General features: G+C 42.3%; 84 protein-coding genes and 2 pseudogenes (2 of these 86 cut by a window edge). 27 read left to right on the top strand and 59 right to left on the bottom strand.

The features are described from left to right. From ACGHVY_RS01045 to ACGHVY_RS01105, 13 genes and pseudogenes are all read right to left on the bottom strand, one after another. On the bottom strand, positions 1-2,142 hold the 5' portion of the coding sequence (locus ACGHVY_RS01045) for a family 78 glycoside hydrolase catalytic domain (protein WP_390596483.1). The gene continues 426 nt to the left of window position 1, outside the view; the window shows 2,142 of its 2,568 coding nt (coding positions 1-2,142); its start codon is at positions 2,140-2,142; its stop codon lies beyond the left edge, outside the window. A 19-nt stretch (positions 2,143-2,161) separates the two neighbouring features. Continuing rightward, entirely contained in the window at positions 2,162-3,463 is a 1,302-nt protein-coding gene (locus ACGHVY_RS01050; RefSeq protein ID WP_390596485.1) for a trehalase family glycosidase, read from the bottom strand. Positions 3,464-3,487: 24 nt separating this feature from the next. Further along, a complete protein-coding gene (locus tag ACGHVY_RS01055) occupies positions 3,488-5,740 on the bottom strand; it encodes a glycoside hydrolase family 3 C-terminal domain-containing protein (protein WP_390596487.1) in 2,253 nt (750 codons plus the stop codon). A gap of 201 nt (positions 5,741-5,941) precedes the next feature. Beyond that, complete coding sequence (locus ACGHVY_RS01060) at positions 5,942-7,582, bottom strand: hypothetical protein (protein WP_390596490.1); 1,641 nt, start codon at positions 7,580-7,582, stop codon at positions 5,942-5,944. Positions 7,583-7,650: 68 nt separating this feature from the next. Further along, a complete protein-coding gene (locus ACGHVY_RS01065) occupies positions 7,651-9,534 on the bottom strand; it encodes a beta-L-arabinofuranosidase domain-containing protein (RefSeq protein ID WP_390596492.1) in 1,884 nt (627 codons plus the stop codon). Positions 9,535-9,865: 331 nt separating this feature from the next. Then, the gene (locus ACGHVY_RS01070) at positions 9,866-12,289 is read right to left on the bottom strand and encodes a TIM-barrel domain-containing protein (protein ID WP_390596495.1); all 2,424 of its coding nucleotides are present in this window, start codon (positions 12,287-12,289) and stop codon (positions 9,866-9,868) included. A 32-nt stretch (positions 12,290-12,321) separates the two neighbouring features. Continuing rightward, positions 12,322-12,417: pseudogene (locus ACGHVY_RS01075) on the bottom strand (transposase); the annotation flags it as partial. 1 nt (position 12,418) lies between these two features. Next, positions 12,419-13,849, bottom strand: coding sequence for a glycosyl hydrolase family 28 protein (locus ACGHVY_RS01080; RefSeq protein ID WP_390596498.1), 1,431 nt, complete (start codon positions 13,847-13,849; stop codon positions 12,419-12,421). 100 nt (positions 13,850-13,949) lie between these two features. Beyond that, the gene (locus ACGHVY_RS01085; protein WP_390596501.1) at positions 13,950-15,794 is read right to left on the bottom strand and encodes a RagB/SusD family nutrient uptake outer membrane protein; all 1,845 of its coding nucleotides are present in this window, start codon (positions 15,792-15,794) and stop codon (positions 13,950-13,952) included. 20 nt (positions 15,795-15,814) lie between these two features. Continuing rightward, on the bottom strand, positions 15,815-19,045 hold the full coding sequence (locus ACGHVY_RS01090) for a TonB-dependent receptor (RefSeq protein ID WP_390596503.1): 3,231 nt from the start codon (positions 19,043-19,045) through the stop codon (positions 15,815-15,817). Between the two features lie 273 nt (positions 19,046-19,318). Next, entirely contained in the window at positions 19,319-20,758 is a 1,440-nt protein-coding gene (locus tag ACGHVY_RS01095; protein ID WP_390596506.1) for a hypothetical protein, read from the bottom strand. A gap of 220 nt (positions 20,759-20,978) precedes the next feature. Then, a complete protein-coding gene (locus ACGHVY_RS01100) occupies positions 20,979-22,064 on the bottom strand; it encodes a FecR family protein (protein WP_143259965.1) in 1,086 nt (361 codons plus the stop codon). 98 nt (positions 22,065-22,162) lie between these two features. Beyond that, positions 22,163-22,735 (bottom strand): RNA polymerase sigma factor, encoded by a 573-nt coding sequence (locus ACGHVY_RS01105; RefSeq protein ID WP_143259966.1) that lies wholly within the window; start codon positions 22,733-22,735, stop codon positions 22,163-22,165. 233 nt (positions 22,736-22,968) lie between these two features. Here ACGHVY_RS01105 and ACGHVY_RS01110 point away from each other — a divergent pair, with 233 nt between their 5' ends. The 3 genes and pseudogenes from ACGHVY_RS01110 (at position 22,969) to ACGHVY_RS01120 (ending at position 24,188) form a co-directional block, all read left to right on the top strand. Beyond that, positions 22,969-23,076: a DUF4372 domain-containing protein gene (locus tag ACGHVY_RS01110; protein ID WP_370511921.1), complete on the top strand. Its 108-nt coding sequence runs from the start codon at positions 22,969-22,971 to the stop codon at positions 23,074-23,076. Positions 23,077-23,348: 272 nt separating this feature from the next. Further along, a pseudogene (locus ACGHVY_RS01115) lies at positions 23,349-23,759 on the top strand (transposase); the annotation flags it as partial. A 51-nt stretch (positions 23,760-23,810) separates the two neighbouring features. Then, positions 23,811-24,188 carry a winged helix-turn-helix transcriptional regulator gene (locus tag ACGHVY_RS01120; RefSeq protein ID WP_390599634.1) on the top strand — a complete coding sequence of 126 codons (378 nt, stop codon included), beginning with the start codon at positions 23,811-23,813 and terminating at the stop codon, positions 24,186-24,188. A gap of 4 nt (positions 24,189-24,192) precedes the next feature. Here ACGHVY_RS01120 and ACGHVY_RS01125 read toward each other — a convergent pair whose 3' ends face one another. Both ACGHVY_RS01125 and ACGHVY_RS01130 read right to left on the bottom strand, forming a co-directional pair. After that, complete coding sequence (locus ACGHVY_RS01125; RefSeq protein WP_143259968.1) at positions 24,193-24,435, bottom strand: hypothetical protein; 243 nt, start codon at positions 24,433-24,435, stop codon at positions 24,193-24,195. 216 nt (positions 24,436-24,651) lie between these two features. After that, positions 24,652-25,785 (bottom strand): tyrosine-type recombinase/integrase, encoded by a 1,134-nt coding sequence (locus ACGHVY_RS01130; protein WP_390596510.1) that lies wholly within the window; start codon positions 25,783-25,785, stop codon positions 24,652-24,654. A gap of 779 nt (positions 25,786-26,564) precedes the next feature. Between ACGHVY_RS01130 and ACGHVY_RS01135 the strand changes: the two genes are divergently transcribed. Both ACGHVY_RS01135 and ACGHVY_RS01140 read left to right on the top strand, forming a co-directional pair. Continuing rightward, entirely contained in the window at positions 26,565-26,888 is a 324-nt protein-coding gene (locus ACGHVY_RS01135; protein WP_390596513.1) for a nucleotidyltransferase domain-containing protein, read from the top strand. Further along, entirely contained in the window at positions 26,885-27,286 is a 402-nt protein-coding gene (locus ACGHVY_RS01140) for a HEPN domain-containing protein (protein ID WP_390596516.1), read from the top strand. The genes ACGHVY_RS01135 and ACGHVY_RS01140 overlap by 4 nt, the downstream gene beginning before the upstream one ends. 21 nt (positions 27,287-27,307) lie before the next feature. Here ACGHVY_RS01140 and ACGHVY_RS01145 read toward each other — a convergent pair whose 3' ends face one another. After that, the gene (locus tag ACGHVY_RS01145) at positions 27,308-27,958 is read right to left on the bottom strand and encodes an HAD family hydrolase (protein WP_390596518.1); all 651 of its coding nucleotides are present in this window, start codon (positions 27,956-27,958) and stop codon (positions 27,308-27,310) included. Between the two features lie 143 nt (positions 27,959-28,101). Here ACGHVY_RS01145 and ACGHVY_RS01150 point away from each other — a divergent pair, with 143 nt between their 5' ends. Beyond that, entirely contained in the window at positions 28,102-28,377 is a 276-nt protein-coding gene (locus ACGHVY_RS01150; protein ID WP_390596521.1) for a hypothetical protein, read from the top strand. Between the two features lie 319 nt (positions 28,378-28,696). Here the strand turns inward: ACGHVY_RS01150 and ACGHVY_RS01155 are convergent, their stop codons facing one another. The 3 genes from ACGHVY_RS01155 to ACGHVY_RS01165 form a co-directional block, all read right to left on the bottom strand. Next, entirely contained in the window at positions 28,697-30,373 is a 1,677-nt protein-coding gene (locus ACGHVY_RS01155; RefSeq protein WP_390596524.1) for a glycoside hydrolase 43 family protein, read from the bottom strand. 187 nt (positions 30,374-30,560) lie between these two features. Next, positions 30,561-31,802 (bottom strand): DUF4861 domain-containing protein, encoded by a 1,242-nt coding sequence (locus tag ACGHVY_RS01160; protein ID WP_308746510.1) that lies wholly within the window; start codon positions 31,800-31,802, stop codon positions 30,561-30,563. Positions 31,803-31,964: 162 nt separating this feature from the next. Then, entirely contained in the window at positions 31,965-33,584 is a 1,620-nt protein-coding gene (locus tag ACGHVY_RS01165) for a glycoside hydrolase family 28 protein (protein ID WP_390596528.1), read from the bottom strand. Positions 33,585-33,835: 251 nt separating this feature from the next. On the opposite strand from ACGHVY_RS01165, the gene ACGHVY_RS01170 reads away from it, so the two are divergent. From ACGHVY_RS01170 to ACGHVY_RS01180, 3 genes are all read left to right on the top strand, one after another. Then, complete coding sequence (locus ACGHVY_RS01170) at positions 33,836-34,693, top strand: enoyl-ACP reductase (RefSeq protein WP_308746508.1); 858 nt, start codon at positions 33,836-33,838, stop codon at positions 34,691-34,693. 6 nt (positions 34,694-34,699) lie between these two features. After that, positions 34,700-35,707, top strand: a complete 1,008-nt coding sequence (locus ACGHVY_RS01175; RefSeq protein WP_308746507.1) for a gliding motility lipoprotein GldB — start codon at positions 34,700-34,702, stop codon at positions 35,705-35,707. 85 nt (positions 35,708-35,792) lie between these two features. Beyond that, complete coding sequence (locus tag ACGHVY_RS01180; protein ID WP_308746506.1) at positions 35,793-36,497, top strand: SAM-dependent methyltransferase; 705 nt, start codon at positions 35,793-35,795, stop codon at positions 36,495-36,497. On the opposite strand, the gene ACGHVY_RS01185 is transcribed toward ACGHVY_RS01180, so the two are convergent. The 3 genes from ACGHVY_RS01185 to ACGHVY_RS01195 all read right to left on the bottom strand — a co-directional run bounded on the left by ACGHVY_RS01185 (position 36,463) and on the right by ACGHVY_RS01195 (position 40,702). Further along, on the bottom strand, positions 36,463-37,581 hold the full coding sequence (locus ACGHVY_RS01185) for a hypothetical protein (RefSeq protein WP_390596533.1): 1,119 nt from the start codon (positions 37,579-37,581) through the stop codon (positions 36,463-36,465). The genes ACGHVY_RS01180 and ACGHVY_RS01185 overlap by 35 nt on opposite strands. Positions 37,582-37,643: 62 nt before the next feature. Next, entirely contained in the window at positions 37,644-38,492 is an 849-nt protein-coding gene (lipA, locus tag ACGHVY_RS01190) for a lipoyl synthase (protein ID WP_308746504.1), read from the bottom strand. Then, on the bottom strand, positions 38,492-40,702 hold the full coding sequence (locus ACGHVY_RS01195) for a S9 family peptidase (protein ID WP_390596535.1): 2,211 nt from the start codon (positions 40,700-40,702) through the stop codon (positions 38,492-38,494). Before ACGHVY_RS01195 ends, lipA begins: the two co-directional genes overlap by 1 nt. 168 nt (positions 40,703-40,870) lie before the next feature. Here ACGHVY_RS01195 and ACGHVY_RS01200 point away from each other — a divergent pair, with 168 nt between their 5' ends. From ACGHVY_RS01200 to ACGHVY_RS01210, 3 genes are all read left to right on the top strand, one after another. Further along, on the top strand, positions 40,871-41,173 hold the full coding sequence (locus ACGHVY_RS01200; RefSeq protein WP_308746502.1) for a hypothetical protein: 303 nt from the start codon (positions 40,871-40,873) through the stop codon (positions 41,171-41,173). 85 nt (positions 41,174-41,258) lie between these two features. Then, on the top strand, positions 41,259-41,627 hold the full coding sequence (locus ACGHVY_RS01205) for a BlaI/MecI/CopY family transcriptional regulator (RefSeq protein WP_390596537.1): 369 nt from the start codon (positions 41,259-41,261) through the stop codon (positions 41,625-41,627). A 23-nt stretch (positions 41,628-41,650) separates the two neighbouring features. Further along, complete coding sequence (locus tag ACGHVY_RS01210) at positions 41,651-43,303, top strand: M56 family metallopeptidase (RefSeq protein ID WP_390596538.1); 1,653 nt, start codon at positions 41,651-41,653, stop codon at positions 43,301-43,303. A gap of 37 nt (positions 43,304-43,340) precedes the next feature. Here the strand turns inward: ACGHVY_RS01210 and miaA are convergent, their stop codons facing one another. The 24 genes from miaA to ACGHVY_RS01330 form a co-directional block, all read right to left on the bottom strand. Beyond that, complete coding sequence (miaA, locus tag ACGHVY_RS01215) at positions 43,341-44,240, bottom strand: tRNA (adenosine(37)-N6)-dimethylallyltransferase MiaA (RefSeq protein WP_390596541.1); 900 nt, start codon at positions 44,238-44,240, stop codon at positions 43,341-43,343. Positions 44,241-44,342: 102 nt separating this feature from the next. Next, the gene (locus ACGHVY_RS01220) at positions 44,343-44,897 is read right to left on the bottom strand and encodes an IS1096 element passenger TnpR family protein (protein ID WP_308746498.1); all 555 of its coding nucleotides are present in this window, start codon (positions 44,895-44,897) and stop codon (positions 44,343-44,345) included. Between the two features lie 21 nt (positions 44,898-44,918). Beyond that, positions 44,919-45,686: an acyl-ACP--UDP-N-acetylglucosamine O-acyltransferase gene (lpxA, locus tag ACGHVY_RS01225; protein ID WP_308746497.1), complete on the bottom strand. Its 768-nt coding sequence runs from the start codon at positions 45,684-45,686 to the stop codon at positions 44,919-44,921. A gap of 19 nt (positions 45,687-45,705) precedes the next feature. Then, a complete protein-coding gene (locus tag ACGHVY_RS01230; protein ID WP_308746496.1) occupies positions 45,706-47,091 on the bottom strand; it encodes a bifunctional UDP-3-O-[3-hydroxymyristoyl] N-acetylglucosamine deacetylase/3-hydroxyacyl-ACP dehydratase in 1,386 nt (461 codons plus the stop codon). Positions 47,092-47,102: 11 nt separating this feature from the next. Continuing rightward, a complete protein-coding gene (lpxD, locus tag ACGHVY_RS01235; protein WP_390596545.1) occupies positions 47,103-48,143 on the bottom strand; it encodes a UDP-3-O-(3-hydroxymyristoyl)glucosamine N-acyltransferase in 1,041 nt (346 codons plus the stop codon). Positions 48,144-48,225: 82 nt separating this feature from the next. Next, positions 48,226-49,455, bottom strand: coding sequence for an HD domain-containing protein (locus ACGHVY_RS01240; protein WP_390596547.1), 1,230 nt, complete (start codon positions 49,453-49,455; stop codon positions 48,226-48,228). Between the two features lie 78 nt (positions 49,456-49,533). Then, on the bottom strand, positions 49,534-50,364 hold the full coding sequence (gene pyrF, locus ACGHVY_RS01245) for an orotidine-5'-phosphate decarboxylase (protein ID WP_308746493.1): 831 nt from the start codon (positions 50,362-50,364) through the stop codon (positions 49,534-49,536). Between the two features lie 83 nt (positions 50,365-50,447). Next, a complete protein-coding gene (gene prfA, locus ACGHVY_RS01250) occupies positions 50,448-51,560 on the bottom strand; it encodes a peptide chain release factor 1 (protein WP_308746492.1) in 1,113 nt (370 codons plus the stop codon). 3 nt (positions 51,561-51,563) lie between these two features. Then, entirely contained in the window at positions 51,564-52,730 is a 1,167-nt protein-coding gene (locus ACGHVY_RS01255; protein WP_390596551.1) for an AIR synthase related protein, read from the bottom strand. 156 nt (positions 52,731-52,886) lie between these two features. Next, positions 52,887-53,468, bottom strand: a complete 582-nt coding sequence (locus ACGHVY_RS01260; protein ID WP_390596554.1) for a LemA family protein — start codon at positions 53,466-53,468, stop codon at positions 52,887-52,889. A 48-nt stretch (positions 53,469-53,516) separates the two neighbouring features. Further along, positions 53,517-54,434 (bottom strand): TPM domain-containing protein, encoded by a 918-nt coding sequence (locus ACGHVY_RS01265; protein ID WP_390596557.1) that lies wholly within the window; start codon positions 54,432-54,434, stop codon positions 53,517-53,519. A gap of 72 nt (positions 54,435-54,506) precedes the next feature. Beyond that, positions 54,507-55,457 carry an alpha/beta hydrolase gene (locus tag ACGHVY_RS01270; protein WP_390596560.1) on the bottom strand — a complete coding sequence of 317 codons (951 nt, stop codon included), beginning with the start codon at positions 55,455-55,457 and terminating at the stop codon, positions 54,507-54,509. Positions 55,458-55,509: 52 nt separating this feature from the next. After that, on the bottom strand, positions 55,510-56,256 hold the full coding sequence (locus ACGHVY_RS01275; protein WP_390596563.1) for a shikimate dehydrogenase family protein: 747 nt from the start codon (positions 56,254-56,256) through the stop codon (positions 55,510-55,512). 39 nt (positions 56,257-56,295) lie between these two features. After that, positions 56,296-57,033, bottom strand: a complete 738-nt coding sequence (gene ubiE / locus ACGHVY_RS01280) for a bifunctional demethylmenaquinone methyltransferase/2-methoxy-6-polyprenyl-1,4-benzoquinol methylase UbiE (protein ID WP_308747373.1) — start codon at positions 57,031-57,033, stop codon at positions 56,296-56,298. Positions 57,034-57,066: 33 nt separating this feature from the next. Beyond that, positions 57,067-58,011, bottom strand: a complete 945-nt coding sequence (locus ACGHVY_RS01285) for a phosphoribosylaminoimidazolesuccinocarboxamide synthase (RefSeq protein WP_390596566.1) — start codon at positions 58,009-58,011, stop codon at positions 57,067-57,069. A 79-nt stretch (positions 58,012-58,090) separates the two neighbouring features. Then, the gene (locus ACGHVY_RS01290; RefSeq protein ID WP_390596568.1) at positions 58,091-59,107 is read right to left on the bottom strand and encodes a PhoH family protein; all 1,017 of its coding nucleotides are present in this window, start codon (positions 59,105-59,107) and stop codon (positions 58,091-58,093) included. A 114-nt stretch (positions 59,108-59,221) separates the two neighbouring features. Further along, positions 59,222-59,899 carry a DUF5715 family protein gene (locus tag ACGHVY_RS01295; protein ID WP_308746911.1) on the bottom strand — a complete coding sequence of 226 codons (678 nt, stop codon included), beginning with the start codon at positions 59,897-59,899 and terminating at the stop codon, positions 59,222-59,224. Between the two features lie 243 nt (positions 59,900-60,142). Further along, a complete protein-coding gene (locus ACGHVY_RS01300; RefSeq protein ID WP_308746912.1) occupies positions 60,143-61,789 on the bottom strand; it encodes an SPFH domain-containing protein in 1,647 nt (548 codons plus the stop codon). Positions 61,790-61,811: 22 nt separating this feature from the next. After that, the gene (locus ACGHVY_RS01305) at positions 61,812-62,309 is read right to left on the bottom strand and encodes a hypothetical protein (protein ID WP_308746913.1); all 498 of its coding nucleotides are present in this window, start codon (positions 62,307-62,309) and stop codon (positions 61,812-61,814) included. A 266-nt stretch (positions 62,310-62,575) separates the two neighbouring features. Then, positions 62,576-62,839: a hypothetical protein gene (locus ACGHVY_RS01310; RefSeq protein ID WP_390596573.1), complete on the bottom strand. Its 264-nt coding sequence runs from the start codon at positions 62,837-62,839 to the stop codon at positions 62,576-62,578. 26 nt (positions 62,840-62,865) lie between these two features. After that, positions 62,866-65,889, bottom strand: a complete 3,024-nt coding sequence (locus ACGHVY_RS01315) for a fimbrial protein (RefSeq protein ID WP_390596576.1) — start codon at positions 65,887-65,889, stop codon at positions 62,866-62,868. 22 nt (positions 65,890-65,911) lie between these two features. Further along, positions 65,912-66,934, bottom strand: coding sequence for a FimB/Mfa2 family fimbrial subunit (locus ACGHVY_RS01320; protein ID WP_390596579.1), 1,023 nt, complete (start codon positions 66,932-66,934; stop codon positions 65,912-65,914). A gap of 15 nt (positions 66,935-66,949) precedes the next feature. Beyond that, positions 66,950-68,038: a FimB/Mfa2 family fimbrial subunit gene (locus ACGHVY_RS01325; RefSeq protein ID WP_390599635.1), complete on the bottom strand. Its 1,089-nt coding sequence runs from the start codon at positions 68,036-68,038 to the stop codon at positions 66,950-66,952. A 128-nt stretch (positions 68,039-68,166) separates the two neighbouring features. Then, entirely contained in the window at positions 68,167-69,447 is a 1,281-nt protein-coding gene (locus ACGHVY_RS01330; RefSeq protein ID WP_390596581.1) for an Mfa1 family fimbria major subunit, read from the bottom strand. A gap of 433 nt (positions 69,448-69,880) precedes the next feature. Here ACGHVY_RS01330 and ACGHVY_RS01335 point away from each other — a divergent pair, with 433 nt between their 5' ends. Beyond that, positions 69,881-70,168: a hypothetical protein gene (locus ACGHVY_RS01335; protein WP_390596583.1), complete on the top strand. Its 288-nt coding sequence runs from the start codon at positions 69,881-69,883 to the stop codon at positions 70,166-70,168. Positions 70,169-70,186: 18 nt separating this feature from the next. Here the strand turns inward: ACGHVY_RS01335 and ACGHVY_RS01340 are convergent, their stop codons facing one another. After that, positions 70,187-71,635, bottom strand: coding sequence for a DUF3868 domain-containing protein (locus ACGHVY_RS01340; protein WP_390596586.1), 1,449 nt, complete (start codon positions 71,633-71,635; stop codon positions 70,187-70,189). Between the two features lie 12 nt (positions 71,636-71,647). Continuing rightward, on the bottom strand, positions 71,648-72,217 hold the full coding sequence (locus tag ACGHVY_RS01345; RefSeq protein WP_308746920.1) for a DUF3575 domain-containing protein: 570 nt from the start codon (positions 72,215-72,217) through the stop codon (positions 71,648-71,650). Between the two features lie 483 nt (positions 72,218-72,700). On the opposite strand from ACGHVY_RS01345, the gene ACGHVY_RS01350 reads away from it, so the two are divergent. From ACGHVY_RS01350 to ACGHVY_RS01370, 5 genes are all read left to right on the top strand, one after another. Then, the gene (locus tag ACGHVY_RS01350; RefSeq protein ID WP_390596588.1) at positions 72,701-73,336 is read left to right on the top strand and encodes a DUF5033 domain-containing protein; all 636 of its coding nucleotides are present in this window, start codon (positions 72,701-72,703) and stop codon (positions 73,334-73,336) included. Positions 73,337-73,585: 249 nt separating this feature from the next. Then, positions 73,586-77,731 (top strand): response regulator, encoded by a 4,146-nt coding sequence (locus ACGHVY_RS01355; RefSeq protein ID WP_390596591.1) that lies wholly within the window; start codon positions 73,586-73,588, stop codon positions 77,729-77,731. A 48-nt stretch (positions 77,732-77,779) separates the two neighbouring features. Then, the gene (truA, locus tag ACGHVY_RS01360) at positions 77,780-78,541 is read left to right on the top strand and encodes a tRNA pseudouridine(38-40) synthase TruA (RefSeq protein ID WP_390596594.1); all 762 of its coding nucleotides are present in this window, start codon (positions 77,780-77,782) and stop codon (positions 78,539-78,541) included. 15 nt (positions 78,542-78,556) lie between these two features. Then, positions 78,557-79,456, top strand: coding sequence for a DMT family transporter (locus tag ACGHVY_RS01365; RefSeq protein WP_308746150.1), 900 nt, complete (start codon positions 78,557-78,559; stop codon positions 79,454-79,456). A gap of 7 nt (positions 79,457-79,463) precedes the next feature. Beyond that, on the top strand, positions 79,464-80,114 hold the full coding sequence (locus ACGHVY_RS01370; RefSeq protein ID WP_390596597.1) for a DUF3256 family protein: 651 nt from the start codon (positions 79,464-79,466) through the stop codon (positions 80,112-80,114). Positions 80,115-80,139: 25 nt separating this feature from the next. On the opposite strand, the gene ACGHVY_RS01375 is transcribed toward ACGHVY_RS01370, so the two are convergent. The 9 genes from ACGHVY_RS01375 to ACGHVY_RS01415 all read right to left on the bottom strand — a co-directional run bounded on the left by ACGHVY_RS01375 (position 80,140) and on the right by ACGHVY_RS01415 (position 97,789). Continuing rightward, complete coding sequence (locus ACGHVY_RS01375) at positions 80,140-81,228, bottom strand: phosphotransferase enzyme family protein (RefSeq protein WP_390596599.1); 1,089 nt, start codon at positions 81,226-81,228, stop codon at positions 80,140-80,142. Positions 81,229-81,257: 29 nt separating this feature from the next. Continuing rightward, positions 81,258-84,599 (bottom strand): glycoside hydrolase family 2 TIM barrel-domain containing protein, encoded by a 3,342-nt coding sequence (locus ACGHVY_RS01380; protein WP_390596602.1) that lies wholly within the window; start codon positions 84,597-84,599, stop codon positions 81,258-81,260. Positions 84,600-84,670: 71 nt separating this feature from the next. Then, entirely contained in the window at positions 84,671-85,561 is an 891-nt protein-coding gene (locus ACGHVY_RS01385; RefSeq protein ID WP_022140453.1) for a YitT family protein, read from the bottom strand. A 117-nt stretch (positions 85,562-85,678) separates the two neighbouring features. Then, the gene (locus ACGHVY_RS01390) at positions 85,679-87,091 is read right to left on the bottom strand and encodes a Gfo/Idh/MocA family protein (RefSeq protein WP_390596607.1); all 1,413 of its coding nucleotides are present in this window, start codon (positions 87,089-87,091) and stop codon (positions 85,679-85,681) included. A 239-nt stretch (positions 87,092-87,330) separates the two neighbouring features. Beyond that, on the bottom strand, positions 87,331-90,216 hold the full coding sequence (locus tag ACGHVY_RS01395) for a M60 family metallopeptidase (protein ID WP_390596609.1): 2,886 nt from the start codon (positions 90,214-90,216) through the stop codon (positions 87,331-87,333). Positions 90,217-90,371: 155 nt separating this feature from the next. Next, positions 90,372-91,724, bottom strand: a complete 1,353-nt coding sequence (locus ACGHVY_RS01400; protein WP_390596612.1) for a BT_3987 domain-containing protein — start codon at positions 91,722-91,724, stop codon at positions 90,372-90,374. Positions 91,725-91,761: 37 nt separating this feature from the next. After that, positions 91,762-93,678, bottom strand: coding sequence for a RagB/SusD family nutrient uptake outer membrane protein (locus ACGHVY_RS01405; protein ID WP_390596614.1), 1,917 nt, complete (start codon positions 93,676-93,678; stop codon positions 91,762-91,764). A 12-nt stretch (positions 93,679-93,690) separates the two neighbouring features. Next, positions 93,691-97,089, bottom strand: a complete 3,399-nt coding sequence (locus ACGHVY_RS01410) for a TonB-dependent receptor (RefSeq protein WP_390596617.1) — start codon at positions 97,087-97,089, stop codon at positions 93,691-93,693. A 43-nt stretch (positions 97,090-97,132) separates the two neighbouring features. Beyond that, positions 97,133-97,789 (bottom strand): FecR family protein, encoded by a 657-nt coding sequence (locus tag ACGHVY_RS01415; protein WP_390596620.1) that lies wholly within the window; start codon positions 97,787-97,789, stop codon positions 97,133-97,135. Positions 97,790-98,677: 888 nt separating this feature from the next. Here ACGHVY_RS01415 and ACGHVY_RS01420 point away from each other — a divergent pair. From ACGHVY_RS01420 to ACGHVY_RS01430, 3 genes are all read left to right on the top strand, one after another. Next, a complete protein-coding gene (locus ACGHVY_RS01420) occupies positions 98,678-99,805 on the top strand; it encodes an ISAs1 family transposase (RefSeq protein WP_390596623.1) in 1,128 nt (375 codons plus the stop codon). A gap of 300 nt (positions 99,806-100,105) precedes the next feature. Further along, positions 100,106-100,357, top strand: a complete 252-nt coding sequence (locus tag ACGHVY_RS01425; protein ID WP_390596626.1) for a hypothetical protein — start codon at positions 100,106-100,108, stop codon at positions 100,355-100,357. Positions 100,358-100,468: 111 nt separating this feature from the next. Next, complete coding sequence (locus ACGHVY_RS01430; protein WP_308746160.1) at positions 100,469-101,014, top strand: RNA polymerase sigma-70 factor; 546 nt, start codon at positions 100,469-100,471, stop codon at positions 101,012-101,014. 84 nt (positions 101,015-101,098) lie between these two features. Here the strand turns inward: ACGHVY_RS01430 and ACGHVY_RS01435 are convergent, their stop codons facing one another. Next, on the bottom strand, positions 101,099-102,946 hold the full coding sequence (locus tag ACGHVY_RS01435; protein ID WP_390596628.1) for an alpha-1,3-galactosidase B: 1,848 nt from the start codon (positions 102,944-102,946) through the stop codon (positions 101,099-101,101). A 336-nt stretch (positions 102,947-103,282) separates the two neighbouring features. On the opposite strand from ACGHVY_RS01435, the gene ACGHVY_RS01440 reads away from it, so the two are divergent. From ACGHVY_RS01440 to ACGHVY_RS01465, 6 genes are all read left to right on the top strand, one after another. Next, a complete protein-coding gene (locus ACGHVY_RS01440; protein WP_390596631.1) occupies positions 103,283-104,224 on the top strand; it encodes a FecR family protein in 942 nt (313 codons plus the stop codon). A gap of 45 nt (positions 104,225-104,269) precedes the next feature. After that, positions 104,270-107,653: a TonB-dependent receptor gene (locus ACGHVY_RS01445; protein ID WP_308746163.1), complete on the top strand. Its 3,384-nt coding sequence runs from the start codon at positions 104,270-104,272 to the stop codon at positions 107,651-107,653. A gap of 11 nt (positions 107,654-107,664) precedes the next feature. Beyond that, positions 107,665-109,569, top strand: coding sequence for a RagB/SusD family nutrient uptake outer membrane protein (locus ACGHVY_RS01450; RefSeq protein ID WP_308746164.1), 1,905 nt, complete (start codon positions 107,665-107,667; stop codon positions 109,567-109,569). A gap of 21 nt (positions 109,570-109,590) precedes the next feature. Beyond that, positions 109,591-110,460: a discoidin domain-containing protein gene (locus ACGHVY_RS01455; protein ID WP_390596635.1), complete on the top strand. Its 870-nt coding sequence runs from the start codon at positions 109,591-109,593 to the stop codon at positions 110,458-110,460. A 159-nt stretch (positions 110,461-110,619) separates the two neighbouring features. After that, positions 110,620-113,490 carry a M60 family metallopeptidase gene (locus ACGHVY_RS01460; protein WP_390596638.1) on the top strand — a complete coding sequence of 957 codons (2,871 nt, stop codon included), beginning with the start codon at positions 110,620-110,622 and terminating at the stop codon, positions 113,488-113,490. A 150-nt stretch (positions 113,491-113,640) separates the two neighbouring features. Continuing rightward, positions 113,641-114,201: an RNA polymerase sigma-70 factor gene (locus tag ACGHVY_RS01465; protein ID WP_308746167.1), complete on the top strand. Its 561-nt coding sequence runs from the start codon at positions 113,641-113,643 to the stop codon at positions 114,199-114,201. Here the strand turns inward: ACGHVY_RS01465 and ACGHVY_RS01470 are convergent. Then, positions 114,173-115,343: the 3' portion of a Gfo/Idh/MocA family protein gene (locus ACGHVY_RS01470; RefSeq protein ID WP_390596640.1), read on the bottom strand. The gene runs 83 nt beyond the window's last position; only the last 1,171 of its 1,254 coding nucleotides appear in the window; its start codon lies off the right edge, out of view; it ends in the stop codon at positions 114,173-114,175. The genes ACGHVY_RS01465 and ACGHVY_RS01470 overlap by 29 nt on opposite strands.

Below are 115,343 nucleotides of genomic sequence, written 5' to 3' on the forward strand. Positions count from 1 at the left end.
CAGTTCATAGGCAATGTCTTCCATGCCATTCTCCGTGAGGGTGGCCATGAGGATGGATGTGCCTAAGAATCCGGTCTGTAAGCAAAGGTCGTGCTGTGCGAAGTTTTCGCGCAGACGGTCTATCATCTTCGCTTTGGCTTCGCCTTCTACAAGTTGGTTCTTCAGGGCGAACAAAGCAGGTGTCTGCATGGTGTTGAGGATGGCGGTTTTGAAGGTACCGTCTTCATTGAGGAAGTTCTCTTTGATGTATGCCTTTGCCGAATCAGCCATTTGCTGGTATTTGACGGCATCGCGACCGGTGGCGGCAGCCATGTCCCGCATCATGAAAGCATCTGTCATCCAGTAGGAAGCACTCAAATAGTTCCAGTAGCTGATAGCATCAGGAAGCGGACCTTGGGGAGAGAAAGCCAGTCCGCTCCAGCTTTCCAGAGGTTCGTAGCTCAGCCAGTCGGCCCATTGATAGTTACCGTTCTCGCTACAGAGGGTCTCGTGGTTATACTTGGTGTCGTTGATGTGGTTCATAAACAAGTCCATGGCATTCCAGTTCTCCTCGATGATTTGTGTGTCATCGAATTGTTTCCATACCGTCCAAGGCACGATGATTCCGGCATCAGCCCAACCGAAACGCATTTTCTCGTCACCGTATTGTGCCAAGGGAGCCACTCCGGGAAATCCGCCCAAATTGTTCTGTGTGTCGCGCATGTCACGCATCCACTTGTGGAAGAACTTCATGGTGTTGGCAAAGAACGTTCCAGTTTCTGCAAATACTTGTGTGTCTGCTGTCCAGCCCAGGCGCTCGTCGCGTTGCGGGCAGTCGGTAGGTATGGACAGGTAGTTGGATAACTGCCCCCAATAAGTGTTGGAGATGAGCTTGTTCACAAGGTCGTTGCCTGTGGTTATAGTGCCGATCTCCATTTTCTTTGTGATGGAAGTAACTGGGATGGATTTCAGCGACTTGATGGCGACATTTCCGGTGGCAGTTATGGAAACGTAGCGGTAGCCGAAGAAGGTGCAATGAGGGTAGTAGGTCACATAGCTATTTCCGGCAGCAAAAGTGTAGTCCAGACGGACGCCGTAAGGGAAGCGCAGGCTTTCGCGGTGACAGCTTCCTTCCGGACCGTCCATGCCACGAATCTTGGCACCATTACCGTCATTGAGTAGTTCTGCGGGAAGGCAGGTCAGCACTGTTCCCTCAGCAGCTTTGAATACGAAAGAGGGGATGCCGGCACAATTTTGTCCGAAGTCCACCACTAACGTCTCTCCCGGACTTACGGTCATCTCTGTATCCAATGCGAACTCACGGGCGATAATTACCTTACCGAACTCATTCTCCTTTGCTCCTCCTACATTCTTCCAAACGTATGCTTTGACAGGAGCGAGGGCGAGATCTGTACGCAGATAGACTTCCGCTCCGTCCGAAGGCAGGATGTCGCCGGAGAATTCGGTATTCTCTTCGGGTGTGGAGAGTTTGTCCACACATTCGTAGCCCATCGGTTCGCGTGCATCGTACGTTTCTCCATCAAAGATGCCGGCATGTTTCACCGGACCGGCAATTCCGGCTTTCCAGTTTTTGAGGTCAGTACCGTAGCGCTTCTTGCTTCCGTCAGAAAAAGTCAGTTCCAGTACACCACGGAAGGCACATTTCTTGCCTATCATGCCGTCATATCCTCCGGGGGTTATAATTTTGTCACCCCACCATCCCGGCGTCACCTGTACGGAGAGCATGTTCTCGGCGTTTGGCTTAGTACGAATGATGTCTGTAATATCATAGGTGAAAGAACGTTTGGTCTTGGCATAGTGTGTGAAGCCCGGTTTCAGGAATTCCCCGCCTACGGGTTTCCCATTCACATACAACTCGTAAATTCCCAGTCCGGTGGTCATCCACTTGGCGGAGATGACTTTCTGTTCGTTTCTTACAGTGGACACGAACCAGGTCGCGCCATCGGCTGCGCGACCGTTGTTATGTCCTTTCACTACAGGAGCGTCTGTTGCGGAAATCCATTTGGATTCGTTCCAGGCCAACGCTTCCAATGCGTCAGTACGTTTCCCGACTTCGGTTGCGTTTATCAGTCCGCTATTTGAGAAAAACGCGAAAATTATTATCGGAATAATATCCGCAAAATAATGAAGATTCATTTTCATACTTATGTTTTTATTTTTCTTATTTAATCAGATAATCAGATGCGTAGATAAAAGCACCGGCTGTCCACCCCATAAATGGAGGCATTTCGTATTCATTATTCACTTCCAAATTACCTAATTCAGCGTTATATTTCTCCCATAGATTACCTGAAGATTGGTAAATCTTAACAATACTACTAACATATTTCTGAGCTATACGACGAGCTTCTTTTTTAAATCCATAACGGTCCAGACCATTTATTGATAAAAGATTAAAACTCGCCCATGCATTAGGAAAATCCCACTGATAGGTTCTCTTGCGTTTTCCTTGTTCGCAAGCGACAATGCCACAAGGATATTCTAATCTTTGAAGATGAACAACCACATTCTTAGCTTGATGTTTGGTTAAGACCTCTGCCCAAAGTAAATTAAAAACAGCCGCAGAATATATAGGACTTAGTCGGTTATTTATAAAGTCATAATCATAAAAACAGCCGTCTTGAGAGTTATAACAATATTTATTCAACAGATTTTTCCTTTTTTGGGCTGCATCCAACCATTTGTTTGAACCCTTCTTTTTCAATTCTTTATAGAAAAAAGCAAAATTCTGTTCATATAAATAGAGATTTGCATTTAAATCCACAGGATTAAAATCTTCACAACGAAAATCAAAACGAGGGGAAAAATCCCAACCGGACTCCGCTTCTGCAATTAAATGAGAAGATTGTTTCAATAACTTCAAAGAATCTGTTAAAACAGGCAAGTCAGTGAAACGTGTTCTCATATATTCATAAAATGAAACCAGTTCATCTCTTGTTGCACTGTTCGAATATCGGTTCAGTCCCGTAGGTGTAATTCGTTGAGTCATCCAGAATGTGTACTCTTTTTCTAATATTCTACAGGCAGATTCCAACCATATTTTATCCCTGCTCTTTTCGTAAATATCCCGAACCATCATACTGGCAAATGGTGGTTGTGAACGGTTCAAATATGAAACATTAGATCCATTAGGCATAAATCCAAATTTATCTATTAAGTAAAGGATGTTATCTACATTATTCAATGCCTGCTCAAAGTCATCATCCGATATCAACCCTATATTTGTAAAATATGTATCCCAATAATACATATCTTGCTGAAATGCACCACTCAAACTTGGAACACTATAAGGTTTTGGCAAAGCAATATATCCCAATGTATCCTTTTTACACTCTTTTACAGTATGTCCCATATGTTCTTTAATGAATAAACGTACATTTCGTATGTCTTCAAGCGATTGCTGTTGGGCATTTATAAAGAGAGAAAATATGAAAATAAATATTGCGGTTAATAATTGACGCATAGTATATTCTATTTTAATAATGTTTTATTTTAACTCAAATACTATTGTTCCTTTGATATTCCGGGAGGAACTCCCAATCATCGCTTCAAACTTACCGGGTTCGGCTACCCATTCATGTCTTGCATCATCAAAGAAACTCAACGCTTTTTTATCAATCGTCAGTGTTACCGTTTTCTCTTCTCCCGGAGCCAATTTAACTTTTTGGAAAGCTTTCAGCTCCTTCAACGGACGCGGCAGGGAAGATTTTTTATCGCTGATATAAAGCTGAACAATTTCCTGACCTTCGCGGATTCCTGTATTTTTTATGTTGATGGTAAACGAAATCGTATCATCGGCGGTCATTGTTTTCTTGTCCGCAGCAGGTTTGCTATAAGTAAAAGTGGTGTAGCTTAATCCGTGTCCAAACGGAAACAATGGCTTGATTTTTTCTTTATCTGCCCAACGGTAACCTACAAAGATGCCTTCATGGTAAGTTTCGTTTATTGTGTCCCCTTGATGCTTAGTTACCAATTCTTCTTTATTGCCTGGATATTCGCCTAATCTATGAGCACCTACATCATCCAATTTTACGGGAAAAGTAAAAGGTAACTTACCGGAAGGATTAATATCTCCGATTAATACAGAAGCGAGGGCCGTTCCGGCTTCCGAACCCAAGAACCAGCCTTGAACAATGGCGGGAACTTCGTTCACCCAAGGCATAGCTACTGCATTACCGGAAATATTGACAAAAATCAAATTCTTATTAATCTTAGCCAATTCACGGATTACTCTGTCTTGCGCATATGGCAATCCCAAAGAAATACGGTCTGAACCTTCACAATCTTGTCCCTCACTCTTATTTAGCCCACCGAAGAAAATAACATAATCCGCGTTTTCGGCCATTTGCAGAGCCTCAGCGAGAAGTTCGTCTTCCGAACGGTCGTCTTTCAAGTCCTGACCGGTTTTCACACCGTTATATTCACCTGTCGGGTCGCCTACGTAACCACGGGCATACACTACTTCCGCTTTTGTACCTACACGATTCTTCAATCCATCCAACGGAGAAATCTCGTACTTCACTTTCAAGGAAGAACTACCACCGCCCACTGTCATCATCTTGATTGCATTCTCACCGATAACGGCTATTCTTTTCGCTTTGTTCAAGTCGATAGGCAACACGTTATTGTTGTTCTGTAAAAGAACGATTCCTTCTTCAGCTATCTTACGACCGGCTTGTCCGTGTTCGGGAGAACCTAAAGAACCGAACGGCTTATGCGGATTCATCGAAGTACGGAAAATCAGACGAAGGATGTTGCTGACTTTCTCGTCCAACTCTTTTGTTCCGACTTTACCCTCTTTAATCAGTTTCAGGTAAGGGAAAGCCAGGTAATAATTATCATAAGCATTATGGGCTCCGTCAGACAATCCGTTTGTCCACGAACCGAATTCCAAGTCCAGTCCGTTGTAGATGGCTTGTTCGGTATTATGCACACCACCCCAGTCGGACACTACCACGCCGTCGAAGCCCCATTCGTCACGGAGAATGTCTTTGAGCAGACGTTTGTTGTGGCAAGCGTGCTGCCCCTGATAAAGATTATAAGAACCCATAATTGACCAGGCTCCACCTTCTTGAATGGCAGCCTTGAAAGCAGGCAGGTATATCTCATAAAGGGGACGGTCGTTTAGGTACATATTCGTAGTGTTCCGATTGGTTTCCTGATTATTCAACGCGTAATGTTTCACGCAAGCGGCTACACCATTTTCCTGCACTCCTTTGATATAAGGAACTACCATCGTGGCGGACAGATACGGGTCTTCACCCATATATTCAAAATTACGTCCGTTCAGAGGAGTACGATAGATGTTCACACCGGGTCCTAATAAGATATCTTTTTTTCGGTAACGCGCCTCTTCACCGATACTTTTTCCGTAGAGATGAGACATTTCCGGATTCCATGTGGCAGCAAGGCAAGTCAATGCGGGGTAAGCGATGCAGGAATCGTTTGTCCATCCTGCCTGGTCCCATTCATCCCACAATACTTCCGGACGGATACCGTGAGGACCATCGGTAGCCCATACTTCGGGGATTCCAAGCCGAGGTACGCCTGCCGAACTGAATTTTGATTGTGCATGAATCATCTTCACCTTTTCTTCAAGGGTCATCCGGCTCAATGCGTCTTTTACTCGCTCTTCGATAGGTCTATTCGTATCTAGATACGCTGGCGTCTGTGCAAAGACAGGCAACGCAGCCTGTAAACAGAAAAATAATAGTTCCACTAAGATTGTCAGTTGTTTCATACGTATAAAAAGATTAGTCAGTATTAATATAGAATTATATGAGTTACAGTTCATATAAAAAAACAGATAATAATCGTTTGATGTGATAAAGAACTACCTATAAGCAAAGACTAATATTTCGATAATCAGTCCTTACCTATAGGTAGATCATCAAACACCAATTGAAATTTAAGTGAAATGTCTTAACAAGTTTGCTGCTTTTTATTTGAAATCACGGGATGAACAATCTATAATCAGACGATTGTTCTCCGGATTTAATGATACTGTATTTCCACTCTGTTTCACATTACCTTTCAGACAGACAATGCCGTATGAAATACCTTTCAGTTCACCAGTCAACGAATTGTTTCCTTTCACTTTCAGTGGCAATGTCTTTCCCGTGGCAATTTCGAGTTTCAACTTCCAAGGGTTGGATGTTTTACCTTCAATTTTAATCTCTCTCTCGGACAGGGTGATTGTATAGGCAGATTGGTCGGTAGCTACACAACGCAGTTGCATCTTGCTGTCATTCACTGTCTTCACTTCTACATTCTTTATGGTCACTTCTTTTTCAGCTCCGTTCTTTATGGTGTAAAAACGGATAGCAGCATACTCTTTGGGGGTGCTCCATAAGAAACCGTCAACAATCGGACAAGTGGTGAATACACACTGGTTAGAAGTCCCACGTCGTTTTAAATAATCCGATTCTATACGTTCATCAAATAAGTGGATATCCCTAAAACGAATGGAATAATCATTCCATAACAGATTTGTACGGTAGAAACGACTGTTGAACCATACAGTCCGATTACCATTGTCTTGCGCGTCAGTGAGTGCTGTGACCGAGGTAGGAGGAGTGACTGGATATTTCTTTTTAAACCAACGTCCCGCTTCTTCCAGTGTCTTAATCTGTATATCTCCGGCTTGTGCCAATGAATCGAGAAGAGGGAATTGAACTCCCAATCCTTTCTTTATACCTGCCCAAGTAAAAGAATTTTCCTGACCGACTTGTGTATAGTTAAAACCGATACAGGGATCTTCAAAAATAGATTTAAAGAAATAGCGCACCCATTTTTCATTCCTGCCTGCCTCCCAAACAGGTTCCAACGTAATAACTCCCTGTGCAGATTCTCCCAAACTGGTATCATATTGATAAATAGGATCACTACCTAACATGCGGAATACCGGAACGGGAATTTGTCCTTCTTTCGTCTGTGCAGGCATATATCCGTTGAGGCGACTGGGATAGTAGGCTTGATTCCAATAGCCGCCCCACAATGTATAGCCATCTGTTCCATACTGATCCCTACATGTACATGATGACACAATGCCATATTTTTCATACATGTATCTCAATGTATGGGCATCGATAAACCATGAACCGACCGAAGCAGGATATTTTCCAAAAATCTCTTTAAATTTTTCCATGTACACATCTACGAGTTTTTCTCTCTCTTCCGGAGTATATCCTACGGCAAAACCGACATCTGCATGCCAGTCCCATGGATAACGTCCTCTCCATTTCAATCCGACTGCTTCTACATGCGGTTGAGTGATTTCCCACCAACCACCAACTTCTGTTCCTCTTTTCATCTCTTCCTTCAAAAGTGACTGATAACGAGGATTGATCAATGCATCGTATTGCAGTAAGAAAGTTCCTCTCATATTGTACTTCTTTAACAGTTTCACCTGTTCGCATACCGTTTCATACAATACATCTTCTGTGATGTTATTGTCTCTGGGCTCCAATTGACGTATAAAGTTGATGATGTTTACAATGCGAGGAGGATGATTATTTTTGGCAGTACCATTGGTTACCGCCAGAAATAATAGAATCGTGATTGAAAAAAATAATTTCATCATTGCGTTTCAAGATTATTGTTTAAAACATTATTCATAAAATACATTCCTGCAATGTCATATTAGCCTATTTAATACTGACGATAAGCTTCCGACATCTGATTAAGTGTTTTAGGAATCCACACTCTATAGCGTCCGGCTGGATTCCAATCATTCCCAGCAGAAGCAAAATCACAGAATTTAATCTGTTTGACAGCTTTGTTTTCTATATTTTCCAAATCCGTACCAAGTATCATTGGCACCTCCATTGTAACCCATGCAAAGGAATCTTTTCGAGTTTCTTGTGGCACAGCCGATACCTCTCCCTTTTCATTCTGTTGAATAATGGCACATTCATCTACATATCCATCCATAAACCGACTGTCACGGGCGAACACCAATGGTCCATAGGTTACAGCTTGATGCCGATCATACTCCTCCACTTTCGCTTTTAATCTGAAATTAATGGACACTTTATCTCCTTTTTTCCACTTTCTTTGCAAGTAAAGATACCCGCCTTTGCGTACACTTGTCTGTGATTCTCCATTAATGGCAATCTGATAATTATCATCCACCCATAATGGAATGCGGAATGCTAATGTAAACTCTGTTTCTTTACGTGGATTTATTGACAATTCAACATGTCCATCAACAGGATATTGAGTTTTCATATCAAGTTTTATTTCATTTTTATTCATGAAAAATGCCGCCTCTGAATCCAAATAAAGATTTACGTACACCTTGTCATTCTTCATCATATATGCCGTTTGGGGAATTAAGGCAAACGCACGCGGACCATTAGCATTACAACAATTGATTTGCATGCCACATTGTTTTTCGCCTTCACATCTACGTCCTTCTAACGGACTATATTTAGATATTTGCGTACCATCATTTTTCATGGACGACATCAATGCATTATACATGGTGCGTTCAAATTCGTCTGCGTACAATGAATTGGTCGTTTCCTGCAATAGCCGTGCACACAATTGCATCCAGGTAAATGTCACACAAGTCTCCATGGTATGGTAAGTAGGTATTGTTTGTTTTTTCTTTCCTTCATACCAACATTCAAAAGTTGCTCCCGAACCGACTATATTGATTTCATCAGCGATGATGTTTGCAACAGTCTTCTCGGTTGCCTGCAAATACAACGGATCGTTAGATATTCTGCCTAATTCAACCATTCCCTCATAGCACGACATCATTTCATAAGCTTTCTGTCCATTTTCATAACTCCACCATGATTTAGGAAAAGTAAAACGATGGACGGGGATATTCTTTAGCGCTTTGGTAATTAATTGCGAATGGCCTTCTTTTTCAATACTGTTTATAATTCCTTTTGCGAAGTGCAAATAACGTGGTTCCTTTGTTACTTCATACAAATAAACAACCGGCTCCAATATGGAACAACTTGGCATTCCGTAATAAAATCCGGTTTCTGCGATATCGAGTTGTTTCTCTTCCAGTTCTTTTATCAGAAGATCTATTAAGCGTTGTACAGCAATCAATGCATTGTCGTCTTTGGTCAATCTGTAGTAAGACAATAATGCCAAAGATGTGTATTTCCGTCCCCAGATATCCCAACAAGTCAGTCGACTTTCCGGTTTATAATTGCCGATATAACCGTCGGCGTGTTGTGTTTCCATAAACTGATTGGCTGCATTCACAATCTTCTGATAAAGCTCCTCATCCCGTGTGTATTCGTATGATGCAATAGCTCCTAACATCCATTTTCCTAAGAATTCTGATTGCCAACCGTTTCCTTCCGTCAGATGCCGAAAGGGCTCTACCAGTTCATCCGCATTCTGTGCTTTCACTCTTTGGTCAATACACATCCGGATGCGGTCTCCAATATAGCCGTTAATACTGATTCTTCCTCCTTCGTTATTTGTACCACTGAAGAGTTTTTTAGTCTGTCCGTTAGCACTAATAGCGGTAAGAGCAAAAAATAAAATATAAATAATTTTTTTCATTTTCGTTCATGCAATAGTTCGTTGATTTTTCCAGACCCTAAACGGGCCTGGCAGTAAATAAAACCAGTTCTTTGAAAAGTTTGTCAATAACTTGTGGGTCCGGTTGCAGACCGGACACGCAAATAAATCGCTCAAACGACAGTTATTGACAGTATTTCAATGAACTTTTATATAGCGGAACCGGTTATAAGGATTCCAATGTTTAACTTTTAGTATAGTAATTTTTTACTGAAGTGTTGTAAAATAAAGTAATGTATAAAAAAGTCCCGCAAGCAGCACAATCTCATTGATATCAAAGGAATGGTTACGTTGCGAAACTTGAACTTTCACGCTATCCTGCAATCCGTATTCTTACGACAGCCTTGCTTAATACGGATGTCTCCGGCAGTATGACTGTGGTGCTCCTTCCGTCTGAGACAGTCTCCAGCTCCTGTCCGTCCATCTCTGCAGATGCCTCTTTGACTCCCTCCAGTACAATGGAAAGTGCACGTGTCTGGAGTGCGTTGCTGTATGTCCCCTGGCGCGGGTTCACGACCACTGTCATCGTCCTGCCTCTGACGGTCTTCTCGATAAGTGTGGTTGCATACTCGTCAGGATATGCCTGGCTCACTCCGTCATCCTCATAGTGCAGGTATGAAGCCTTTGTCGAACCCGGTACGATGAGCAGACGGAGTCTGTTGTCCTCCTGCTGGAGGTTCTGTATGCCCTCTCCGGCGAGCGGGATTATTGAACCGGCCTTCACATACCACGGATTCTCTTCAATGCTGTAGTACAGTGTCTTCTCCGAACCGCCCCTATGCATGCAGTGGTGTGCCATGTCGTACCAGTCGTTTCCTGCCGGGAACCACATCCTCCTCTCAGTCTTTCCAGTTTCAGGGTCAAGCGGCTGGCAGAGGACTGTAGCGAGTATATTGTTCCCGAACATGAATTCCTGATCGAGGCTGTACGCCCTTTCATCTTCCGGATAATAGTAGTACATCGGCCTGCATATGCTGACCCCTGTGTCGTATGCCTGCCGTGCCGCATCGTAGATGTACGGTGTCAGTGCATACCGTAGGTCAATTGCAGCCTTCATGTATTCAAAATGTGACGGATATGCCCATATCTTCCTCTCCAGATACTTTGACTCGGTGGAGTGTGTCTTGAAAATCGGAGTGAAGACTCCGTACTGTAGCCATCTGGTGTACATCTCCGGGTCAGTGTCGTGCTCCTCCTTCTGAAAATGCCCTCCGATATCGTGTCCCCAGTATCCGTATCCCACATTTGATGCAGTGGCCGTGAAGTGCGGCAGCATTTCCAACACTGTCCACTCGTCAAACGTGTCTCCCGAGAATCCGAGCTGGTAACGGTGGCTCCCGAGGCCTCCCCATCTGTGATATATGAACGGCCTGTCCGCAGACTTTCCGAGATATGCGGACTGCCGTACCTTGTCGTTGAAGAATGCATAGTTTATCCAGAACGTATTGCTGAGCCCGTCCATATATCTGCTTTCCCTCCACTGCTGCCAGTCGAGCCACCAGAAGTCCACGCCCTGTTTCTCAAGCGGATGTATTACACTGTTGAAATATGCGTCAGCCCATTTCTGCTGGCTCATCCTGTAAGGCACAGGTGCCATGTATCCTTTCTTCGCCAGGCTTCTGTCGCAGCCTTTGTATATGTACGGCTCGCTGCCGTAGATATAGTCCTCAGGTCCGTCGTAGTCATCTGTCCTTGACAGGTAGTCCTTTACAAATGTCCCGTAGCAGTCCTCGTACGGGCGGATTCCGGAGGCCGGATGAAGGTTGAGTGATGTCTTGAAATTCATCAAATGCAGGTCCGACAGCAGACCGACAGGGTCGACAATCAGATCCCTGTTCCATGTGTATCCGGTCCATCCCCGGTTCTGTCCGAACTCATCATTGCCAAGACGTTTCTGCATCGGTTTCCAAGTGAGATGCCAGTCCATGTCAATGACGAACACGTCTGCCGGAACCTTATGCTCACGCATCTCAGAAGCAATCTGTAGCAGTTCCTCGTCCGTGTATATCCAGTACCTGCTCCACCAGTATCCGAATGTGTATTTTGGAGGCATCGGAATCTTTCCTGCAACTTTGGTGAAGTCGCTGAGAGCGGCAGTGTAGTCATGTCCGTAGGCGAAGATATACCAGTCAATCCTGTCACCAGAAGGCCGCTCTGCAATCCATTCCCCCCAGTCAGAATCGTCCTTTTCGAGCAGATGCCTTCCGCTCTCGTCCACGATGGTCCAGCCGTCGCGAGAGAGGAGCCCGTCCTCCATTTCTGCAGGAGTCTGGACATGAGGGCGCGCCCATGTACAACGCCGCAGTGTGTTCTGTTCATACCTTCCGTCTATCTCGTCGAGCGTCCTGACCGTTCCCTTGAGGTTTCCTTCAGGCTTCATGGCTGGGGTCCATGTCACAGTCCTTCCGTTCATCCTGAACAAGACTGAAAGGTTTTCCGGAGCGAATCTGCCTCCCTTGTATTCCAGGGTCAGTGCAGCAGTCCTTATCTGTACTCCGGAATCCTTTCTTCGTACATCATACTGTGGTACGGGAAGTTCCCTGTTGATTATTGCAAGAGATGCGCGGTCCTCGAACGCTCCGTCCTCTGACCACTCCATCCGCACAAGACGGTCTGTGAGGACAGTGAACCTGGCATTGCCGCATATTACGGTCGCCTGCTCCGGTGCCTTGGGGTTCTGGCCCGCTACGGCCATGCTGAAAAGAATAAAGAAAAGAATTATTATAATCTGTTTCATTTAATACAATAGTTCGTTAATTTTTCCAAGTCCTAAGCGGCCCTGGCAGTAAATAAAACCAGTTCTTTGAAAAGTTTGTTAATAATTTGTGGATCCGGTTGCAGACCGGACACGCAAATAAATTGCTCATTACTCAACCGTGACGTTAGTAACATAGTTGTTTTTGCGTATAAGATTTGATGTTCCGGTTACTTTCGTACCTTTGGCATAATAATCTTTAATGTGTATATTGGATACTTTGTGCTCTTCGCTATATCCCATCAAAGCAATTCCTGTACAAACGGAACCTATATGACGAATATTCTCAAAATATACATTATTTATACTTCCTCGGATGTTATCCTGCGACCATGGGGTACCTGTAATTTCCAAATTAACTGTTCTTCCCCATGAACCTGTATCCAATGGTTCGTCTTTCAGCGTAGCATTTTCTGTTATCGGTTCTTCAATAGAAATATTGTTGAAATGTACATTTTCGATACGGGCTCTATCTCCATTCTGCATGTCCAATGCAACCATTGTAAAACGAGGAATATAACAATTTGAAATAGTGACATCGCGAATAACATCTACCACAGTTTCGGCTCCAAATTCAATAATTTTTCCCCAGTCATTCCAAAGCACACAGTTATCCACTTTTATATTTTCGATAACTTTTTGCTTGTCATAACAAGCTTTCTGTCCTTTAATTGCAATACAGTCATCAAACGCTCTGACAAAGGAATTCTTTATTGTTACATCGCTACTGTTGACAATATCTATCCCATCAGCATTATATCGCCAAAAGCCTACCAACTTGACATTGTCGAAAGTGATTCCATTACAATAATAGGGAACCACCGCCCAATGAGCCGGATCTTTCACAACAATGCCTTCAATATGAGCATTCGATACTCCCTTCAAGGAAATGGAATGTCCCGAATTCATGTGGCTTGAGTCGAGAATACCTTTTCCCACAATTTTTATATTAGACGTGTTCTCACTCTCAATAGCTCCGTAGACTATTGCTCCTTCGTCAATATATACCATTTCATTACTTCTCATTGTAATAAGACCGGCTTCATGGGTGCCGGGACCAAAATAACGCGCATCAGCACTTCTTTCGACTGTCAATTTTTTCGGATTGGCAAACAGATGCAAGGCTTCATGATGATCACCAAATTCGACAACGAACTGGCAAGGACTTGATAAGGTGAATTCAATAGTATTTTCTTTCACAACGGGAACAATGCCAAACTCTGTAGGACGTATTTTACATTCCTTTACATTTTTCGGTGAAGTAATTCTCACCACGGCATTCTTTTTATAATCGAAACAGGCAAAATGTGCTATTTCCGTCTGAGAAATAGGTCGTTGATATCCTTCAAACGCCTGATTATGGGGATATTTAGAAACCCGTGCCTGATGAACTGTTACCGGAGTTCCATCTATTTCTATCTTCCATTCTCCTAACGGCTTATCAATCAATTCATCATTTGTCTTACTATGACAACTGGTAAAATGAAAACTGCAACTTACAATAAGTATATACTTAAAAAAAAGATTTATTGCTCTCAACATGATTATTAAAAAGTTATTGTTTTTAACGTGATTATTAAAGATCTATTGGGATACCGGAAACTGTATTCCTGAGCTTCCGGTACTCTATTCATTCTTTCAATTATTTATATCCCGGATTTTCCACTAAATTAGGATTGTTACCTGTACGTCCTAACGTGATTGGGAAATAATATTGATGTTCGGAGAATTTAGGTCTATTATCTCCATCTATATTATATAACATTTCCAGTTTATATTTAGGCGGATTCGTACCATAAACCTGTATATAACGCAATCCGGAATTGCTTTTCGACAATACATCTGTAGCTATCCTCCAACGTCTCACATCCCAATAGCGATGTCCTTCGAAAGCCAGCTCTACTTTTCGTTCATGACGTATTTTTTCACGGTCGATGGTTTCCAATTCTTTGATACCGGCACGTCTTCTCAGTTCATTAATAGCACCCAGTGCGTCTGATTCATTCAGTTCAAAAGCTGCTTCAGCCAGGTTCAACAATATCTCTCCATATCTGAAAACGATATAATCGGTACTTGAGAAACCGGGAGGGCCTTGAAGGGTATTGCTACTTTCATCCAAATATTTCATTACACCAAAACCCGTTCCGAAACTGTTATCTACAGTTTGTGTACCCAGTGCTGACACACCCTCGTGTGATCCTGAAGTCAAAATCTGTCCATTCGGCAAAAGCAATCCATTATGGTAATCGACTTTAGCTCCTTTCCAGTCGGTATTTTGCGTATAAATGGTGGCAAAAAAGCGTGGGTCTTTATTTCCCCAAAGTTCTTCCGTAGTCCACGTTCCATTCATGATTTGTTGTTTGTTCAACGTACCGGGCGTTCCGTCTATGTATTCGAATTCCTCTGCCATTTCAAGGTAAGGGGCGTCTTTGTTCCCTGCATTCCATGCGTGTGGTTTCGGGCATTGGGCAAAATCATACCCCCAACAGTTTCCACCACTATACTGGCCGGTATCTATAGATGTCGGCGAGCTATTATGCTTTTTGGCAAAAATCACCTCATTGTTGTCTTTTACAAGAAATATATTCTTGAAATTTACGACCTTATCAGCATCCGAATTGTATAAAGAGAATTTCTTTTTTATCTCTTTTGAAGCATTGTATGACTGGCGATAATAGCCTTCTGCTTCTGATGTTGGTATTCCCAATAAGCCGTCCAATTGTACTGTACCGAATTGCGCAATACTTCCGGCATATAAAGCCGCGCGGCTTATCAGTGCCAATGCCACATATTTAGTGGGGCGTCCTGATTTTGAATCCGCCACATCGGGCAAATGACCCTTTTCAACGACGTCTGTCATTTCAGAGAGTATGAAATCATATACCGCCTTCTCTGAAGTACGTTTAGCATACAATTCTTCTTCCGGGTCATCTAACTTCTGAGGGACTGTAATCAATGGAACCGCACCATATCGTTTGACCATTGCAAAATAATTGAATGCTCTCAAAAAACGTGCTTCCGCCATCCGCTGATCTTTTAAATTTTCATCAATCGGGGATGAAGGTAGCCGTTGCAGGAATTCATTCAATTTACGGATAATGACATAAGCGTGATCCCACCATTCTAACAGACCACCTCCTATACTCAATCCGCCGGCTTTATAAATGGCTGCATCACCTGTGTTATATCCCCAGTTTACCTTGGCTTCATCGGCTATTTCATTAATCCAGTGCATTCCCATTCCGGCTTCGCTTTGCCAAAAGCTATCAAAGTGTTCGGAAAAATAGGTAGGCGTTTCATTGACGAATACGGAAGTCTGATAATAGCATTCCGAAAGATAACTTTCTATTAATACGGGATCACTCCAGACTGTTTTGTCTGAAATTATATCCAGCGGTTCCTTGTCGAGCACATCCAAACAAGATGTCATTGTTGTGAGTGTTGCTGCAAACAACCCTAACAGTAGATTTCTTTTATATTTTTTCATTGCATTCTACTTTTATTGTTCTAAAATGAAACATTTAATCCAAGACTGATGGTACGTTGTTGCGGATAATAGCAACCGACGTTCGGTGCTTCGGGGTCAATTCCATATTTGCCAAGTTTGTTGAATGTCAACAGGTTTGTTCCCGACAAATAGACTCTTACGTTACTTAACTTGCATTTTTCTATAAGATATTTTGGTAAATTATATCCTAAAGATGCTACCTTCAAACGAAGATAACCCGCCTTCTTGTAAAGGAAATCAGATGCCCAATTATTACTTGCAGCTCCTCCTAAACGGTAGAACAAAGCATTAGGATTGTTTTCAGCCGAAGTCCATCTTTCCTCATAGAGTAAAGTGGAAAACATATCGCTTGTTACATGCTGGTTATAACCGAAAGCTCCTTGGAAAAGTGCACTCAAATCAAATCCTTTATAGGCTAATGCTATATTGATTCCATACATCCAATGCGGAGTCTTCCCTTTTCCTATTTCAGTCTGGTCTTTCCAGTTGATAATGTTATCACCATTCAAGTCTTTATACTTCACATCTCCCGGTCGGAGGGTAGCATTACCGCCCAAATCTTGATAATGTGGTGCTTCCATGATTTCTTCCTGGCTGGTAAATAGTCCTTCGGAGATATATCCATAATCGCAATCTGTCCATTTTCCGCTCTTCAAGTAAATTCTTGCTTGATCGGGGTCGGTTATATTTGCTTCTTCGACATATTTCCATTTCGCACGCGACCAAGAAATGTTTCCGCTTATATCATAAATGAGATCATTCCACCGTCCGGAGGTTCCTAATTTTATCTCAAACCCTCTATCGGTTAGGCTATTCAAATTCTCTGGCGGCAGAGCAGCACCGAAGGTGGACGGTAAAGAGCCGAGCCGATTGGCCGGAATACCCGTACGTTCGCGATAGAACACATCCATTTCTCCATATAAGTTCCGGTTAAAGAATGAAAAATCAATACCGACATTGCTTATTTCCACTTTTTCCCATGTCAAGTTAGGATTGGCAAGCCCTGTGGGAGTAATACCTTGCACCGCGTCATTACCAAACAAATAGGAATGCCCGTAATTATAGCCCGACAAATATTGGAAATTTCCTACACCGTCATTTCCCGACTGACCATAGCTAAGACGCAACTTCAGATTATCGATAAATTTGATATCAGACATGAATTTTTCTTTGGAAACCACCCAACCTAAAGAGACGCTGGGAAAATATCCCCATCGTTTCTCGGGAGGGAATTTGGCAGAAGCATCAGCGCGAAGAATTGCCTCCAGCAAGTACTTATCCATATAACTGTAATTGATTCTTCCGACAACGCTCATTCTCCCCATTTCCGAAGCATATCCGTTATTGGTCATACCTTCTGCGCTACCGGCAAACATTTGGTCAATGGCTGTACTCATGAAGTTTTTTCTTCCTGCAAGTAAGGTATTACTTGAGTAATCAATGCATTCCAGCAAAGCCATTGCCGACACATGATGGTCTTTGAAATAATTATCGTAATTGAAAGAATATTGCTGGGTAAACGTGGCATCCCGCAACACCGATTGGTTTAAAGAAGCTTTGCTGCCACCGAATGTTCCTGCCAATGTGTACGTTTCACTGGTAGGATCATACGTGTAAAGAGTCACCGGTTTGGAAAATGTCTTGTTAAATACACCAAGCTTTCTGTAACTTTCAAATAACTTGAACGATAACCCTTTCACAAATTTGAACTTGTATTCCAACGAAGCAGAAGCACGCAAATCCTCATTTCTGGTATCTGAGTATCCGGTCAGATCTCTATTTGAGCTGACATGCAAACCTCCTGTACCTGCTCCATTCGCATAAGATATTTTGCTTGGATCGGGCAGAGTGGCGGGATAATAAGGTAATGTATTCCAATAATCCTGCCAGATGTTAGACGTTCCCGGAGACATGTCGCGTGTTGGGAAATTACGATCTTCCTGACTGTATCCGATGTTTACTTGCAGGGTCAGATTATCCAATATTTTAGCATCGATATTGGATTGGTAATTGAATCGCTCATATTTACCCCCATTTTTCTTAATCATCGTCTGTTGATTCAGATAGCCGACGAATCCGTAATATTTAATCTTGTCACTACCACCACGAATTGATACATTATGCTGCTGTTCGGGTGCCCAATCTCTCATTATCACTTTATACCAGTCAGTATTGGGAAAGAGAGGGTCTGTACCTTCATAGTATTTCCGTACGGCTTCTTCCGTAAAAGGAGCGTCAGCTTCAGGCTTTCCGGACTGAAGGTGTTTTTCTCTTTCCATTTCAGCTCTTTGACCGGCATTGGCAGGCTTCAACATGTTCGTTGCGCCCTGCCAGGTAAACGTACTGTTGACCGTGATTGTCGGCTTCTGATTGATACCCCTCTTTGTGGTAACCAATATTACACCATTACCGGCCCTGGCACCATAAATTGAGGCTGCTCCATCTTTTAGTATAGATACGGACTCTATCTGATTGGTATCAATATTATCAAGAGATGCTTCAACTCCGTCGACAATGACTAACGCATTGCCAAATCCACGAATGTTTAATGCAGCAGAATTAGCACCAGGCTGACCGCTGGATTGGGTGGCAATCAATCCGGGTAATCGTCCTGCCAATGAGTTGGAAACCGTAGCTATAGGAGCTATTGTCAAGTCTTCCGACTTTACGCTGGATATAGAACCAGTCAGAGTACCTTTCTTTTGGGTTCCGTAGCCCACAACCACCACCTCATTCAGCAATGCATTGTCCGATTGCATTTTAACATTCAATACTTGTTGATTGCCTGCTTGTAAGAGCTGTTTTTTATATCCGATGTATGAAAACTGTAATTTTGTATCGTTATATACCTCTATTGAAAAACTTCCATCTATCCCTGTAACAATTCCTCTATTTTCTCCTTGGGCCATAATACTGACTCCTACCAAAGGTTCGTTGGTATCTTCGTCTAATACCCATCCTGTCAATGTACGTTTTTTCCGTTTCTTGTTATCCTTCGAGGATTGTTGTATTTCCTCTTTTTTGAGAGAAATTTGCCTGTCTTTTATCTCATACCGTACATCTGTACCTTCAAATAATTGGTTCAAGATGACAGTGATAGGTTTATCCTTTACAGACAAACTGACATTACGTTTCGTATCAATCGCTTTATTATAGTAGAAAAAGATGAATTCGCTATTCTTTTCTATATAATCAAGCACTTCTTTAACTGTTTTATTATGTATTTCCACTGTTAGTGTTTTCTCCTGAGCATATCTGTCCGCATTTACTGCGTAAGAATGCAAAGAAAGAAAACAAAAACTAAAAAGAAATAATATGCGAGTAACTCTCGTTCCCGCAGAAAATATACTACTAGTATTTTTCATATATTAGCAACGAATTTTATATAATTAAATAATTAAATGTTGTTTAATTTTTGGCTGAATGATAATTGCAGTATCATTCAGCCTTTTCTTAAGGACTTTTATTTCTCATAAAATTTATATATTGAAGGGATAGCAATACTATTTCTGATAGGAACCCGGGATCAAATTACCTTCAGCAGGAAAGGCTTTAATGCTTTCCAACCAGCCCAAGAACTCTTTGCCTAAACTCTGTTCTATCTTGGCGGGACGAGAATCCGGTTCAAACTCATTGATGGCACTTTTCACGGCACTCAAAGTTGTTGGAGTAAAGCCAAGGGCAGCAATATTTTCATCCCATTCACTAATCTCTTTCTCACTGTTATAATTGAATCCCAATTTGTGTCCATTAGAGTCCCATTCTGTACAGCCGTATAGGTCGGTATTTGAAGGAATGAACCCGCTGTTATTCGGAGCAATACCTCCAAACAGGTTATAGCCTTTGGAAGTCAGGCGACATTTATCAGGATCGCTTACATTTACAAGAGGATAGTTAACAACACCACCAGTAATAATGATATTGTTCATCAAGCATGATTGTTGGGAAGGAGTCGATTCGCAACGCAAGAGAATTCCCTCACACCCCTCTACTATCGTATTGTTGACAAGCAGCATTGCAGCAGCTCCATTTATAGAACCTTCACTACCCCAATTTGCGATTAAGAACGTATTGTTCATACACAAATTTCCGGCAGACATTTGAATGGCATAACCGTATTCTCTACCTACATTAAAATTGATGCGGCTACCGTTGATGAAAAGAACCACATCATTGTTTTTTGAACGGATAGTTCCCAGCGAACCACCATCACCTGTGGCATTATCTCTCACCAATACATCATTCAACTTGACGATACCGTGATCAATGAAAATGGCAGAACCACCCGCACCCTCCGTTTCAATTCTGTGATTCCGGCACTTTCTGATGCTACAATGGTTCAATTGCAAAGTTGCCTCCGCGTGTGCTACATAAAAACCGCTACCGTAGCTATTGTCTGAATTGTTAGCATGAAAACCTTGAGAAAAGGTAAATCCATCGAATGTAACGTCTGTATAAGCGCCTAATGTGAACAATGAATAATCGCCGTCATCAGCTTCACCATTTCCATTCACATCTCCTGTAAAGGTGGTCGGATTGGCTACTATGTCGCGTTTGTCCAAATCCGTTCCGGTACTTGCCGGATCGTATCCACCCCAGAATTTGATTACAACTTGCTTCTCAAGCTCTTTGTATGCAATCGTCACACCTTCGGGTTTGTCTCCAATAAGATAGGTACCTTGTGCGACGTGGAAAGTCATATTTTCGACATCTCCGGTTGCTTCCGCACTACTATTCAGCAGGGCGCGCAATTCTGCTGTGCCCATTGCGTTGTCCCAGTCTTCACCGGAACCCGATCCCGCTTTCTCTTGCTTGACAAAGTAGGCTTTCGACGGTACTTCCGGAATGTCGGGAACATCCGGAACATCGGGAACATCCGGAACGTTGGGCTCGTCCGGTGGAAGCACCTCTTTTGTGTCATCGTCCGAACATGCGTTTCCCATCAAAATAGCTAAAGAAAAAAAAGCAATCTTTGAAATCGCTAAAAGTCTGTTTTTAATTATGATATTTTTCATATATCAGTAATAAATTTTATAAAGTTAATAAATGAATGTTGTTTAATCTTTTGGTTGAATGATAATTGCAGTATCATCCAACCTTTTCTTAAGGACTTTTGTTTTTCATAAATTATATATTAAAGGGTTAACTATAAATGATCCATACCTATTCTTTTCTTACAAATATTCTCCCTTCTATTTCTTCGCAATATATAGGAGCAGAAAAAGAAATAGTATGTAAAACGTCTTCCAATTTTTCTTTCAAATCCAGTTTCCCGGAAACTTGCAGCTCTGCCACGCCGGATTCCAAGACAAATTCTTTACCGTAATACAAATTTAATTTTCTAAATACCTTATCCAAAGGTTCATCTACATACATCAGCATATTCTTCACCCAACATATATATGGCTCAACATCTACATTGCGGGGAGAATGCAACCGTCCCGTTTCTATATCAACCAGTTGCCCTGGAGCAAGTATCACTTGTTCTTTCTGCTGATTCTTTACATTCACACTTCCCTCAACCAATACGACAGATGAAACGCCCTCCGACGGATATGCAGAGACATTAAAAGATGTCCCCAAGACCTGTATCTGAAAATCTTTAGTCCGGACGATGAAAGGAGCATCCTCATTACGGAACACGTCAAGATAGACTTCTCCTTCTACATAAATCTCACGTCGATTCTTTTCAAAATGACCGGGATAAACGACGCGTGTCCCTGAATTTGCCCATAAACGTGTTCCGTCTGCCAAAGTCAATCGGGTTCTTTTCCCTTTCGGTATTATCAATTGATTGAACTCTCTTTCTTTCTCCTGTGTTTCTCGCTGAGTAATTGTGTCAGAATTGACTACCACCGTTCCATTTTGCGAATAGATGATATTTGCATCTGTTTCTTTCACTTCCACCTCCTTCTTGCCTGGTATCAGTAATCGAATATCCTTGTTGGTTGCTTCTTCGGCTTGTGTGTATTGGGCAAAATCAACAATTGAATCATCATCCGCATAATAAGCAATAAATTGTTTGCCTAACCAAAACATGCCGAAGAAGATAACCGCAGCCGATAAAGCCGTGGTGACATACAGGATACGGCGTCGTGAGTTCTTTCTTTTCTCTATGAATACTTGTTCTTCTACACGTCTCCACAAGTCGTCCAGTTCTTCAGGAGTGACATGTCTCTCCTGTTCTCTGGCGTGCTTGATCAATTTTCGTGCAACATGGTGGTGTATTTTAAACTTTCTTTTCTCCATTTTTCATCATCTTTGTCTTTAAAACGATGATAATGCAAATGTCTACTCACTTTTTCCGAAAAAAAATAGAGTATTTATAAAAAAAGAGCAATATCGTGTCAGGAAAAGAATAAAATAATGAATAGTAAATACTCATCCAAAGTCATTTTTGACCGTAAATTAGTTAATGCACGGGAAACCAGATTCATGGAAGACTGGGGATTTATGTTCAAGACAGTTGCCATTTCTTTATAGGACAATCCTTTGACATAACGAAGATAGATTGCCACCCGCTGGTTCTCAGGCAGACTTTTGTAGGCGTTTATCAATTTTTTGCTTAATTGAAGTTCTTTATCATCATCTTTAAAAAGAGATTCTAAAGCAGCATCTTCTATTTCCAGTTCAAAGAAATGTTCATTCAAATCTTCCGTCAGTTTCAATGATGACAATTTATCGGATATAACATTTTTCAAAGAAGTTAAAAGATAAGAACGTACATACTCCGTCGATGATAATCGCTTACTTGTACAAAGTTTAACAAAAACATCCTGAATGCAATCCTTTACGAATTCTTCGTCCGAAGTATATTTCAGACCGAAGTTAAGTAATAATTCGTAATGTTTCTTATACAATAAAGACATAGCTTTCATATCACCCTTCAATACAAGGTTCCATAAAGCCACATCTTTCATGTTTTGATATGAGGTATATTGCATCAGAAAAGCAAGAAATATTGCGTTTATAAATTAATAATTCGTTGCAAATATAATTAAATCTTCAAGAAAAAAATAATTTTCTCTTCATCTATTACTATCAATATGCATTTTGCTATTTATTAAGTTACAAATTGATAGGGACGGAATACTTTAACCTTCAAAAATAAAAATAGCTATTAGATTGATTTTTCATCATACCAAATGGAAAGATTGTCTTTGCTCAAATCATGGTTCTTGTTTCTGATTATAAACTCGAAAAATGTATTGATAAATATAAAGGAAACTACAAAACCAAGAAGTTCACTTGTCGTGACTAGTTCATGATAATAGGTTATGCTCAGTTCACAAGGAGTCCTAGTCTTCGAGTGTATCAAACCACATTCTGTTCAGTTCGCCTTGACAAATAGAAAGTACTGATATTTGTGACAGACCATCTGATTTGCCCAAATGTTAAAAATAGATATTTCCGTGAATGGCAACAGATACGATGAGCGGGCACTTCAAAAGGGTACCCTCATTTTTTTTGTAAAAGTCCGAACTTTCGCAAGCTCGAACTTTTTTATTTGCTCTAAAATGTTTATCTTAGAGCATGTTAATTGAATTTAAGGAGTATTCTCAAGGCATGGATTCCTTATTTCCTTCCCGTCTTGATGAAAATATTTCTTCGGATGCTCCGGTCCGGCTTGTCAATCGGATTGTTGATGAACTTGACATCAGTCCGTTGTTGTCCACTAATAAAGGTGGTGGTTGTCCTGTTTATTATCTCCGCATGCTTTTGAAAGTGTTGTTCTTCGTCTAGCTTAACAATGTGTACTCTTATCGTAAGATAGCACGTCTTCTTCAGGAGAACATCCTTTACATGTGGCTTTCGGGCAAGTCTACTCCCGACTTCCGTTCTATTAATGATTTCCGTAGCAAGCGTTTGAAGAGCTGTATCCATAGTTTGTTCACTCAGATTGTACTCATGCTCGTTGAGTTGGGATATATCAGTCTGGAAAAAGCAGCAAGAAGTTTGATTACCTTTGTAGAGCAGATTGAAATTCACTTAATTATGAATCGAACAACGATAGAAGATGCCATATTTCCGGACTGTCCCATACGGAATATTTTAGCAAGGATCAGTGACAAATGGTCGTTACTGGTCATTTATACACTTGACAGATCCGAAAAGGAATCGGTCCGTTTCAAGGAATTGCAGCGTCAGATCTCAGACATATCGCAAAAAATGCTGACTGTAATGCTTCGTACCCTTGAAGAAGACGGTTATGTGACACGTACCATCTATCCCGAAGTGCCGCCGCGCGTGGAATATACGCTGACCGAGAGAACAAAATCGCTGCTGCCGCACATCAATTCCCTGCTCGGGTGGGCTTTGGAAAACCGGGAGCCGATCATGCAGGACAGAAAGAAAGCGGCCGGAAATTCATAACACATTATAGAACATATCTTACTCGCCCCTCTTTCCGCGGTTTAGCCATTCCCGTTTCTCCGTCCGGATATCCCAGACAAAGACAGACGTGCGCTTTGTAACGCCTCTCTATGCTGGCTTCCTGCATTAGACATTGCCCTGGTTCGCTGGCGAATGTTTCTTCCGCTCGGCTGACATAGCAACTGCCTATCCCCAGCGACCATGTAGCCAATGTCTTGTTTACGGTTGCTGACGTACAGTCATTCACTCCATAAAGCCAATTAGCGCAAGCAGGTTGCAGAAAAGAGGGAATGAAAATATAGTTTCAATCACGAGATTTCTTTTCCCTCCTTTCTGCGATAATTAGTTTACTTTGTTTTTTCCCTATACGTACCCAGATTAAAGTAAACCTAATTTTGGCCATATGCAGATATGGAAACAGTACCATTTTATAGCACTCAACAATGCTACGATTTACATTAGACTAATCGAACAATCCGTTTACCAAATTGACCGCATCGTCCTTTTTCTGATTGATGATTTTAGCGTACACCTGTGTCATTTTCACATCGGCATGACCGAGTAACTTCGAAGTGGTATAGAGATCCGCACCGAGTGTCAACATCATCGTGGCAAAAGTGTGGCGGGCAGTGTGAAAGGTGAATCGCTTGTCGATTCCCGCAGCTTTCGCCCAAGGCTTGATGAGTATATTCATCATCGACGGACTGGGCAAATCAAAAACATGGTCTTCTGCCGTCTTTTCGCCTCGTTCCGGCATCCACTTCAACGCTTCGGGGGAAAGAGGCAGGTAAATCGGTTCTTTGGTCTTTTGCATGGACACAGCCAAGCGGTATTGCCCTCTATCAACGAATACGTCTTTCCACTTCAATCCCACAATATCACTCACGCGCAATCCGCAGAAGCAGGAGAACAAATAAGCGGACTTCACCGCCTTATTATTCATCGGAGTGGCAATCAATGCCCGGACTTCTTCGATGGTCATATACGACCGTTTGCTTTCCGGAAGGCGAATCTTATCCGAATTGTTGATTTTGGTAAACGGATTGACCTTGATAATCTCGGCTCGAACAGCAGCATTCAAAGCTCCGTTCAAGATACGATAGTAGGTGTGGAGTGTAAAGTTCGACACACGCTTTCCTTTGGGACGATATTCCGTTGTCAGATAATCGAGGTAGTCCTGGCAGAATGCCTTGTCGATTCGATCCATCGTCATCCGTTCTCCTGCATAGTCTTTCAGGATGCGAATGGTAACTGCGATTTGGTTTCCATCCTTTTTGCCTCGTTTTGCCTGATTCTCCTTATACGTATTCATCCAATCGAGCAAGAATACTTTTTCCCTGTTCTCGATACCGGCTTCCCCATTAGTCAGTTCGATGATACGCTTTGACTTGATAGCATTAGCCGCATCCATTGTGGCTTGATTCCGTTTCCGGGCATTATTGTCCGTTTCCGGGATGATATACATTTTGAGGTATTCATATGTCCGCTTTCCATCGCGGTAAATATCCAGATATAAACTCTTGCTTCCATCACTCAACGGCTTCATCCGAAGACGGATTGGTTCTTTGACTTTCGTCGGCTTTTTTACTCGTGGCATAAGCAACTCCTTTATTTGTTATTTCTGTTGCAAAGGTATGAATAATAATCCGAATTGAGGAACAAATAAGAAACAAAAATGTACCGAATAAGAATCAATCAACTGAAAACTATGAAAACAACTGAAAGGAGATATAGATACTTAAATATTTGTAAAACAGCATATTCATTTTCACTTGTTTGGCTGTTGTTTTCTTTTTTAGTGTATGTTCTATAAATCTGGTAAATTTTAGCAATCGCAGATAATAAGTGGCCTGTCTCCACGTCTATGTTGTATATAATTTTGTTATATATCTCAATGGGCGTGGAGCTATTACTTGTTATTTGATTGCAGGCTTACCAGAGCCTTTCACAAAATAATATCGTAATAGTTTCCGCGCCTTTTTTATTGGTGCTGCGGGAAACCAATAAATTATCTAAAATTGAGAATATGGGCATAATTAGTGATTTTAAAATGTTTCTCTATTGGCACAAAATGCTTGCTTACTTAATAGCATTGGGCTACATAGTATTAATTTTCGTAATATTCGTACTGTCACTGATTATTGCACAGCAGAATGAAGATATTGATACATTAAAGTATATTGATGATAACCAATGCAATACTAAAATAGATGAATACCCTAATAAGCGAAAATCCGAAAAGAAATATCACTTTATTCAGATTTATCATAGATAATAACTAAGAATGAGTTATTTGCAAGAGCGATTTCTTCGTAACTCATATTCTTCGAATTGATATTTATCGTATATTTGTAGAAAAGTAAAGGAGAAACGGATATGAAAAGTCATGCTAATAAAGTTTTAGAATCTATTAAGCAGGCATTAACGGAGCATTTACCAAAAGGAGGAAAGGCTTTGTTGTTTGGTTCTCAAGCTCGGGGGGATGCTCGGGTTGATTCTGATTGGGATATTTTGATTATTCTTGATAAAGAAAAACTGGAGCCTGAAGATTATGATAAGGTAAGTTTCCCTTTAACTATGTTGGGATGGGACTTGGGGGCGCGGATTAATCCGATTATGTATACAATGAAAGAATGGGCTGCAAGTTGTATTACACCATTTTATAAAAATATAGAACAGGAAGGAATTAAATTAGTATGAAATTGACAGATGAAGAACGTAATTCTTTGGTGATATTACAATTAGAGAAAGCTAAAGTGTTTTTGAAGCAAGCAGATGAAATGTTTGATATGAAGTATTGGGATATTGCTTCCAATAGATATTACTATGCCTGTTTTCATGCTGTTCAGGCTTTATTAATACAAAACGGATTATCATGTAAAACTCACGATGGACTGATAGCTTGCTTTGGCTTGAATTTTATAAAAACGGGTAAAATAAGTACACGCTTAGGAAGCTTTTTGGCGCGTATGGAACAATTGCGGCAGAAAGGGGATTATAATTGCATTTATTCAATATCAGAGGATGAAATCAGTACGATAAAAGCTCCGGCAAGAGAACTTATTGAGACTATTGAAGTTCTACTTGCCGAATCATAATTTTTGTAAGGCTATTATTTATTAAAGAACCAATTCTTTAATCTTTTCAGCAGCATTTACTATATATGCCGGACTAAACTCTTCCAATTCTGTCCGTGGGCGGAAGCCCCATGTTACACCACAAGCTGTCACACCTGCATTAGCTGCTGTTTGCATATCGACTCCCGAATCACCGACATAGAGGACATCTTCTTTTTCTACATTCGCTAATTTTAAAATATCAAAGACTATTGTAGGGTCGGGCTTAACGTTCACCCCTTCCCGTTGGCCGAAAACGGCAGTGAAGCGGATTTCGGGGAAATAATGGGCAACCAGTTTCTCGGTAGCTGCCTGATACTTGTTGGAAGCTACGGCAAGCTGGATACCAGCGGATTGTAAATGGGATAAAAGTTCTGAAATACCCGGATAAGGGCGGCTGTCATCTGCATTGTGGACATCATAGTAAGGAACGAACTCTTTTCTTACCCGGAGTACATTCTCTTCTGTCTTTTCTCCTTCGGGCAATGCACGTTCAAAGAGTTTGTTGATACCATTTCCTACCATGAAGTTATACTTTTCCACATCGTGTGTGGGGTATCCTAATTTATTTAAAGCATAGTTGGTACTGTGTGCCAGGTCGGCGATAGTATTTAGTAATGTACCATCCAAATCGAATATTGCTAGTTTCTTCATTGAGCTCTTTGTTTTATTGTTAATCCTGTATTTTCTCTCTTTCTACTGGCAAAGGTAGGAATAAAAAACGGATTGATGAACCGATATCCGGTTACTTTCGTTATCTTTGTATCTACAAAAATGAAAGAAGAAAGGAGATTATAATGGACAATTCAATGGAACTGGAAGCTTATAAAGCAGAATTAGCCCGGGAGATATTGATGTCGAACAGTCGTCAGTTGCTGGATAAGGTAAAGATGGTTCTTCATGGCGAATCATCAACTGTTTCAGATATTGCAAAAGAAGATGCTGTGGAATATAAGACCAAGACGAAAACAGAAATACTAAGTGATTTGGAGCAAGCGTGTCAGGAAGCCAAACTGATACGTGAAGGAAAGGCGAAGGGAATATCAGCAGAGGATTTGCTTAATGAACTGTAATATTATAGCTACCTCTTTTTTCAAGAGGGAATTGAAAAGACTGAGTAAGCATTATAAGTCAATGCAACAGGATTTTGCAAATTTGTTGGAATCACTGAAAGAGAACCCGGAACAAGGTGCTGATTTGGGGAAAGGGCTCCATAAAGTACGGATGGCAATTTCTTCTAAAGGCAAAGGAAAAAGTGGTGGCGCAAGGGTCATTACTCTTACAGCCTTAATTTCAAAAACAGATGCAGATATTATCCTCTTGACAATTTATGAAAAAGCGTGCCAAAAGGTAGTAAACACTATCTTTTGGCACGCTTTTTCATATATGAGATTACTTCTTCGTAATACGGAACCAGTCCACGTCTGCCCAACCGCCATCATTTGTTTTTATAGCAGGGCGCGTGCAGAACATGCCGATTTTAGCGCCAATCCATTGTCCTTCTCTTGCCTGGAAAGGAACTCCGAGTGATTCGAATTTCTTTCCGTCAAGGCTATAACTGAAATTACACATTACAATAAGGTCGTGTCCGCCTTCGCTGTCTTTGATTTTCTTTCCGTCACAACTGAAACGTACTTTCAGATAAACCGTGTTTTGGGAAAGGTCAACGGCAGCTTTCACTTCTTCCGGTTTTCCCTTATCCGCCCTTTTACATTCTACTTGCGACAAAACAAGACCTTTGTCTGTATTTTCTAAAATCAGCCCGGCATAATCTCTGCCCATAACGACAAGTCCGGTTCGCTCGCCCTTATTCTTCTGATTAGGAGTGAATGTGAGTTTCATCGTTACGGTGAAATTATCGGAAGGAGTTTTCTGCAACAAAAGGTTGGCTACATCCCACAGGTTCTTATAATCTTCTACCACCGGATAAGAGTATAATCTGACATAACTCTTGTCTCCTGCATAATACGCCCATTTTTCATTAATGTTGGCGTGCCATTGCCACTGTGGGGATAACGTGTAACCGTCAAACTCGTCGCTTTCTTGCGGAGTACAGATAGGATATGTTTTTCCTACATTCGGTTTCTTGTAAGTCAGGACAGGTTCACCGCAGCCGTCACCGTCTTTGTCAATGCCGATAACAGGCCAGTCGTTCACCCATTTCATCGGCTGCAGATGCATGATACGACCGTAAGCACCTACATCTTGAAAGTGAAGGAACCAGTCTTCGCCCGTAGGAGTGTCTACCCATGCTCCCTGATGAGGACCGTTGACGGGAGAGTTGCCTTGTGCGAGTACGGTTTTCCATTCATAAGGACCGTAGATGTTCTTGGAACGTAACACGACCTGCCAGCCTGTCGGTACGCCACCTGCCGGATGGAAGATATAGTAATAGTCATTTCTCTTATACATTTTGGGGCCTTCGCAAGTCTGATGTGCTTCGTGACCGTCGAATATGATACGTGAAGGAGTGATGGCTTTCGTAGCTTCTGCGTTCAGTTCGCAGATAGTGATTACACTTTTCAGTCCGGCACGACTTCCTGCATATGCGTGTACCATATATACTTTCCCGTCTTCATCCCAAAACGGGCAGGTGTCGATGATGCCTTTTCCGGCTTTAACCAAGACAGGTTCGCTCCACGGGCCTTTCGGGTCTTTGGCTTTCACCATGAAAGCTCCCTGGTCGGGGTCGCCCCAAAAGATATAGAACTCGCCGTTGTGATGGCGGATGGCGGGAGCCCATACACGATTACCGTGTTCCGGACGTTCCGGTGTTTCGATAGGGGGAAGAGCGTTAGGTACTGCCGCGCCGATAATCGTCCAGTTCACCAAATCCTTGGAATGTAGTATCTGCAATCCCGGCAGACAGTTGAAACTGGATGAGGTCATATAGAAATCATCGCCCACGCGGCAAGCGTCGGGGTCGGAGTAGTCGGCATAGAGAACCGGATTTTTGTATTTGCCGTTTCCGAGGTCGGGAACCCATACTTCGGATACATAGTTTTTCTGCGCCAATACCGGGAAGGTAGTCAGCAGGCAGAGAACTAAAGTCTGTGTCAATCGTTTCATGATATAGGTCGATTAATAGTTTTATATAAATGATTCGTTGGCTTGTCTTACGGTGGCAAAGGTAGAAAAAAAGACTCTGCACAAGGAGTAATAATTGTGCAGAGTCGTATAAAAATTGGTAGAAACCTTGTGATTTTTGTTTAGTTGTATTTGTATTCTACCTTATTTTAGTGGTGTATGGTTATTTCTATTTGGCAGTATGGCTGTCTTTTACTGTCACTGTCACAGGGTGAGCCAGTTCTTCTTTCCATTCGCGTAGATAAGCGAACCATGCTTCCGGAGTCTTATACCCGAAGGTTTCTTTCATGGAAGTGAAAGTTGTATGATATTGGAAATAATTGTTTCCCGGAGCGGTGATTGTATAGAGGAAGTTCGCCTTATCTTTTTCCTCTGATTTCACATAACGCTGAGGGATACAAGTTCCCAATCCTACGGTTTCTTTTGCGTACTTCACCGTGTCGTTTACAGGCCAGTCTGTTCCCCAGCTTCCTACCAATCCCTTATGGTCGGAGAAAGACTTGGAAGTACCTACAATATCCTGTACCCCTGTGCAGAAAACCTCTTTATCGAGCGGCTCGTCGAAGAATGTTTCGATGTGAAGGTCACGATGTCCGGCATACAGCGTGTAACGCGTCATCATATCCAGTTCTGCACCCTGATACTGCCATCCGGTTACTTCAATTTCTGCAATCGCACGCACCGGCCCGTAAGAGATGATACGTTCCGTACGGGTTTCGACCGGGGTGATGTGGGTCGCTTTCTGTCCGTCCCAACCTTTCAATGCACCCGGGCCACAACTGTCGAACACACGAAGCACATCGTCACCGAATCCTTTGGCCAACTGCGCATCTGTAGGATAGAACTGCGATTCTCTAATTTCCAGACCTTTATTGAATTTACCGTAAATGTCAGGTGTCTGTTTCTCATTGAAGTAGAGACGATAACCTACCAGCTCCGATTCCAGAACCGGGCCGTGAGGACGTACCATGCTGTATATATTACTGGTTCCGGGAACAGTAATTGCCTGTACCCTTTGATGTTTTCCTTTGCGATAATCCACGATAAACATATCGGCATATACCCGTTCAGGATAAGTTTTTGTGCTCTTTTCCGAAGAAAGCGTCACTTGGAAAGTCTTTCTTCCATGAGCGGGAAGGTTGGTTACGAAGGCAAGTTCATCCATCTTCCTGTCTTTGTTCAAGTCATCAAGCTGGGAAGGAATTTCATTCGTCCCTTCCATGACAACGGCAGATTTGATTTTGAAACCTGCGTGCAATTCGTGCAGATTGATAACAACCGGAGCGTCCGTTTTTGCCTGGTTCCAATTGTTGTGCACCTCGACTGTAATGGTCTTTTCCTGCTTCTGAGCCCAGGCTGGCAGGCTGAAACTTCCTAAAAGGAAAGCAATTATAAAAAGATTCTTTTTCATGATTCTAAGGCTGATATTATACGTCGTATTTCTCTCTGCAAAAGTAACTGAAAAAAAAGCAGACCGTCTATCTTTTGAAGATAAAATAGTCTGCTATTTGAGCTTTTTACTCTATATAATGATATTGTGGTTTTCTTTTTCTTGCGTTTCTTGCGGTGAATTTTATTTGAGACTTAAAATTTCTCCTTTTGCGCCCAATTCTTCATAAACCTTTCCATCTACAGTCAGGTTCTTTGCATTCTTGACATTCAGGATATTGTTGCCTTTTGAAGACTCTACATAAATGTTCTCCAAAGTAACTCCGTCTACCTGGCTGATGACAACCCCATCCGTAGCTTCCGTCATCACGACGTTTTTAACGGTAATATTGCTAATCGGCATTTCCGGCAAACCGTTGAAGAACATCGCACGTCCCGAACCTCTGCACACAATGTTCGAGATATGGATATTGCGGAATGCCGGAGTCTCTTCCGTTACCGGCGGAATGGCTGTTTTCATGCGGTTCAGCAAGTCTTCTTCTGATTCTTCTCCCGCACCTTTTCCACCGTAGAACAAGTCGAACAATAACGGCTCGTTCGGAATATTAATCATGTTGATATTATTAATGTAGATGTTTTCCACTACACCGCCACGTCCGCGGGTACTCTTGAAGCGCAAACCTACATCAGTCCCCATGAATGTACAATCTTCCACATAGATGTTCTTCACGCCGCCGGACATTTCACTGCCGACAACAAATCCGCCATGTCCGTGCAATACCGTATTATTCTTCACAATCACATTCTGGCAAGGTTCGCCGCGACGGCGACCGTCTTCATCCTTACCCGATTTGATACAGATAGCATCATCTCCCGCATCAAACACACTGTTGATAATCAGCGCGTTCTTGCAAGATTCCAGGTCGATGGCATCACCGTTCTGAGAATACCAGGGATTGATGACCATGATATTGTTTACAATGAAATCCTCGCAGGACAACGGGTGCAGACACCAGCTCGGAGAGTTCTTGAAAGTCACACCTTCCAGCAGTACCTTCTTGCTTTTTACGATGCTGAGCAGCACCGGACGCAGCCATGGACGGATTTCAGCCCATTCCTCATCCGTATTGATACCTTCGGGGACGTTGAAGTCCTTACAAGCCATAGCACCTTTCAATGAGCCGGCTGTGGGATACCATATCTCCTGTTTCTCATCAAGGACACCGCCGGAACTTACTAATTTCTTCCATTGCGAAGCAGTCAGTTTTCCTTTCTTCACCGGACGCCAGCAATCTCCATTTCCGTCAAATGTCCCATGTCCTGTGATGGCGATATTCTCCGCGTTGCGTGCCGAAATCGGCGACTGGCAACGACGGGTTTCCAGTCCTTCAAAAGAAGTGGCGATGATAGGGTATGCTTCGAAATCTCCGGTGAAGAGTACCAGTGAGTTTTGTTCTGTATATAAATTTACGTTACTCAGCAGTTCGATAGGGCCTGTCAGCCAGATGCCTTCCGGGATAATCACTTTGCCACCGCCGTGTTGGTTTACGTCCTTGATAGCGTCGTTGATAGCTTTCGTGTTCAGGAACATTCCATCCCCTTTAGCTCCGAATTTTTCAATGTTTACCTCATAAGCAGGAAAAAACGGCTGTTGTACTTTTGGCATTTCAAAAGGTAAATTCTGGTAAAGGGCATCGCTTATTACGTTTTCACTTACCGCATTCCCGCTTTGCGGTTTACATCCCGAGATAAACGGCAAACAGCATATAGCCATCCAGAAGAGTCTTTTTGTCAACGTGTTCATTTAGTAATCTTATTTTCTATAGGGTTATACATCTATTGTTTTTCTTGGTATATATTTGAGTGTTCTTGAATAAATATTATGAAAAAAACTCTTAATTATCGAATGCAAAGATAGGTGCGAACCTCCAAAAGGATGTGGACTAATTGATAGAATACGTGTATTTTTTGTCATTTCTGTCTATTATTTGCACACTTCGCATGATTTTATGCAGAAAGATGCTATCTTTGCACAAAATTTAACTATTAAAAGATATGAGTTACAACTTGTTGAAAGGAAAAAGAGGTATTATCTTCGGTGCGTTGAATGACCAGTCCATTGCCTGGAAAGTGGCTGAACGCGCTGTAGAAGAAGGTGCGACTATTACATTATCAAATACTCCGATGGCTATCCGTATGGGAGAAGTCAATGCTTTGGCTGAAAAATTGAACTGCCAGGTTGTGCCGGCGGACGCTACCAACGTAGAGGAGTTGTCGAATGTATTCAAGACCTCGATGGATATACTGGGCGGACAAATTGATTTTGTACTCCATTCTATCGGTATGTCTCCCAACGTACGCAAGAAACGTACTTACGATGACCTTGACTATGGAATGTTGGATAAGACATTGGACATTTCGGCTGTTTCATTCCACAAAATGATTCAGGCTGCCAAGAAACTGAACGCTATCGCTGATTACGGTTCAATCGTTGCATTGAGCTATGTGGCTGCACAGCGTACGTTCTACGGCTACAACGATATGGCGGATGCGAAAGCACTGTTGGAATCTATCGCACGCAGCTTCGGTTATATCTATGGACGCGAGCACAGCGTGCGTGTGAACACAATCTCACAGTCGCCTACGTTTACAACGGCCGGTTCGGGTGTGAAGGGCATGGACAAACTGTTTGACTTCGCCAACCGTATGTCTCCGCTCGGAAATGCGACTGCCGACGAATGTGCTGATTATTGCATCGTGATGTTCTCCGACCTCACCCGCAAGGTGACCATGCAGAACCTCTTCCACGACGGCGGATTCTCCAGCGTGGGTATGAGTCTTCGTGCTATGGCTACTTACGAGAAAGGACTTGATGAGTACATGGACGAAAATGGTAACATCATTTACGGATAATAAATTATGAAACTACGGATTTCTCTTCTTATTATATTAATAAGTATGCTTTTCGCCGCCTGTGGGTTAAGCACAGGAAAAGGTATGGAGCAGAAGGAAGAGGAGATTTCTGTTCTGAGATATGATAAGCTGTTGAGCGAATACGTTCGCTCCAACAGCTTTTCTGCCATGCAGAAGTTGTCGATGGATTACCGTCAACCGACGAAGATTCTGATTGAAGATGTGCTGGCTATCGGCACGGTGAAAGACGATACCATCTCGCAACGCCTGCAAAAATTCTATTCGGATACGACACTGGTTCGTCTGATGGGGGATGTGGAAGCCAAGTTCCCTAATTTGGATGAAGTGGAAAAGGGACTGACTAAGGGATTCAAGAAGCTGAAAAAGGAAGTGCCCGATACCCAAGTGCCGTTTATCTATTCACAAATATCTGCGTTCAATGAGTCTATCGTCCTGGTCGATTCTTTGCTCGGTATCAGCCTTGATAAATACATGGGGGAGGATTATCCTCTTTATAAGCGTTTTTATTATGATTACCAATGCCGTTCCATGCGTCCCGAACGAATTGTGCCGGATTGTTTTGCGTTCTATCTACTGAGCCGTTATGGCATGAAGTATCATGAGGGGACTTGTCTTATTGACCTGATGATGCATGCCGGGAAAATCAATTATGTAGTACAGAACTTATTGGGATACAATGACAGCGGTGAGGCGATGGGATATTCAAAAGAGGAAAGTGACTGGTGCAAGGAAAATGAAAAAGATATTTGGGAGTATGTCTGTTCCAATGAACATCTGCACGCGCGTGACCCGATGGTGATCCGTTATTATATGAAACCTGCTCCGGCTGTTGAAATGCTGGGTGTTCAGGCTCCTGCATTGATAGGTACATGGATAGGTACGAGAATTGTTGCGGCATATATGAAAAAGCATAAAGACATGAAGCTGAAAGACCTGTTGGAATTTACCGACTATCATGTAATGTTGAGTGAATCCAACTATTTGGCTTCCTGATTTTGCCTTTCATTTTTAATTCGCTTCGCTCAAAACCTTATTTGATTTTTAATAGTAAAGTATAGTCTTAATTCTTCATTTTAAAGTGGAAACTGCCCTTTATTTGTTGCCCGTGACTTTAGGTGATACGCCTATTGAAAAGGTATTGCCTTCTTATAATAAGGAGATTATCTCCGGTATCCGGTATTTTATAGTCGAAGATGTCCGTTCCGCCCGCCGTTTCTTAAAAAAGGTGGACAGGGAGATTGATATTGATGCACTGACGTTTTACCCATTGAACAAGCATACTTCGCCCGAAGACATTTCCGGTTATCTGAAACCTTTGATAAACGGTGCTTCAATGGGGGTCATCTCTGAGGCAGGCTGTCCGGCTGTTGCCGATCCGGGAGCGGATGTAGTGGCTATTGCACAGCGTAAAAAGTTGAAAGTCGTTCCTTTGGTTGGACCTTCTTCTATCATTCTTTCCGTGATGGGGTCGGGGTTTAACGGCCAGAGTTTTGCGTTCCACGGCTATCTGCCGATTGAACCGGGCGAGCGTGGAAAGAAACTGAAAGCGTTAGAGCAGCGTGTGTATGCCGAGAACCAGACGCAACTTTTCATTGAGACTCCTTACCGGAATCATAAAATGGTGGAAGATATTCTACAGAATTGCCGTCCGCAGACAAAACTGTGTATTGCCGCCAATATCACTTGCGAAGGAGAGTATATACAGACGCGTACGGTGAAAGACTGGAAAGGGCACGTGCCTGATTTGTCTAAGATTCCTTGTATTTTTCTCTTATACAAATAACATTTTTCAGATGTTCGTATTCGTTTTCAAAGCAACTGCTGAAGAATCCTTTGCCTAAGTTCTCTTCAATCTGCTTGAAACTCCATAGCTTACTGTTTTTAAAGCGGGGAGTACAGAGGACTGAATCGTCATCCAAATCTACGATGAACAGGTAGATAAGACGGTTGGTCACTTCATTCTCGAAGTGATAGGCGATGTTGAACTCCGATTTGATGTCATTGACTTGGGGAAGGGCATTATTCATCAGACGGGTAGCGGCTGCTGTCAGAGACTCTCCGTAGCGAAGATAGCATTCCATTGGAATGTCTACTTTATTCTTGTCCAAAATGGCTGTTGACGGTCTGTCGCAGAGAAATAGCATCCCATGGGTAGACACGGCAATTCTTATCACCGGATTGATATAGGCATTCTTGTAATTGATTGCCTCAATAGCGGGTGTTTTCCCAATCACGTCTCCTTTGGTATTGACGATAGGCACATACTCCGTGTGAGACATCAGGTGATTGAAGAAATGGATGGCTATTTGATTGAACACGATGCTCAGAATGAAGACAGTAGGGGGTAGGATTTTATAGAGGACGAGTTCGCTCGTCTTGCTCGGCGGGTCTTGGAAAACAACAGCGATGCTGATAATGACAAAATGCAGTACACCGAAGATTAAAGCGATGCGTGCCGAAACGATGGCAGCTTCCGCCCCTTGTGCGTACAAGCGTTTGTTGCAGGAACCTATCTGCTTCAGGAAGTGATTGATAAATCTCTTCTTATGCATATAAAGTATCAGCATGGGAATAAGGATGCTGACTTCCAATGTGAGGGGAAGTGCACCGGGCGGAACGTAATCACCGGGAATAAGTGCGGCTAAAGACAATAGCGCCAGCATTCCGGTCGCTATATATAGGATAAAGTTAGGAACTAGTATCCCCTTTCGTTTCAGGGAAAGATATATACCTACGATACCTATGCCTGTACCGATGTAAATAGCCGTGTCTTGCGTTATAAATTCACACAATAAAATGGAAATAATAACGGGGATAAAACCCATTGACATGTTAAACGCGGAAGAAAGTACTCCTTTATGATCCATTTCTACTTTATGTTTATTTGCCGGTTCTACAAGTAAAACAAATAGTGTCTGTGTTTTGTTTGCTAACGGATATGTTTCTCTGCATGATAGGATGAACGGACAAGAGGAGCGCTCTCTACGATGTTAAATCCTTTTGCTAATCCCGTAGTCCTGTATTTTGCAAATTGTTGTGGAGTCACATATTCTGCAACAGGATAATGACGGTGGCTGGGTTGCAGGTATTGTCCTATAGTGAGAATCTGACAGCCGACCGCCAATAAATCGTCCATCAATATTTCCACTTCTTCGGAAGTCTCTCCCAAGCCGACCATGATGCCGCTTTTGGATTTGACTCCTTTGGAAGAGATACGTCCGATAACTTGCAGGCTCGTATCGTAATTGGCCGCACTGCGTACCAGCGGACTGATGCGGCGCACGGTTTCCATATTGTGTGAAATGATGTCGGGACAGGCTTCTATTACGAGGTCTACCAGTTCCATTTTACCTTGGAAGTCGGGTATCAGTACTTCGATAGTAGTCTGAGGATTCAAGCGTTTGATTTCATGGATGGTACGCGCCCAATGTTCCGCTCCCAAATCGGGAAGGTCGTCCCGGTCTACGGAGGTGATGACGGCATGATCCAGTTTCATCAGTGCGATGGATTCTGCTACATGGGTTGGTTCATTCGTATCCAACGGATGCGGGCGTCCGGTCTGTGTGTTACAGAATTTACAACTGCGGGTACAGATGTCACCTCCGATCATAAAGGTGGCAGTACCTTTCCCCCAACATTCCCCCATATTGGGGCAACGCCCACTGCTGCATATGGTATGCAGGCAGTGGGAGTCAACAATCCGTTTGGTTTCGGTGTATCGTTCGTTGGCACCGATATTAATTTTCAGCCATTCGGGCTTACGTACTCTATCCGCCATTACAAGTTATTCAAGAAAAAGTTGGTCAACCGTGTGTATAAGTGGTGGCGGGTATTTCCACCGTATATTCCATGATTACGGTTGGTATATACCTGCATATCGAATTGCTTGCCGAGTTGAACCAAGTGTTCGGCGTACTCGGTACAATTCTGGAAGTGTACATTATCATCTGCCATGCCATGCACAAGCAACAGGTTGCCATGCAACTTGTCGGCACGGGTGAAAGCGGATGATGCTTTGTAGCCTTCGGCGTTTTCTTTCGGAGTACGCATGAAACGTTCGGTATAAACCGTATCGTAGAAACGCCAGTCGGTCGGTGCGGCAACGGCTACTCCTGCCTTGAATACGGGAGTTCCTTCACTCATACTCATAAGAGTCATGTATCCGCCGTAACTCCATCCCCAAATACCGATGCGGTCTTTGTCTACGTAAGGTTGCTTGCCGAGGTAAAGAGCGGTTTCCACTTGGTCTTTGGCTTCTTTCACTCCGATTTTCAAGTAGGTGCACTTCTCGAAAGCTTCTCCGCGACCGCCTGTTCCACGACCATCCACGCATACAACGATGAATCCGCGGCTTGCCATGTATGTTTCCCAACTGATACCCCAAGTGTCCAATACTTGCTGGGAGCCCGGACCGCTGTATTGATACATCAGTACCGGATACTTTTTCGATGTGGAGAAATCTACAGGTTTCATTATCCATCCGTTCAGAGTTACGCCGTCCGTAGTCTGGAAAGTGAAGAACTCTTTCTGCGGTATTGCATATCCTGACAATGTTTCTTTTAGCTTGTCATTCGTAATCAATGTCTTGAGTGTTTTACCCGAATTATCGTTCAACGTCACCACCATAGGAGTGTTCAGGTTGGTGAATTTGTTCATATAATACTTCATTGATTTACTGAAAAGCGGGGTGTTTGTTCCTGTCTGCTGAGATAGTTTAATCTTTTTGCCCTTCTTGTCTGTCTTGTAGACGGCTTTGCGCAGCGGGCTTCCTTCATTACTTGTGTAGTAGAAAGAACCGTCTTCTTCGTCATATCCCAAGAAGTCTTTTACTTCAAACTTTCCGTTTGTTACCTTTTTGATAAGGTTGCCACCCATGCTGTACCAGTAGAGATGGCTGTAACCGTCACGTTCACTGAGCAGGCTGAAATAATCGGGGTAGAATTTGATGTTATCAAAAGTGTTTTCTTTAATATAATAAGGAGATTCGTCACGCAATACCAGTTTGCAAAGCGTGGAGCGCGGGTCGGCAAAGTAAAGGTCGAAGCGGTCCTGGTGACGGTTCAGGGTCATGATTGCCAGTTTGTTGGCATCTTTGGTAAAACGGATGCGGGGGATATATCCGTCCGCGTCAAGCGGAAGTTTCATCGTACGGGTAACGTGCGATTTAATATCATACGTGCGTACCTCTACTTTTGAGTTCGGGTAGCCGGCCTTCGGATACTTATAGGTATATTCTCCCGGATAATCCTTGAGAACATCGATACGGGGGGCTTGTCCGGCAAATACCGGGAACGTATAAGAAGGAACTGCCGATTCATCGAAACGGATAAAGGCAATCTGCGTATTATCAGCGCTGAATTCCAAAGCACGGTTGAAGCTGAACTCTTCTTCATACACCCAGTCCGGGATACCGTTGATGATGGAGTTCTGTTTTCCGTCCTCAGTCACCTGGCTTTCGCTGTTGCCGTATAGCAGCTTGACAAGGAAAATATTGTTATCGCGGACAAAAGCAATCATTGTGCCGTCCGGAGAAAAGACGGGGACCTGTTGAGGTCCGCCGTCAGACAGCCGTTCAATAATGTTGTTTGTCGTAACGCCCTTATCATTTCGTTTCAAAGGGTAGATATAATGTACGGCTGTATAAGAATGCCGGTAAATCGGAGTCGTCTTGGTGGCAATCAGCAATTTCTGACCGTCGGGTGAGAACTGATAGCTGTCGAAGTTCTTGAAGTCACATTCGCGTGCAGTGTTCACATCGAAGATAACTTCTACTTTCTCACCTGTCTTGAAAGAATATTTGATGATTTGTGTGCCTTCGGCGTTCATCTGTGTGTAGTGCTCACCGTCGGGTGTGGGGATGACTCCCTGAATGTTTTCCGGGCGGAAACGTCCGGAGGTGATGTCTTTTAAATCAAGTGCCTTTTGTCCTTGTGCCATTCCGGTCAAACAGATAAGGCAGAGTAATAAAGTGATGCTGATTTTTTTCATCTGCTTTTATTATTGCTTTTATAATTCAGTTTTGGTTTTTATTCGTACTTGCAAAAGTAACAATAAACTTAGATTCAACAAAACCTGATGGATTTTTATGCGGTTTTGATAGGGATTATTGGGTGAGATTCGATATCTTTGTGAAAAGTACTTTAAAATATTACCACTATGAATTCAAAAAGGAAAGACTTGCAGTATGCTTCTGTTTTCTTGTTGGCAGTGGCGTTGACCTTCCTGCTGGGGAAGGGGGATAATCTCTGGTTGGTGTCATGGGGCGACCTGATACCGAGTTTATTTGTATTGTTCATAGCGGGTGATTGTCTGTATAGTTCCCTGCTTCGTATCAAGCGCGGCGAAGAAGAGGGCGGTGCTCGTTGGAGTACTTGTTTTACTTTTCTAGTGTTCAGTATTGTTTTTATGGGCGATTTATTCTTTATCGGCAACTTCATTGTTGATAAGTTATGCGGGTAAACTATAAGCTTTAGTTTACTTTAACTAGGAAAATTAGTTTGTGAACTAAAACTTTTCGTTATTTGCAGCAAATAATGTTGCAAGTATGAAAGGATTAACAGCAAAAGAGGAAGAAATCATGGGCTTTTTTTGGGAAAAAGGCCCCTTGTTCGTGAAAGAAATGTTGGTTTTCTATGAAGAACCGAGGCCACATTTCAATACATTATCTACTATCGTGCGTGGGTTGGAAGACAAAGGTTTCCTGGCTCACTATATGTTTGGTAATACCTATCAATATTATCCTGTGGTCAGTGAAGAAGACTTTCGTAAGCGAACGCTTCGGAATGTGATTAGCAAGTATTTTAATAATTCTTATTTAAGCGCTGTCTCTTCTTTAGTCAAAGAAGAAGATATTTCTTTGGATGAGCTGAAGCAGCTCATCAGTGAAGTGGAGCAGTCCGATAAGAAAGACTAATCTGTTAAACGAAAATCTATACTATGGGAGTTTTCTTCATTTATATATTGAAATCATCTGTCTGCCTTGTCTTATTTTACCTGTTTTTCCGCTTATTATTGAGCAAGGAGACTTTCCACCGTTTCAATCGGGTTGCTTTGTTGGGAGTGTTGTTCTTCTCGTTGCTCATCCCTTGCATTGAGATGACTACCCGGCATCAGGTCGAAGTACAGCAGGCTGTACTTTCTATCGAGCAGTTGTTGATGATGGCGGAACTGAACGCAATAACTCCGGAAGTGGGAGCTGTAATACAGGAAGTGCCTTCTGTTTCCTGGATACAAATTGTTTTATTGGTTTATTTGGCAGGCATTGTATTTTTTGCTTGTCGCAATATCTGTTCTTTGATTTGTCTTTTCAGGCTGATATATTCGGGTAGACATGAGAAGTTGGAGAAGGGTATTACTCTTGTGGTGCATAACCGGACAATCACTCCGTTTAGTTGGATGAAGTATATCGTAATCAGCCGGAAGGACCTGGAAGAGAATGGGCGGGAGATTTTGATTCACGAAACGGCGCATATTTGTCACCGTCATTCCATAGATTTATTATTGGCGGATATTTGTATTTTCTTCCAATGGTTCAATCCTGGCGCATGGTTGCTCAAACAGGAATTACAGAATATCCATGAATATGAAGCCGACGAGACGGTTATTAATGAAGGAGTAAACGCGAAGGAATATCAACTATTATTAATAAAAAAAGCCGTTGGCACAAGGCTCTACTCTATGGCCAACAGCTTTAATCACAGTAAACTTAAAAAGCGTATCACTATGATGTTAAAAGAAAAATCAAGTCCATGGGCTCGTTTGAAGTACCTGTATGTACTTCCGTTAGCTGCTATTGCAGTAACTGCTTTCGCCCGTCCCGAAATCTCTGAGAAAGTAGAAGAGATTTCAGCAGTCAAAGTTAATGATTTGGCGGAAACTGTTGAAACGAAAACTGAAGAAAATGATGTTAAAGTGCCTGTTGATACAACAAAGACTGATGTTGTGGTAGTGACAGGGTATCGTAAGGAAGAAAAAGATTCTCTTTTTAGATTTAAGAGAAATGGGATGTCTGTGTCTATGACTAAGGCTAGTCCAAAAGAAACACCATTGATTATTATCAATGGAAAGGAATCAGATATGACGGTAGTCAATGCATTGGAACCGAAACGTATAAAAAGCATATCTGTTACGGATGCTAAAGACGCAATGAAAAATTATGGAGAACGGGGAAAAGGGGGAGTGATGGATATACAATTATATTCGGAAGAAGAATTTCAGTCGACGAAAGTCGTTTTAAAACCCGATGTGAGCAAGAAGTTAGATGCACTTAATGGGAATACAAAGAATTGGGGAGTCCACTTCCGTTCAGCTAATGGTGGAGACCCACTTGTTATTATTGATGGTAAAGAAGTTTTGGGAGAAGACCCACTGTACAAAATCTCTCCGGATCGTATAAGGAGTATATCTGTGTTAAAGGATAAATCGGCTCAGGCAATATATGGGGATAAAGGGAAAAGTGGGGTGATTCTTATAAACATGCTTACAGATGAAGAATATCAGATTCGTCAGAGTAAAGCGATTGTTGTCGGGAAATCTAAAGATACGATTACATTAAAGGCCGATTCAAGAACGATTATTCCTAATAAATAGAAGTAATGTGGCTTTTTTATTAAAGTAGAATCAATGGTTATTGTAAAGTCCGACGGAGGTACGCAAGTATTTCCGTTTCTTGTTCCGGGTGGAACCAGCGTATTTCCTCATCCCGCTTGAACCAGGTCATCTGCTTGCGTGAATAAATACGGGAATTCTGCTTTATCTTTTCGATGGCAAAAGGGAGTTCCCATTCTCCATCCAGATACTTGAATAATTCTTTGTATCCTACTGTATTAAGAGAGTTAAGGTGACGGTAAGGAAGTACGGAACGTACTTCTTCCAACAGTCCTTCTTCCATCATCATGTCTACGCGGCGATTGATACGGTCGTAAAGTTCTTCCCGGTCACGGGTTAGCCCTACTTTGATAATACGGAATGGGCGTTCTTTCTTCTGCTGTGTGCGGAAAGAAGTGTAAGTGCGTCCGGTCATATAGCAGATTTCCAGCGCATGAATCACTCGCTTGGGATTCTTTAAATCTACAATGCGATAATATTCCGGGTCTAATAAGCGGAGTTCGGCACAGAGTTGTTCAAGTCCTTCTGCCTCATATTTCTGCAACATGAGTTGGCGGGTTTCCGCATCGACGGTAGGAATGTCGTCAATCCCTTTGCAAATAGCGTCTACATACATCATCGAGCCGCCGGTAAGAACCACGACTTCCTGTTTTGCAAATAACTTTTCAAGGATTTCCAATGCTTCCGCTTCATATTGGGCGGCACTGTAATAATCTGTAAGATGTAGTGTGCCGACTAAGTAATGGGGCACACGTGCAAGCTGTTCGGGCGTAGGTGCTGCCGTACCTATTTTTAATTTGGCATAAAGTTGCCGCGAATCGGCAGATACAATGCTTGTCCGGAAATTCTCTGCTATTCGCAGGCTTAATTCGGTTTTCCCTACACCGGTAGGACCTATAAGAACAATGAGGGTAGACAATGGACTTAAGTGATTAGTGATTAATGATTAGTGATTAGTGATTAATGCGATGCGAATATCTGCACAGCGTTGATCATTAATCACTAACCACTAATCGTTAAATTAAAATTTATCGTCTTCGTAAGAGCCGCCTGCGTCACCGCCAATATCGAATCCTTCCTGGTCGAAGTCTTCCATATCGAAGTCCTGGTCACCATAGAAGTTTTCGTCCAGGTCGAGAGAGCCACCTGCAGCAGCCATTTCTTCAAAGTCGACCGTTTGTTTGGGAGCATCTCCGGATTTCTTGGTGCATTTGGCACCCTTCATTTCCTTTCCGGTAATGATTTCAGATAACTCGATGAAGAAGCAACGCTCTGTCATATAATCGAATACATACAGCAACTTCTGTTTTTCATCTTCTACCAGTTCGCTGATAGTAGTTTCCTTCATTACCCAGCTATCCATTTCCGGGTTGTCGTCCATTTCTTCCAAAGTCACTTCTTTTTCTTTTTCCCAGTCATCATCGCAGATAAAGAAAGAAGTCATTTGGTCGTTTGTGTACCCAACTGATTTTAGTATTGCCTCATGGAAGTCAAAAAATGTAGCTTCCGGGTCAATTTGTATTTCTCTGACAAAATCGTCAACTTCATCAGATATGATAGTAAACCTGTATATCATAATATGACTATTTTGAACTGTTTATTTAATTATACCACGTTCTGAATTACGGATGAAGTTGATAATGTAGTCGATTTCGGGACTTTTCTCAAATTCATCTTCAATTTTTTTCAATGCTTCTGTCGTGTTCAGCCCACTTTGATAAATGATACGATAGGCATTATGAATATTTTCAATCACTTCATTGGCAAAACCGCGACGACGCAGACCGATAATGTTGATTCCGCTGAAAGCGATTGGTTCGCGTCCTGCAATGATGTAAGGAGGGATATCTTTGCTGAAACGGCATCCGCCCTGAATCATCACATGACTGCCTACATGACAGAATTGGTGCATCAATACATTGGCACTGACAATGGCGTTGTCATCAATCACAATTTCGCCTGCCATCTTGGTCGAGTTGCCAATGATACATCCGTTACCGACCAGCGCATCGTGTGCCACGTGCACACCTTCCATCAACAAGTTGTTGTTGCCCACGATTGTGCGCCCTTTAGCTGCCGTGCCACGGTTGATTGTCACGTTCTCACGAATCAGATTATTGTCTCCGATTTCGGCTGTCGACTCTTCACCGCGAAACTTGAGGTCTTGCGGAATGGCTCCGATAACAGCACCCGGAAAAATCGTATTTCCGTTACCAATACGTGAACCATATAAAATATTGGCATTAGCCATAATTTTATTGTTGTCGCCGATAACCACGTTTTTATCTATGAATACAAAAGGCGCAATTTCTACATTTTCCCCGATTTTAGCTTCGGGATGAATATACGCTAAAGGACTTATCATTTGAATTTCCAATTGTTAATTACTTGTTTTTTACTATTTGTGCCATGAACTCAGCTTCGCAAACCACCTTTTCCCCAACGAATGCGTAACCTTTCATGGTCGAGATGCCACGGCGGATAGGCGCTAATAATTCCACGCGGAATATCAGTGTGTCTCCCGGCACTACTTTCTGGCGGAATTTCACGCCGTCTATTTTCATAAAATAGGTAGAGTAACGTTCCGGTTCGTCAACCGAGTTGAGAACAAGCAAACCGCCTACTTGCGCCATTGCCTCTACTTGAAGTACACCCGGCATAACGGGTTCCTGCGGGAAATGTCCCTGGAAGAAAGGCTCGTTGGCAGTGATATTCTTGACACCTACAATATAGTTGGCACCGATTTCAATCACTTTATCCACCAGTTGGAAAGGATAACGGTGCGGCAACAGTTCGCGGATACGGTTTACGTCCATTATCGGCTCACGGTTACAGTCATAGCCCGGCGCCTGTATTTCGTGCAGGCGGATTTCTTTCCGCATCTGGCGGGCAAACTTGTTATTGATTGTGTGTCCGGGACGGGTAGCGATGATACGTCCTTTAATCGGTTTGCCGATTAAAGCAAGGTCACCGATAACGTCCAGCAGTTTGTGGCGGGCACATTCATTCGGCCAAACCAACGGCTTGTGGTTGATGTAACCTAATTGATCGGCATCCATGTGAGGAACTCCCATTACATCAGCCAATTTGTCGTAGCTTTCCTGTGACATCTTGCGTTCGTAGATTACGATTGCATTGTCCAGGTCGCCTCCTTTTATCAATCCCGCAGAAAGAAGCGGTTCTATTTCGCGGACAAAGACGAATGTACGGCTGGCGGCCACTTCGTCTTTGAAATTATGCATATCTTCAAGTGTAGCAAACTGGTTCGGAATAATGGTTGAATCGTAGGAAACCAGTACGTTCAGACTAAAGTTCTCGTCCGGCAGTACAATGATGGATGAACCTGTTGATTCGTCCCGGAATTCAATCTTTGACTTGATGATATAAAAGTCCTTGACAGCATTTTGTTCTACTGTCCCTACACGTTCTATTTCTTGTACATAATATTGTGCACTACCATCTAAGATGGGAAATTCCGGGCCGTTTACCTGGATAAGGCAGTTGTCGATGCCCAATGCGTAAAGGGCTGCCATACCATGTTCGATGGTGCTTACTTTGACTCCATTCTTCGACAATACAGTACCACGGGTGGTTTCTGTCACGTTGTCGGCTACTGCATCGATAGTTGGTTGTCCTTCCAGATCAATCCGTTGGATTTTGTATCCATGATTGTCCGGAGCAGGATTAAATGTAACAGTGAGGTCAAGTCCAGTGTGAAGACCTTTCCCGCTCAGTGAAAAGCTATCTTTCAGCGTTTTTTGTTTCAGCATTGGCTACTTATTTACTTATTTAATAGTTGTTTTAATTCTTCGATTTCTTTGCGCAGGTTACGCAGTTCTTTCTGCATATCCGGCAGGCTTCTTTGTACAACAGATGCCTTGAAATATTGTTTTAGATCCATAGGGGGAGTTCCGATAAGCTGGCTGCCGGATTTGATATCCCCGGGGACGCCGGATTGGGCGCCCAAGCCTACTTTGTCTCCTATTTTTGAGTGGCCGGCTATACCTACCTGCCCGCCGATCATACACCATTCGCCTATTTTGGTAGAACCGGCGACGCCTGCTTGTGCGGCCATTACGGTATGCGAACCTATTTCGTCGTTGTGTGCTATCTGTATCAGGTTATCCAGCTTGACACCGCTATGTACCACCGTAGCTCCCATCGTAGCACGGTCTACGCAAGTGTTTGCACCTATATCCACTTTATCTTCCAGAATAACGATTCCGATTTGAGGAATCTTGTCGTATCCGTCCGGAGTAGGGGCAAAGCCGAATCCGTCCGCCCCGATTACTGCGCCCGAATGCAGGATACATTCATTCCCTATGCGGCAATCATGATAAACATTTACATGAGAATAAAGCAGGCAATTATTGCCTATCTTCACACCGTCTCCAACAAAAGTATGTGGATAAATCTGAGTGTTATCTCCAATCACGGTATTTTCGCCGATGTAGGAAAAAGCACCTATATATACGTTCTCACCAATCTTGGCACTGGGGGCAACAAATGCTAATGAGTCGATACCCTGTTTTTTCGGTTTGCTCATTTCGTAAAGATTGAGCAGTTTCGCCAGGCTCTCGTATGCATTGTCTACTTTGATAAGGGTTGTTTTGATTTCATGTTCAGGAGTGAAGTCCTTATTAACCAGGACAATGCTTGATTGTGTCTCGTAGATGTAAGGTGTGTATTTGGGATTTGACAGGAAAGAAATAGCTCCGGGCATTCCCTCTTCTATTTTAGCGAATGTGTGTACCGTAGCGTTTTCGTCTCCAATGATTTCCCCTTGGATAAATGCTGCAATTTGCTTAGCCGAGAACTCCATGTCTTTAATTTAAAATTTAATTAGTTCACAAATAACGGACTTTTTTTTCAGATTTCCGTGTTATTGCATGAATATTTTATACTTATCTATGTAATCTCTGGTAGCAGAGATAGTATTTCTTTACCTTTTTGGACAATAACGAGATGTTCAACATATCCGATGCATCGGCGATATTTTTAATCGTACCGTCTTTGTAGATAATATCAATACTGTCATCCGCCGGTTCGTACATATTCTTTTCGATGCTGGGGGTAGAGACAAAATAGTTCGCTTCGGAAAGTGTTATGCCTAGTTGCTGGCTGATTTGCAAAGTTAATTCTTTTTTTCTGTCTTCACCAATCGGTTCCGACGAAATTTCCACTTTAAAGATATTCCGGTTAATCATTCCCATACTTAAAGTGGAAAGAACTTTGTCTGTATGGTTACTCCATACTTTCAAAGCCGTCCATATATCATTATCATCCAGTTGGACGAAATTCTCCAGACAATCGGGGTTGTTGTAGAATTCGGCAGGAGTGATATCTTTGTAAAGGAAAAAATGCAATGCAGGCGATGCGAACAGCTCTACTCCCTGTGATGCCAGTTCTTTGGCGCGCAAAAGAGTGCTGATAAGCATCTTCTCGTAAGCTACTGAAGTTTTGTGCAGGTATACCTGCCAATACATCAGGCGGCGTGCGGTGAGGAAATTTTCGATGGAGTAAATACCTTTGGATTCAACTACGAGCCGGTCGTCCGCAACATCAAGCATCTTGATGATTCGTGCCGAACCGATATTTCCTTCCGTAACTCCCGTATAGAAACTGTCACGACGAAGATAATCGAGCCTGTCCATATCCAACTGGCCGCTGACAAGCTGGTGCAGGAAACGTTTCGGATACTCGTCTTTGAAGATTTGAATGGCAAGACTGAGTTGCCCGTTCATCTCTTTGTTCATCCGTTCCATCAACATAAGAGAAATCTCTTCGTGAGGAATACCTTTTACAATAGTGTCTTCCAATACATGAGAGAAAGGACCGTGTCCGATGTCATGCAGCAGGATGGCGGCTTGTACGGCTTCCGCTTCACTGTCAAAGATGAAGTTACCTTTGGATGCCAGTTGCGTGATGGCTTCACTCATCAGGTAGAAAGCTCCCAAAGAATGTTGGAAACGGGTGTGTTGTGCACCGGGATATACCACTGACGAGAGCCCTACCTGCTTGATGCGGGTAAGACGCTGCAAAAGGGGATGCCGTACTATATCGTACAGCAGCCCCTTTGGAATATTGATGAACCCGAATACCGGGTCATTGATTATCTTTCTTTCGTAAGGCACTTTATTAACGGTTTAGTGGTTAGTGATTAGTGATTAGTGGCTGTGCGCAATATGCTGCGTAGTGCTAATCGTTAATCATTAATCGTTAATCACTTTTTTCAACTGTTCAGCCATTTGTGCCTGTACTTCTTGTGCGGCAGTACGGGCAGCTTCGGCAAATTTCTCCGTTTTATCCACATAGATGATACCACGGGATGAGTTGACAATTAATCCGCAGGTACTGTTCATACCGTATTTGCAAACTTCTTCAAGTGAACCGCCTTGTGCGCCGACACCGGGAACAAGAAGGAAATGATTGGGGACAATCTTGCGGATATCCTCGAAAGCGCGTCCTTGAGTTGCGCCTACCACATACATCATGCGGTCGTCGCCTGCCCATTCCTGTGATTTGCGCAGTACTTTTTCAAACAAACGTTCACCGTTCACGTCTTCTGTCAACTGGAAGTCGTGAGAACCTTTGTTGGAAGTCAGCGCAAGCAGGATTACCCATTTTCCTTCATAAGTAAGGAACGGAGTGACGCTGTCTTCGCCCATATAAGGAGCTACTGTGACAGAGTCGATATCCAGTTCTTCGAAGAAAGTGCGGGCATACATGGCGGAAGTGTTTCCGATGTCGCCACGCTTTGCGTCGGCGATGATGAACTGGTCGGGATAATTATCTTTGATGTATTTTACTGTCTTTTCAAATGCAATCCATCCTTTTACGCCCATGCTTTCGTAAAAAGCCAAGTTAGGTTTGTAGGCAATACACAAATCCGCTGTCGCGTCGATGATGGCCTTGTTGAATGCAAAGATAGGGTCTTCTTCTTTCAACAGATGTTCCGGGATTTTCTTGATGTCGGTATCAAGCCCTACGCAAAGGAATGATTTCTTGCGTTTTATGTTTTCAAATAATTGTTGCTTATCCATCTTGTTATTTACTATTATACGATTTACTATTTACAATTTAAAGCTCCGCTCTCATTAAAGCCCCGCTCTCAACTTTCTATTTTCTACAACTCACTTTCTTTCAGTCGTTCCGCATTTTCAGCCACAATCAGGTGGTCGATACAGTCTTGGATATCTCCGTCCATGAAGGCAGCCAGATTGTAAATCGTGTAGTTGATGCGGTGGTCGGTGATACGTCCTTGCGGATAGTTGTATGTGCGGATTTTAGCCGAACGGTCTCCGGTCGATACCATTGTCTTACGCTTGGACGCAATGTCGTCGATATACTTCTGATGTTCTTTGTCGTAGATAAAAGTACGGAGACGCGCCAGTGCGCGTTCTTTATTTTTCGGTTGGTCGCGTGTTTCGGTACATTCGATCAGGATTTCTTCGGCAATGCCTGTGTTCGGGTTCTTCCATATATAGCGCAGGCGTACTCCGGATTCTACTTTATTTACGTTCTGTCCTCCGGCACCACCGCTTCGGAAAGTATCCCATTTGATTTCGCCTTCATTGATGACTACGTCGAATTCTTCCGCTTCGGGAAGTACGGCTACCGAAGCTGCCGAAGTATGTACACGTCCCTGGGTTTCTGTGGCGGGAACACGCTGTACGCGGTGTACGCCCGATTCATATTTCAGGATTCCGTAAACATTGTCACCTGTGACGCTGCAAACAATTTCCTTGAATCCGCCTGCCGTTCCTTCGTTCGCATTGGAGACTTCCATCTTCCAGCCTTTTGTTTCGCAGAATTTGGCATACATACGGAAGAGGTCGCCGGCAAAGATAGCCGCCTCGTCACCACCTGCACCACCACGGATTTCAAGAATCGCATTCTTGCTGTCCTGCGGGTCGGCGGGAACAAGCATCAGTTTGATTTCTTCTTCCAATACCGGAAGGCGTTCCTGGCTATTATCCATTTCTTCTTTAGCCATTTCACGCATTTCGGCATCCGACTCACTGGAAAGGATACTTTTGGCTTCCTCAATGTTACCCAGCAATTGGATATATTCCTTGCGGGCTTTCATCAAGTCATCCAGTTCCTTATATTCCTTGGTCAGCTTGACATAGCGCTTTTGGTCGGCAATTACTGCCGGGTCGGTGATAAGGGTTGATATTTCTTCAAAACGGGCTACAAGACCGTCTAATTTTTCTAATAGGGTACTGTTCTCTGCCATTCTTTAATATCTGAATTCTCCGAACTCGCTCTTGATAATTAACTCTGTGTTGTCACATTCTTCAACGCGTCCTACTATCCGTGCCAGGATACCGAATGATTCGGAAATAGCGATAACTTCTTCTGCATGTTCCGGTGACAGGTAAACTTCAAGGCGGTGTCCCATGTTGAATACTTTATACATTTCCGCCCAATCGGTACCGCTTTGTTCCTGAATAGTCTTGAATAATGGAGGAACTGGGAAAAGATTGTCTTTTACAACACGGACGTTTTCAACAAAGTGCAGTACTTTAGTCTGCGCACCACCGGAGCAGTGAACCATTCCGTGGATTTCGGGACGTAATGCATCCAGCAGTTTCTTTACTACCGGTGCATAAGTGCGGGTGGGAGAGAGCACTAATTTACCCGCGTCGATCGGAGAATCTTCTACACTGTCAGTCAGTTTCAGTCCGCCGGAGTAAACCAATTCTTCGGGAACTGCCGCATCGTAACTTTCCGGGTATTTTTCAGCAAGATATTTGCCAAATACATCATGGCGGGCACTTGTCAGACCGTTGCTGCCCATGCCGCCGTTATATTCTTTTTCGTAAGTGGCCTGTCCGTAAGAAGCAAGACCGACGATTACATCGCCCGGACGGATATTGGCATTGTTGATAACGTCCGAACGTTTCATACGGCAAGTTACGGTAGAGTCAACTATGATAGTGCGTACCAGGTCGCCTACATCGGCAGTTTCGCCACCGGTTGCATATACGCCTACCCCCATTTCGCGGAGTTCGGCAAGTAATTCGTCTGTTCCGTTGATGATGGCGGAGATCACTTCTCCCGGGATTAATAACTTATTACGTCCGATAGTTGAAGAGACAAGAATATTATCTACGGCACCTACACAAAGCAGGTCGTCGATATTCATAATCAAGGCATCTTGGGCGATTCCTTTCCAGACAGACAAGTCACCTGTTTCTTTCCAGTACATATAAGCAAGGGAAGATTTGGTTCCGGCACCGTCAGCATGCATGATGTTGCAATATTCAGGGTCACCTCCCAATATATCGGGAATAATTTTGCAGAATGCTTTCGGGAAAATTCCTTTGTCGATGTTCTTGATGGCGTTGTGCACATCTTCTTTTGATGCGCTTACTCCACGCATCATGTATCGTTGATTACTCATGAGTTATAGAATTATTTTGTATACGGCTGCAAAAGTACTGCTTTTTTTTCGTACAGACAACTATCTGAATAGAAATGCCGCTGACTAATAAAGTTTTCGTGCCTAATGAGATACGAATACTTTTAGTCAACGGCAAAGTCTTTTCAGCAGATTTTCTTAGAACTCTACTTTCGGCGCTTTCTCGCTACCTTCTTCCGCTTCAAAATATGCTTTCTTATCGAAGCCGAACATTCTTGCAAAGATGTTCTTTGGGAAACGGCGGATATTGGTGTTGTAAGCTTGGGCGGCATCGTTGAAGTTCTTGCGTGCTACATTGATACGGTTCTCAGTCCCTTCCAATTGTGCCTGCAACTCAAGGAAATTCTGATTAGCTTTCAAATCAGGATAATTTTCTGTGATAGCTAATAATTTACCTAATGCGGAAGTTACAGCGCCCTGTGCTTTCTGATATTGGGCGAGTTTTTCCGGTGTCAGGTCGGCGGCATCCACTTTTATCTGGGTTGCCTGACTGCGTGCGGCAACCACTCCCTCCAATGTTTCTTTTTCGTGCGTTGCATATCCTTTCACTGTATTTACCAGGTTGGGAATCAAGTCGGCACGGCGTTGGTATTGAGTTTCTACATTCGCCCATTGCCCACTTACACGCTCGTCCATAGTGACCAGACCGTTATATACGCTGACTGCCCAGATGACAAGAATAGCTACAACAGCTAAAATGATGATAATTGACTTTTTCATGTTTATTGTTTTTATTGATATTGATAATCTGATTTCTGAATCTTATTTTTAGAACCGTGAGCCGGCACCACCGCCGCCACCCATTCCGCCGCCGAAGCTGCCTCCGCCAAAGCCACCGCCGCTTCCGCCGAAACTTCCACCACCCATTCCGCCAATGAACGGTCCTCCGCCGCCACCGCGATGGTGATAATCGTTCTCATAACTTTGTTGGCGACGTACGAGGGTGTGTCCGCAGTTTCTACACGTATAAGTGACATCTTCGGTCTTTACTCCGTTGATTCGGGAAACTACTCTGCTGCTACTTCTCTGTAACGTATGCTTTCCGCATTTCGGGCAACGGCTTTGTTTGCGTGCGGCAAAGAAAGCAATACCTCCTCCAATCAGAATAAAGAAGAAAACAGCAAGAATAAAATCGAATGGACTACTGTCGCTTGAATCGGAAAGGGAGTCATTCTCCATAGAACCGTCAAGCCGCTGGCAAGTCGCCTTCAAGCCTGCTACCATTCCTGCATCCCAGTTTCCGTCTTTTAGATAAGGAATCATATACTTCGTTTGAATCCTCTTGCAAATAGCATCGGGAAGAACGCCTTCCAAACCATAGCCGGTGTAAAACTGGATACAACGTTGATCGGTAACCAGCAAAATAACCAGACCGTTGTTTTTGTCTTTCTTTCCCACTCCCCATTTGTTGAGTAATTGATGGCAGAAATCAAAACAGTCTTCCTCTCCGATGGAAGGCACTGCGGCAACTACCGTTTCAATTCCCGTTTGCTGCTCCAAGGCATAAAGCATGGTGTCTATACTGTCACAAGCTGCCTGTGAAAGTACTCCCGCCGGGTTACAAACATACTGCGTTTTATTTTGCAGATGAACTTTCGGAAGATTGTCTACCGTATATACTTTTTCTTGAGCCTGTAAGGGAATCAGTAGAAAAGTGAAGATTATAAGTGTGAAAATTGATTTCATAACAGTCGTTTTACGGATACAAATATAGAAACTTTTTCCCTAATGAATCTAAAACTCCTTGTTATAATAGGTTTAATGAATATATCGCCCGACGAACTCACGGACTTTATCGGTGTATTCCTGTTTATTTTCTTTGTATGAGACGGCATGGGCGGCACCCGGCACAATCCAGAGTTCCTTAGGTTCCGGCTTTGCTTCATAAAGGGGATAAACCATCCAAGTCGGCACATATGTATCTTTATCCCCATGGATAAACAGCATCGGCAACTCACATTTCGCCACCTGTTTCAGTGAAGAAGCTTCTTTGAAGTTCCAACCGTATTTCTTTTCGCATAGCCAGCTTGTGGTATACATTAGCGGGAAAGGCGGAAGACTGAAAGATGATTTTAGCTCATGAGAAAATTCATCCCATACGCTGGTATAGCCACAATCTTCTACGAAGCATTTTACAAAAGGCTGCTGTTCCTCGCCGGACACCATCATTGTGGTTGCGCCACCCATCGAAATGCCGTGTACCACCATCTGTGTGCTGTCTCCGAAAATTCCGTTGGCGATATTCATCCACTGCAACACATCCAAACGGTCTTTCCAGCCCATCTGAATGGCGCGGCCTTCACTTTCTCCCTGATGCTGAAGGTCGGGAAGTAAAATGTTATAGCCTAAATCACGGTTATACAGATAGCCGATCATAAACATACGAATAGCATTATCCGTATAGCCGTGGACAATAACCGCTGTCTTGTTGGTAGGTTCGGGAGCAGCGACATAGTAAGCATGAAGCTGTATGCCATGCGGGTTGATGATAAAAGTATCTTTCAGTGCATCTGCTTGTCGCAGACTATCCACCCATGGGCGTAGAAAGGGGTAGTTTTTGTACATGAAGGGATAAGAATCTGCATCTTTGGACAAAATCTTTACGTTCGGAGTTAAAGAGAAGTTCAACATATAGAAACTTCCTCCGATAGTGCAACCGGTCAACATCAACAGGGCGATGATAATGCTATAAACTACTTTTCTCTTCATATAATACCTTTACCTTTTTACTCTCTCGCCTTGGAAAAGGGTGGGAGAGATTCTATTTATGCCAGATCTCCCAAGCGGCAAATGCCTGAAGAAGCAACATTTCAAGACCGTTTTTTACGACAGCGCCTTGTGCTTCTCCCTTTTTCATGAAAAGGGTAACGTTCGGATTATATAACAAATCGTAGAGTAAATGGTTCGGAGTAATCAATTCATAAGGAATATTGGGACAGAAATCGACCTTGGGAAACATACCTACAGGAGTACAGTTAACGATTACCGTATATTCTGCCATGATTTCAGGGCTTAGTTCCTCATAAGTCAGCATACCGTCCGCTTTGTGAGTGCGCGAAACGAATATACTTTCGATTCCCAGATTTTTAAGTCCGTGGTAAACGGCTTTGGAAGCTCCGCCGGTGCCCAGAATCAAAGCCTTTTTGTGATGAGGTTGCAATAAGGGTTGGATGGATTGAGTAAATCCGATAATATCAGAATTATAGCCGACCAGCTTCACTTTCCCTTTCGGTTGGCGGATAATCTTGATTACGTTCACAGCGCCGATTTTGGCAGTATCAGGATCCAACTCGCTCAAGAAAGGAATGACTTGCTCCTTGTAAGGGATAGTAACATTAAGACCCCGCAGGCTAGGATTCTCTTCAATCACTTCCATGAAATCATTGATTTGGGGAATCTCAAAATTCACATATTCCGCATCAATTCCTTCAGATTTAAACTTTTCATTAAAGTATCCGATAGAGAATGAATGTCTCAGTGGGTAGCCGATTAAACCATATTTTTCCATAATACGAAAGGGTTAAATTAATCAATCATAAAAAAAACGTTATTTTGTCGCGGTATAAAGAGTGCAGATACCAAATGTCAGCCGCCGGAAATTTACTTCGCTGAATCCGGCTCGTGTGATGACTCCTTTCATGACTTCCCCTTGGGGAAATACTTTGATGGTGTCCGGCAGATAGCGGTAGGCACTGTTGTCTTTGGAAAGCAGCTTGCCCAGCAATGGAATGACGACTTTAGAGTAGACGGAAAACAGTTGCTTCATCGGGAAACGGTCGGGAGTGGTGAGTTCCAGAATCACGAGATGCCCCCCCGGTTTCAATACCCGGCACATTTCCGATAGTCCTTTGTCGAGGTCTTCAAAATTGCGGATACCGAACGCTACGGTAATGGCGTCAAAATCATTGTCGGCAAAAGAAAGTGAAGTACAGTCCTCCCGGGCAAAAGAGATTCTGTCCGAGAGTCCTTCCTTCTTAACTTTTTCACGTCCCACATTCATCATACCCTCCGAGATGTCCGTACCGATTAGTTCGGCGGGCTGCAACTTGCGGCAGGCGAGGATGGCGAAATCCCCTGTGCCGGTAGCTACGTCCATCATACGTTGCGGTTGGAAAGGACGCAGCCAGGCAATGGCTTTGCGACGCCAACTGCGGTCGATACCCAAAGATAAGGTATGATTCAGTTTGTCGTAGGCATGTGCGATGTTGTCGAACATACGTTCCACTTGCTCGGTCTTCTTTCCTTCCTCGTCGTAAGGCTTGATATGCTGCTGTGGGTAGTCCATTTATTTTAATGATTAGTGGATAGTGATTAACGGTTAATCATTAATCGTTAATAAAACGTTCTTTTCGATACGTTCAGCGATATTGCTGGTATCTTCTTTTACAAATTTCTCACCGGTGATGTTTTCGAACAATTCGATGTAACGGTCACTGATGCTCTGTACGATAGCCGGAGTCATTTCGGGTACTTTCTGACCTTCTTTGCCCTGGAAACCGTTTTCCATCAGCCATTCGCGGACAAACTCTTTGGAAAGCTGTTTCTGCGGTTCGCCTTTTTCGAAACGTTCCTGATAGCCTTCTGAGTAGAAATAACGGCTGGAGTCGGGAGTATGGATTTCATCCATCAGGTAGATAGTACCGTTGTGCTTGCCGAATTCATATTTTGTATCGACAAGAATCAATCCGCGTTCCGCAGCGATTTCTGTACCACGTTTGAAGAGAGCCAGCGTATATTTTTCAAGCACTTCATACTCTTCGGGAGTAGCCAGTCCTTGTTTCAGGATTTCTTCTTTGGAGATGTCTTCGTCATGCAGTCCCATTTCGGCTTTGGTGGTCGGAGTTACGATGGGTTCGGGGAATTTTTCGTTCTCACGCATTCCGTCCGGCAACTTCACGCCACAAATTTCACGTACACCGCTTTTGTAAGCACGCCATGCGCTGCCGCACAGATAACCGCGTACAATCATTTCTACAGGAAAACCTTCGCACAATACGCCGACTGTTACCATCGGATCCGGCGTAGCCAGTTTCCAGTTCGGACAGATGTCAGTAGTGGCATCAAGGAATTTGGCTGCAATCTGGTTCAGCATTTGTCCTTTGTAGGGAATACCTTCAGGCAGTACTACGTCAAAAGCCGAAATACGGTCGGTTGCTACCATGACGAGTTTTTCGCCGTTGATGTTATACACATCACGCACCTTTCCGTGGTACACGCTTTTCTGTCCCGGAAAGTTGAAATCTGTTTTTGTTAATGCTTTCATTGTCTTATTTATAATTACAAATTACAAGTTCCAAATTAATAAGTTGAAGCTGCAATGGGAGTTCCGAACCTAAAGGTGCTTATTCCTTAGCCGGTTTCACCGGATGCTCGCCGTTGAGAACCAGTTGTTCGTTTTTCCGTTTCTCCCGTTCGGCTTTCGCTTCTTTGTCGAATTTTTCGTAAGCATCTACGATACGTTCCACCAGCTTATGGCGTACAATATCTTTCTTGTTCAGTTCGACAAAGCTGATGCCTTTTACCCCTTTCAGGATGCGGAGTGCCTGCACCAATCCCGATGTCTGGGAAGAGGGAAGGTCAATCTGTGTCATATCGCCTGTCACAATCATTTTAGTGTTCATACCCATACGGGTGAGGAACATTTTTATTTGCTGTGCGGTGGTATTCTGTGCTTCGTCAAGAATTACGACCGCATCATTCAGTGTACGTCCGCGCATAAAGGCTAACGGGGCAATCTGTATAATGTTCAGTTCCATGTATTCCTTTAACTTGGCGGCAGGTATCATATCTTGAAGCGCATCGTACAAGGGTTGCAGATACGGGTCGATTTTATCTTTCATGTCACCGGGTAGGAAACCCAGCTTTTCTCCGGCTTCTACGGCGGGACGACTGAGGATAATCTTCTTGATTTCCTTGTTTTTCAGCGCACGTACGGCAAGGGCAATGGCGGTATATGTCTTTCCCGAACCTGCAGGACCGATGGCGAATACCATGTCATTCTTGGCGAATCCTTCCACCAGTTTCAACTGGTTTTCGCTTCGGGGGATGATAGGCTTGCCCGTGACGCTGAACACGATCACGTTTCCGGTTTGTTCCGTTTGCGGGGCATTCCCTTTTATAATGTCGATGATAACTTCTTCTTTCAGTGAATTATATTCGGCGCAGTATTTTTCGAGTTTAGTGATATTTTCTTCGAAGGCGCACATTTCTTCCTCGTCGCCCAGCACTTTGATGACATTACCACGGGCAACGATACGTAGCTTCGGATATAAAGCTTTAATTAACTGTATGTTGGCGTTGTTTACACCGTAAAAAATAACAGGATCAATATCCTCAAGAACAATCAGTTTCTCTATCATTAAGTTGTATTAAAGAAAAATTTCTGCAAATTTAATGAAACGTTTTGGATTCTCTGATTGTTTGGAGATGAATTTTACTGCAATTATTCTGCCGATAGGATATGAAAATGATATTTATCGGGCAGTGATGTGGAAACAACCCTGTTTCAACTCATACTTGATGTAGCATTTTTCGGCCTGTCGCAAATCTCTCAGAACTTCGGACAGAACAAGTTTCAGAGTATCGGAACCGACATCCTGCAACGGTCTTCCGTCTTTATCCTCCACCTTCTTGAACCGTTTCCAGCTAACGTCAAAAGTTGCTCCGAAGCAATGTGCCGAGTTGGCGGAAGCGTTCACGTTCCTGCGGCGAAGGCGTTTCACATCGCCTTGGGTGCGCAGTACGGAAGTGACGATCACCTGATTGGGGTTTAATCCTTTGGCGGCAAGTGAATCAAGAAAGTTAGAGCCGATTGTGTCGAGCAGCGCACTTGCGCGAGGGACAAGATAGGGGATAGAATGGGTCAGAGAATCTACCACATAGAACTCATTGTCAATGATGTGTGTCAGCTTTTCTTTCATATCTTCCGCTGCTTCCCGGTCTTCCAACGGACGGATACCAACAGCTTTTGCAGCTTCCAGATGTTTATCATTCAAATCAGGAAAAGAGCGTTTATAGCTGACAACGCCACGGATATTGCGTGGTTCGTTCAGTTTCAATGACATATCTTTCTTTTTGCAACCGGAAGTGAGTGTTGCAAATCCTATAATCAGCGAAAATAGTGGTAATATACGAAGTTTCTGTATAGTCATTTTGTATTTTTTTGCCTGCAAAGTTATATGAAAACGTTGGAATATACATATGAAATTAGAAAGAATAACAGGGAAATCTTATCAGTATATTCTCAAGCAATTCTCACTGTTATGAGAAAAAATACTCATCGCTATGAGAAAATATTCTCATAAGGATGAGTATTAATTCTCATCACCGTGAGAAAATGTTCTTATCACGATGAGAAAATATTCGATTCCGTACTTAATAAATAATGTGCTTTCTTATCCTTTTTTCTCTTCAGCTTTTGTTGTTGGCTTCTCTTCCGTTTTACTTTCCGGATTAATTATACCTTTCACTGTTTCACCGATAGGCAATTTGTCCAATACGCCGAGACTTGGAGCTACTGTTTTCACCAATGTGTTCAAGAAGTTGCTTGTCCCTCCGTTTCCACCGTCGAATACAGTGATATTTCCTAAATTCATGTGTTCGAACGCCTTGACCTGTTCGCCGGCAATTTCCTTCCACTGGTCTACCATCTTATATTGGATGGCGATAGCCGGATTCGATTCGGCTGCTCTTACCATCGCTTCGAAGCCTTCCGCTTCGGCAAGCAGTGAGCGTTTCTTACCTTCCGCTTCCGCTTCCAGTTTCATTTGGATAGCTTTTGCTTCCGCTTCGGCTTGTGCCAAAGTCGCTTTAGCACGGGCTTCCGCTTCGCGGGTAATCTTTTCAGCGATAGCGTTTGCCTGAAGAATAGCTTCCTGTCTTGCGATTTCGGCAGGAACAATCTTTTCCGCTTTCAATGAAGATTCAACTTTACGGGCTTTTGCTTCTTCCACCTCTTTTTGCGCAATTTCACGGGCAGTCTGTACGGCAGCTTCCGATTTGGCGGCAGCTTCACCGGCTTGTTTGTCGGCATTGGCTTGTGTCACGGCCAGTTCGGCATTAGAGAGGGCTACCTCTTTTTGTGCGTCATTCCGTCCGATGGCAGCTTTCTTGGCCGCTTCCGCCTGTTTGATTTCCATATCCGAATTCAGTTCGGCAACGCGGCTTTCCTTTTCGGTATTTGCCTGCTCGATACGGATATTCTTTTCAGCTTCGGCTTTTGCTACTTGCGATTCTTTTTCCGCATTGGCGATAGCTACTTGGGAAATTCTGTCCTTATCTGCATTTGCAACAGAGATTTCCTGTTGTTTCTTAGTTTCCGCGATAGCGATATCCTGGTCTTTGCGAGTTTCCGCCACTTTCGTTTCGCGTTCCTTAATCTGGTTCGCGATTTTGATAGCACCCAGTTTTTCCTGTTCCTCGATGTTGGCTTGTGCCTCGTTCAATGCCTTACTTTCAGCTTCTTTACCCAAGTTGACGATATAGTTGGCAGCATCGCGGATGTCACTGATATTGATATTCATCAGGTACAAACCGAACTTGCGGAGTTCCGTATCAATATTGTCTTTTACTTTGGAAAGGAATTTGTCGCGGTCGGAGTTCAACTCTTCAATGGTCATGTCGGCAATAACCAGACGCATCTGACCGTAAACTACATCTGTAATCAGGTTTTGTTTGTCGTCTATAGTCAGTCCGAGCATACGTTCGGCAGCGTTTTGCATTACGTCTGCATCTGTGCTGATGGCTACGGTAATAGTGGTAGGCACATCTACACGGATATTCTGTGCGGATAGTGCGCCTGTCAGCTTGCAGTCAATCTGCATCGGTTTCATTGACAGGAATTCGTAGCCCTGGATAATCGGCCATACGAAAGCAGCTCCACCGTGGTATAATTTCGCAGATTTCTTTTCTCCTCCCGTCTTACCATATACGACGAGGACTTCGTCACTCTTACATTTGCGGTAGCGAGAAAGGATACCGATAAAAGTGAGCAGAATGACCGCCACTAGTATTGCGGCCATAATTAGCATTTCTTGTGTCATAGAATTGTGTAAATTTGAATAGTTATTGAATATATAATGTTCCGTCCTGATACTTGGTGATAACAGTGCGATCTCCGGTTTGATACGTCTTTCCCGATTCGGAGATTACGTCTATTTCGCGCATGGCTCCATTACGGCTTGTCTGTACGGTGTACTTACTGTTGTTTTGCTTGAAGTAAATGGTACATTCGCGTCCCACGAGTTCGTCGGTTGCTTCGGAGCGGTTCACTTGTTGCAGTTGATAGGCTTTTTTGTACAGAAACCATACGGCGAAAACAAAGAACAGTCCTACCAGGATACCGATAACATAACTTTGGATTTCTGTGTTGCCTGCGAGATACATGTACCAGCCGAAGCCGATACCAAAGTGGGTGAGTCCTTTGAAAGAGACTACACTGCTGATGTCGGCATCCACGTCTACATCTGCATCCATATCTCCGAAAAAGATTGATAAAACAAACTGAATTGCGAATATACCCGTTGTCACAAGGGCGATAATAAGGAATATGGTGTTACTCATAATTTTGAGATATTGGTGAATTATGTTTATTTGTTCTCCAAATATACGGTTTTGTGTGAACTATGCAAAGAATATTTATATAAAGTTGCATTTCCGGCTTTTATCTAATAAATCCTCAGATGTGTGAGAAAAAATCCCCACCCACTCAGCGCTATCTTCACAGGCCGCCTCTGAGTGGAATGAGGAACACAAACAAAACAAACAATATTTTGTATTTCTTTAATTATGGGGTTATGGGGTTCCGTACTCTTACGGAGCGTTTTCTTTTATATATTATCAGGACAATCAAGTACCAGTATCGTATCTTCACATGAGATAATGGGACATTTGTCCAGTATATCGAGGTTGATTTCTACTTTGAAACGGCCGCAGACATCATGAATTTTGTGTTTGAAGTCAGCAAAGCCCTTCATGAATTTCTCAATCCGGTTGGCTGAATGCTCGTAAGCGTACCAGCGTCCGTTCTCTTCAAATAGATAGGCTTGTCGCATATCTGATGATTCTAGTTGTAGGATGTCTTTTTGTTTCATGATTTCTTAGTTTTAAAGTTCGGTTTTTATTCTACTATTTCTACATCGCGTACACAGCGTAAGTATGCTCTGGCTGTGTTAGTCTCTATATTTGATAAAAAGAAAGCCTTTGTATTGACACCAAAGAATCTTATATTTCCGGCATTAAGGTCGGAAGAGTCTGTTATGGTGTATCTCCAGATTGTTCGTGATATGGTATTTACAAGTAATTTCTTGTTCTGTATGTACATTATCAGCATTTCTCTTTGGTTGGGAGCTCTCCAAAGTCCTTTATCACTGTCACCATTCTCGGAGTAATTTTTGCATAAACTGAGGTCGTTGTCTGTGGTTATGCGATAGTACACTTTTCCCGAGTCGTCTGTTATTGATTCATTCCTGTCATATCCACACGAACGTATAGTGGTATGCCAGCTTGTGAGAGTAAATAAAGAATTTCCTTCATATACATACGTGTTTTTAGGAGTCGCTTTTGTATCAATATAATTTTCTTTAGCCATTTGAAATGCTTTATAAGGCCTGTTGCCACTCTCAAAGTTGTCATGAAGAGCTATTTCACCTTTTTTGAGACGTGAGCCGCGTATGTTCTGTTCGGTTAATCGTGACATCTTAAAAATCCGTTCAGCAGTAATGATTTCATCTTCTTTGCTATTTTGATTATATACTTTTACACGTATGCCATTCGGTTCATAATCAAATGCTTGTGTAGGATAGTCATCTTCTGCTAATGTTGATCCGGGAGATTTATCTATTCCTAAGTTACGTACGCATCTGAAATTTTGCGGGCGGTTTTTTTCGACTTGTGCGTTTACAGGATAGTTGCCAACGGAGGCACCTTCTTCAGCCCAGATACGCTTTCCGTCGCTGGTCGTATAATGATAGTTTGTTCTGTCTGCATATACAAATGAAATATTATTAGCATCAAATAAAGGGGTCGGCAAACTTTGGGCGCCCAGATACATGCCCATTAATTGTTCACTGGTGGGTACGTACCATTTTACTTCATCTAATGTTATTTTACCATCTCCGTTCTCATCGCGGTTCCGTGATAAACAACGGGCCAAAGCAAGAGTTTCTTCTTGGGTAGCGAAAGTATTCATTTTCTTATCCGGTGTTTCAAGAACAACATAGTTATTCCAAGATGTATTTTTTAAGTATTCCCAAGTATTCCACAGCCCGTTAGAAGAATTAGGATTGGTGGGTAGTTTTTTCCATTTAGCCATCCCTGTTTCATTGACATGTTCCATGCCTAGTGCTACTTCGGCTTCCGTACTATAATATGTCTGTATAGAACGTTGGGTAATCATATATCGGGCTTTGGCATAACTGCTGTTGCCATCCGAGCTATACTTGGGAGTATAAACCAGCATTATGTAGCGGTTGTCTGCATTTGCAAAATGCCGCCAGTATGTAGTAGGGTTATTCCCCCAGTTTTGTCCTTTAGGTGCTTCGGTATAATAATATTCATCTACAAAAACGGTATAGTAATATGGCTTGTCCTTATCCTTGCTTCCATCATTTTCGTAGCGGGCTATCACATCATCGGTGAGTCCGAACAAGTCGATTAATTCATTCTTATTGTATTTTTGTAGTTTATCTGCGGCATTTTCTGTTCCATGAGACTGGAAATGAATCCAATGATAATCTTGTTTGGCTCCGTTTCCTGTATCAGGAGTACTTTCTTCTGTGACATCTCCGAAAGGAGTCTTTACCACAAATCTTAAACCTGGGTTTCCTGTGGTGGCGTCCACTACATTATTGTAACTGAATCCCATTATAAAGCAGTTGTAATGTGCATCCAATGTACGTACTTCAGCTTCAGAATCAACTACGTCTCCTTCGGCGCCGGGACGGTTTTCTTTTCCTTCTTCCACTTCTACTATAATGTCGTTGACGTCATTTATCGTTAAGTTGTATGTATATTTGGTGTTTCGTTTGCTTGTGAAGATATCCGGATTGTTGATGCCACCTCCTAGGTGTATTCTATACTGTACGGTAGCTACACGTTTTCCGTCTATGGAGTTTGCGTTTTTGATTTCCAATTCAGCCTTAATTTCTACATAAGTCGCATACTTTTCCGAATATTTATATTCACCGGTGTTTGTTTTATCATCGTTCTTGACTTCTGCTTCACGTTTGGCATACTCCGCTTTTTTATCAGTTGCTGATGGATTGATGGAACTCACTGTACCATCCTTTTCTTGATAGTTTTTTGAGTTCTTTATATTTTCCAGCATGTAAAAATCAAATGTGCGGGATTTATCATCTTTACTGGTTTTGAAGGCAGTACTTACTATACTGTTCCCGTAGTTCTTTTCTTGGGTAAAACTATTTAACTTGGGTTGTTCAATGATATTTGATTTGAGGGGGACATATTTCACTTGCCAACTGGTGGGAGTGAAAGACGTCACTTTTTCACCGACTTTTATCTTAAAAGTGATGTGGGAGTCAAGGCGCGAAAGCTCTATTTTCCCGGCGGATATATTTCCGTGCTCGTCAATTACACAATATCCTTCTTCTTTGTTAGTCTCCGAAGTGGTATTGAATGTTCCGCTCATGACCAGGCTGCCTTGTATGCGTTGTACGTTAGCTTCGTTTATACTAATGGTTACTCCGGACAGTTCTTCGATACTTTTAACAGCGTCCAGTCTGTTGAGGATGGATTCCAATTCGTTTGTTTCTGCGTTGGCTATTGCATAGATACGGCTTTCGCCGCTGGTGGTTTCTAACGTAAGCGTTCCTTTCTCTCTATTTTCCAGTGAATTGACTATCTCGTTTGTGTTGTAGAATTTACTGTTTTTCAGTTTTCCACTTCTGTCGAATACCAATACATAGAGGTCGTTGATTCTATTTTCTTCTGTTTCAGGAAGTCCACGGGTTAACTTCTCCATGCCTGTGACTGACAGACCGAAATTTATAGTAACCGGAATTCCTTCTTTTACATTGGTGGAAGAGTATATTTCATCATCTGCACAAGCATTGAAGAATGTGCAGGCAACGAATATATATATAATATTCTTTATCGTTTTCAGTATGTTGTTTTGCTTTTTCATCAGCTTTTTCTCCTTTATTATATTAATCGAATGACGGGACATCAATGTTCTCTGTCTCCCATACTTTCACTTCATAGTCTAATGTTACGTCCATATTCACGCTGGTGATATTGAACACGTATATATGGTTGCGAAGAACATTATAGTCTTTCCCATTTTCACTGAATGGTATAGTATAGCTTTTCATCTTTCCCCTGGCCTCTGCTTCTATCACTAAGTATACTTTGGCTTCTTTTTCTGCGCCTATATTCTTATGCTCAGGGATGTAGAATTTATTTTCTACTTTGTTTCCCTCTACTCCGCTCAATATGCCGGAAGTTAGAAATTCTGTTGATATTTTGGAACTTTCCGGTACGGACGGGCCATCATCTTTTAAAGGTGCGTAATATCCTTGGGTGTTATACTGGTGCAACCGGACTTCGGTGATTTTGAAATCTGTTATTCCGTTTCCGCCGTTGACCGTTACATTCACTTTGGCAACTGCACGTTTCAGAGTGAGTTCTCCTATATTATTCTCACCCGATGTGACGGACGTAATAGTACCTTCGCCCCACATTGGGATATAGGTCGAACGGTCTGTGTCTTTAGCATAACTAAATATCAGTTGGTCGTACAAATCGGTCTTGCTATTTCCCGGATTCATCTTCACATCATATACACCTTTGTTTTTCGCATTAACGATTACGATAAAATCCATTGGAGTACCGGTGTTGTATGTTCCTGATAATTTTCCGTCTATATTTCGTCTGATATCTCCGTCTTTACCATCAATCACAATGTATTGAATTTCCTCTATAAACCGATTATTTTGGAATGTATATACGTGTACGTTGTTTATTGCCCGTTCACTTTCCAATCCGTTATCTTCACTTACTCTTGTGGAAGAATTTGCAGGGAAGCTAAGAACGAAGTTTATATGTACATCTTTTACCAATATCTGGCTTTTACTATCTGAAAAGTCATCCGTTACTCCGTCTGTGCTGCACGAAGTTATCATAATGCAGAGGATAGCCAGCAAATAATATGTCAGATTTGAGTATTTCATCTTTTTTTATTCTACTTAAAGGTGGATATCATTGATTTGGATAATCCAGTCGTTTACATCAACTACAGTCTTGATTAATGCCAGTTTTTCGTCTACAAAAATAATCATGCTGTAAGCGTCTTCACGGTCCAGATACTCCTGGAGAGTATAGTGCCGGTCTTTATATTTCTCTAGTTGCAGTTTTTCCAGATATTTCACCAGGTTGGATATATGAAATAATGTTTCCTGTGTCTCTGAATTCTTAATAGTCAGTTCCGGAGTTTTATTTGCCATAAGTCTCGCTACGCTTATCTCGCTGACAACGGAGTTGTATTCTTTTGCCGGTTCGCTGGCCTCGCTGAAAGCTCTGCTACTGACTGTCTCAGATTCCACCACGAATGGCTTATACGTTAACAGATTATCTTCCAATAGTGAGTTGTCATAATTCATGTATCCGTTGTCGTCATAGATTTCACATTTGAATGTTTCTGCGGTCAAGGCCCTTGTTACCGGTCCGCCGGATTCGTTGACTTGTGCTACGACAATGCGGATGTTATTAGTGTTCTTTACTAAAGAGACCGTGCTGATTTGTTGTCTTCCGCTGCGGGTGGTAGGTGCATTTTTCACTTCACCATGCCAGAGTGAGTGCAGCTCTTGCTCTACTATATAATTCCCTTTTTCATTTTCCGATTCAGAGCGTGTTATTGTTTTGCGCAATGTTTTTACTTTCAACTCTTCAATCAGTGATTGTTGCGGATATAATAAAGGTATTGCGAACGATTCATCATTTAATCCTGCCCATGCAATAAGATGATATTTTGATGGATCGATGTCTACTGTCATAGAATAATTTCTCTCTCCTAATTGTTCTCCTTGATCTGTTTTCTGATAAATAAGATTATTGTCGTTATCAAAAGCGTAAAGTGTCACTGTTCTTATTTGCTGGGCGAAAACGTCTACTTCCTCCATATTATAGTCATATTTGAACTTTACACAGTATTCGATGCTACAATCTCCATCGTTGTAATCTAATATAGAGTCACAGGATGTGATTATGCCGGCCAATATTGCGAGCAACAATAACTTGTTGGCTTTTTCTTGTATGGCGGTTAATATTCGTTTCATCATTTTGGTTTTGGCTTTTGAAATACTATTGTTTTGCTTGGGAATGATGCTTTCTTATTTTGTCTGCAAATTGAGAAAAAGTATCGGGAGAGGAGATACTCTCTCCCGACTTTGGTGATAGACTATTATTATAGTATAATGTTATTAATCTGAACTTTCCACGGTTGAATTTGTGCGGAGATAATCAACTTGGCAGGAGTTTCGTCAGGTTCTAATGATGGGGTAGGAGTTCCTAATTTGCTAACTTCCATAACTGTCAGTTCATACCAGTTGTTGCGGGCGATAACTGTACCTGCATTAGCGGTATTAATGGGAGCTTCATAATAACAGATTCCACCGTTATATCTCTTGATGTCGTTGTTTGATAAATATTCATCATCATCCTTCTTGCTGTCATCCCATTCTGTACTTGTATATGCCGCTTTTAAAGCTTCCCAGTTTTTGTAAACACGCAATTCGCGTTCATCGCTTTCTCCTGTATATACGGCTCTAATATAAAATGTTTCATTTGCTTCTGTTTCGTCAAAATAAACTTGTGCTTTGTAATGTACCCGGGTTGGGTTGGTTTCGCTAGAGTTCTCAAGACAGTATGTGAATCCTTTTACAGCCCATCTATAAGAATTGTCGTCAGCGGCTTCTCCCTTTCCGATATAGTCCTGCAAGAAAGTCTCGAAAGTATTTGCTTGTGGCAATACATACGAATCGGTAGTCAGGTTAGAGTATGAATGATTGAGAATTTTAACGCCAATTGCTTTTGTACCATCAGTAAAGGTTAATCCGGATGCTAATATGGGGAAAAGATTGCCATTGTCTGTTTTCTCTTCTAACTTGGCGGCTACACGGCTAACATCGATTTTAGTAGTAACAGTTTCGCCAGCTTCAATCTTATTGATGATACTCGTCCCACTCATTAAGAAATCTCCGTTTTTTGCTACATCGTTATCTATATATGCTAATGTAACTCCGGTAAAAGCTTTATGTTCTCCAACTGCCAATGCTTTTAAATCAGTTTTTTGGTCGATAGTTAAGCCTGTCGGATTAATGAACGCATATAATGTCACGTTACTGCCTGCTGTTACGACGAATGGCTCAGTTGTGGCAACTGCAATATCGGTGTTGTCATTTTTAACAAGTGTCAGGTCTTTCATGACAACACGAGGTGTGCCATCGCCATAATCTAATACAGCTGTGATTTTTGATGCGCCATATTCCAGCTCGTTACCGGCATTAGTACCGCCATCGGTTACTGCTCTTGTAGCATCTTTTTCGTTGAATGAGAATAATAATCTCATTTTTGCCTGTTCCCCGGTTAAGTTTTGATTGTTTTTGTTTGCAAATTCGTCTTCATTGCTACAAGCTGTCATGGCAACTGCTGCCAAACCAGCTAATAATAAATTCTTTACTTTCATTTTAATGTAATTTTTAAATTTGTGATGTTATGGTTTTTTCTTTTGCTTGTATGCTCTACCTATATTATGGTATATAGTAGAGATACTTGTTTCCTTTTTTTAGAGGAGGAGAGTCATCAGTAAGATGGAGTTCGTTTGTTTTGTTAAAAACATCATAGTCTTCTCTTTTGGGTTTGGAAGTTCTTATATGTAATAAGAAAAAGGACTAACTTCCGGTGAAATAATTTTTGTTCATTTTTATAAGTTATGTTTCTTTTATTTGTTTCTTCTCAAGAACTCTATTGTTCCTTATTGACAGTGCAAAGGTATGAGAGAAATACAAAAGTGTTCATTGGTATTTGTTTCAATTTTTGAGCTGATTATTTTAATTTCAAAAATGCTCCTTTTAGGGTGGTGAAACGGTCATTTTATGAATGATTATCAATGGCACTGAATGAAATCCCGCCCTTGTTGCCATTTTACCATTGTTGTATATTCTGTTGGAAATTTATTTTTTTTATTGCTTTACGATGCAGAATATACAGCTATTGATAAACAAGGGGGGATTATATTTCTTTTATGTTCAATTGAAGGATTTACCACTATTCTTCGTTCTATTTATTATGATAGTTGGCATGAAAGTTTTAGTGGGCGGGGAACTTTGATTAGCATAAAAAATGCACTACCTTCACAGGCAGTGCGTTCTGATTCATTTTGGGGTTTTAAAAATAAGGGGGAATAGTATTTTTTTGTACGTGTTTTATTGCTTGGGGTAATTTTGCTTCTTCTTCAATTCTTTTAGGTTTGCGTCAGCCTGTATGGATAAACCGGATTCTGTGGCTGCTTTGAAATATTTTTCCGCTCCGTCCAAATCATCTTCCAACATGGCAATGATTCCAAGATTGTTAAGTGTTTCGGCTGCTTTAGGATCGGCTTTGGCTAAATATTTCTTTGCTTCAGTTATGTCACCGCCTTTCTGAATTTCCATTGCGGCAGCGTTTAAGTTGGCTATCGGATCGTCCGGGAACATGGTGGCAGCTACCAGAAAAGCGTGGTTGAATTCTTCACTTCCGGGTTTGTAACTTTGCGCCACCAGGTAGATTTCCTGTAAACTTAATAACTGCGGGCGTTTATTGATAATCTCTTTCGACTCTTCGAGGTTGAAGCCGCGCACTGTATAATTGACGGTATAGTCCGAATGGCGAAGTGCCGGATAGCATGTGTCTAATATATATTGGTATCCTTGCGGACCTGCCAGCTTAGCTATGGCGTGTTCTTTTTTGTCGATGTCCAAGCTTTCGTCATTCATTAAACGAAGTATTTCGTCTTTCTTATCCAATGATGAGGTGGCAACAAACTTGCGGAAACCAGCCCAATCTTCCGGAGTCGATTCCGAAGTTATCAGCTTCTTGTCAAAGTTGTAATAACTGCTCACATAGTCTACCAATGCTTTGGTGCGTTCTTCTGCCAAATGCGTGTTGTTGGCATAACCTCCTTCGGGCGAAGCGTATCCATGAATCTTGATGCTGGTGAGTGTAGTATTCTTGTCGTTGCGTACGGTGTCTATTGTGGCGCGTATTTTAGCTAGTTCGATCGTGTTGCGGCGGTACTCCGGGTAGATAATGTATTTGTTGACCGGAAAGTCCAGATAAGCACTTCCTTCTACTGCACGATGTTTTACGCCTTCGGCTTGTGGAGTGATGTAGGCAATGGAGGGCTGTAATTTCAACGGCGAAATGTTCAGCCGGGTGATTAATTCACCGCTGTTTTCCTCCAGAATATCGCAACAGCCGCATATATCAATGTTTAACTTCATATTTGCCGTGCGCATCCATGCTTCAAATGGTATCTGTATCAGATAGCTTATTTTTTGTTCTTCAGTTTGCTTGCGGCGAATGACCGTATATGTATTTTCGAAGTTTTTGTGATTGCGTTGATTGACGATGTTACGTTTGCGTCCGTACACTATGATAGACGGCAATGCTTTTGTCTGTCCGTCCGCTTCGAGAAACGGGGTAAGCGTAGCGACATTGTTGGAAGCTATTTTGAGGTTTGTCTGCAAAACAATGTCCAGGTTGATAGTCAGGCGATTGTCATCACTGCGCGTAATAGATTCTTTCTCTATACGCACTTGATTTTTATACAAAGTCTGTGCATTCCCGTTCAATACAGGCAGCAGACAGAAGAGTATGTATAGAATCTTTTTCATATTTGTTTTGTTTTAGAATAAATAAATTAGACTGACGGCAGCTTTGGTAGGCCCTACATAGTTCTTGTGTCCTTCCGATACTTTTGCACCGCAAGTCATACACTCGTACTGTTCGTACTTGACGCGTGCGTAACCTACGCCGATATTTCCTTCCAGATTCCAGTGTTTACCTAAAATCCATTGGTATCCGTAAGAAATCCCGGCTCCAAAGAAGTTGCCTTTGAAACGGTGGTCTGTCAGTTCAGACCAAATGCCCCAAGGCATATCGATAGCGGCTGCCTGATAGACACCTCCATGAATATGGAATCCCACAAAATGTCCGTTGAACTTGTCGCAGAACCAATAACGGAGTTCAGGCTGAATGGCGAGCATCTTCATCATTTTCTGATCTTTGTATTTCCATGGATTATAATTGGCATACAAATCCAGCGTTAATTTCTTACTTAAGCCGATCTCAGCTCCAAGGTTGATGATTTTCATCGCGTCCATTACAATGTTGGTTTTTACTCCGACTACCTGGCTATATAATAAGGTAGAAGCAAACATGGTAATGAACAAAAATAAAATTCTTTTCTTTTTCATCGCATGATGGGTTTTGTTTGTTGATGTGCAAAGATACGTGTTATATGAATTGACGTTAATTGGTAGATTCATCTTTCTTTGATAAGTTCTCGATGAAAATAAATAAGTACAGGGCATTTTTTCGTTCTGATAGGTGGTGAGTGATTCGAAGTTTACAGGGTGTGTTTTTATCATTCTTATTGAATGATTTACATATGATTGGTCGTTTAATACTTGTATATCTTGTTTTATTACTTGAATGGGCTGTGTTTCATTCGTTAAAGAGTGGTAATTTATTCATTTCTCCTCAGAAAAAGTTTTTCTTATTGAATAAAACGCCTATGTTTGTGCCAGCAAGCAAAATGATAAAGTACCGGTAACAGGAAAACTAACATTAAGATTCCCTCCTGAGGAACAGAGACAAACAAACAGTAAATGATGTGAAATGTATAAGGGTGGCAAACGTAAGGGTTTGCAAACCTGTAAAAAATAGGAGGAAATAGTATGAAGGCAATTAAATTCTTTTTCGTATCTGTTATAGCATTAACTCTCGTAGCATGTTCTAGTGCCGAAGATGAACGTTTTGAAGATAACTCTTCAAACTTTGAGTCTATCAAATCTTTATATGGTATTGAATCTGTAGGTAACGTTGCAGATATTGGTAACGTCCCTTCTGTTACAGCAGAAGAGATGCAGGGCGTATTGGAATCTCTTCGTCAGAACGGTAATGTAATTCGTGAATGTAAATCTGAAAATGTGGAAGGTTATTTTGGGGAAGATGGAGATAGGCAGTCCGTGAGGATGATTGCCGAATATCAGGCACGTACGAGGGCGGGTGCTTTCCTGGAAGAATTCGCATTGTGTGTTTCGTTGAATTTTAATGTGGATGAAGATACGGTATATTATATTGGAACTACCTATTCTTCTTCTACCGATTTGTTTTGTTGGAAAGGATATGGCGCTTCTTTATCAACAACTGTTGGAGGTGGAAACGTCTTTACGGCTATCACTCACCTTTATTTCCGTGTGAGTGACCAGAAAGATTGCCTGGTTAAAGTTCCGGTAGATTTCAAAGGGAACTATAATTTTAATGCCGGTCATGGAACTTACAGCTTCACTCTTTCTAATTGTCATAAATGATTTAATGCAAATAGCTTCAACAGGTATTTATTGAGATACATAATATAGAGGAACCAAACAGCAAATATGCGTCACTCGAGACGAACAAACAATGTAAAAAGAGCGATGAAAAGCTTGTTAACTTGTAAAAAGTTGGCAAGCTTTTGCTTTATTGTGAATTATTTCTAAAAAAAAGTGATATATAGTCCGCTGCTAATATAATTACCTACCTTTATCGCACATATCACATGAACAAAATGTACTTAAAATATGAAGAAGGCTTGTTTTCTGTTATTGCTGTTGTCCCGATTTATTGCTGTGTATTCTATAGATACTCATTGGGATTTGGTTCCGATGGTCATTAAAAATGAAGCTGGAAATAACACTATATATAATATATGCTATGGGAGTAATGACTTTATTTGGCTTTCTACGGATAAAGGTATTACCCGTTATGACGGATTCCGATTTCGTGACTATCCTTTAATAATGAGTATGGATTCTCTTTCGAAGCCTCTTCATCAAACAGTTAAATCTTTGCGTGAGGGTCCTGACGGGTTGTATTATGCTTTATTATTTCAAGGTGGAATTACTTGTTTTGACTATGTGAATGAAACGTTTTTGCCATTGAGCTTTGACAAGCCTTTCAAGTTGAATGAGGTGCTGGATTTTTGCTGGCATGGCGGAAAATTATATCTGGCTACTTTACAGGGATTGTATGAAACTTCCGTTTCCCGCAAAACAGAAAGAAAAGGTGAATCCGTATTTTGTGTGTTGAATCCGGAACCTTTAATAAAGGGAAAGATTACCGACCTTTGTATGGACGGAAAAGGTAACCTCTATTTTTCTGTGGACGGGAAAAAGGTGATGTCTTATAATATTGCTTCAAAAAAAGGCTCTTTGATTAAGGAATGTAGTGTCGTGAGCAAACTATTTTTACAACAGGGCTATTTGTGGATTTGCGGATTGTGGAATGATATTATATGTTATGATCTTAAGACACATAACGAACGGGTGATTTTAATAAATAAGGCCGATAAGGCGGGAGTCTTCAACTTCCGCGTCACAGATTTGGTTTTTAAGGATAAGAAAACTTTTTATCTGACAACTTGGGACGGATTATTCAAATTAAGTTTTGACAATGAGAATTTGTGTGAGAGCCCATTTACACAAACTTGGTTGACGGGTGAGGTCAAAGTCACCCGCCCGGATATTGAAAACAGGATGACAAGCTTGTTATGGGATGACAGGCAGCAGATTCTTTGGGTAGGTACTTTTGGCGGCGGAATTGTAAAATTTGATATCAGTAATAGTACATATAGCCGGGTAAAACAGAATTTTGAATCAAGAATAGGCGGTATTGTTGAAGATGATAAGGGATATGTCTGGCTGGCGATGTCCGATGGAGGTATTATGAAGAGTACTGCACCGATGCTTTCGATGGATACACGGTTCGAACGGTGGACAAAGGTATCTGAATTTTCCGGATGTTATACTATCTATAAATGTAGGAATGGGTATATCTGGTTGGGGGACAAACAGGGGAAAATTATTTTTATTAATCCCGTGACTGAGAAAATAGAGTCTTTTCAACTGCAGACGGACGCAGGAAAAAATATGCAGGCAGCTATTCACTGTTTTTGTCAGGATTCACGGAATCGTTTATGGGTAGGTACTTCGGAAGGATTGATACAAGTAGAACCTAAAAGTAACAAATGTAAAAAAACAGATTTGCCTGCCGGGATAAAGAGTATATTTGCTCTGCGAGAAGATAAAGAAGGTAATATTTGGATTGGTACCAATAAGGGACTGAAAAGGATTACGACAGAAGATGACCGGATTAAGGTGGAAGGAAATTATGAAAAAGAGAATGGATTGGAGGAAGCTGCCGTACAGACTATTTATGTGAATAATTATAATCAGATTTATGCAGCTTACCTTAATGCCGTTGTCTGTATTGACGGAAGAGAACAAGAAAAGGTGGAGTCTGTATATACTTTGCAGAATGGATTGCCGAATGGGCATATATGCTGTATGGTCGATGATTATGTCGGTAGTATATGGGCTGGGAATAATGTGGGGGTTATGACGGTTCGAAACGGACAGACGGCTTTCTATAATTATTTGTTGGTAGGTAACTGCAACTCGGTATGTCGGCTGAACGATGGTCGACTGCTATGGGCGAATTCATGGGGGTTGATTTTCTTTGACCCGTCTGCTGCTAAAGCAACCAAAAGGAAAAAACAGGTGATGCTGACAGATCTGGAGGTGAATGGAGAAACGATTCTGGCGGGAGAAGAACGGAATGGTCAGGTAGTTCTTTCCGCTTCACCGGAAAAGCAGGAGAAACTGGTCTTTTCCAGCAGGAATAATAATTTTCATTTATATTTATCAGATTTGCGTTACGGAATGTCTCAACGTAAAATAGCCTATCGCTTGCTTCCTATGGATGAGGACTGGAAGATGATACCTCTTGAGGAAGGTTTGTGGTACAACGGATTATTTCCCGGAGAATATACTTTGCAGACGAAATTAGTATTTCCGGACGGAAAGGAAGGTGAAGTGTATCAGATAGATGTAGTGGTGAAAAGTAAATGGTGCTATACAGTGTGGGCTTATATGGCATATGCGGTGTTGACGATTTTGCTGTGCTGGTTTATTTATTCTTATATAAAGAAGAAAGAATTACATAAGCAATTGCGTCGTGACCGGGAGATAATATTACGGGAGAATCTGAATCTGGAAAGAATGAAGCAGGAGCAGAAACGGGAGAAAGAAGAAATGAGAAGACGTTTGCTCATGTTGTTTGTACAGGATTTGCGCACTCCTCTTCTGTTGGTTTTTGCTCCGTTGAAAGATTTGCAAAGTAAATTGAAGGGGCAGGACTCATCTCTGCAAGTGGCATACCGGAATGCGCTCCGTATGTTGGATGCTTGTGACCAATTGACGGCTATTTACGGGCGGCCGGAGGGAATGGCTGTAAAACTGGAAATAGCTTCTTATCCGGTAGAAAAGATAATTGATAGTAATCTTTTTAAGATTCGCGAGGTGTTGAAAGCTTACTCCATAGATTTCCGTAGCGAGATAAGGGTCAGGAAAGAGCTGGAATTTTGTGTGGATAAAAAGAAGATAGAATTTATTATCCATAATCTTTTGACTAACGCTTTCACTCATACAAATTATACGGGGGTCGTCTCTTTCTCTGTATACGAAACGGTATGGGATAATACGACTTATGTTAGCTTGATGGTGGCGGATAATGGAAAGGACGAAGTAAAAACACTTGAACAGCAGTTGAGTGAAGATGATTTGTCGGATAATGAACTGTCTACCACGCAATTGGGATTTCTTACCGTGCAGCAGATGGTTGAAGCTCATCACGGAATGATCTCTTTCGAAAGTTCTCCGGGAAAAGGGACGAAGGTGACGATGCATCTTCCTATTGATAAATCTGTCTTTGATAATGATTCGAATATCTTGTTTGTTCATCCGGAAGAACTGACGGAGCCGAAGCCTGAACCGGCAGAAGAACCGGAAGTCTCAACAGATAGCGGGATGACACCGGAATCTCCGGTAGCTGTAGTGTCACCACAGTCTGCTGTCGGAGAAGTGGAACAGTCTCAGATTGTTGCTGATAATAAGAAGACGATATTGATTGTAGAGGATCATAAAGACATTCGGCTGTATTTGAAGGTACTGTTGAGTCAGGAGTACAACTTATTGATGGCAATCAATGGTCAGGAAGGGGTTGATATGGCAATAAAGGAACTTCCCGATCTGATACTCTGTGATGTGATGATGCCGGTAAAGGATGGGTTTGAATGTTGTCGTGAACTGAAAGAGGGACTTGAAACTTGTGGTATTCCTATTATCATGTTGACTGCAAAGGTGGAAGATGAGGATGTCATTCACGGACTGGAATTGGGTGCGGATGATTATATTCTGAAACCTTTTACTCCCAGCATATTAATAGCTAAAATGCGTAACCTGATTAACGGGCGTCAGGCATTGAAGCAGATGTATGCTAAGTTGTTTATGCTGCCCGGTGCGGATGCAGCCGTGATTGATGACGAAACGGAAGAGGTGGCGGAAGAAGTGAAAAAAGAAGATCCGTTTATCAATTCTGTTATTAAGATTATTGAAGAGAATATCTGTGAGGCTGATTTTAGCGTGAAGAAACTAGCATCGGAAATGAATATGAGTCAGCCTACTCTTTATCGGAAAGTAAAGCAGAGTACAGACTATACCATTATCGAACTTATCCGGGGAGTACGTATGCGCCGTGCGGCCGTATTGTTGAAAACCAAACAATATGCTGTGCAGGAAGTGGCGGAAATGGTGGGATATAATGATATACCGACTTTCCGCAAACATTTTGTGGATGCTTTTGGCACAACTCCTTCTACATATGAATAAAAAAATGACTACTTTTGCACGCGAAAACCCTAAAAAGAAGGAATTAGCGTGCAAAGGTATTTTATTTATTTGGCTTATGACGGGACCAACTATCACGGTTGGCAGATTCAACCGAATGGGATTAGTGTGCAGGAGTGTCTGATGAAAGCATTGTCCACTTTTCTGCGCCGTGAAATAGAGGTGATAGGGGCGGGACGGACAGATGCGGGCGTGCATGCTTCTCTGATGGTCGCTCATTTTGAATCTGAAGAGCTGTTGGATACGGATTCTGTCACAGATAAGCTGAATCGTCTGCTTCCACCGGATATTTCCGTTTATCGGGTTTGCCGGGTCAGACCGGATGCGCATGCTCGTTTTGACGCGACCGCCAGAACATACAAGTATTATGTAACAACTGCGAAATATCCTTTTAACAGGCAATACCGTTGCCGTGTTTTCAATCCATTGGATTATGAACGGATGAATGAGGCTGCACGTACTTTGTTTGAATATACGGACTTTACAAGTTTCAGCAAATTACATACGGATGTTAAGACGAATATTTGTCATATAACTCATGCCGAATGGACGCAGGAAGAAGATGCTACTTGGGTGTTTACTATTCGTGCCGATCGTTTTCTGAGGAATATGGTGCGTGCCATAGTGGGAACATTGATTGAAGTGGGGCGTGGAAAACTGTCTGTTGAAGGTTTCCGCCGGATTATAGAACAGAAGGATCGTGGTAAGGCCGGAACGTCGGCTCCCGGTCAGGCTTTGTTTTTGGTGAATGTCGAATATCCCGAAGATATATTTGAAATTAGTAATTTGTAATTAGTAGATATTCTCATGTGGTTATTATTAGCATTTCTCTCGGCGACCTTGCTGGGATTTTATGATGTATTCAAAAAGAAATCGCTGAAAGATAATGCGGTACTTCCCGTTTTGTTTTTAAACACTTTCTTTTCCAGTCTCATCTTTCTGCCGTTTATTCTGTTCTCTGTATATCAGCCGGATTTATTGGACGGAACGATATTCAATGTCCCGGTTGCGGGGTGGGAACAGCATAAATATATTATTATCAAGTCGTTCATAGTGCTGTCCTCATGGATATTCGGTTATTTCGGGATGAAGCATTTACCTATTACTATCGTAGGCCCGATTAATGCCACCCGGCCGGTGATGGTACTTGTAGGAGCTATGCTTGTGTTTGGCGAACGACTGAATCTTTATCAATGGATTGGTGTGATGCTGGCTGTCGTTTCTTTTTTCATGTTGAGCCGTTCGGGAAAGAAAGAAGGGATTGATTTCAAACATAACAAATGGATATTCTTTATTGTATTGGCGGCGGTAACAGGTGCTATCAGCGGATTGTATGATAAATATCTGATGAAGTCACTGAATCCGATGCTGGTGCAGTCCTGGTATAATGTTTATCAGGTCTTTATCATGTGTCCTATTCTGTTGCTGCTTTGGTGGCCGAAAAGAAAGTCCACCACTCCGTTTCGCTGGGACTGGACGATTATTCTGATTTCCATTTTCCTGTCGGCAGCGGACTTTGTCTATTTTTATGCACTGAGTTATGATGATTCCATGATTTCTATCGTTTCGATGGTTCGCCGCGGAAGTGTCATTGTTTCTTTCATTTTCGGAGCTCTTTTCTTCCGTGAAAAGAATTTAAAAAGTAAAGCGATTGACCTTATACTGGTGTTAATCGGAATGATATTCTTATATTTGGGGACTAAATAAGATTGATATGAAAATAAATACACTTTTTATCGCTATATTCTTTTCTGTTGTCGGGTTCTTTTCCCTGACCTCTCTTCAGGCACAAGAAGCCAAAACTTTGTTTGTGAATATGCCGGATTCCTTGAGTCCCTTGCTGACTAAAGTGAATCGTGCCGACTGTGTTGATTTCCTTGAAAGTAAAATGAAAGCACAAGTAGAAAATCGTTTTGGAAAGAAGTCGGAAATGACAGAGCTCGGTAAGGACTTTATCCGTATGCAAATGTCTCCGCAAGCTACGTGGCAGATGAAAGTCCTGGCATTGAATGATACAACGAATGTTATCTGTACAGTCGCTACCGCTTGTGCTCCTGCCTGCGATAGTAGTATCCGTTTTTATACGACTGACTGGAAGCCGCTTATCGAATCTCCGTTTATCACTTTGCCTGTAATGGCTGATTTTCTGAACACGCCGGATTCGGCAGGTGTATATGTCTTTGACGAAGCACGCCGTTCGGCAGATATGCTTTTGATGAAAGCTGATTTCAACAAAGAGAATACTGAGCTGACTGTTACATTTACTACTCCTGACTATATGTCAAAAGAAACGGCGGAAAAACTGAAACCGTTTCTCCGCCGTCCTATTGTTTATCGTTGGAAGAATGGAGCTTTTACCAGGTAAATTCTCCACTCTTCATCTTTCATTCTTAGTTCTTTAAACACTCATTGATGAACGCTACCATTTCCGGTGTATGTGCTTCTACGCTTTGAAGTAGTTTGAACTGTGCTTTGGTGCGAACCAGATTATGTTCCGGATATTTTATCTTGTAGTAAGTATCTCCGTTGATATAATCGGCAAGGAAGCGTACACATTGCATATATGGGAATAAAGCGGCGGCATAAGGAAGGTTTTCTATTTCAATCGGTGTCAGGAATGACTTGGCACCTTTCAGATAGCCTTTGGTAAATGCTTTGAATATTTCCATATTGAAGTTCACGCGGTCAAGGTCTTTGTCATCTTCATCTCCGGTGTTGGCTCCCGTGCGGAGGAAATCACCGTAATCAGAGAATATGAAGCTGGGCATGACTGTATCCAAGTCGATCACACAGAGAACTTTACCATCTTCATCGAACATCATATTGTTCACTTTCGTATCGCAGTGGCATACGCGTTTAGGCAGTTTGCCTTCCCGATATAAACGTTCTGCCTTGCACATTTCGTCTGCTCTCTTTTCTATCTCATCCAGGAAATATTGTACTTCTGCCACTCTTCCGGCAGCGTTGGCTGCTACGGCATCGCGCAGTTGCTTCAAACGGAATTCCATATTGTGGAAGTCGGGAATAGTCTCACCCAAAGTCGCCGGAATATCTGCCAGCATAGCCTGGAAGTTACCGAATGCCTCTCCGGCATAGTTTGAATATTCTGGATTGACTGTTTCATAAGTCTTGGCACGTGGGATGAATACCATAACACGCCAGTAGTTGTCACCGTCAAACCAATAAGTCTTACCTTCTTCTGTTTCAACGAAAGACAAGACTTTACGGTCAATATCCGACTCTCCCGCTTCTGTCAATTTCTTACGGATATGTCCTGTGACAGCAGCAATATTGGATTGAAGCATTTCTACATTCTGGAAGATAGCATGGTTGATGCGTTGCAAAACGTAGTCGGGAGCATCCGCTTCCTTTGTGTTAACTTTGTATGTGTCGTTGATAAGTCCCGAACCTAACGGCTTGATTTCCTCTACCGTGCCTTGGACTTTGAATTTAGCTACAATGCTAGATAAATCTTTCATGGGTCTTTTCTTTAAAATTTATAATAAGGTTATTTATAATCGTATTTGGCTGCTTCATTAGCCTGGTTGGCTGAACGAACAGGAACCAACGTGAATCCCCAGTTGTATTCGCGGTTGGCGGGAATCTGATAGAAAGGTTCCGGCCGTGCCCCCCAACTGTCATACCCCCCGACTCCTTGTTGTTTCATGTCAACACAGACTTCCACGAAATCTCTCGGAGTGATGTCATTGACGTGATGCATTCTCCGCAATACGTTGCGGGCAGCTTTCTCGTCATGATTGGCAACCTCTTCCGGGCTGAAGTTATTCCATTGGTAAGGGTGGGGTAGGGCCTCTTCCGAGTCGAAGTCTTCGATGGAATTACGCAATGCATTGAATCCGACAAGACTGTCGGCTACAATAGCCAGTCCGTTGCCTTTGTCGGGCGACAAAGCAATCCAGCGAGTATCCGTACGATGTCCGTTTTCTTGCGGGCGAACATAGTTGAAATACATTTTGTCCGCTGTTGTTTTATATACTCCTACAAGTGTACCATGATTGCGGTCGATATAATTTTCTTCCGGGCCACGACCGAAATATTGCACATTATTCATTCGGGCAGGCAGGCGGAAACGCACACCGATACGGGGAACTTCCAGTTTGGAAGCAGCCTTGCGGGCAGCATCACTTCCGGGGGTAAAGGTAGCCATGCGTGTGGCTTCGGAAACTTCAGTTTCGGCAGCTTGCATATTTGTCGAGGTAAATTTAGCATTTACATTCACCACTCCGCTCGGATAAATCTTATAAGTTACGACATACAGATTGCCGGCTGCCAATAAATAAGTCACTTTCAATGAAACAACCTTATTCTCCGTAGTCATGCTGGCATCTGTCACATGGAAATTCTTGCTCGATTGCTTCCATACTTGTAAGCGTTTGGGAGCGCCGTTACCATAATCATTGTCATTAGGAGCACGCCAGAAGTTAGGCTGAATACCAAATCCATCTTTGAAATATTCCGTTCCGTCTACCTTATAAGAAGTAACCAGACCACTCTTTTTGTTGAATACAAAATTCACTTTTGAGGATGAGGCAATTAATTCGTCTCCTTGTGTGGACGTATTCAATGCAGGACCGCTGACTTTGTAGGTTCCTTTTTCTGCCTGTATCGGGAGTTGGAACTGATCGTATGCAATCTCATATCCGGCAGGAATCAGAGATTCCGGTTCAGTAGTAGTCACACTGAAGTTGACAAAATATTCAGTGCCCGGTTGGGCTTTCAGACCATTTACTGGTACAGTGAACTCCTTGGATGCTTGCGGAGCAATATCCAAAGATACTTTTCCACCTCTTATATTCTTGCCATTAGCAACGACATTATAATGAATCTGGTACTTTTTCAGGTTTGTAAAGTAGAAGCGGTTGGTAATCTTAAATTTGCCGGATGCGGCGTCTGTCGCTTCAAACCCTACATTCTGATGTACATACTTCACCTCAGCCATTGCCGGATGCGGACCACGGTCGGGGTTGACAAGACCGTTGCAAAGGAAGTTACCATCGCTAGGCATATTCACACCGAAGTCACCGCCATAAGCCCAGTATTCTCTTCCGTTCTTATCTTTCTGAAGAATACCTTGATCCACCCAGTCCCATATATATCCGCCCTGAAGATTCGGATATTTATAGATTGCCTGCCATTGTCCCCACAGGTTTCCGGTGGAGTTACCCATGGCGTGTGCATATTCTGAAGGAGCTATCGGGCGGTCGCTGCCGTTCTTGCCTATATTCTCCAGCCAGTCGGCACCCGGATATTGAGGAACGTACATATCAGTATTCCATTCCCATTGGGCACGTTCATAGTTTACAGGACGAGCCATAATATTCTTGTCCGCTTCTTTCAGCCACAGATATGTTTGGTAGAAGTTATACCCGTTTCCGGCTTCATTGCCTAATGACCAGAAAGTGACACTGGGATAATTCTTGTTGCGCTCAAACATATTTATGGTACGGTCCATGTGAGGTTTCAACCATTCGGGGTTATTACCTAATGAACCGCCTTTACGGAGATCGTAATACATACCGTGGCTTTCAATATTAGCCTCATCATATACATAAAGTCCGTATTCGTCACAAAGTTCATAGAAACGGCGGTCTTGCGGGTAGTGACAGAGACGTACGCTATTCAAGTTGTGCTGTTTCATTAGTTCAAAGTCGCGGCGCATCAGTTCTTCTGTTACGTAGTGTCCTGTTGCCGGATTGTGCTCATGGATATTTACACCTTTCAACTTCAATGGTTGTCCGTTGATAAATAAGCAGACATATGGCTTTCCGTTAGCTGCTTTCTGCTCAATCGGCTTAATCTCAATACGGCGGAAACCGACATTGAAAGGAACAATTTCATTTACTTTTCCGTTCTCTTTTACTGTCATCAATAATTTATACAGGTTCGGATGTTCGGATGTCCATGTATTTACGTCAGCCAGCTTTTTATCGAAAGAGAGTGTACGTACTTCATCAATAGGGATATAAACTGTTTTCTCTTCGGTAGCGATAACTTTTCCTTGAGCGTCCAATAATTCATAAACTAATGTAAGATTGGCTGCTTCTTTTTTATGGTTTCTCAAGTCTACGTTCAAGTCAAAAATACCATTCTTGTAACTGTCATCCAAGGTTGATGTTACTCTGAAGTCTTTAAGGGCAGCTTTGGGTTGTGAATAGACAAACACATCACGTTCAATACCGCTGATACGCCAGAAGTCCTGACATTCGAGATAAGAACCTGTGCTCCAACGGAAAATCTTCAACGTAAGCACGTTCTTGCCCGGTTTTACATACGGATTGATTAAGAACTCGGCAGGATTCTTTGAATCTTCGCTATATCCTACTTCCTTGCCGTTAATATATACATATACGCCTGATTTGGCTCCTGCCAGGTGCAGGTAAATATCCCGTCCGTCCCAATCGGCAGGAATGTCGATGTCGCGGCGATATACACCAACGGGATTAGCTTCCGGTAAGATGGGTGGCTGCGGGTTACGAGCCTTGAACTCGTAACCATGATTGGTGTAGATAGCTACTCCATGTCCCTGTATTTCCCAGTTACCGGGTACTTGAATATCATACCATGAGTCCGTACTGGTGTTCGGGTCAGTAATGTTTGCGGGAAGATTCTTGTAGGAGTCTACGAAGTAAAATTTCCATGTTCCGTTTAACAGCCGGTAGTACTTGCTCCTTTCAAATTTGCCGCTCATGGCATCGTTACGATTGTCGTATGTCATAAACGAAGAACGGGGATACTCTTTGTTGACTGCTACCACCTGCACATCTTGCCAATAAGGCTTTTTCGCATTGTCAGCTATGGTATTGGTTGCTACCAGGGAAAATATTCCCATAAAAATGTTAGTTAATAAGAGGGGGTACGATCGAAATTTCATGTTTTTCAATATTGGTTTCTCATTCTTTTTTATTTCACTTTAATATGGTCAAATCCTTCTCCGTAAACTCCGATGACGGCACTTTGTGAAACAAAGGCTTTCGGGTCGATGTCTTTTATCAGCCGGAAGATAATGGTAGATTCCCGCTTCTTGGCCAATACAAACATCATTTTCTGTTCTCGTCCTGTATAGAAACCGGTTGCGTTGATAATTGTAACTCCCCGGTGCGGATATTCATTGATTCGTTTTCCTATTTCCTGATATTTATTGGATATAATGAAAAACTGTACGGACTGTCGGGCGCTATTCACTACCTGATCAAGTACGAAACTACAAATATAAAGAGTTGCAAATCCATACACTACTTTTTCCCAGTCTTTTAAGACAAAATAACTGGATACTATAATAATCATATCACAAATTAATACAACTCTCCCTAGTGTGATATCCCGGTATTTGTTGATAATGGCCGCGATAATGTCAGTGCCGCCGGTACTTCCGTTAGCCGAAAAGGCCACCCCGATACCACCGCCACAGAAGGATGCTCCGATAACGCATGCCATAAAAGGCTGGTCGTGAAGAAGGCTGATACCTGCTGCCAATTTCTGTATGACAGATAAAAAAAAGGTCAGGGTGAATACTCCAAAAATAGTTTTGATGCAGAATTTCAAACCGAGGAGTTTGAGAGCCAGTAACAGCAGGAAGAAGTTGATAGTAAAATACGTATATTGCACGGGGAAGCCGGTAGCCCAATATACGATAGAAGCAATACCCGGTACTCCCCCGGTAGTGATATCATTAGGAAGCAGGAAAACTGTCCAGCCGATACCGTATAAAATCATGCCAATGGCAATCATTACATAATCTTTGGCTTCGCGGATAATGCTTTGCTTGGAAGGCCTTGGAATAGCTGTTTTCATAAATGTGATTATGATGTTCTATAAAATGTTCGAACACGAACCTATGAATAATCCGGCTTTCCCCCAAAAGCCGGATTGCTTCACTGTGTTCGTGTAAAAAAGTACGATACTATTTTATTATTTTGCAAAAGCGTGACGGTAGCCTTTTACTTTGTTCCATCCGCCGCGGGTGAAGTCGGGAACTTCAACCGGAGCCGAATTATTTTCGATAGAAAGGCGGGTAAGTTCAGCCATACAGCACCATTCTGCAAGGTCATAAACGTCCATATCCAATGGCAAACCATTCTGCAGGCAGTATGCCAGACGATAATCCATGATAAAGTCCATACCACCGTGACCACCTACTTTCTTGGCAGTCTCTTCCAATTCTTTGTGAATCGGGTGTTTGTATTTATCCATTAAGGCTTTTCTTACATCAGCAGGTACGGAACCGTGCGCGTTCAGATTTTCGTGATTAGGTACATCGTTAGAGTCAACTTGTGAAGGTCTTAAACAATATTCTTCAATCGGATACTTGCTTGCATAACCGTCGGCACCCACAATCTGATACATACGGCTGTATGGACGGGGAGTCATTACATTGTGCTGAATTAACATAGTCTTACCGTTTTCTGTACGGATCAATGTTGAAGTCTGGTCACCGTTCTGGAAGTCTTTTACTTCTTCTCCTGTCTGTTTTTTGATATAAGCCGGACCGTTAACAGCTTTTGTATCCATTGCTACTAAAGTTTTCATGCGGTCGCCACGGTGGATGTCAAGTAATTGGCAAGCCGGGCCCATGCCGTGAGTGGCATATACGTCACCACGATGCTTTTGGTTGTAATCCATACGCCAGTTGTTCCAGTATGCACCCCAGAAGTCTTCCAAATTGTGGATATATGAACCTTCTACATGAAGTACTTCACCGAAAACACCTTGCTGTGCCATATTCAAAGAAGTCAGTTCAAAGAAATCATATACACAGTTTTCCAACTGCATGCAATGCTTGCGAGTCTTTTCAGACGTATTGATTAATTGCCAGATTTCATCCAATGTCATGGCTGCAGGCACTTCGATAGCTACGTGCTTGCCGTGTTCCATTGCATACACGCCCATTTCCGCATGATGTTTCCAGTCAGTTGCGATATACACGAGGTCAATGTCATCCTGCTCACAGAGTTTTTTCCATGCATCTTCCGAACCGCTGTAAGATGCCGCTTCCGGCAATCCTGCATTTTTCAAGATTTCCTGTGATTTCTCGACACGTTCGGGAGCAAGATCGCATAAAGCTACGATTTTAGTTCCCGGAATATGTGTCCAGCGTGCTACGGCACTGGGGCCACGCATTCCCAGTCCGATGAAACCGACACGTACGGTATCAATTTTGGGAGCAACAAGTTGGACTACATCCTCTTGACCGGCAGGGCGGGCAGGGGTTTCTACTTTGATCGGTGTAAAAGCTTCTTGAGCTTTTTGCGAAGATGTGCAGCTTGTATGGCAGGTTAACAAAGTAAGGCCGATAGCTGCGACTGTAAATAGCTTTTTCATCATAATTTTATGTTTTTAATAGGGGGTTATTTGTCGTTTTTCATTTGGTTGTCAAAGGTAGTAATTAATTAGAAAACTCTGTATATTTACAAAGCATAATTTTATTTTATTTCATATTAAAGATGTTAGGATTATAAATAGAGTAGATAGCAAAAACTGTTATCTACTCTATTTGTTGATTCTTTTTTCTTATCCTTAGGATGGGGGAAGGGATAAAAACGGTTGTGTTAAGTTTATGTTCTCTAATTGAGAAGGATGCGCTTTCCGTCAGCCTGTACGGCAAATACTTTGGCATTTGTCATTGATATGGATGTCGGAACGTCGAACGAGAAGAAGTTGGAGAAATAAAGTATTTTCCCGTTTTCGTTTCTTTCGCGCACTTCGAACGCTACTGCTTCTTCTCCGTTCAGAATACTGACTCTATTGCCCGAAACAGTTGCACTTATTGTTTTCGTGATTTTCTCGTTATTTTGAAACTGTGTGTAATAGCCTACGTCGCCTACTTCGTTATAGCGATAATCGGAAGTGGGGAACTCGTTTTTCTTTCTGTCCTCGATATATTGGAAAGCATGCTTCGGTTGAGGATATTGAGCCATGAATGTTTTAGCTTCGTCAATCATTGATTGTGTGACGGTGTATTGGAAGTCTCCATATTGTGATATGGTGGCATTGACCGGCTCGAAGAATCCCCACATTTCGAAGAAGTCTATCAGATTCTCATTAGCTGCTTTACTTGCCATTTTGGCGAATTCCAATTGTTTGCGTCCTGGGGTTTTGGTGTCGTCCAGTCCTACTTCTTCGCGCATGAGTTTGAAGAGTGTTTGCCAAAAACTCTTTTTATATCCGCATCGGTGATAATAGTTCCACAATTGCCAGTTCATGCGCATGTGAACTTCGGTGTCTTCATTTTGATGAGTGGCATCGCCCATGTTGTACCATGCCTGTTTGTCACGGTATCTTGCGTTGGCAACTTCAATCAATCCGTTACCACGTGATTTGTATTTACCTAACTTGTAAATAATGTAGTTTGAGAAAAGATTATTGGACGATTCCGTACATCCTGCCCAGTTGATGGCTTTTTGGTGTATGTGTCCTATTTCGTGGGCGGGTCCCCATGCATTGTCTTCGGCTGCCATTACATTATCATATAATAAGATGTTGCCTAGATAAGTATAGACGAATGCGATACGGTAATCGGATGCCCACATGTAGCTACCTTCCGGTGAGATGGCAAACAGGTGATTGTTGAATTGACTTGGACGTACGTCTTCAATGCCCATAAGTTCTTGTTCCCATCCGATGATGTTGTCCCAAAGTTCGATGGCGGAAAGAATGTTATTACGCACATGTTCCAACATTTTGGTCCGGTGGAAATAGAAGATAATCTTGTCGCCTTTTACTCCAAAATATTTGTCGGTGGCTTTTGACAGTAGTTCTGCATATTTAGCGTCTGTTTTATGCTCTTTTAGGTCGAAGAATCCTGAGACTTTTCCGCTGCCCAAGGGAATGTGTATCTTGATGGGAGCAGGCTTGGAGGTCAGGTCGCAGTTGTACATGATGAATAGTTGTCCTCGATTGCGTATGGTGATTTTGTTGACTCCTTGTTCCAGATAATATATATCGCCCGAAGCTGCAGTCTGTACATAAGGCTTTTCTTCCAAGAATCCGGTAGTCTCTTCTCCTACACATTGCAAGGAAACATCGTATCCGTGGGTATCACCTACGAGAACGATGATTTCATCATTTTGCTCAACGGAGATTCCGGTCAGATTGTCCAAGCTGCTGTAATGTTTAGTCATCAGTTTGTCTGCCCATGTATTGATGTTGCTATATGCTTCATAATTGCGTATGCGGAATTCTTTTTCCCATGCGTCATATGTGTCGTTTTTAAGTTGTACGGCTAGGCTGGCAAAGTATCCTGGAAGATTATTTATTTGTTCATTTGTAGCATCCGGTTTCAGTTCACTGCAGGTGACATCGGTAAATACTGTCAATAGTTGTTTCTCAAGTTTTTTATCCGTATTCTTCTGATAAAATTCCATTTCGGAGCAACTGACGAAGTCGCCGAGACCGGATTTGACGGAGAATTTGACTTTGGTTACCTTGGATAAACTTTTGTCGAAAGAGATACGGCTGGCTGCATTTTGCATTTTAAAGTCGTATGAATTATAAAGTTTGTATTCCGGTTCGTCTGTGGTGGCTGTATAAAGATCCAATTCACCGAAGTTGCCGTTTCCGCTACGGGTGTAATAGATAATGTAGTCCAAATCTTGTGTTCCGTCAAAAAAATATTCAAGTGTGACTGGGAAACCAGCTTCTTGTTGCCATCGAGAGTGATAATGTCCCTCATCTATTTTTCCGTCAAAGGTTTTTTCAATTTCATATCCGGGTTGGAATTCGCTGGCGACACCTTTGGTGGGTTGTAGTTTTATGTCACCTTCTAATTCAATGTCCGAAAGGGACGATTCTTTAGCCTTTTGGGTAATGGTGTACGTCTCTTTGATTTTGTCGTCTTTTATGTATGTGTAAGTGAATGTGACAGTACGTGGCTCGTATAGCGGATTGGGTGTTGCATTGTATCTGTAGTTTTTGTCTACGAGTGCCCTTGTGGAGGGTACTTCATCTGTTTCTTGCAGCCATTCGCCGTCTTTTGATTTGTCGGTGGTATATTCGATGTTGGAGGTGACGGTGATAGTAATTTGTCCTCCATTGGCTTCAATGTCTGTTGCAGAACTTTTCACAAGGATAGCCGGTCCGTATCCGAGTTGCCGTACGTTGATGGTGTAATTTTGTACAGATGATTTTACGGTGACGATTGTATTTCTTATTTCAGGTTCTTCGCTGGCTTGTATCAGCAGTTTGATGGAAGGAGTGGAAGTGGACAAATCCTTGGCGGCGATACACCACGGTTGGTCGGACATGACGCTCCACTCTTGTTCGTTTAAAGTGGTGCTTACAGGTATAGACAAAGTGGTTTGGGCTTGCGTGCAGTCTTGCTGGAGGTCTGATTCTTTGATGGAAAATGTGCGGTTTGCCTCTCCTTCGGGATTGTCGTCACTGCATGCCATACAGTAGAAGGCATAAAAGAAGATGAGAAACAGATACAGTAGAGAATGTAGTATTTTCATATAATTAGTGGTTTATGAGTGGCAAATATAGACATAACAATGCTAATATATTTAATTAACTTTCTGAAGTTTGCAGATTGTATATTCCATATGGATTCTCCTCTTTCCAGAAGGAGGAGAATCCATACGGGATTATAGTACATGCGAAACTTAAATTAGTTTACATGCAAACTAAATTCGGCAAAAGCAAAACTGTTGTTGGCAGGTGTTGCTTCTACTCTTACTCTCACATGTTTGAACTCTTTGCCCACAAGAACCGGAGATTTGTATTTCTCGCTCTTTTGGGTTGGCAGTCCATCTGTGATTGTCATTATTTTGCTGAAGTTCTCTCCATTCATACTTCCGAGAATTGTGATGCGTTGAGGTGCACCGTTGTTATTGCTGTGGCGTACTTGATATTCGAACATCAGAGCGGTATGTGATTCGGGGAGTGCCACTTGTATATAGTGAGGAAGTCCCGGCTCAACAGAATAATCACTGTGATAATATGTGTCATATCTTCCGTCCAACATTTCTGCAACAGAACCTTCAACTTCACGATTGGGATGAATACTAATCATCTCTTTTGTTAGTACCACTTTGTGCAACTTGCTTTCATCGGGAACGTAAGACACTCCGAACAAACAAGTATTGTTTGCTTCATCCACATGGAAATACTGTGACGTGCAATCCGTGAGTCTCAATGGAAGTACGAAGTTACCATAACTTAATAGAGAACGATTGACGGTAATATCCAGATTGGAAGTATTGTTGCCTGGTGTGAATGCAACGTTTCCGTTATTGCTCATTTTATAGGCACTTGTCGGAAGCATAGCATAGTCCACTTCGTTTTCCTCATTGAATGCGTTAAGTAGCGTTTCGTCGGTAGCTATTTCACAATTGAATGTCCATCTGTTGTCTGTAGAGAAATCGACCGGCAGATTGAGTTGAACTTCGTTTCCGCCTGCTGCATCGGAGATGGTGTTCAGGCTGTATCCGGTTCTTCCGAAAGAAACCAAAGGAATGATAACGGACGGTTTCACAAATACATATTTTCGTTCAGCGTTGATGGAGTCGGAACCATTATACAACATAAAAGGAATTACGAAATTGTTATCCCGTTCATTGTTTTCCAGTATCTTTTCTGTGAATAGGGTGATGTTTCTTGTTTGATAAGAATCGGAAGCACCGAATTCTACAAATTTATCCCCGTTGAAAGAATAACAATTGTCGGGATATTTTTTGTAGCTTTTCCCATTTTCCGCATTGTATATGCTCAGGGTAGCGTCGTCCATGATTTCGATAGATGCGGAGGCAGTGGTGTTCAGTGCAGAGCCGGATTTGTTGACTATCAGTTGGTAGTCAGTGTTTTCTCCCGTTCTGTACATTGTCAGGGGGATTTCATCGTAGTTCCTGAAAGAAAGTATGGTTGTGAAATCGTTCAGGAATTCGTCTTTTCCGTCTTCACATGCCGAGTAGGTAAGCCAGCAGGCAGCAACCAATGTTGTAGTTAATATTTTGTTTTTCATACACATATTCTTGTTAGATAAATATTGTTTTTTGAGATTACCAACCATAATTCTGAGTTAATAATTTGTTACGGTCCAATTCTCTTTGTGAGAAAGGATAGAGGTAATGCTTGTTTAGGAACACACGTGTCTCGATGACTGTTCTTTCCCAAAATCCGTCAGGTGTTTCAAGCTGTTTGTTGCTGTTGTCTATCGGACATTCCGTGTTCATACCGTAGACGTTGCCGTTGTCGGTTTGTGTAGCTATCATCCAAGTGCGTGTGTCAAAGTAACGATGACGTTCGAAGGCTAGTTCCACTTGTCGTTCCCGACGACAGAGCTCAATCAGCTTTTCAGTGCTGGCATTGGGATACACTTCTGTGATGGCAGGCACTCCGGCACGGTTGCGCAGGTCTGCCCATTTCTCCATGGCGAGAGTCTCATAGCCTGCCGGAAGGGCAACTCCTCTTTTCTTGCATTCCAATACGGCTTCGATGAAATTCAAGTAAATTTCTCCCAGTCGGAAGACGGGGTAGGTGATATTTCCCCATTGGTTTTCGGCAGAGTTCACACGATGGTCGTAGAAACGGTTGCAGATGTAACCGCATTTGGGGTAGTCGTGGCTTCTGTTACCGTTTCCGCCTTTGCCGAATGAAATCATCGTGCTGGCTGTTCCGTGTAGCCAATAGTTTCCACTGAAGAATACTGTCACGTAGAACCTGGGCTCTCTGTCTTTATACATATTAGGAGCTTTGATGTCGTACGAACTGAACAGACTCCATCCGGTAGCCGGATACGACCAAGTCGATTTTTCAAGTTCGGTGCTGGCGTCATAGGCGGATTGTGCATCAATGATCGGGCTTCCATCATTGTTGTATCCGGTGATAGGGTAGTAGCCGTCATTCATGGCATAAGCATCCACTAATCGTTGGGTGGGTCCTACGGCTCCATAAGCTGTACCTGCCACACCGGTAGGAGCGCAGTTTACTCCCCAGTAGAATCGGTTGTTGTATTGGTCGGTCCAAATCAGTTCTTGGTTCCATGTTTGGTTGGTTATACCATAATAGTCTTCATACGGGTTTCCGTTTCCTGCGCGATAGAGGGTGTAACTGGGATTGTCGAGCACTTTCTTGGCTGCTTCGGCAGCTTTCAGCCATTTATTGGCATCGTAAGTTTGCGGGAACAGCTGTGCGCCTGAAAGTTCTGGAAAATCATTTGTTATCGGATTCTTTATATTCTGATACAATGTGTTTCCGTTGAATAAGTCTCGTGCCGAATACAGCGTGAGGCGGGAAATCACTGCATGGCAGGTTCCTTTGGTGGCAAGTCCCCATTTGGTGTCGGGCAATTGTGTCTGTTCAAGGATAGCACTGCTGTTGGCACATGTTTCAAGTTCACTGACCACATAGTCGACACATTGTTCCCATGTGTTACGCGGGCGATACAACTGTTTGGTACTTGCGGTGAAGTCCAGTAGCTCATCTCCCAGCAGGAATACGGGACCGTAGTCGCGCATCATCAGGAAATAATAGTAGGCGCGGGCAAAGCGTGCTTGATAGTACCATTCATCAAGCTGGTCTTTGGTGACTAACGGGTCACTGCAATTATATACATTTTGCATGAATATATTGCATTCGCGGATACCTCTATAATAGTGGTCCATCTTATAAAACGGAACGCTGGACGGATTCCACGAACCGAAGTTGATCCAACGATATTGGCGATCGTAGGCAATGATACATTCATCTGAGGCTCCCAAATAGGGATCTTTGTCGCCAATGTAACTTCCGTTTTCGTTCGGAAGGAACGACATGGCGTTCAACCAGTATTGTTTGGTGGTATTTCTCGATTCCCAGATCTTTTCGAAAGTCAGTTTCTCGTCTTCTTGTCTGTCAAGGAAATCTTCGCACGAAGAAAGGCTGATAGCTCCGATTGCGAAGCATATAAGTGATTTGAATTGATTTATATATTTCATGATAAATAGGATTTAGAAATTAGCATTGAAACCAATAGTGAACACACGATTCAACGGATAGCCCGAGCCTTGTGACGAGCCTTGGTTCTTTTCAGGATCCCACAATTTGAACGGACTGAATGTCAGAACATTGCTTCCGGATACATAGAAACGGAAGGATTTGATGAATGTTTTTGTAATCAGTTCTTTAGGAAGTGTATATCCGATTTCGATGTTTTTCAGACGCATGAATGAACCGTTGCGCATCCACCATGTGGAAGTTTGGGTGTTGTTGGATGCACCGGCACCACCGCTACCGTTGCTCATACGCGGGTAAATGGCATTTGCATTCTGTTCGGGGGTATTGGTTGACATCCATACGTTTCCGTATACGTCTTTGTTGACTGCCGCACGTTCCATATTACCGCTAGAGAAAGGACTGCTGATAGAAGAACCCTGCAGGAAGAAAGAGGTATGCGCTGCTCCTTGGAAGAATGCGTTGAAGTCCCAGTTGTTCCATTGTGCTCCGACTCCGAATCCATACATGATTTCCGGCAGATTGGTGTAGCCGATAGCAATCTGGTCTTGTGTGTTGATGACACCGTCACCATTGATATCCTGATACTTGATATCACCCACACGATAGGTACCGAATGTTTGTACCGGACTGTTGTCAATTTCTTCTTGGCTTTCGAAAAGTCCCAATGCTACGAGGCCGAAAGGTTGCATTGCACCGTTTGAACCGAATGGTTTGCCCACTCTGTTTTGGTATTTGTATTCCCAGTCGGGTTCATCGTTGTCAAGCAGTTTGTTGCGGTTGAAGGTGAAGTTTCCACGTGCAGTCAGCAATACTTTGCCTACCTGTTGGGTATATTCGATATTGGCATCGAATCCTTTGTTTAATGTCTTTCCAACGTTCACATACGGTATGGTAGACAAACCGACGATAGCAGGCAATCCGGCGCGTTGTAGGAAGATACCTTCGCGTTCTTCGTGGAAGTAATCAGCTTGCACTTTTACTTTGTTGAATAGAGAGAATTCAACGCCGACATTCAGTTTGGTCGCTTCTTCCCAAGAGGCGGAAAGATTTTCTACCTCACCGATTCGTATTCCTGTGCCACCTTGGTTGGCGCTTTGTCCGTATTGCCACGTACCACTGTTGACGATAGTCGATTCGTATACCCATCTTCTTTGACCGCCGATATCGTCATTACCTACTTTACCGTAGGAAGCCTTGAATTTCAACATATCTATAATATTGGTCAGAGGTTCAAACCATTTCTCGTTCGATGCCATCCAGCCGATAGCTGCTGCAGGGAAGAATCCGAATCGATGACCGCGTGCAAAGTTCTCCGACCCATTATATCCCATGTTGACTTCTGCAAAATAGGTATCTCTGAAAGCATAAGTCACACGTCCAGCCAATCCTTGGTTTTTGTAAGGCAGAGCGGCATCACCGCTTCCAGCTTGCGTGTTGGTGTGAATTTTTTGGTTGTAAAGTAACAAAGCACCTACGCGATGATTGTTAAACACATGGTTATAGTTCAGCGAGCCTTCCAAGTATCTGGTCATTGTCCCGCTTCGTCCGATGAGGAAGTTCAACGATTCGCTTCCGGTATGTATCGGGTCCCATTCTCCGTCTTGGTTATTGTCATCATACGTGAGGTTACCTTGATTGTCTCGTCCGCGTGCATGATAGAAAGTCGGAGTTTTGGAACGACGTTGCAGGGTGGTGTTCCAGGCATCCCATGAGAATTTGATGTTGGCTGTAAGTCCTTTCAATGGTTCCCACAACTCTCCAAAGTCTTGCGTGACACCAATCAGCGACTGTGCGGAGTTCCAGAACTGTTCGCGATAACCGGAGTGTACAAGCATGTTCCAAGGGTTGAATCCTGAATCGGTGGACGGACCGGACAGCATCCCATCTGAATACTGCACTGGGAAGGCGTTGGGGGAAGTCTGGAATGCATACGACCAGATGTCGTTGTCGTTATCTCCATATCCGGGACCGAACGATTTTTCGTAGATGTTGGCGAGGTTTACGTTCAGAACAGTGCTCTTGGTCAGATTCAAATCGACATTGGCGCGGAAGTTGAACTTATTGTATCTGATGGCGGAATTGTAACCATAGATGTTTCCTGCATTCTTGTAGATGGAACTTTCATTGTAGAAAGAACCGGAAACGTAATATTTGATGTTGTCGCCACCACCTGTAATGCTTAGATTGACACGCTGGTTGGCTGCCATGTCATCAAACAATGCGTCGAACCAGTTCACGTCAGGATAAAGGTCGAGGTCGCTGTGGTCGCGATATATCTGTATCTCTTCGGGGCTGTAGTGGGCTCTGCCTATGGCTTCGTTGTAGAGTTCTGCCCATTGTGCAGAATTGGTCATTTTCGGACGTTTGGTAGGTGATGTGAACCCGAATTCGGTGCGTACGTTGATGGCGGGTTTGCCTACTTCTCCTTTTTTGGTGGTAATCAGAATCACACCGTTTGCACCGCGTACACCGTATACGGCAGAAGCGGAGGCATCTTTCAGAATGGAGAAGGTGGCAATATCGTCCGTGTCTACGAGGTCGAGGTCACGTTCGATACCGTCTACGAGAACTAACGGAGTGGATGTACCTTTAAATGACGATACACCTCGGATGTAGAAGTCGGCCGAGCTGTTTTTGCCTGGTTCTCCCGAACGGCTCATCGCTACGACTCCGGACAACTGGCCTGCCAGTACGTTGGAGATAGAAGCACCGGGAACTTTCAACTTCTTGATGTCGAGAGTTGAAATAGCACCTACTACGCTCTCCTTTTTCTGGCTGCCGTAACCGACTACTACCACTTCGTCCAGTACTTCCGTATCAGGGATCAGAACGATATTGATGACTTTCTGCTCTGTGATGGCCACTTCCTGTTTCTTATATCCCATATAAGAAATCTCAAGTACACCGCCGACTCCCTCTACTGTGATGGAGTATTTTCCATCAATGTCTGTAACAGCACCGATAGAACTGTTTTTCAGCCAGATGCTGGCACCGATTACCGGCTCGTTATTGTCGTTCGCAGTAACTGTACCTGTGATAGTGCGTTTTTTGGTTTGCTGCGTGCTTTCTGCCTTGTTTACCTTCAAGATGACTTCATTTCCTTTGATGAGGTAACTAATGCCACTTCCTTCGAAAATTTCCTTCAATACATCTTCAACTTTGCCTTCGCTGTTGAAGTTGTGTTTGGTGTTACCGCCTAAATCGGCTGCATTGTAAAAGAACGTATAGTCGCTGTTCTTTTCAATGAGCAGAATAGCTTGTTTGATGGTCATCGCTTCACCTTTCACAGTAATGTGTTTCTGTGCTCCCAAAGAGGTCATGGGATAAAAGAGTAAAGCTAGCGTGATACTTAAAAAGTACCGCAAAACTACTGATAATGTGTTTTTCTTCATGCTTTAACTTTTTAGATTAGACATTTGATTGATTATTAAATGATTATTTGTAAATTATTAGTTCATTTTCTTGTTCTCGTAATCTCATGTCAAGGCTGTAACAGATTTTTTGTAACACCTCTTTTAGCGATTCTTCATAGCGGATATTTCCGGTGAAAGCCGATTTGATTTGCTGACTGTCTACGTCCAGCCTAATATGACTGTTATACATGTTATTAATTGTTCCAATCAACTGGATAAGGGGTAACTCCTTGAAATAGAATTTGCCGTTTTCCCAATCGATGTTTTTGATGTTTTCTTTGGATATTTCTCCTTCTTCTGTGCGGTAAACTATTTTTTGGTGAGGAAACATTTCTATTACCTCCTTATTTTCAGGAGTAAAATTGATTCTTCCTTTATATAAGATGATTTCACTTTTTTTCATTTTCGAATCCTGATGAATGTCGAAACATGTTCCTTTGACTTCTATCATAGCTTTCTCTATGTATACCCGAAACGGATGGCCTTTTTGAGTTGTTACTTCAAATAAAGAATTTCCACTCAGCCACACATTTCTTTGCTCGTTGAATGCTTTATTATATCGTATTGAACTGCCTTTTTTCATCCATACTTTGCTGCTGTCCGGAAGAATGTGCAGACCGTTCTCTACTGCTACTATTTTTACATATTCATCTTGTAGATTTTTTTCTTTTGAATTCATCCAAAATGCGCCTATCGTTAACAAAAGAGCTAATGAAGCTGCGGCAAAATACCACCTAAGTTCTACTAGAACTCTGTTGCTTTTATATCTTTTGTGAATAGAATTAACTCATTTTTATTTTTTGGGCTAATTGAGAGAAAATATTTCATTCTCATCTTTTCTCTCTCATGCACAAAAAAATGAAAATCCTCTTTCAACCTATCACCACTCTTCCGAAACGCCCTATTCATCGCACTTATAGAGCGGTGATAGGTAGTTGACAACCTATCACCTCATCTATCACCTATCACCATTTTAGATAAGCGCATATTATGCTCTTTTCAGCTTTTCCCAAACCATGCCATACATATTCCAACATTTGACGTGCTTAAAACAACTTATAGTGAAACACTTCGTTTCATATGGTGAAACCAAGTGTTTCATGCTTTGAAACAATTAGTTTCAAACAACAGAAACTTTAGTTTCTTACCGATGAAACTTTAGTTTCAAGTAATGGAAACTTTAGTTTCAAATCTCGAAACACTTTGTTTCAAGGCATGAATCGGAGTTGCCCCCCCTACGGATATATTATTTGCATATAAGTTCCTGTTTATATGTACTATGTTGGGCGGTGATAGGTGATAGATGAGGTGATAGGTTATTAACCACCTATCACCGCTCTATAAGTGCGATGAATAGGGCGTTTCGGAAGAGTGGTGATAGGTTGAAAGAGGATTTTCATTTTTATATATGAGAGAGAATAGGAGATAATGCCAACAGGGCACCCGCTCAATAATCTCTACATAGTTTTGACTTTTTTTCATCTTCTCTCTGAAAAACCTATAAAACCTTTTTTCCTGTGTTGTTCTATACCTATATTTGTTCTGCAATCTCAAACTATATCGCCATATGAACCTACAAGAGTTTTCATCTTATGTTCCTGATGTTCGTAATGAAAAGAATCAAGTGTATACGGTCGAAGAAATCGTATTTATTGCGATGGTTTCAGTTCTTTGTGGTGCTGAAACCTGGAATGAAATAGAAATATTTGGTAATAGTCATGAAGAATATTTCAAGAACCGTCTTCCTCATTTATCAGGTATTCCCTCAGAAGATACTTTCAACCGTTTTTTCACTTTGTTGGATATTGAATGGTTTGAAGAAATTTTCCGCCTTTGGATTAATGATATTTGCAGTCAGCTTCCCGGTGTCGTTGCTATAGATGGCAAGGCTGTATGCCAAACTCCCCATTCAAAGGGGCATGGGATGAAAGATCGTTTATATATGGTCAGTGCATGGGCCGTACGCAATGGCCTTTGTCTGGGACAACAAAAAGTGGATGGAAAATCCAATGAAATAACTGCTATCCCTGAGCTGATAAAGGCTCTTGACCTGACACAGTGTATTGTGACCATTGATGCTGTTGGTTGTCAAAAAGCAATAACAGAGACAATTATAGATGCAGAAGCGGATTATATCCTGTGCGTTAAAGACAATCAGAAGAAACTCAAAGCTCAGATATTCTCTCTGCTCACAGAAGAAGACCGGATTTATCTGCCTTATAAGCAAAGCTATTTCCAACAGAATGACGGTCATGGCAGAAAAGAATACAGAGAATGTGTTTGTGATGCCGCTTTTTACCCGGAGCATTTTTATGCCGGTTGGAAGGGGATAAAAACTATAGCGAAAATAACATGTGTCAGGCAGGTTGGCAATGCAGAACCAACAACAGAAACAAGATGCTATATTTCTTCTTTGCCACAAGACCCGAAATTGATTCTGGAATCGGTCAGGTCACATTGGCAGGTGGAAAATAACTTGCATTGGCAATTAGATGTTTCCTTTAGAGAAGATTACACTAGAAAAACGGATAATGCAGCAGTTAACTTTTCACTCATGTGCAAAATGGCTCTTATCTTATTAAAGCAAAGTAAAAAGAAGATAGGGATAGCAGGAAAAAGAAAACTATGCGGGTGGGATGAGAAATACAGAGATGAAATACTCGGTATTCAAAGAATTATACCACCCGAAGAATAAAAAGATAACATGTAGAGATTATTGAGCGGTTGCCCTGTAATGCCAAACTTTTTGCATTTATTCAAGGACAATCATATCCAAAATTTAGTTTATTCCATTACGTTTATTAATAAACTCCTCCAGAATATTTTTTTTCAAAAAAAACAAATCTTATATATTACACATGTTCAGCGTATTACAAAATAATTTCATTTTTTCTTTCACTTTTTTACAAAGTCGATGTGGGGTTAGAAAGAAGTGCTGTGTATTTAATAGTACAAGAGCAAAAATAAAGTTTAAAACCAACAAGATAAAAATAGGATGGATAAGGTTGAAAAGAAAAGTTTAATCAAAAGCTTGCTATCGGGCAAATTAACCAAAAAGCAACGCAGAGAGTTTGCTGACTTGGAACCGGTAGATATAGAAATTAGAAAACAATGGAATGAATCTGGCAACGGCCTTGTTAATGTGGAGATAAAAGAACAAATATGGAAAAAACTAAAAAACAGATGTGAATACAAGGAAAGAAACCAAGTTCTAGTAGAACTTAGTGATAATGAGCTGTTTGAATAATTGTCAGTTTTCTTTCCGAAGAGAAATTGACAGCTATATGTGAAATAAAATCCTTAAAGAATGTTGTGTTTAATAATTGTTTCCTTATTTTTGTATTGTAATTAGAAAAAGATGGAAGAGAAAGTTATTCTTGAGAAGGTGAGAGTCGGGGACGCAACTGCGTTTGCATTGTTATATGATCGTTACTGGTTGAAGGTCTATAACTTTGCTCGGCTTTATATAACTTCTTCTTCTGAGGTATCTGAAGTGGTACAAGATGTTTTTGTTAAAGTTTGGGAATCGAGAGAGACGTTTGATGAAACCAAGAACTTTGATGGTTTCCTTTTTATCATTACCCGTAATATTATTTTCAATTATTCGCGTAGATATTTTAATGAGTTGAACTTTAAAATGACAGCTTTGAAAGGGCTTGAGAACTCATACGATATAGAAGCGGAACTGGACGCGGCAGATTTGAAAAACTATATTGATAGATTGATTGCTCAACTTCCGCCACAACGGCAACGTATTTTCAGGATGAGTCGCGAGCAACATCTGTCTAATAAAGAAATAGCAGAACAATGTGCTGTCACGGAGAAGGCGATAGAACGCCAAATTACTTTGGCATTGAAGTTTATTAAAGATAATCTGCCTTTGTTTATTGTGTTTATGGGATAGCTTCATTGTGATGGAGAAAAGCGGCGCTTTAGAGGTTGGAAAGCATAGCTTTAAGTAACCTAAAGCGCCACAATAATCTTTTAATTATTTGATTTTCTGAAAGAATGGATTCTTACTTATTTTTATATCGGACGACTTCATGTTTTCAAATTTTACAGTGCGCCCTAATACATCCCCTTCAATCTTGTTATTTGAAATAATCACAGACTTGCAGGCTTCCAGAGTGATTCCTTCTTTACGGTAATGATATGACTGATAGGTTGTATCGCGTATCAGAGTGTTGTTGGAGAAAGTCAGTCCGTCTACCGAACGGGCGAAGAGAATCGGATAGTCAAACAAGTGGAAGGTGTTGTCTGTAATCCGGATATTACGGTGGTATGGGTACTTCTGTTCCGGTGTCGGTATTTCCGGATCAATGCTGATTACGGCTTCACAGAATTGGTAAAGTGAAGAGTTGCATGGATAGCGGAAAACATTGTTACGTATCAACACATCTTTTACAGCTCCTGATTCATACCAGGCATTGGCATCTCCGGCAATTAAGATAGCGGAACCGCTTGATTCGAATATGTTGTTTTCTATAACAACCTTGCCCGGAGTAGATACAAGTAATCCACGTGCGCGGCAACTTCCGAAGTGGCAGTTGCGTATTTCCGCGTCCGGGGTACAAGTCAGGTTTTCTATTACGTATCCGGCTTCTACTCCGGTAGGGAGTGGGGCGGACAGTTCGATGATAAATTCGGCTTTGTTGATCGCTTCGAACTTATTCATTTTTCCGGTGGCTACGGTACGCATTGTCTTGTGCTCTATGAATCCGAGCGTCTCGTTCGGGCGTCCCCATTCCATGCCTTCACTCATGTCTTGCATGAATTTACATTTAATGCGGGTGGGAGAGAGGACTTCCATGATACGTGAACAGGTTCCGTGAATGTTGATGGGATCGTCCATCAGTCCTGCCCAACTGCAATTTTCAATCTTGAGCAGCCCGCTGCATCCCATGAAGTGAAAGCCGTCATCATGTCCGCTTAATACACGCCCTTTTGAAGCATTTGGGATAATATGGACATCATCAAAAGATATGTTCTTGCTGTATTGTGACAAGATACCTAATCCGCATGTATGGAATAATTTCAGGTTTTCCATTTTAGTGTTTGTGCTATGGAAAATGAAAATGCCGGCATGGTCGCGGGTGCTATGTCTCAACACGAGGATAGTGCCTGCTACAGGATAGGACTTGTTTGCTTCCCCTTTGGGGTCGGACAAGCGTACACGTCCGCGACCCACTTCCACTGCGTCATAGCCGCGCCATCCCAAATTGTCACCTGTATTGGGCAAAACGAAGTGGGTTTTAGGGTCGAATTGCATAATCGACCACATGCCGCTTTTCCATCCTTCACCAACAAAAGTCAGTCGCTTGTTTTCGATGATGTACGGATATTGGCAGGCGTCGATTTCGATTTCCATGAAGTCGGGTGTCGATTCAACGACAGTGCCTTGTGCGGTTAAAGGGATATCCCAGTCTACGGTGAAGTTTTTCAGTGTAACATTTTGGCAGTGATCCAGAGTGAACGGTTGCATTCGCCCGTGCATGATGAATTCCGAGCCGTTACCGTCAATAGTCAGGTCGTTGACTTCGTCCAACAATATTGCAAGGATCTTGGGATTTACATCGTATGTATTTGTCTCGTGATATTCCTTTTCAATGGCATGTTGTGCCCAGAAATCATATCTCCCTTTGGGAAAGACAAGAATGGAGCCGGGATTCTCTTTACAGGCTTTAATAGCTTTTTGTACAAATGGAACCGCATTGATACGGCTGTCGGGTTTTAAACCGAAATCGGTTACTGAGATAATTTTACTTGCTGAAATGCTGACTGTGCAAGACAATAATGTAAACAGTAAAATTGATTTCAATGATAAGAGTGTTTTCATACATTCTGTAGTTTGTTAGATACTTGTTTTCTACATAAATACTATTAATTAGTCAGTAACCCTATGCTTTCATTGAAAAAAAAGGTTTTTTTAGTATTTACCTTCTTTCGGGCAGATTTTTTTATGTGGTGAGTGTAGATAGGTCATAGAATCTGTCGTGAGGATTACCGGAGTTCTATATGAACTAAATTAAAACGAGAGCATGAAAAAGGTAATCGAAGAGTAAATCAAGTAAATCTTCTGTTTTTTTTAATAAAATCGTCACTTATTGTAGGGATAAGCCAAGCTGCGGTGTATTTATATATGTAGCATCAATTAGCGAATAACAAGAATGAAATGGAAACAAATATAGATAAACGAAAAAGATTGATAAAAAGACTCCTGATTGAAGAGTTGTTACCGGAAGAAAGACAATGTCTGCTAAAAAGGGAATCGGTAGAAAAAGAGATGCAAAAACAATGGAAACAGTTTGCAGATGAACCGATTAAATCCAGAATAAAAAAAAGAATATGGCAGAATATCCAGCACAGATGCGATGGTAAATCCAAAACTTTAGTTCATATAGAACTATGGCATCCGTTGGCTGCTGCCGTTGCTATTCTCTTGATAATAGGAGGTTTGCTGTTTTTATCTGTGCATGATGAAACGGGGGTAGAAAAAAATATTAAAGTAATTGCAGAAAAGAATCAGTTATACGTGCTGCCCGACAGCACAAAAGTATGGATGCAGCCGGGCAGTTCAATCCGTTACGCAAAAGCATTCATGCAAGACAGAAGAGTATGGCTGGAAGGCAGTTCCTTATTTGAAGTACGAAAACAGGAGGGCAGTACATTTCAGGTATATATATACGATGCGTTTATAGAGGTGAAAGGAACTTGTTTTTTGGTAAAACAAGAAGACGCATATCGTAGCGAAGTAACTCTGTTTGAAGGTGAAGTTGACTTTAATATTCCGTCTACCCGTCAAAAAACGGCAATGCTCCCTTTGCAAAAACTTACTTACAACTCGATTGATTCACAAACACAATTAGATACTATCACCAATATCAGTTGGGAAAACGGAAGATACAACTTTAAGGATGTTCCGTTGACTCAATTGATTCAAATCGTGAGCCGGATGTACCATACTGATATTCTTGTGGAGGGAATACATCGTGCTGAAGTTTCATTTAGTGGCAGTATTCATTACAATGAATCTTTAGATAATGTTCTCAATAAGATTCGTTTTAGTTTGAATTTGAATATCCGGAAAGTAGATGACCGATACATTTTATACTAGCCTATTTTTTTATTAACCATATGTCTAATCAAACTTAATTAAAGCATGAGAAAATCACTCAGTTTTCAAAGTTGCGTACGATATTTCAAGTATATCGTGCTGGTTTTGCTTTTTTATCCGTTGACGGTCCTTGGAGCTCAGGGGCATATTACGGTAAAAGGGCAGTCTATTACTATCAAAGAAGCTATTATGCTCATTGAAAAGAATAGTAATTATGTCTTTTTTTACAATGCTGCGGATTTGAAAAACATTCGATTGAAAAATATCAATTGTTCGGGTACAATTGATAAGGTATTAAATGAAGTCTTTGCTAACACCGGAATCACCTGGCTGATTCAAGGTAATGATGTTGTTTTAAAAATGAGTAAAACGGAATCTGCCCAACAAGCCAAAAAAACGGAAATAGTGGGTGTTGTTACCGACGCGCGAACGGGAGAGGCTGTCATTGGAGCAAGTGTCGCTATTGTAGGAACCGCGACAGGTGTTATTACTGATATTGATGGTAAGTTTGTGATTCTGGCAAATCCGCAGGATGTCTTGAAAGTTTCGTATGTGGGATACACAACTAAGGAAGTGAAAGTTGGTAATCGGAAAGTGCTTGCCATTGATTTGTCGGAGGATGCACAGGCACTTGAAGAGGTTGTGGTAACAGCTTATGGGACAGGACAGAAAAAGGCAAGTATGGTAGGTTCGGTGCAGGCTATCCGTCCAGCGGATTTGAAAGTTCCTTCAACGAATCTTTCCAACTCATTTGCCGGCCGTTTGTCTGGGGTAGTTGCTGTCCAGCGTACTGGTCGTCCTGGAGCGGACGGTTCTGATTTTTGGATTCGGGGAATTTCAACCTTGAGTCAGGCTACATCGCCTCTGATTATCATTGACGGTGTACAGGTGTCTTCCGCCGATTTGAACGCATTGGATCCGGAAGTGATTGACGGATTCTCCATCTTGAAGGATGCTACCGCTACGGCAATGTACGGAACTCGTGGTGCAAATGGTGTTATGATTGTCACTACTAAATCCGGACAGAATCTGGATAAACCGATTATAAATTTCCGTGTAGAGGGACAGGTCAGCCAACCTACCAAAACTCCTAAGTTCGTGGATGGAGCTACGTATATGGAACTGTTCAATGAAGCTGTGAAGAATGATGGTAGTCCGGACGTTTTGTATAGTCAGGATAAGATTAACGGGACGCGTATGAAACTGAATCCGTATGTTTTTCCCGATGTGAACTGGTATGATGAGATGTTTAATAATGTAGCTTTCAATGAGAAAGTGAACTTTAACATCCGTGGTGGAGGGAAAAAGATCGATTACTTTTCAAGTATTTCAGTCAATCACGAATCGGGTATGCTGAAGAATCGCTCTAAAGACTTTTTCTCTTATAACAATAATATTGATGTGATGCGTTATGCTTTCCAGAACAATATTAATGCATATCTCAGCAAGACATCCAAGTTGTCAGTAAGGTTGAATGTACAACTTCGTGACTTGCGTGAGCCCAACCGCGGTATTGATGATATTTTTGCGGATGCTATGAACTCAAGTCCGGTTGAAGCACCTGTTTTTTATGAACCGGACGGAACAACTAATCATGTGAAATGGGGTACTACTGACCGTTTGATTACGGCTTATCAGGGTAATCCGGTTGCCCAGTTGACTACAGGATACAATGATACATTTGAAAGTACGGTTATCGCCGCTCTTGAGTTTGAACAGAAATTGGATTTTCTGACCAAGGGGCTTCGCTTTAAGGCATTGGGAACATTTAAGAACTGGTCAAAATCAGTTAATAAATATAGTGCCGGCTGGAATAAATATTTGTTAGGGGCGTATGAACAGAATGAAGACGGTTCGTATAGCTACACTACCAATAGAGTAGGTAATGAAGTGTCGACCGATTTGAACAATACTAACGAGACGGCGGGAGATCGCCGGATTTATCTGGAAGCAATGCTTGATTATAACCGTACATTTGGAAAGCATGATGTGAATGCCATGTTGCTTTATAATCAGGACGAACTTGTGAACAATGTGCCGGGTAACGATCTTATCAATTCGCTGCCTAAACGTAAGCAAGGTCTTGCCGGACGACTTTCGTATGCATATGACGGAAAATATATGGCGGAAGTCAATATGGGGTATAATGGTTCGGAAAATTTTGCGAAGGGACATCGCTGGGGATTTTTCCCTTCCATAGCGCTGGGATATAATATCAGTGAAGAGAGTTTCTTTGAACCTTTGCGTAAGGTTGTTACCAGTATGAAATTACGCGGCTCATGGGGATTGGTCGGTAATGACCAAATTGGCGGTGAAAGGTTTATTTATATGCCTACGATTAATTTGTCCGGTAAAGGTTTTACTACCGGTATTGACCAAAACTATGGATTGAGCGGACCGGTTTATACCCGTTATGAAAACACTAATATCACTTGGGAAGTGGGAGAAAAGATCAATCTTGGTATTGACTTGCAATTATTGAACAGCCTGAATATTGTTGTTGATGTTTTCCGTGAGACTCGTAGAGATATATTCCAAAAAAAAGGAACAATTCCTACTTATCTGGGAACCGGGTCGACCGATGTGTTTGGCAACCTTGCTGAGATGAAAAATCAAGGACTCGATTTCTCTATTGATTATAACAAGGCGTTCAGCAAAGATTTCTATATGAATTTTAAGGGAACGTTTACTTACGCCCACAATGAAATTACTAAGTATGATGAAGCTCCTAAATATGCCTTTCAGTCGAAAGTCGGTCAGAGTGCCAATGTTAACCAGGGGTATTTGTCGAACGGGTTATTTTTAGATGAGGCTGAAATAGACCGTTACAATCAGCAGATGGGGTCTACACTGGGAGCAGGTGATATCAAATACCTCAATGTATCGAATATACATGGCTATGGAGATAATATAGTGGACGTGGACGACTGGACATGGATTGGAAATCCTACGGTTCCTGAAATCGTATATGGTTTCGGCCCTTCGTTCAAATATAAAAACTGGGATTTCTCTTTCTTCTTTCAGGGAGTAGCGAAAACTTCTTTGTTTATGAGTGGATTCCATCCTTTCGGTGATAACTCGTTGCGTAATGTGCTGCAATTTGTGGCTGATGACAGATGGTCGCCGACGAATCAGAATGTAGATGCGAAATATCCGCGTTTGACCCGTAAAACTAGTCTGAATAATACGAATCCCGGAAACTCCGGTCGTACATCTGATTATTGGATGCGTGATGGTTCGTTCTTGAAACTGAAAAATATGGAGATTGGATATACATTTAAAAGAATGCGCTTCTATGTCAGCGGTTCCAACTTGTTGACATTCTCTAAGTTTGATTTATGGGATCCGGAACAGGGAGGCGGAAGCGGCTTGAAATACCCTACACAACGTGTCTTTAATGTAGGCTTCCAAATGACTTTCAATAATTAAATTTACATAGTATGAAAAATATAATAAAATATCTGTTTTTAGCATTGTTTGCGGGAGCTGTAATGGTGTCCTGTGATTTTCTGGATGTGGTGCCGGCGGAAAAAGCCAGTGATAAAGATGCTTTTTCCAGTCCTAAAGCGGCGGAAAGATTTCTGTATTCATGTTATGGATATATACCGCAGATTAATATGGTGCAGAATTGTCTGGATTTCAGTGGGGATGAGATAATAAGTCCTTTTACTCAGGAATCGTACGTAAAATTTGCCGAAGGTGTTTATACTTCGGGAAACTTGATCATCAGTTATTGGAATGATTTGTTTTTAGGTATACGCCAATGTTACTTGTTGAAGCAGAATATAAACTCTGTTCCCCGCATTGATCAGGCAACAATAGACAACTATGTGGCTCAGGCGGATTTTCTGATCGCTTATTTTCATATGTTGTTGATTAAATGCTATGGTCCGGTCGTGTTAGTGAAGGAACTGCCGGTTTTGGATACTCCGAAAGATAATTTATTGGGACGTACCTCTTATGACGAATGTGTGCAGTGGACTTGTGATATGTTTGACAGTGCTGCCGGAAGACTGCCGGCTACCCGGACGGGGTCGGAATATGGTCTTGCAACCAGTGTGGCTGCCAAAGCTCTTAAAGCCAGATTGTTGCTTTATGCAGCTTCTCCCTTGTTCAATGGTAATACGGAATATTACAGTGACTTTGTCGGCACGGACGGTAGTCCGTTGATGCCTCTTTCTTATGACGAAAATAAGTGGAAGAAGGCTGCGGATGCCGCACTTGAGGCTATTAATCTGGCTGAGTCTAACGGGCATAGTTTATACGAGATGAAAGAAGGGGATTTGAGTGGCTATCCCGAACCTCAGGATTTGACGCAGCGTACGATGCGTTTTACATTTATGGATAAGGACAACTCGAAAGAGGTGTTGATGGCAGAGACGCGTAAGGCAGGTGCATATGGTTTGCAGCCAAAATCCTTGCCTTATTTGAGTGATGGTTCCTGGAATGGTGTTGCGCCGACTTTGACTATGGTGGAGCGCTTTTATACGAAAAACGGACTTCCGATTGACGAAGATCCTGAGTTTGATTATCAGAATCGGTTCTCGGTAGTTCCGTTCCCCGATGATGCTACTTATGGCGAAGGACAAACTTTGAAGATGAATATTGATCGTGAACCCCGTTTTTATGCCTGGATTGCATTCCAAAATGGTTATTATGAATGCCAGGCAGAGTCTAAGGAGAATGCTTATGTAGCGAAAGCTGAGCGTGCGGAAGGTAAGAAATGGTTGACGGATTTTACGGAACAGGGAAATTGCGGCAAGCAGGGTAGAAATAATAACTACTCAAAAACCGGATATTTGAATAAAAAAGGTGTTCATCCGGGAGTGGCTGCTTCCAAGTCGCAAAAAGAACCTTCCAAAGATTATCCATGGCCGGTCATTCGTCTGGCGGAATTGTATCTGAATTATGCGGAAGCATGTATTGCCTATGATAAAGAAGGCTATCTTGAGAAGGGGATGGAGAAATTGGATAGGGTGCGTCAGCGTGCCGGACTCCTTTCTGTTAAGGATTCCTGGAAGAATGCGAAGAATCCTATAGTGAGCTATACGGGAAATGGTGGCCTGAACGGCAAATTGACAGAAATTGTAAGACAGGAGAGAATGATAGAGCTTTATCTGGAACAACAGAACTTCTGGGATATCCGTCGTTGGAAACTGGGGGACAAGTACTTTAATGTGCCGGTAAAGGGTATGAATATTGATGCTACGGATATCAATGGATTTGCTACTGTGAAAACTCTTCCTGATGTGCGTAATTTTGATACTCCGCGCCAATATTTGTTACCGATCCCGGCTGCAGAAGTGAGCAAGAATCCTAATATGGTGCAAAATCCTAATTATTAATTAAATTTTAGCATGACTGTTATGAAGAAAAATATATTCTTATTGGTTGTAACGCTGCTTTTGACTGGATTAGCAGGTTGCAGTGATGAAGATACAAAGTCTGTTGTTCCTTCTGATGTGATTGATTTAAGTGCCGATACTCAAGATAAGCCCGGTTATATTGTGCTTCGTTGGGTTACGCCTGATGATAATACAATCAGATATATAAAGGTATCCTATTATGATTATTTATTGGAACAGGATGTGGTAAGGCTGGCAAGCGTTTATGCGGATAGTGTGTTGATTCCGGATACGCGTAAAAAGTTCGGAGAATATGAATTTAAGGTACAGTCTTATAGTGAAACGGGAGATGCGGGAAATGTCCAGACAATCAAGGCTGTTTCGGAACCAGCTAAGGTGCAAATCGTTTTTGGAGAGTCCAGACAATTGGCATTGACCGAGAAGCAGTTGTCGACGAATGCTCAGGAAGCTTCGGAAGGACCTATAGCGAATCTTATTGACGGGAATACCGGTTCTTATTTTCATACGACCTGGAGCGGGGCTGTTCCTGCGTCTCCTCACTGGTTCCAGATAGATGTAAAAAAAGAAATTACTTATTTTAAGTATGAGTCGGTGGCACGTAATGGAAACAACATTCCTGATGATGTGGATATTATGGGTAGTAATGACGGAGTCAATTTTGAATTGATTGAGAATCTCACAAAGGCTAAGAATGGAATGTTGATGAGTACAACTCCGTATATGTCGCCTATCATGGGAGATAGTTCAAAACCTTATCGTTATATACGTTATTCGGTAAATCACACAAATACAGGTTCTGTCTTTTTCAGTATGGCGGAGTTTAAACTGTTTGAGGTTGATGCAAGTGTCGTCGATCCTGAAGCTGAATAGCGGGGAGTGTAGCATGCAGATATTGAAATAGTCGGATAGATTTTGTCTAGTAGACGAATCAGGCGGAAATATGAATATTCCTTTTCAGGGATAATATTGGATTTCCGCCTTTTTTATTGGTGTTTTGAATAAAGTTACATAATATATAGATTTCGGCAAATGGTAAACAGTCATATAAAAAAATGTTTGTTCGTCTTTTTCATACTTATACATTGGGCAGTCGCTTTTTCTTGTACAAGTGATGATGAGGCGCTGGAGGTGGTCGAGTTGTCCGTTAATAAGGAAGTAGTAGACTTCAAATGTGAAGCCGGCACACAGAACATAACGGTTTCGACGAATGCTCCGATTTGGGAGGCTACGGCGGATAAGAGCTGGTGTACACTTTCTGTGGCAGGAAAGGTTCTGAAAATCTTCGTAGACGAAAGTGAAGAAAGATTAGTGCGTGAGGCTGTCATAACAATAACGGCAGAAGGCTTGAAAAAGACGGTTAAAGTTCGTCAGTTGGGATATGAACCTGCTATACTGATTGATACAAACGTATTTGAAGTGGAAGTCATCGGGAAGGAGATTGCTTTCAATGTCACTGCCAATGTGGAGGTCAGTGCCGGGGTCCCTGATTGGATTGTAGAAAAAGTAAAATCCCGTGCACCGGAGATGGTGACATCAACTCATGTTTATGTGGTGAAAAGCAGCACATTGGATGAAAAGAGAGAGGGAAATATTGTTTTTGCGGAAGTTTTACCGGAAGGGGCTTCAGTAGAAACCTCTCCGGTTTCTGCTTCGGTTTTGATTGTACAGCATGGCTTGAATGAATATAATGGCGGTACGGGAGAAGATATAGAAGGGGATATCAAAGTGAAGGTCGTGAGCGGTACTGATACTTCCCATCAAGGGGAAGATGTTATTGGAAAGTCTTTTGACGGTGATTATTCTACGTTATATCACTCGAACTGGTCTAATGGCGGAGCGAATTATTTCCCGATTACGCTGACTTATAATTTTGCGGAAGTGTCGGATGTGGATTATCTGATTTATTACCCCCGTCCGTCAGGGTATAACGGTAATTTTAAGGAAGTGGAAATTCAGTATTCGGAAGACGGGAATGTATTTACAAAGTTGCTTGATAAGGATTTTGAGGGTTCAGCGACAGCTTCCAGGGTTACTTTTGACAATACGGTCCGGGCTAAGTCTTTCCGTTTTATCGTGAAAAGCGGAGCGGGAGACGGCCAGGGATTTGTTTCTTGTGCCGAAATGGAATTCTATTCCAAAAACTTGAATGCTTTTGTTTATTCTACTCTTTTTGAGGATGAGGCATGTAGTAACCTGAAAGCTGGAATCACGGAAACGGATATTGAGAACTGTAAATATCCTTTTTTCAAGAATTTGGCGTATTATATGTTCAAGGATAAGTATGACAGAAATTTCCGTGTGGCTGACTATAAAGCGTTCCCGCACCCGGATATCCAGTCGGAAAGTCATAAGACGAATCCGTACAGTCTTCTTGATAATCCAACAGGAATCTCGGTGAAAGAAGGAGAGACGTTGGTTGTAATGGTGGGCGATACATACGGACAGAACATTGGAATGAAGGTACAGAATCTGGACGCACCGGGAGGTGACGGGTTCGGAGGAGTTACGTATCCATTGTATCGAGGTATTAATAAGTTGACAATGAATGGAAAAGGACTGGTGTATGTGATGTACCATACCAAAACGTTGGAAGAGGCGGAAACGGCACGGCCTGTTAAGATTCATTTTGCTTCGGGTACAGTGAACGGTTATTTTGATTCGCAGAATGTAGAGCATCGGGGGCGTTGGAGTGAATTGTTGGGTAAAGCTACGGACAAATATTTTGATGTAGTAGGTCAATATGCACATTTGACATTTGAGACCAATGATTTCAGGAAGTATGCTGCTACAAACGGTAATGAACTGATTGAGCTTTATGATAAGATTGCTCACAGTGAAATGCAACTCCTTGGTTTGGAAAAATATGGTAAGATGTTCAGAAACAGGATTTACCTTAATGTCATGTATCACTCTTTTATGTACGCGACTGCCTATCATACGGCTTACAATCAGACGACAATGGGAGATGTGTGTGATCCTGATGTATTGAAAACTACCGGCTGCTGGGGACCTGCTCATGAAATCGGGCATTGCAACCAGACTCGTCCGGGAATCAAGTGGATAGGACTGACGGAGGTGACCAATAATATCATGTCCGAGTATGTACAGACTACGGTTTTCGGTCAACCTTCCCGAATACAGACCGAGGATATGGGAGCGGTTTACCGTAACAGGTATTCGAAGGCATGGAACGGCATTATTGTTCCGAAAGCTTCTCATGCTGATTTTACAAATCTGGATGATTCGAATGATGTGTTTTGTAAGTTGGTGCCTTTCTGGCAATTGGAGCTTTACTTTGGTAAGGTACTTGGACTGACTCCTCTTCAGCAGTCGGATTGTGGCGGCTTTTATCCGGAGGTTTTCGAGTATGCCCGTACAAAAGATTATAGCGGCATGAGTGAAGGGGAAATTCAATTGGATTTCGTGTATAATTGTTGTGTGGCAGCTCGGTTGAATTTGCTTGATTTCTTTGAGAAATGGGGATTTTTGACTCCGGTGGACAGGCTGATTGAAGATTATGACACGAAAACCTTGAAAGTGACTGAAGGCATGGTGGATGCGCTGAGGAAGAGAGTGGAGAGTCTGGGATATAGTAAATTACAAGATACAGCCCTTGAATATATATCGGATAATACATGGGAACTGTACAAGACTAAGCCACAGGTAATACCTGGAGCAAGTGCAACCCGAAACGGCAATACTATTACAATAAAGAATTGGCAGAATGTAGTGGTTTATGAAGTGAGGGATGAGGCGGATAATCTTGTCTTTGTTTCCAGTGGTGAAACGACGCCTTCTGCTACCGATGTGTTTACGCTTCCCGGTAACTGGAGTGGTGACTACAGACTTTATGCTGTTTCAGCAGTAGGAAAACGGACTGAGATTCCGGTTGTCGGTTGACTGCTGTTCTAAATTTTGCCATAGATTGATACAAGGCAGTTTTATCTGATAACTGTGACGGTTGTGTTAATCTATGGCATTTTTCATGCATTTTATAGATATAATTTCCGGTAAAAATATTATCTTTGTATACAGCAAGATTTATATAATATGAAGGAAGAAGAGTTGATAGAGCAAGTGAAAAACGGTAATAATATAGCTTTTGCTGCATTATATGATTACTATTGGCAGAGAGTCTATAATTTTACTAAGCTATATGTAACTTCTTCTGATAGTATTTCTGAAATTGTACAGGATGTTTTTGTGAAGTTTTGGGAATCTCGCCATTTATTGGATAGTAACAAGAAGTTGGAGGGCTTTTTATTTATTATTACCCGGAACATTATTTTTAATAAGGCCCGTAGTAGAATACGCGAAGATATGTTCAAGATGACGATATTACGTTCCATTGAGAATGAAGAGCCGTACAATCAAGAAGACTGTATGGTGGCTGAGGATTTGAAGGAATATATTGACCGGTTGATAGCCGTATTGCCCAAAAGACAGCGTGAAATTTTTTTAATGAGCAGGGAGGAAAATATGACTTATCGGGAGATTGCCCTTCGTTGTGGGATTGGTGAAAAAGCCGTAGAACGGCATATTCACCTCACCTTGAAATTTTTGAAAAAGAATCTTCTTTTATTTATGTTGTTTTCCATGCTCCCCGAGTGAAATCAGGTATAGCCATCGGTGTGCTTCCATTTAGTACCGATTTCTCGCTTAATTCTGTAATACATGACCATTCGGCGGCATCATATACATCCATGTCGAGTGGAAGTCCGTTGCGCAGGCAGTAGATAAGACGATAGTCCATTACATAGTTCATTTCATTGGGTAATCCTTTGCGGTGCGCTTCTTCGCCGATGGTCGCACTGAAGGGGTGCTTATAGCGTGCCAGTGTTTTCTCCAGCCTTTCTCCCGTGAGCGGTGTGTCACCGTTCGGGTCCAGTGCTATGCATGGAACCGGATATTTCTGCGCGAATCCCAGTGTTCCGCATACTGTTTGCAGGCGGCTGTAAGGACGTGGAGTGGATACGTTATATTGAAGCATGATTGTTTTTCCTTTGACTGTATGGATAAGCGTCGTATTGACATCTCCCAATTGATATTGTTGACGGGCTTCCGGCGAATACTCACCGAACATCCGGCGGGCATATTCGCTCATTCCTGCCTGATGGGTAGACATGGAAACGAGATATTCCATCCGGTCACTACGGTGAATGTCGAGAATCTGGCAGGCGGGTCCCAGTCCATGAGTAGGGTAGGGATTGCCGGTATGTTCGATGCTATATCTTTTTCCCCAGTGGTTGTGATAACCTCCTTCGCTTTCTTCAGCAAAATACATCGAACGAAGGTCGTGGATATAAGCTCCTTCTACGTGCATGATCTCCCCGAGTATTCCCCGGCGAGCCATATTGAGAGTAGTCAGTGCGAAAGGATCGTAGCAGCAGTTCTCCAACATGATGCAGTGGCGTCGGGTTTTTTCTGCCGTATCGACCAGTTGCCAGCATTCTTCTACGCTCATGGCTGCCGGAACTTCGATGGCTACATGCTTGTTGCATTCCATGGCAAAGGTAGCCATTGGTGTATGCATCAGCCAATCGGTGCAGATGAAAATCAAATCCAGCCCGTCTGATTCACACATCTTTTTCCAGCCTTCTGTACCGGTATATCCGGTAGCTTTAGGGCGGTTTGCTTCTTTTAATTGCTGCTGGGCTTTGTGAAGGTTCCCTTCCCTGATTTCACAAAGGGCTTTGATTTCTACACCCTCTATTTGCAGATAGCGTTGCAGGGTGAGCAATCCCCGATTACCC

Origin of the sequence: Bacteroides sp. f07 (assembly GCF_042854785.1) — a bacterium.
Classification (GTDB): domain Bacteria; phylum Bacteroidota; class Bacteroidia; order Bacteroidales; family Bacteroidaceae; genus Bacteroides.

Bases quoted from the DNA above. Each gene is read 5' to 3' on its own strand.
- ACGHVY_RS01050 (WP_390596485.1), bottom strand. From the start codon at position 3,463: ATGCGTCAATTATTAACCGCAATATTTATTTTCATATTTTCTCTCTTT.
- ACGHVY_RS01055 (WP_390596487.1), bottom strand. From the start codon at position 5,740: ATGAAACAACTGACAATCTTAGTGGAACTATTATTTTTCTGTTTACAG.
- ACGHVY_RS01060 (WP_390596490.1), bottom strand. From the start codon at position 7,582: ATGATGAAATTATTTTTTTCAATCACGATTCTATTATTTCTGGCGGTA.
- ACGHVY_RS01065 (WP_390596492.1), bottom strand. From the start codon at position 9,534: ATGAAAAAAATTATTTATATTTTATTTTTTGCTCTTACCGCTATTAGT.
- ACGHVY_RS01070 (WP_390596495.1), bottom strand. From the start codon at position 12,289: ATGAAACAGATTATAATAATTCTTTTCTTTATTCTTTTCAGCATGGCC.
- ACGHVY_RS01080 (WP_390596498.1), bottom strand. From the start codon at position 13,849: ATGTTGAGAGCAATAAATCTTTTTTTTAAGTATATACTTATTGTAAGT.
- ACGHVY_RS01085 (WP_390596501.1), bottom strand. From the start codon at position 15,794: ATGAAAAAATATAAAAGAAATCTACTGTTAGGGTTGTTTGCAGCAACA.
- ACGHVY_RS01095 (WP_390596506.1), bottom strand. From the start codon at position 20,758: ATGGGAAACGCATGTTCGGACGATGACACAAAAGAGGTGCTTCCACCG.
- ACGHVY_RS01100 (WP_143259965.1), bottom strand. From the start codon at position 22,064: ATGGAGAAAAGAAAGTTTAAAATACACCACCATGTTGCACGAAAATTG.
- ACGHVY_RS01105 (WP_143259966.1), bottom strand. From the start codon at position 22,735: ATGAAAGATGTGGCTTTATGGAACCTTGTATTGAAGGGTGATATGAAA.
- ACGHVY_RS01120 (WP_390599634.1), top strand. From the start codon at position 23,811: ATGAATCGAACAACGATAGAAGATGCCATATTTCCGGACTGTCCCATA.
- ACGHVY_RS01130 (WP_390596510.1), bottom strand. From the start codon at position 25,785: ATGCCACGAGTAAAAAAGCCGACGAAAGTCAAAGAACCAATCCGTCTT.
- ACGHVY_RS01135 (WP_390596513.1), top strand. From the start codon at position 26,565: ATGAAAAGTCATGCTAATAAAGTTTTAGAATCTATTAAGCAGGCATTA.
- ACGHVY_RS01140 (WP_390596516.1), top strand. From the start codon at position 26,885: ATGAAATTGACAGATGAAGAACGTAATTCTTTGGTGATATTACAATTA.
- ACGHVY_RS01145 (WP_390596518.1), bottom strand. From the start codon at position 27,958: ATGAAGAAACTAGCAATATTCGATTTGGATGGTACATTACTAAATACT.
- ACGHVY_RS01150 (WP_390596521.1), top strand. From the start codon at position 28,102: ATGGACAATTCAATGGAACTGGAAGCTTATAAAGCAGAATTAGCCCGG.
- ACGHVY_RS01155 (WP_390596524.1), bottom strand. From the start codon at position 30,373: ATGAAACGATTGACACAGACTTTAGTTCTCTGCCTGCTGACTACCTTC.
- ACGHVY_RS01160 (WP_308746510.1), bottom strand. From the start codon at position 31,802: ATGAAAAAGAATCTTTTTATAATTGCTTTCCTTTTAGGAAGTTTCAGC.
- ACGHVY_RS01165 (WP_390596528.1), bottom strand. From the start codon at position 33,584: ATGAACACGTTGACAAAAAGACTCTTCTGGATGGCTATATGCTGTTTG.
- ACGHVY_RS01170 (WP_308746508.1), top strand. From the start codon at position 33,836: ATGAGTTACAACTTGTTGAAAGGAAAAAGAGGTATTATCTTCGGTGCG.
- ACGHVY_RS01175 (WP_308746507.1), top strand. From the start codon at position 34,700: ATGAAACTACGGATTTCTCTTCTTATTATATTAATAAGTATGCTTTTC.
- ACGHVY_RS01185 (WP_390596533.1), bottom strand. From the start codon at position 37,581: ATGGATCATAAAGGAGTACTTTCTTCCGCGTTTAACATGTCAATGGGT.
- lipA (WP_308746504.1), bottom strand. From the start codon at position 38,492: ATGGCGGATAGAGTACGTAAGCCCGAATGGCTGAAAATTAATATCGGT.
- ACGHVY_RS01195 (WP_390596535.1), bottom strand. From the start codon at position 40,702: ATGAAAAAAATCAGCATCACTTTATTACTCTGCCTTATCTGTTTGACC.
- ACGHVY_RS01200 (WP_308746502.1), top strand. From the start codon at position 40,871: ATGAATTCAAAAAGGAAAGACTTGCAGTATGCTTCTGTTTTCTTGTTG.
- ACGHVY_RS01205 (WP_390596537.1), top strand. From the start codon at position 41,259: ATGAAAGGATTAACAGCAAAAGAGGAAGAAATCATGGGCTTTTTTTGG.
- ACGHVY_RS01210 (WP_390596538.1), top strand. From the start codon at position 41,651: ATGGGAGTTTTCTTCATTTATATATTGAAATCATCTGTCTGCCTTGTC.
- ACGHVY_RS01220 (WP_308746498.1), bottom strand. From the start codon at position 44,897: ATGATATACAGGTTTACTATCATATCTGATGAAGTTGACGATTTTGTC.
- lpxA (WP_308746497.1), bottom strand. From the start codon at position 45,686: ATGATAAGTCCTTTAGCGTATATTCATCCCGAAGCTAAAATCGGGGAA.
- ACGHVY_RS01230 (WP_308746496.1), bottom strand. From the start codon at position 47,091: ATGCTGAAACAAAAAACGCTGAAAGATAGCTTTTCACTGAGCGGGAAA.
- lpxD (WP_390596545.1), bottom strand. From the start codon at position 48,143: ATGGAGTTCTCGGCTAAGCAAATTGCAGCATTTATCCAAGGGGAAATC.
- pyrF (WP_308746493.1), bottom strand. From the start codon at position 50,364: ATGGATAAGCAACAATTATTTGAAAACATAAAACGCAAGAAATCATTC.
- prfA (WP_308746492.1), bottom strand. From the start codon at position 51,560: ATGGCAGAGAACAGTACCCTATTAGAAAAATTAGACGGTCTTGTAGCC.
- ACGHVY_RS01255 (WP_390596551.1), bottom strand. From the start codon at position 52,730: ATGAGTAATCAACGATACATGATGCGTGGAGTAAGCGCATCAAAAGAA.
- ACGHVY_RS01260 (WP_390596554.1), bottom strand. From the start codon at position 53,468: ATGAAAAAGTCAATTATCATCATTTTAGCTGTTGTAGCTATTCTTGTC.
- ACGHVY_RS01265 (WP_390596557.1), bottom strand. From the start codon at position 54,434: ATGAAATCAATTTTCACACTTATAATCTTCACTTTTCTACTGATTCCC.
- ACGHVY_RS01270 (WP_390596560.1), bottom strand. From the start codon at position 55,457: ATGAAGAGAAAAGTAGTTTATAGCATTATCATCGCCCTGTTGATGTTG.
- ACGHVY_RS01275 (WP_390596563.1), bottom strand. From the start codon at position 56,256: ATGGAAAAATATGGTTTAATCGGCTACCCACTGAGACATTCATTCTCT.
- ubiE (WP_308747373.1), bottom strand. From the start codon at position 57,033: ATGGACTACCCACAGCAGCATATCAAGCCTTACGACGAGGAAGGAAAG.
- ACGHVY_RS01285 (WP_390596566.1), bottom strand. From the start codon at position 58,011: ATGAAAGCATTAACAAAAACAGATTTCAACTTTCCGGGACAGAAAAGC.
- ACGHVY_RS01290 (WP_390596568.1), bottom strand. From the start codon at position 59,107: ATGATAGAGAAACTGATTGTTCTTGAGGATATTGATCCTGTTATTTTT.
- ACGHVY_RS01295 (WP_308746911.1), bottom strand. From the start codon at position 59,899: ATGACTATACAGAAACTTCGTATATTACCACTATTTTCGCTGATTATA.
- ACGHVY_RS01300 (WP_308746912.1), bottom strand. From the start codon at position 61,789: ATGACACAAGAAATGCTAATTATGGCCGCAATACTAGTGGCGGTCATT.
- ACGHVY_RS01305 (WP_308746913.1), bottom strand. From the start codon at position 62,309: ATGAGTAACACCATATTCCTTATTATCGCCCTTGTGACAACGGGTATA.
- ACGHVY_RS01310 (WP_390596573.1), bottom strand. From the start codon at position 62,839: ATGAAACAAAAAGACATCCTACAACTAGAATCATCAGATATGCGACAA.
- ACGHVY_RS01315 (WP_390596576.1), bottom strand. From the start codon at position 65,889: ATGAAAAAGCAAAACAACATACTGAAAACGATAAAGAATATTATATAT.
- ACGHVY_RS01320 (WP_390596579.1), bottom strand. From the start codon at position 66,934: ATGAAATACTCAAATCTGACATATTATTTGCTGGCTATCCTCTGCATT.
- ACGHVY_RS01325 (WP_390599635.1), bottom strand. From the start codon at position 68,038: ATGAAACGAATATTAACCGCCATACAAGAAAAAGCCAACAAGTTATTG.
- ACGHVY_RS01330 (WP_390596581.1), bottom strand. From the start codon at position 69,447: ATGAAAGTAAAGAATTTATTATTAGCTGGTTTGGCAGCAGTTGCCATG.
- ACGHVY_RS01335 (WP_390596583.1), top strand. From the start codon at position 69,881: ATGAAATCCCGCCCTTGTTGCCATTTTACCATTGTTGTATATTCTGTT.
- ACGHVY_RS01340 (WP_390596586.1), bottom strand. From the start codon at position 71,635: ATGAAAAAGATTCTATACATACTCTTCTGTCTGCTGCCTGTATTGAAC.
- ACGHVY_RS01345 (WP_308746920.1), bottom strand. From the start codon at position 72,217: ATGAAAAAGAAAAGAATTTTATTTTTGTTCATTACCATGTTTGCTTCT.
- ACGHVY_RS01350 (WP_390596588.1), top strand. From the start codon at position 72,701: ATGAAGGCAATTAAATTCTTTTTCGTATCTGTTATAGCATTAACTCTC.
- ACGHVY_RS01355 (WP_390596591.1), top strand. From the start codon at position 73,586: ATGAAGAAGGCTTGTTTTCTGTTATTGCTGTTGTCCCGATTTATTGCT.
- ACGHVY_RS01365 (WP_308746150.1), top strand. From the start codon at position 78,557: ATGTGGTTATTATTAGCATTTCTCTCGGCGACCTTGCTGGGATTTTAT.
- ACGHVY_RS01370 (WP_390596597.1), top strand. From the start codon at position 79,464: ATGAAAATAAATACACTTTTTATCGCTATATTCTTTTCTGTTGTCGGG.
- ACGHVY_RS01375 (WP_390596599.1), bottom strand. From the start codon at position 81,228: ATGAAAGATTTATCTAGCATTGTAGCTAAATTCAAAGTCCAAGGCACG.
- ACGHVY_RS01380 (WP_390596602.1), bottom strand. From the start codon at position 84,599: ATGGGAATATTTTCCCTGGTAGCAACCAATACCATAGCTGACAATGCG.
- ACGHVY_RS01385 (WP_022140453.1), bottom strand. From the start codon at position 85,561: ATGAAAACAGCTATTCCAAGGCCTTCCAAGCAAAGCATTATCCGCGAA.
- ACGHVY_RS01390 (WP_390596607.1), bottom strand. From the start codon at position 87,091: ATGATGAAAAAGCTATTTACAGTCGCAGCTATCGGCCTTACTTTGTTA.
- ACGHVY_RS01395 (WP_390596609.1), bottom strand. From the start codon at position 90,216: ATGAAAATACTACATTCTCTACTGTATCTGTTTCTCATCTTCTTTTAT.
- ACGHVY_RS01400 (WP_390596612.1), bottom strand. From the start codon at position 91,724: ATGAAAAACAAAATATTAACTACAACATTGGTTGCTGCCTGCTGGCTT.
- ACGHVY_RS01405 (WP_390596614.1), bottom strand. From the start codon at position 93,678: ATGAAATATATAAATCAATTCAAATCACTTATATGCTTCGCAATCGGA.
- ACGHVY_RS01410 (WP_390596617.1), bottom strand. From the start codon at position 97,089: ATGAAGAAAAACACATTATCAGTAGTTTTGCGGTACTTTTTAAGTATC.
- ACGHVY_RS01415 (WP_390596620.1), bottom strand. From the start codon at position 97,789: ATGAATTCAAAAGAAAAAAATCTACAAGATGAATATGTAAAAATAGTA.
- ACGHVY_RS01420 (WP_390596623.1), top strand. From the start codon at position 98,678: ATGAACCTACAAGAGTTTTCATCTTATGTTCCTGATGTTCGTAATGAA.
- ACGHVY_RS01425 (WP_390596626.1), top strand. From the start codon at position 100,106: ATGGATAAGGTTGAAAAGAAAAGTTTAATCAAAAGCTTGCTATCGGGC.
- ACGHVY_RS01430 (WP_308746160.1), top strand. From the start codon at position 100,469: ATGGAAGAGAAAGTTATTCTTGAGAAGGTGAGAGTCGGGGACGCAACT.
- ACGHVY_RS01435 (WP_390596628.1), bottom strand. From the start codon at position 102,946: ATGAAAACACTCTTATCATTGAAATCAATTTTACTGTTTACATTATTG.
- ACGHVY_RS01440 (WP_390596631.1), top strand. From the start codon at position 103,283: ATGGAAACAAATATAGATAAACGAAAAAGATTGATAAAAAGACTCCTG.
- ACGHVY_RS01445 (WP_308746163.1), top strand. From the start codon at position 104,270: ATGAGAAAATCACTCAGTTTTCAAAGTTGCGTACGATATTTCAAGTAT.
- ACGHVY_RS01450 (WP_308746164.1), top strand. From the start codon at position 107,665: ATGAAAAATATAATAAAATATCTGTTTTTAGCATTGTTTGCGGGAGCT.
- ACGHVY_RS01455 (WP_390596635.1), top strand. From the start codon at position 109,591: ATGAAGAAAAATATATTCTTATTGGTTGTAACGCTGCTTTTGACTGGA.
- ACGHVY_RS01460 (WP_390596638.1), top strand. From the start codon at position 110,620: ATGGTAAACAGTCATATAAAAAAATGTTTGTTCGTCTTTTTCATACTT.
- ACGHVY_RS01465 (WP_308746167.1), top strand. From the start codon at position 113,641: ATGAAGGAAGAAGAGTTGATAGAGCAAGTGAAAAACGGTAATAATATA.